This window comes from Kribbella caucasensis (assembly GCF_004361855.1).
Taxonomy (GTDB): domain Bacteria; phylum Actinomycetota; class Actinomycetes; order Propionibacteriales; family Kribbellaceae; genus Kribbella; species Kribbella caucasensis.
In genome coordinates, this window is the sequence record NZ_SNWQ01000006.1 from 113824 (window position 1) to 228247 (window position 114424).

Here is a 114424-nt window from a genome sequence, read left to right on the forward strand (position 1 = left end):
CGATCTCCAGCGCGGTGGCCGGCGTCATCCTGGCCCAGATGACGATGAGCCTTGGCCCCGTCACCGTCCCGTCCCAGAACGGCTTCCGCCTGATCCTCGCCATCGGCAGCGGCGCCGCCCTGGTCGCCCTCGCCATCGCCGCCTTCCTCCCCAACCGCACGCCCGCCACCACAACCCCCACCCCCGACCGCCAACTAGAGGCGGATCCGGTCAGCTGAACCCGTCGCTGGGGCCCGCCGGGTCACCGAGCCGGGAGCTTGATCAACAAAGCGGGACCGCGAACAAGAAATATCCAGTTCACGGTCCCGCTTTCTTGTTCACGGTTCACCCAGAGCCGACAGGGCGGGGTGGTCCTCGGTGCGGAGGTGGTCCGGCGCGCGGGTGAGGTCGAGCCAGGAGAAGTCGTACGGGTTGTACGGGTCGGGGCCGGAGGACGGGTCGGATTCGCCGTGGCGCCAGGCGATCGGGGCATCGGCGGGGGCGAGCAGGTGGTAGCACCAGCGATCGTGGAGCTCGCGACGACCGTACGGGCGCATGTCGACAACGTGGTGGTCGAGCAGTCCGAGCAAGGTGAACCCCGTCAGGCCGGTCTCCTCCTCGGCCTCACGGACCACCGCCGCCTCGGGCGTCTCACCTGGCTCGACGGTGCCGGCGGGGACCTGCGTCCCAGTTCCCGGGTGGTGAGGCTTGCGGAAAACCAGGAGCTTCCGGTCGCGGGTGACGAACGCGGCCGCCTTGCGAACGGTCGGCAGGTCGCCGCTGGAGTCCGTCGGGTGAGTGTAGTTCCGATGGTGTTTGGCGGGAGGAGGCACAATGGAGGGTCGGGTTGGGTTGCCCGACCTTCCCAAGTGCAGGTGACAGGAGAAGCAGCGTGACTGATGGGCCGTTGATTGTGCAGTCCGACAAGACGCTGCTGTTGGAGACCGCTCATCCGGAGGCGACCGAGTGCCGAAAGGCGATCGCGCCGTTCGCGGAGCTGGAGCGGGCGCCGGAACACGTGCACACCTATCGGTTGACGCCGTTGGGGTTGTGGAACGCACGGGCCGCGGGGCATGACGCGGAGCAGGTGATCGACGTACTGCTGCGGTACAGCCGGTATCCGGTGCCGCACTCGTTGCTGGTCGACATCGCGGAGACCCTGGATCGCTACGGGCGGCTCCGGTTGGAGAAGCATCCGCAGCACGGGCTCGTCCTGGTGACGACGGATCAGCCGGTACTGGAGGAGGTGCTGCGGTCCGCGAAGATCAAGCCGTTGGTGGGCGCGCGGCTCGACGACGACACCGTACTGGTGCACCCGTCGGAGCGTGGTCACCTGAAGCAGACGTTGCTGAAGTTGGGCTGGCCGGCAGAGGACCTCGCCGGGTACGTCGACGGTGAGGCGCACAAGATCGAGCTGGCGACTGACGGGTGGGACCTGCGTCCGTACCAGCAGCAGGCCACGGATGCCTTCTGGCACGGGGGTTCCGGGGTCGTCGTCCTGCCGTGTGGGGCGGGGAAGACGATTGTCGGCGCGGCCGCGATGGCCGAGGCGTCGGCGACCACGCTGATCCTCGTCACGAACACCGTGGCCGCGCGGCAGTGGAAGGACGAGTTGCTCCGCCGGACCAGCCTGACCGAGGACGAGATCGGCGAGTACTCCGGTGCGCGCAAGGAGATCCGGCCGGTCACGATCGCGACGTACCAGGTGATGACGACGCGGCGGAAGGGTGTCTACAGCCACCTCGAGCTGTTCGACGCGCGGGACTGGGGGCTTATCGTGTACGACGAGGTGCACCTGCTGCCGGCCCCGATCTTCCGGATGACGGCGGATCTGCAGACGCGGCGACGCCTCGGTCTGACCGCGACCCTGGTCCGCGAGGACGGGCGCGAGGGTGACGTTTTCTCGCTGATCGGGCCGAAGCGGTACGACGCGCCGTGGAAGGACATCGAGGCGCAGGGCTGGATCGCGCCGGCGGACTGCATCGAGGTACGGGTTGATCTGGAGCAGACCGAGCGGTTCGTGTACGCGACCGCCGAGCCCGAGGACCGGTACCGGCTGGCCGCGTCGACGCCGGCGAAGTCGCGGCTGGTACGCCGGATCGCGGAGCACCACGCAGACGAACCGCTGCTGGTGATCGGTCAGTACATCGACCAGCTGGACGAGCTCGGTGAACGGCTGGAGTGCCCGGTGATCAAGGGCGAGACCACGGTGAAGGAGCGGCAGCGGTTGTTCGACGCGTTCCGCAAGGGCGAGGTCAAGCGGTTGGTGGTGAGCAAGGTCGCCAACTTCTCCATCGACCTGCCCGAGGCGTCGGTCGCGATCCAGGTCTCGGGGACGTTCGGCTCCCGGCAGGAAGAGGCGCAGCGGCTGGGTCGGGTACTACGCCCCAAGGGGGACGGGCGCACCGCGCGCTTCTACTCGATCGTGGCCCGGGACACGGTCGACGCCGAGTTCGCCGCGCACCGCCAGCGCTTCCTGGCCGAACAGGGCTACGCGTACACGATCGTCGACGCCGAAAACCTCTTCGCCTGATTCAGTCGCCGAGGCGGGTGTGGATGCCGTTGAAGTGGGTTTTCATGGAGCGGGCGAAGTCTTCGGGGCGGCCGGACTTGAGGGCGTCGAGGAGGTCTCGGTGCCAGGCGGCCGCGTCGGCGGGGGTGTAGCGGGCGCCGGGGAGGCGGGCGTCGACCTGGGCGAAGGTGCGCCAGAAGACGGACAGCAGGTCGATGATCAGGGCATTGCCGAGCGGCTCGTACAGCGCCTGATGGAAGGCCCAGTCCTCGTCCGGGAAGTACTTGCCTTCGGCCGCCTTCGCCTCCATCCGGGCGACAATCGCGTCCAGGTCGTCGAACGAGTGCTTGCGGAACGTCGCGACCACGTCATCGGCCAGGCCGACCTCGATCGCCTGCCGCACCTCCAGCACGTTCGCCACGTCCCGCAGGTCGCCGGCCATCGACTGCGACATCCGGAACGCGAGCCCGTCCTCCAGCGACTGCAGGGTGACCTGGCCGACGTAGGTGCCGTGGCCGTGCCGGATCTCGATGATGCCGACCGCCTGCAACGCCTTCATCGCCTCGCGCAACGGATGCCGGCCGACCCCGAGCTGCACCATCAGCTCCTGCTCGTTGGGCAGCGGGTCACCCGCCTTCAGCCCGCGTTCGAGGATGTACGACTTCATCGCGTCGCGGATGAAGGTCTGGTTGTCCGCGGCACCCCGTGCCCGGCTGAGCCCACCCGTGGTCACACCAGCCTCCTTCGTTCGGATCGCTCAGTCTAGTAGCCCGGCGCGCTCCAGCAGCGAACGGATTCCCGCGATCTCCTCGTCGCTCAATGGCACCGACGGGTAGGCCGTGACGGGGCAGGCGATCACCCCAAGGACGTACAAGCCGGCCTTGAACGCACCCAGCGCCGCCGAGCTCGCCCCCATCCGCCGCCGGTCCGCGACGTCGATGATCTCGAACAACCGGAACAACCGGTCCTGCTCCTGTCGCGCGCCGGCCAGATCCCCCGAGCGAACCGAGTCGAAGATCTTCACGTAGCCGGCCGGATCCACGTTCCCCAGCCCAGGCACCACTCCGTCGACGCCGAAGCTCAATGACGTGTCGACCGTCAGTTCGGACCCGGTCATGATCGTGAACCCGTCCAGCGCCGCGGCCGCGCGGTCCAGCACCAACTGCCGCAGACTCGTCTCCTGACCACTGGAGTCCTTCACCCCGGCCACGATCCCCTGCCGGCCAAGCTCGATCATCAACGCGGAGTTCAGTTTCGTCCCGACCCGCGACGGGATGTCGTACGCGAACATCGGCGTCTCCCCCGCGACCGCGGCCAGCCGGGTGAAGTGCCGCTCGATCTCGGCCGGATGCGTCGCGGCGTAGAACGGCGCGGTCGCGACCACCCCGTCCACGCCCGCCTTCTGCGCCGCGGCGATGTGCGCACCGGCTCGCGCGGTCGAGGTGTCGATCGCCCCGGCCAGCACCGGAACCTGTCCCGACACCTCGGACACGGTCGTCTCCAGCACGGTCTGCCGCTGCTCGTCGGTCAGGAAGGTGCCCTCACCGGACGTCCCGAGCACGAAGACGCCACTGACCCCACCGGTCAGCTGGTGGTTGATCAGCCGGGCCAGCGAGGCGGTGTCGACGTCGTACTCGGGGGTGAGCGGGGTGACCAGCGGCGGTACGACGCCGGTCAGGTGTTGGGCGGAGGTGGTCAAGGGGTCTCCCTGGGTCAGAGCGTGGACGGATCGAAGGTGCTGAAGCGCAAGGTGGCGAAGGACGACGTCTCGCCGGCCTCGTAGAACAGGCCGACGCGGCCGTCGGGCAGCGGCACCAGATCGGAGTACCCGGCCATCCCCGGATGGACGACGAGACCCGGCCGCCAGGACTCACCGGCGTCGTCGCTGACGAAGACGGTCAGCTCGCGGCGGATCTCGGGATGCACCGGCGTCGTCAGCAGCAGGCGGTCACCACCGACCCGCAGTACGGATCCCTGGATCCCGGGCGCGGTGATCTCTTTGATCCCCTCGTACGGCGCGTCGAGGGTCGCGCCGCCGTCGGAGGACCACGCGTGCACCCGGGCCGGGCCGGTGCCGCGATGGTTGCGGGCGTTGAAGTACAGCCGGCCGTCCGCGAGCTCGGTCACCGTGGTCTCGTTCGCGTTGATCTCCGGGCCGTCGTTGCGGTCGACGAAACCGAGCTGCCAGGTGCGGCCGCCGTCGTCGCTGTAGATGCAGTGGCCGCCGTTCAGCCGGATCGCGTCGGTCGTGTCCAGGCTGTCGAAATCGGCCGGCACGAGCGAGTGGTTCGCCGGTACTACCAGCCGGCCGGCGTACAGGCCCTCGGTCAGGGCGATGCCGTGGCAGGGGCCGGTCGCGTACCAGCCCCAGTCGGCCGGTTTGACCTGCTCGGTGATCTCCTCCGGCTCGGTCCAGGTCGCGCCGTCATCCGTACTGCGCTGTAGCCAGACGCGCCGGCCGTCCTCGGGATCGATGCCCCGGGCAACGTAAATCTCGACCGCCTCGGCACCGTTCTGCACGGTGAGCAGGACGATGTCGCCGGTGGCCGGGTCGACGATCGGCACCGGATTCCCGCAGGTCTTGCCGGGCACGGCGCAGACCACCTGGAGCGGGAGCCAGGTCCGGCCGGCGTCCAGCGAGCGACGGAGCACGAGCTCGATCTCGCCCGCGTCGGCGGCGGAGTTCAGCCGGCCCTCACAGAACGCGAGCAACACGTCACCGTGTGCGGTGATCGAGGGGATCCGGAAGGTGTGATAGCCGCTTTCGGCCGGGTCGAAGACGATTTCGGCGGTCCCGACTCTTGAAGACATAGGACGTACTATGTCATTGTCAGGCATTGTCTTCAATCAGTACTTCCCCGCAACTAGTTTCCAGTCCCCCGCTGGAAGCGCCGGCACTCCCCTGGAAGTGAGGCCTCATGCCTGTCAGCAGAAGAACGTTCCTCGGCGGTGGACTGGCGGCCGCCGCTGTCGCGGTCACCGGCACGCCGTTGTTGGCCGGCTGCGCGTCCGACAAGAAGAACTCGGCCGCGGTCAACGCGGCGGTCAAGCTGCCGACGTACCAGAAGTACGGCGCGATCAAGCCGGACCTGCCCGGAAACGACGCGGTCCTGGACGCCTTCCTGAAGTACCCGGCCAATCCGGTCAAGGCGATCACCGACAAGCCCGGCGACGGGCAGCCGATTTCCTTCATCACCAACATCCCGGGCGCGATCCCGCCGGCGGCCGACAACAACCAGTTCTGGCAGGCCGTGAACGAGCGGCTCGGCTCCGAACTGCAGATCAGCATGGCGTCGAACGACGAGTACCCGGACAAGCTCGCGACCCGGATCGCCGGCGGAGATCTCCCCGACATCATCAACATCCCGCCGACCACGGTGCAGATCCCCGGTCTGCTCAAGGCCAAGGCGATGGACCTGACCGAGCAGCTGTCCGGCGACGGGGTGCTGAAGTACCCGTTCCTGGCGAACATCCCGACGGTGTACTGGAAGGGCTGCGTCTTCAACGGCGCGATCTACGGCGTACCGGTGCCGCGCGGGATGTCCCGAACCACGCTGCCGCTGTACCGGGCGGATCTGCTGGCGGCCAAGGGGATCAAGGACCCGGCGCCGAAGAACTTCGAGGAGTTCCTCGCCCTGGCCCAGGAGATGACCGCGGCCAAGGAGAACAAGTGGGCCTGGACCAAGCCGCCGCTGCCGTACATCCGGCAGATGATCGGCCTGCCCAACCAGTGGAAGGAAGAGGGCGGCAAGTTCACCTCGTTCTACGAGGCGGAAGGCTCTTCGGAGGCGCTCGAGGCCGGGCGGAAGATGGTCGAGGCCGGCGTGGTCAACCCGGACACGTTCAGCGCGAAGGCGAGCGCTCGCAAGCAGTGGTTCAACGGTGGCATCGCTTCGTTCGACATCGACAGCTTCGTGGCCTGGAACCAGTACTACGCCGACAACACCGCGGGTGACGCGTTCTCGGTGAACATGCTCGACGTGCCAGGTTTCGACGGGGGACAGGGCAAGCCGTGGATGGGCTCGGCGCTGAACAACGTCACCGCGTTCAGCAAGGACAGCAAGCACTCGGTCGAGACGCTGCTCAAGATCGCCAACTGGATGGCCGCGCCGTTCGGCACCGAGGAGTACCTGTTCCGCAAGTACGGCCTCGAAGGACGGCACTACACGCTGAACGGAACGGACCCCACGCCGACCAAGACGGGAGTGGTGGAGACCGGGATCGGTCTGCAGTACATCAGCGACTCGGCACTGGCGCTGTACTGGGCCGGCAAGCCCGACGTACCGCAGAGGCAGCACGCCATCCAGGAGAAGATCGCGGACCGGCTCGTGTACGACGCGTCGTACGGGCTGTACTCGGAGACCTTGTCGAAGGACGGGGCGCGCCTCACCAAGCAGATGACCGACCTGGAGAACGAGATCATGTCGGGCAACAAGCCGGTGTCCGACTGGGCGCCCGCGGTGAAGAACTGGCTGTCGTCCGGCGGCGAGAAGATCCGCGGCGAGCTCCAGCAGGCCTTCACCGCCACGTCAGGGAAGTAGATGCTGCAGCGTTCCAAGACGCGCACACAGCAGCTGAGCCTCGGCCGGCGGTTGCTCCGCGATCGGGTGCTGCTGCTGTTCGCGTTGCCCGGTACGGCGCTGATCGTGGCGTTCCACTATCTGCCGCTGCTGGGCAACGTGATCGCCTTCAAGGACTACCAGCCGTTCCTCGGCATCGGCGGCAGCGACTGGGTCGGCTGGGAGAACTTCGCGGTCATCTTCAACGGCGACCCGGCGTTCCTCCGGGCATTGAAGAACACGCTGATCCTGACCAGCCTGCAGTCGGTGTTCGTGTTCCCGGCGCCGATCCTGCTGGCCCTGCTGCTGAACTCGTTGTTCTCCGAGCGGATCAAGCGGATCGCGCAGAGCATCCTCTATCTGCCGCACTTCATGTCCTGGGTGATTGTGGTCGCGTTGTTCCAGCAGATGCTGGGCGGGAGTGGGTTGCTGAACAACTACCTGCGCTCACACGACCTGGCCACGCTCGACATCATCGGGAACTCCGAGCTGTTCCACGTGCTGCTGACCTCGCAGATCATCTGGAAGGACACCGGCTGGGCGACGATCCTGTTCCTCGCCGCGCTCTCCCAGATCGACTCGCAGCTCTACGAGGCGACGAGTGTGGATGGCGCGAGCCGGATGAAGCAGCTGTGGCACGTCACGCTGCCGGGGTTGCGCGGGATCATCATCCTGCTGTTCATCCTGCGGCTGGGTGACTCGCTGACCGTCGGGTTCGAGCAGATCATCCTGCAGCAGGCCGCGGTGGGTCGCGACATCAGCGAGGTACTGGACACGTACGTCTACAACAACGGCGTGATCGCCGGCGCCTGGGGCGTCGCGGCCGCGGTCGGCCTGGTGAAGGGGATCGTCGGCGTGATCCTGGTGCTGGCGGCGAACAAGGTCGCGCACATCTTCGGGGAGCAGGGAGTCTACAGCCGGTGACGCGGACAGTGCAGCGCAGACTCGTGAACGGCGTACCCATGCCGGGCTGGCCGATGCGGATCTTCAAAGGCCTTGTTCTGCTGGTGTTCTGCGCGGCGGTGATCGTCCCGTTCGTCGGGGTGATCTCGACCAGCGTCGCGCCGAACAAGCAGATCAACGAGTCCGGCGGCCTGGTGCTGTTCCCCGACTCGGTGAACTTCAACGCGTACAAGTCGTTGTTCGCCGGTGGGGTGGTGACCCAGGCGCTGTTCGTCAGCGTCTTCGTCACCGTCGTGGGCACGCTGCTCAGCCTGACGGTGTCCTGCCTGCTCGCCTACGCGCTGGCCCGGCCGGGGTTCTCGGCCGGGCGGCCGATCCTGCTGGTGGTGCTGTTCAGCATGCTGTTCTCGCCCGGCATCATCCCGACCTACCTGGTGGTCAAGGGGGCCGGACTACTGGACAGCATCTGGGCGCTGATCGTGCCGACGATGGTCAGCGCGTTCAACGTGATCGTGTTGCGGGCGTTCTTCATGAACCTGCCGAACGAGATCACCGAGAGCGCCCGGATCGACGGGGCGGGTGAGCTGAAGACCTTCGCCTACATCGTGATGCCGCTGTCCAAGGCGGTGCTGTCGGTGATCGGCCTGTTCTACGCGGTGGCGTACTGGAACGCCTTCTTCTCGGCCCTGCTCTACCTGAACGACAGCAAGCTCTGGCCGCTGCAACTGGTCTTGCGGACATACGTCATCAACGACACCCAGCTGGGCAGCGCCGAACTGGGGACCGAGTTGCTGCCGCCGCAGGCATCGATCCAGATGGCCATCCTGGTGATCTCGATCGTGCCGATCCTGCTCGTCTACCCGTTCCTGCAGCGGCACTTCGCCAAGGGCGTGCTGACCGGCGCCGTGAAGGGGTGATCGGCTGGTCGCGGAGCGTGGCTAGGGGGTTGCCCAGGGCAACACCAGGGTTAAACCTGGGGCGATCCGGAGGCAGCGTCCGGTACCGTCGAATGGCATGGGGATACAGGCGCTGGAGCGGGTGGGGCAGGTTCGGAAGCGCGTCCCGGTGGGGGCGGGGTTCTGGCGGGTGGTCCGAGAAGTAGTCCTGCTCGCCACGCTCTTCCTCGTCTACACCGTCGGCCGGCAGATCGCCGCGAAGCACACCGGCTCGGCCTTCGATCACGCTGGCGAGGTGCTTTCACTCCAACGTTGGTTGCACCTCCCCGACGAGGCCGCGATCCAGCACGCCGCCCTGCAACTCCCCCATCTGGTCGAGCGCGCGAACCTGTACTACGCCGTCGTGCACGCGCCGCTCACGGCCGGCGTGCTCCTCTGGCTCAGCATCTGGCGGCCGCAGGCGTATCCGCGGGTCCGCTGGACGATGGTCTCGGTGACCGGACTCGCACTGATCGGGCACATCGCGTTCCCGCTCGCGCCGCCGCGGATGATGCCCGGTTTCGTCGACACCGGACTGCGGTTCGGCCAGTCGGTGTACGGGCCGGACATGTCCAGTGGACCGGCGAACCAGTTCGCGGCGATGCCGAGCCTGCACGTCGGCTGGGCCGCCCTGGTCGCGGTGTCGATGATCCTGATCACCCGGACCAAGTGGCGCTGGTTGTGGCTCGCGCATCCGATCATCACGTTCGCGGTAGTGGTCGTCACAGCGAACCACTACTGGATGGACGGCATCGTCGTACTGATCCTGCTGGCGGCCAGCCTGCCGTTGCTGCTCCGTCCCGGGCTACGCGACGACGCCCGGCCGCATGCGCGTAATTCGGTTTCGCCGCGTCGGGTCCTCAAGTAACGTAGCGGGGCTCCCTCGACCGTCGACCGCTTTGCGGAGGTCTTGCCATGTCTGCTGAAAGGCCCCCTGATATCTCCGACGAAACCCTGCAAACCGAGCGAGACTATCTCCGTACGTCGCGTGCCGCGCTGGCCGTGATGCGGGAGAAGACCGGCGCGCTGGAGATCCACAGCGCCGACCGGGTGAACACCGAGTTCCTCAAGGCCGCGATCTGGCGGCGGATGAAGGAGCTCGAGGACGATCCCGAGGTCCCGCTGTTCTTCGGCCGGCTGGACTACCTCGAACCCGCCGAGGAGACCTTCCACATCGGCCGCCGGCACGTGAACGACACCGAGGGCGAACCGCTGGTGGTGGACTGGCGAGCAGACATCTCGGTGCCGTTCTACCGGGCCAGCAAGACCGAGCCGATGGGCGTCGGCAGCCGCCGCCGGTTCGGGTTCACGCACGGCGAGCTGACCGCCTTCGAGGACGAGGACCTGACCGCTCCCGGGGTCACCGATCAGCACAGCGACATCCTGGACGCGGAGATCGAGCGGCCAAGATCCGGGCCGATGCGCGACATCGTGGCGACGATCCAGCCCGAGCAGGACGTGATCGTCCGGGCAGGGGTCGACGACACGATCTGCGTCCAGGGTGCGCCGGGGACGGGGAAGACCGCGGTCGGCCTGCACCGCGCGGCGTACCTGCTCTATGCGTACCGTGACCAGCTCAGCCGGGCCGGTGTGCTGGTGGTCGGCCCGAACGCGAGCTTCCTGCGCTACATCGGCGATGTGCTCCCCGCGCTCGGCGAGATCGAGGCGAAGCAGACCACCGTCGAGGAACTCGTCGCCCGCGTGAAGATCACCGGGCCCGGCCCGGCCGCGGTCGACGTACTCAAGGGTGACGCGCGGATGGCGCAGGTGCTGCACCGCGCGGTCTGGTCCCAGGTCCAGTTGCCGAAGGAAGCCCTGGTCGCCCCGCGCGGATCGCATCGCTGGCGCGTCCCGGCGTACGAGACCGAGGAACTGGTCAACGAGCTCCGCACCCGCGGTATCCGGTACGGCGCCGGTCGCGGGATGCTGCCGCAACGGCTCGCGCACGCGGTACTGCTGCGGATGGAGGCGGCCGGGGACTCCCCCGACGACCGAGTTCAGGACGCCGTGGCTCGGAGCCGCCCGGTCAAGCAGTACGCCGATGCGCTGTGGCCGGCCGTGGATCCGGTCAAGCTGGTGTTCCGGTTGTTCACCGACGCCGAGTGGCTCGCCGAGCACGCCGACGGGATCCTCAGCGACGCGGAGCAGGCCTTGTTGCTGTGGGACAAGGCGCCGCGGTCGGCCGGGGCGGCGAAGTGGTCCGTCGCGGATGCCACCTTGATCGACGAAGTGGCCGACCTGGTGGATCGCACGCCGAGCCTCGGACACGTCGTACTGGACGAGGCGCAGGACCTGTCGGCGATGCAACTGCGGGCGGTCGGGCGGCGGTGTTCGACGGGATCGATGACCGTGCTCGGCGACATCGCACAGGGGACCACGCCGTGGGCGACGCCGTCGTGGGACGAGGCGCTGACGCATCTCGGGAAGACGGGCGCGCACACCGAGGAACTGACCGCCGGCTTCCGCGTCCCCGGCCAGGTGATCGAGTACGCCGCCCGCTTGCTGCCCGTGATCGCGCCCCACCTGACCCCGCCGACCGCAGTACGGCGTGCTCGCGGTGAACTGGCGATCACCCAGGTCCCCGACAGCCTCGCAGCGGCCCTGTCCGTCCTGGACGAGGTGACCACGCGCCCCGGATCGATCGGCCTCATCGTGCCGGACGCATTGGTCCCGAACACCCGAAAAGCCTTGCAGCACAAGGGAATCCCCTTCGCCATCCTGGGCGACGAAGACGACGTCGACGCGCACCTCGACGTAGTCCCCGCCAGCCTGGCCAAGGGCCTCGAGTTCGACCACGTAATCCTGGTCGAACCAGCCGCCATCGTCTCCGGCGAAGCCGATGAACGCACCGGCCTGCGCCGCCTCTACGTCTGCCTGACCCGCGCAGTCACCTCCCTGGCCGTCCTCCACACCGACAACCTCCCCGCCGTACTCAGCAGCTAGCCCGACTTGAGCAAACAAAACCGGGACCTTGACCAACAACGCGGGACCTCGAACATGTCGTGCCTAGTCCACGGTCCCCGTTTCTTGTTCAAGGTCAGGGCTATCGCACGCACACCTGGTGTCGATGATCCGCCTGGTGAGACGGCTCGGGTCTGGGACCGTAAGACGGTGACTTTTGGCGCAGAGGGTATGTGGCCATTTGTTGCCGTGCTGCGGAGTTGGTGGGTTTTCGCGGTGCCGGTCGGGCGCTGGAAAGGCGATCGCGTGTGCTGGTGAACCGGGGAATCACCTGGCCCTTGTCGCCACACCTCCCGGCGGCTCCGCGACAGCCGCGTCCCACCCCGACCAGCACCCTCAAGCAGCCGGAGACGCCAACCACACCAGCCCCGCCCCCGCGCAACCGCCCCCTGCAAGGGCTTGAACAACAACGCGGGACCTTGAACATGTCGTGCCTTGTTCACGGTCCCCGCTTCTTGTTCAAGGTCAGGGGGAGGGGTAGGGGGCGGGAAGCGGATGGGGTTAGAACCCGCGCGAACCGCCTGAGCGGCGGGAGGAGCGGCGGCTGGAGCCGCCGCCGCTGGAGCGGGTGCGGGAGGACCAGGAGCTGCGGCGCCTGGAGGACCCGGACGACCAACCACTGTCCGTACTGTCACCGGACGAAGCAGACCAACTCCCGACCGAGCTACCCACGTCGGAGCTGAAGCGACGGAAGCGGGCACCGGGCCGGCGGGAGTGCCACCGCGCTCGCATCTGCTCCCCCGCACGCCGGGCGTCGTCGTCAGGGAACCACCAGCGGCGCCCATCGCCCTGTGACCAGTAACCGTCAATGTAGGAGGCCAGCTCTTCCCCCAAGGTCCAATACGGCCGGGGCCGATCCCGGACCGTGACCATGCGGATGTCGGGTTCCTGGTCGGCGCCGACCCGCGCGGCGCACGCGGCACAGACCTGCACCGACCGCTCGGCACCACGCTCGGGCGTCCAGTCCGTCGACGTCGTACTCGGACCATGCCGAGGATCGAAGAAACAGGGCGGTGTCGGTTCCGGCATCGGCTGACCAGCACGCAACGCATCCAGACAGAGCAGGCCGTAACGCGCCGAGCCCAGCAGCGTCGCCACTGCCTCGGTGTCGGCGTCCCCATTGACCTTGTCGAGCCGGTGCCGGGCCTTCTCGACAGCGTCGAGCACGTCCTTGGACAGCTTCGACTGCTGCGGGTCGGGCGTCGTCGGCAACGCGGAGACCTGCTCCGACAGCGCGATGATCTCCTCCGTGAGCAGCGGCCGGGACACCTCCAGGTGCGCCTTCTCCTCGGCCCGGCGAGTCCGTCGCGCACCCAGCGCGGTCACACCCCACCAGAGCCCGGCCAGCCCGGCAGCACCACCGGCCCACGGCGCCGCATCGACATAGAACGGCTTGTCGACCACCTGTGCTCGCGCGATGAACCGGGCGAGCATCTCGTCGTACTCCGGCGCACAGCAGTCGACAGCCTGGTCCACCGCATCACCCACGTAGTACGTCGGCCCCTTGTCCGCCCGCTGCACCGCGTGGAGGCCGCGCCCTTCGGACTGCGAGTCGGCGTCAACCAGTACGGCGTACACGCCCTCCACGCCAACCCGGTCGTACAGCTGATCGGCGATCTCCTCGCCCTCCCAAGCGAGCCGGGTGAGGTAGACGCCGTCCGGAGCCGTGTCGATCTCCTCGGCCGGGATCACCGCGATCCGGATCGGCGCGGCGGCCGTCTTGGCCGCCTGGTCCAGCCGCTCGGCTTCGGTGGCAGTGAGGTTCTTGACCGCCGCGGGATCCACCCAGAGGCCGGGATCACCGAGCTTGGCGGCCACCTCGTCCATGTACCGCGCGGCGGCGGCCTCCTTCTCCCGCCGGTCAGCGCGCAGGTCCGGCGGGGTGTAGCGGAAGGTCGGTCGCGTAGAAGCAGTGGTGGGCGCAGGGGTAGGAGTAGGCGTTGCAGCGTGAGCCGACATTGTGAAAGCACCGGTCAGGGCAAGAACTGCAAGCAGCTGGAAGTAGTACTTCACTTGGTACCTCCCGAGAGTCTGGTCTGGCATGCGGCACAGACAGGGATCTCCCGGGACTTCCCGCCCGGCGGGGTGTACATCCAGTCGGTCACGGACGTCCCGTGCGCTGGGTCGAAGAAACAGAGCGCGCGCCTCGGCGGTGTCGGCGTACCGGCAACGAGCGCTTGCGCACAGGCCAATCGCCAGCGCCTGTACTCGACCGTCGCGCGCACCTCGCGCAGCTGCTCGTCACTGAGCTCACCGTCGACCACCCGGCCTGCGTCCGCATACGCGTCGAGCGCCGCCTGCACATCCGCCCCCGTGTCCACGCCGTCCAGACGCACATCCGCAGTGTCCAGTTCCTCGCCGAACCGCGTGACGTCCTCCCGCGCGAGAGCCCGCCGCTCATCCACCGTGTCCGCTTCATCCGGCAACACCTTGTACGACGGCCGATACAGCGCAGGCCCCTCGTCCTTCCCGGGTCGCCCCCTCCACCACCGCAACCCGAACCACCCACCGACAAGCAGCACGAGCACAACCAACCCGGGCCACACCCACCCCGGTACGCCGCCACCGGGCGACCCCTGTACGTCCAGCTCATCCAGTACGCCGTCCAGCAACCCCACCGGATCCGACCGGCTGTGCTCGTCCAGTTCGTCGGTCAGGATCCCCGCGAGCGGCGTATCCACCCCGACCGCACTCCCCCAGGTGATCGCCCCGCCGAAGACGACGAGGTAGATCCCGTCCTCCTTCTGCAGGTCCACCACCTGGTCGACGTACGCGCGCGCAGCCTGCTCCCGCGAACCGGTCGACCCGAGCGCCGCGGCCGGGACAACGGCGATGTGGATCGCCGGATCGTGCCTCTCAGCCCGTTCGGCCAACCGGGCGGCCTCCTCGACCGGCACCAGTGACCGCTGCGACGGCTCGACGTACACCGGGCTCGAGTTCCAGCCGTCGACCACTGCCGCCGGATCGCCCGGGGACACAGCAGACGTGAGCAGCAAGAGCCCAGCCAGAAGACGCATGGGCGCTAGCCTGCCGCATCCCCGGCTCAGCCCCGCTAGTACACGGATAGCGTGGCGAGCCGCACCAGGCCGCGCGACTGGGTGATCCGCACCCGCAGCTCATCCGCCACAACCGGACTGTCGAGCGCCAGGATCCGCTTGTGCCCGACCGTGCCGAAGGCCACCACCTGCCTCCAGTCGCCACCGGCCTCCCGTGCCTCGACGACACCACTCTCCACCTGCTGACCGAACCGGATGTCCTCGCCGAGCGCGACCCGCCGTACCGTCGTACGGGCAGGCAACCGCACCGACAGAGTGCCCCCAGCCGGCGTCACCCAAGCGGTGTCAAGTTCGCCATCCACCGCCGCCCGCGGATTCGACCCGTCACCACTGACCCGTGCACCCCGTGCCAAGTCGCGCGGCATGTCGGCAGCCAACTGCGCACGCCACTCGGCGAGCCGCGTGACATCCCGGGCGTCGAACCGGCCAGTCCGATCAGGCGGAATGTTCATCAGCAGCACGGAGTTCCGCCCGACCGACTTGTAGTAGATGTCAGCAAGCTGTTCAACCGACCGCGGCTCCTGCTCAGCGTGGTGGAACCAGCCCTCCCGGATCGACACGTCCGACTCCGCAGGCCACCAGGCGAGCCGGGTGGCTCCGGCGTCCCGTCCGGCCAGCAGTGCCTTCCGGCTGCCCTGATCGGCAGCCGCATACCCCAGCGCGTACTCCGGTGCGCCGTTCGCCTTGGTGATCGTCGGTACGACGCTGAACTCGTCCGGCCGGGCCAGACCCGACTCGTTGCCCACCCACCGCACATCCGGACCACTCACCGCGATCGTCGCCTGCGGGGCCAGCTCACGGATCAGCTCGTACCAGCTCGGGAAGTCGTACGTCTCCACCTTGTCCGGCGGGATCCGCCCCTGCGCACCGTCGAACCACACCTCGTCCACCGGCCCGTACTCGGTCAGCAGCTCGTACAACTGATTCAGCATGTAGGCGCCGTAGTCCGACGCGGTCAGCGTGTACGCCGGGAGGTCGCGGCCGGTCCGGTCGTCGCCGGGGACCAGGGTCGGGATCGTCCGCGGGGTGTGCGCACTGCCGTTCGCGTAGACGCCGTCGAGGTACTGGTTCTCGTCGGCCGGTGACATGTAGAAGCCGACCTTCAGCCCGTACCTGCGCATCGACGTGGCGAACGCCCGGACCACATCGCCCTTGCCGTCCAGCCACGAGCTCGCCGCGACGCTGTGGTCGCTGTACCGGGACGGGTAGAGGAGGAAGCCGTCGTGGTGCTTCACGGTCAGGATGGCGAGCTTGAACCCGGAGTCGCGTAGCGTGCGGGCCCACTGGTCGGTGTCCAGACCGGTCGGCTGGAACAGGTTCGGGTCCTCGTCACCGTGGCCCCACTCCAGTCCGGTGAAGGTGTTCACGCCGAAGTGCAGGAACGCGGTCTGCTCCATCCGCTGCCACGCCACCTGTCGCGGCTCCGGCCGGATCGCCGACGCCTTGGCCACCAACGAGGTCACGCACTCCCCCGTCTCGACCGGCATAGACTGCGCGGGCTTCAGCCGACCCACCACACACGGCAACGCCCGCAGCACCTGCACATCCGCCGGCGGCTTACCGAGGAAGGCACTCACCCCGATCCCGTACGCCGTACCGCGCGCACCGAACAACCACCGCACCTCACCGTTTCGCGCAGTCGGTGCAACAGTCCGCCGTACTGCGACCTCGGCGGGCCTGGTCAGCACAGTGACGGCCCCATCTGGTTCCACGGCCAGCCCGAGGTATTGGTACCGCACGCCTTCCTTCACAGACGCAGGCGGGAACTCGACGCGGGTCGTCTCACCGCCGGTCTTCAGCTCCACCGCATGATTGCCAACAGCAACAAGCTGGGCAAGGCCAAGCAGGTCGATCAGGTTGGTACCAGCTTGGAGCAAATCAGGTGACACGACCGTCTCCGCCAGGACACCGCTGTCTTCACTCAATCCCGATGCATCCCAGGTGATTCCGGTGCTCGCGTCGTTGAGTCGCAGTCGACCGGGCTCGGCGACTGTCCCGCCGGAAACCACCGGAGCGGGATCGGCCTTCTCGCCAAGGGCCAACTGGTAGGTGCCACCGGCACCGACCGCGCCCTCGAAGCCGACACTGACCTTCGCGGTCGACACCACCGGCCGCGCGAGCCGCAGATCGGCCGGATTGAACGCCCCGCTGAACGACGCCAGCCGCACCTGCCGCACCGAACCGGCCAGCCCGCGCTGCAACGCCGACGGGTGCACCTCGTTGCCGATCCCGATCTCCGCACCAGCGGTGGGATGCCACGTCGCGGCCCCATTGGAACTCACCGCCGCCGGCAACTGCTGACCGTCGAGGAACGCATGCAGCGTCGCGCCTCCACCACCGACCTCGTACGCAAGAGCCAGCACGTGCTGCTCGCCCGCCGACGGCACCGGCACGGTCTGCACGACGTCGCGCCACTCACCGCCGACCTCGGTGCTGAAGCCGTACTGCAAACTGCTGCCGGTGTAGCGCCCGAAGATCGCACCACCGATCGCGACCACAGTCGCCAGGTTCCCCTGGGTGGCAGTCGCCGGCGTGTACGCGGCCTCGATCAGGAACGACCGCTCCACGTCACCACCACTCAGCGGCGTCCCCGGCTGGAAGACCGCACCGTCGAGCCCACCCGCAAGGACCAGACCACGCGCAGGATCGAGCGACTCGGCACCGGTACGACGGGTGACGGTGCCGCCCATCACCTCACCCGTGGCAGCGGTGTAGGTGTTCCCACTGGAGAAGGACCCACCGAACGAGACGTCCAGCACGTCAGGATCAGCCGCGTCGGCCGGCACAATGCTCACCGCACCGATCGCAAGGCCGAGGGCGAGCAATACGGAAGCAGGTCGGTGTCCACGCATGACATCCTCACTCACTTCGCGTCGACGGTGATCTCGGCGGCCGTGCCGAACGGGTTCCCACTCGCCTCGCTGAGCTGCACCAGCCGCAGGTACCGCGCGGTGGTCGCCTGGATCGGCACCCACTTCGCGTCCGGGCTGTTCGCGAACGTCCCCTTCGCCACCGGCTTACCCCAGTTCGTGCCGTCGGCGCTGAGGTAGATCTCGTAGTCGGCGATCCGGCCGTTCGTCGCGCCCTGCCGGGTCAGGTAGGTGATCGCGCACACCGACTTCGAGGCACCGAGGTCGAGCTGGATCTCATGCGGTGGCGGGGTCTGCTTGGCGTACCACTCGGTGTGCCAGAAGGTCGCCGGATTCCCGTCGATCGCGTTGGTCGCAGGGCCGTTCTCGCCGATGGTCTCCTCGCTGTCGACGAACGTGACCGCGACCGGGCTACTCGCCGCCGTTACGCAACTCAGTCGTACGGCGGCGGTGGTGGCAAGCTCGTGCGTCGATCTGGCCTGCTCAAAGTTTGCGGTGGCGCCGAGAGCGGCCGTCCCGGCCGGAGCCTCGGCGGGTGGCGTTGCGGTGAAGGCCATGGTCCGGGTCGCGCCCGCCGCGATGGTTCCGATGGTCTGGTTGCTAGGAGCAACGGTCCAGCCGGCCGGGACCGTCAGGGTAACGGTGACGCCGGTGGCCGATGCGTTGGTGGTGTTGGCGACGGTGACCGTGAGGGTTGCGGATTCGCCCGGGACCACCGTCTGACGATCCACGGCCGCCACGACCCGCAGTACGGGCTTGAGGGTTAGCGGGGTCGCCTGGTGGCCGTCGGGGAGTTGCTGGACGAGACCGCCGGTGGTGTCGAAGGTGGCGACCATGCGGGTGATGGCGTTGACCAGGGTGATGGTGTCGCGGTTCTTGGTGAGCTGCCAGCGTTGCAGGCGGTTGGTGGCGTCGCAGGTCTGCGCGGTGATCGGGGTACCGGGCTCGAGTGGGGTGTTGAGGTAGCGGGTGCCGAGCCGGGACTCGGCGCAGCGCCCGGTCGCCAGGTTGGTCAGCGTGTAGTAGCCGTCGGTCGTGGGCGTGACGTCCCAGGCCGACTCGGTGTTGCTGAGGGCGAGTTGTGACCCTTCAGCGGTATCCTTGGGGCCGAGGAATTTCTTGCCAGCGGCAACCGTGTAGGTGCCGGCCGCGATCGGCGTACGGTTGACGTTGTCGAAACCCGGTGCGCGGCCGACCGCATCGGCGCGCGCGGCGAAGTCGGCGTACGTGGCGTCCGGCTTCGGATCACCCCAGGTCGTCTGGGCGATGTAGCGGAGCGGCATCCGGACCTCGGCCTCGATCTCGTTCTCGGTGTTCCCGGAACCGTTGTCCGGCCAGAGGGTGATCTTGGCGCCGGTGATTCCGTTGCGATCGGCAACGGTCTCGCCGTCGAACTTCAGCGGCGTCCAGCCCGAGTCGAAGAGCTGCTGGGGATTGGTCTTGAACCCGCCGCGGACGTTGTAGAGCGCGTACGCCGAGTTCATCACCTGACGTCCTTCGGCCAGCAACTGACTCGGCTTCACGCCGCTGCCGAGCCAGTGCTCGACGACGATGTCGCGGTCCAGTGGGACGGTGGTGGCGCTGGTGATCCCGTCGTTCCAGATCCGCAGCGTCTTGCCCTTGGCCTTCACGTAGGCGTTGACCCGGTTGATGAAGTCGACGAACGCGTCCTGCGGTACGGCGTCCGGGCCGAACTTCTCCCGCGCATAGGCCAGCATCTGCGGATAACGCGCATAGTCGGAGCCGAGCATGTACTCGTCCGCGCCCATGTGCCAGTACGGCGTCCGGAACACCTCGAAGTACTCGTCGATCAGGTCGGTCAGGAACGTGAACGCCTCGGGCTTGGTGATGTCGAGGCGGCTGACCTGCTTCGCGCCGGTGTTGTCGGTGAGCTGCAGGTCGGGACGATTGCGGATCCACGGCTCGATGTGTCCGGGCGAGTTGATCTCGGGAACGAGGGTGAGGTGGTAGCGGTCCGCGAGCCGTTGCAGGGCGGCGATCTGGGCCTTGGTGTAGTAGCCCCACTCGACCGACTCGGGGTGGACGTCACTCTTCACTTTGAGTTCGACCCAGAGCTGGTTGAGCTTCAGGTACGCCGCGTCCTTGATCAGCCGCTCGAACCACTCGGTCGACACGTTGATCAGACAGGCGCACACACCGACCCCGCGCTCGGCGTACGACGGGACGTCGGTGACGTGGCCCGCGGGGATCGACTGGCCGGATCGGAACAGCTGCAGGACCGTTCGGGTCCCGTAGAAAGCGCCAGTGTCGGTCTTCGCGGTGATCGTGATCGTCCGGCCGACGTTCAACTCGTAGCCCTCGGCCCCTAAATCATCGCGACTCCCGTCAAGAGCAAGCGTGATGTCGCCGAGGCGTGTGGACGTGGTTTGCACAACGGGCACGCTCCGCCCGAGGAGCTCCTTCGCATCACCTGCAAAGGTGTTCGCGTCGTCGTGGACGGACGTCTGCCGGGGCTGCACGACGATCCGATTCTGCTTGCCGAGCTGGAACTGACCGGCTGCGGGCTGCCAACCCGTCAGCGCAGGTATGGCCGGCGGCGCAGCAAGGGAAGCGGAGGCGGGCGAGGCGGAGGCGGGCGGGCCGGCAGCTAGGCCGGTGCTGAGCACCAGCACGGCGGACAGGGCGGCGGCGACCCAGCGCCGATGCGAGTGATGGGGGCGGAAGAGCTTCATCGTCGGTCTCCTCGGGGCGGCGAGTGGGACGGAGTACTTGGTGGCGGGGCGGACGGAGTGCTTAGTGGCGGGGGCGGCGAGTGCGGACGGAGTGTTTGGGGCTGATTTCTTCGGTGAGGTCGATGGCGCGGGCGGCTCGGTCCGAGGTCAGCTGGGCGACGCGGATGTAGAGGCAGTCGGCGACCACCAGCTGCGAGTGCCGCGCGGCCAGACCTCCACTGCGGAAGGAGGTTTCCAGTACTGCGGTCGCCAGCACCTCGTCGGCTACCGCGGCAAGTGGCGAACGCGGGTCGCTGGTGATCGCGATGATCGTCGCGCCGCGATCGCGGGCGAGTTCGACCGGCTCGAGGACTTCGGCGGTCGCGCCCGAATGCGAGACGGCGACGACGACATCGTCACGAGTGAGCAGCGCGGCCGACGTGGCGGCACCGTGTACCTCGGACCAGGCGCGGACCTGCGCACCGATCCGGAACAGCCGCATCTCCAGCTCGGTCGCGATCGTGGAGCTGCCGCCGACGCCGTACACGTCGATCCGGGACGCCGTGGCCAGTATTTGCGCGGCCCGGTCAAGTGCGTCGAGATCGAGCTGCTCGACGGTCTGCGTGATCGCCCGGATATCGGCGTTGGCGACGACCGTGGCCACTCGCCCGACCGTGTCGTCGTCGCTGATCAGCGGGCCGAGATCGGTGCTCCAGCCCGGTACCTCGGCCCGCCCGAGCTGAGTGGCGAGCGCGATCCGCAGCTGCTGGTGACTGGTCAGCCCGAGCGCCTGGGCGAACCGCGTCACACTCGCCTGCGACACCCCGGCCCGGGCGGCCAGCGCCGCGGTCGACAGTTCCGCGGCGACGGCCGGCTCAGCCAATACGGTCTCGGCCACCTGCCGCAACGCCCCGGTCAGCCTCGGCAGAGTCGCTCGCACCCGGTCCGCGATATCGGGACCACTGGTGCTGCCAAGAGACCGGGACTCGGACATCTGAATCAACCATTCACCGATTGGGTAGATCGGTGAAACAGTGCGTCAGAGCCCGAAGCATGTCAAGAGCTAACTGCAACCCGCGCGACGCGGCTTTGGGCACGCACCAGTCGTCGTCGAAGGCGAAACGTGACCGGCCGGTGCCCAAGGTCGACCGTGGCGCGTCGGTTGGGGCTGACTCATTCCGCGAGCGCGGGAGCTTTCTCTAGGTCCTCGATTTGCTCCAGTTCGGGGTTGCGGCGGAGGACCAGGATCAGGCCGAGCACGATTACGCCGAGGACCGCGCCAATCGGCGGGAGGGCCTGGACGCCGAGGAGGTGGATGACCACCCCACCGACGATCCCGGACAGCCCCGCGCCGAGGTAGATCGCGGAGGCGTTGAGCGCGAGCAGCAGTCCGCCGCCCGAACCGAGCTCGAGCAGCAGGTTCTGCACCGGTGGGTTGAACGCCCAGGTGAATCCACTCCAGACGAACAACGCGACCGCCGCGCCGCCCACACTGACCGCGGTGACATCGAACGTGCCGACCACCACGATGAATCCGATCATGGCGACCGTCAGCGTGCTCAGGCTGCCGTAGCGGTCGGTCGCGCGTCCGCCGACCCAGTTGCCGAGCACTGCACCCAGTCCGTAGATCAGCAGCAGCACGCTGACCACTCCACCCGTCAGGTCAGCGGTCTTGTCCAGCAACGGGACGACGTAGATGTAGACACTCATCGTCGCCAGCACACCCAGCACGGTCATCGCCAGCACGATCTGCACCCGACGGTCGGCCGCCCCGGCGAACCGCTCCCGCAGACTGACCGCCGGAGGCGCATCCACCCGCGGCAGCGCAGCCCGCACCGCAACAGCAACCACGACGGCAACTGCTGCGACCAACGCGAACACCCCGCGGTACCCCAGGCTCCCCTCGAGCAGACTGCCAGCCGGTACGCCGAGAACGAGCGCGAACGTGAGTCCACCGAACACCACCGCAACAGCACGGCCACGTTCCGCCGGTGGCAGTAGGCCCGTCGCGAACAGCGTGGCAGCCGGGGTGTACGCGGCCGCACCGAAGGCGGCGACGATCCGGCCGACGATCAGCACCGGGTAGTTCGTCGCGACGGCGGCGATCACGTTGCCCAACGCGGCCATCAACAGCGCCGCGATCAGCAGAGTGCGGCGCTCCCGGCGACCCGTGAGCGAGGCCAGCAGCGGTGCGCCGACGGCGTACGAGAGGGCGAAGGCGGTGGCGAGCTGGCCGGCGGCGGTCAGTGAGACATGCAGCTCCGAGCTTACCGAGGGCAGCACGCCGGAGACGACGTACGCACTGGTGCCGACCGCGAACGCGCCGGCCGCCAGCAGGTAGATCCGTGCGGACATCAGGGGTCTCTCCAGGGGATCGAGGTTATTCGACGACGATCGTACTACGATAATCGTCGAAGTTCGATAGGCGTCGTACTATGGACACCGTGAGTTCCTCGAAACAACTGCCGCAGCCGGATCGGGACGAGATCCGCATCGACGCCGTGCTCCAGGCCCTGGGTGAGCCGGTGCGGCTGTTGATCGTCCGCACGCTCGCGGACGTGCCGGGCGGTATCGCGTGCGGTGAGCTCGACCTGCCGGTGACGGCGTCGACCCGAGCTCACCACCTCCGCACCCTGCGCGAGGCCGGCGTGCTCACCACCCACACCGACGGCACCCGGCGGATCAGCGCCCTCCGCCGCGACGACCTGGACGCCCTCTACCCCGGCCTGATCGACGGAGTCCTCGCCGCCAAGCGCTGACCCATCTGGCGGCGAGGACCTGTTCGTCAGGGAGTGACCGGGACGAACTTGGTGTAGCTGGTGCGGAGGTAGTTGAGCCCCGAGGGGTTCGAGACGGTGACATGTCCCGTGGTGCCCGCGGCGAACTGGTAGCGGCCGAGCAGGATCCACTTCATTCCGCCGGTCCGCTGATCGATGTCGATGGTCGCCGTCCCGGTCGCGTGGGTGACGGTGTAGCGCGCGGCCGCGGTGCCGTTGCTGTGGTTGGGCACCCAGGTGTAGACGTCGTACGAACCCGCACTGGGCAGATCGGGCCGCCACTCGGCGGACTTGCCAGAGCCATTGGAGGCACGGGTCCCCGAGGACAGCCAGCCAGGCACACTCGACGGCGCCCAGACTCCGGTCTCGGTGTAGCCGGAGTCGGTCTCCTTGACTCCGATGATCGACATCGGCAGCGGGGTGACCGAGACGGTCGCCGCCGCCGACTCGTTGCCGCTGAGATCGACGGCCTTGACCTCCAGGGTGTACGCCACGTTGTTCGCCAGTTCCTCTACCAGGATGCCCTGCGCAACCAGCCCGGGGTTGCCGATGTTGCCGACGGGCTCATCCACGGTCTTCAGTACCCCGTTGGTGTAGATGTTGTAGCCGAGGAGATCCAGCTCGGGGTTCTGGTTCCAGTACAGGACGGCCTCACCGTTGGCGGCCTCACCCACCAGACCGGTGGGGGTCGTCGGCGCCTGGGTGTCCACTGGCACCGGTACTGCGACCGGGGCGGACGGCGCTGACTCGTTGCCCGACCGGTCAACGGTGCTGACGGACAACTGGTACGTCTGCCCCGCGACCAACTCGTGCAGCTGGAACGATCCGCGGCGAATCGGGTTGGCGGTCTGTCGACGGCCGTCCAGGTAGACGTGGTGGCCCATCACATCCGGTCCGGTCACTGGGGTCCACTGGAGGTTGAGGACGGCGTCACCTGTTATCGGGAAGGTCTGGACGCTCTTGGTGACGTTCGTCGGGGTGGCCGGTGGAGTGGAGTCGGTGGCGGGCGATGGGATGAACTTCACCGCATCGGCACGCAGGAAGCCCACGTCTCCCACCGGTTTGCTGAGCTCGACCCACCCGGTGGAGCCGGCGGCGAACTGATGGTTGCCGAGTCGCACCCAGCGATCGACGCCTACCGACTCCGGAGGATTCACCGGGTTCGTCCCCGCGCTGCTGTTGATCAGGTAGCTCGAGCTCGCCACGCTGTCACCGGTGACCCACGCGTACACGTCGTAGCGGCCGGCTGCTGGTAGTTGCGGAGTCCAACGCGCAGTACTGGACGACGAGGATGCGTAGCGGGTGTCCGTGTCGTGCCAGCCCTTCACTGTCGTGGTGCTGGTCCACGAACCGACCTCGGAATAGCCGGTTCCACCGTTGTCGACCACCACTGTCGGCACGAACTTCACTGCATCGGCCCGGAGCGTCCCGGTCGCCCCCGCGTTGTTGACGAGCTGGACCTTTGCGCCGGTCCCCGGTGTCATCGTGTACAGACCGAGGTCGATCCACTGCTGCCCGGCCTTGGTCTGGTCAACCAGAACGTTGGTGGTGCCGCCGTCGTGGGTCACGGCGTACCGGGCCGCCGTACTGCCGCTCCTGATGAAGTCCGGGTTCCAGGCGTACACCTCGTACGACTGTGCGGTCGGCAGCGTCGGCGTCCAGGTGGCCGAGGACCCGGTGGGGGCGGCCCGGCGGGTCAGCTTGTCCTGATAGCCGTACGCGTCACCGGCGGCCGACCACGTACCGGTCTCGGCGTAGCCCGGATCACCGTTGTCCACCATGATCTCGCCCGGTGCGCTCTCACTGCTGGACTCGACCGGCCGGTAGTACCGGAAGTAGTCCCAGGTGGTCTCCCCCGGCAGGTTGTCCTCGGTCACTGGTTCGGTGTAGCCGAGGGTGGTGAGCCAGACGTTCTGCAGCGCGTGCGGACCGGGGTAGTCGAGGGTGCGGTTCAGTACGCCGTCGACGTAGAAGTTGATCTTCGACGGGAGCCACTCGTAGCCGTAGGTGTGGTACCCGTCCGCCGAGTTCGGACCGGTGTAGACGCCGCCCGGGTTGCCGATGTGCTGCGGGACGGTCCAGTGCGTGTGCTGCTGAATCGTCATCGGCGCATGCGAGTCGATCTCGAACCCGTCGATCTCGTTGAACCGGTTGTAGGGCCCCTTGTACGCCGGCGTGTCCGGCACGTAGTCAGCCAGACCCATCTGCCAGAACGCGGAGTGGAATCCCTTGTCGCCCCAGAGTTTCGCCCGGGTCTCGTAGTACCCGTAGCCGAAGGTCTTCTTCGAGATGATGCCGCCGCAGGTGTAGCCCGTGTCACCGTGTTGCTCTTTCTCCAAAGCAATGTGCATCACCCCGCCGCCGACCGTGACGTTGCCCGGGTCGTTCATGCAGATCGCCTTGGAGCCCTCGCGCTTGTACCAATCGTTCGCGTTGAGGGTGAGCCCTGGGAACTCGTCCGACCAGTCGAGCTGATAGCCGGCCGGTGCGTAGTTCGGTCCGGGCGGTGGATCGGCCGCGGCCGGCGCGGTGCCGGCGACCGCGGAGGCGGTCAAAGTCGAGGCGATCAGGGTGAGTGCGGCCAGGAATCGGACAGGGCGGCGGACGGTCATCAGACGGCTCCCAACGTTTCAGGCGTGGGACGAAGATATGACCAAGCGGTTTCGGTGTCCATAGTACGGATGCTCTATCCGCAATATGCGGCACCACGGCCCAGCCAGGGACGGGCCGGCGGGCCGGTCACCCCGACGTCGGCTGCGAACAGGTGACCGCTCCCGACCGGCGGTCGATCGAGTCCGAGCGAGGCCGTGGTGATCACCACAGTGCTGCCCTGGAAGCAGACCGCGGTCGGCCTGGGGACCGGCAGTTCGACCGTGGCCAGGAGTTCGCCCGTCGGCGCGTATCGGCGGACCTCGCTCGCATCCCAGACCGCCACCCAGACGCAGCCCTCATCGTCCAGCACCAGTCCGTCGGGATTGCCGCCGCTGATCTCGACGATGGTGGTGCGCTCGCCCGGTCTTCCGTCGTACAGGGTGATGGCTTCGAGGCGGCGGTGCGGGAGGGTGTCGACGAAGTACAGGGTGCGGCCGTCCGGGCTGAAGTCGATGCCGTTAGCAACGGTCAGGCCACCCAGCATGGTCTCGACCTCGCCGTCCACCGAGAGCCGGAACAGGGCGGCGCGGGGTGCGCGCGGAATGGCCTGTGAGCCGGCCCAGAAGCTGCCGTCCGGATGGCACGCGCCGTCGTTCAGCTGATCCTGCCCGGCGGTCAACCCGGTGACCAGCGGCGTGACGACACCGTCCTCCGCCAGGTGCGCGAACCCCTCCCGTACCGCGAGCGCCCAGCCCGCACCCGGAGCCGCCAGCGGCACTGCGACCCCTACCGGGCCACCGACCTCGTAGTCCCGCAGTACGGTCAGAACCCCGTCGGCCAGGCGGCCCCGGTGCACCCGCCCGGCCAAGATGTCGACCCAGATCAGCTCACCGGTCCTGGGATCGAGACGCGGCGATTCCCCTTGTACATAAGAGGTCGAGGAGATGCGGTCAGCTCTTGACCGCACCCGCGATCCCCTCGACGAACGTACGCTGCAGGAACAGGAAGACCACCACGATCGGGATCACGCTGATACAGGCCGCGGCCGCCAACCCGGTCCAGTCGGTGGTGTCCTGGCCGTAGAACCCGTACATGCCGACGCCGAGGGTACGCAGGTCCGGGTTCCCCAGGGTGAACACCAGCGGGATGAAGAACGCGTTCCACGCACCGATGAAGTTCATCAGCGCGACCGTGCCCATCACCGGCTTGGCCAGCGGCAGCATCACCTTCCAGTACGTCCGGAGGTACCCCGCGCCGTCCATCCGCGCCGCCTCTTCGAGTTCCTTGGGGATGCCGCTGAAGAACCCCATGAACAACAGCACCGGTACGACGAGCGCCGGGCCGGCCTGGGCCAGGGCGGCCCCGAGCAGACCGTTGCCCAGGCCAAGACCGTTCACCAGCAGGAAGGTCGGGATGATCGTGTACCCGTGCGGGATGAACATCGTCGCGATCAGCAGCCCGACCAGCACCTTCTTCCCGGGCAGGCCAGGACGCGCCAGTGCGTACCCGGCGGTCGAGGCGACGAGCAGAACCAGTACGACGACCGCGATCGAGTACGTGATCGTGTTCGCCGTGTAGGTGCTGAACTTGGCCGTCGTCCAGGCCCGGCGGAAGTTCTCCAAGGTGGCGTCGTCCGGCAGCAGCGACAGCCCACCGATCAGCATCTCCCGGGGCGTCTTGAAGGCGGCCGAGACCATCCAGACGAACGGGTAGATCCAGACCAGGCACAACGGGATCAACAGCAGGTGCCAGACGTTGCGTCGGAACGCGAGCCTGTTCATCGGCGGCCCCCGTCCAGGCGGCGTCTCAGGAAAGGTGCCTGCAGCAACGTCACGACCAGGGTCAGCAGGCCGAACACCACTCCCGCGGCCGAGGCGAACCCGTACCGCGGTGCCTGCAGCGACGGGTCGAACGCGAACCGGTAGATGTACGTCGGGACCACGTCGGTCGCGTAGTCCGGACCGCCTTCAGTGACAGCCCGGACCAGGTCGAAGGTGTTCAGACTGCGTTGGAAAACGAGCAGGAGGATGACGATCGCGATCGGCATGACCACCGGCAGGGTGACGAAGCGCAGGGCCCGCCAGAAGCCGGCGCCATCGATCTCGGCCGCCTCCTGCAGCTCCTTCGGCACGGTCTGCAGCGCCGCGAGCCAGTAGATCAAGGTGATCCCGAAGCCCTTCCAGACGTCGATCGACAACAACGTGGGCAGCGCGGTCGACGTACTGCCGAGGAAGTTGACGGGCTGATCGACCAGGCCGGTGTCGAGCAGGATGCGGTTCACCAGACCGCCGGCCGGGTCGAGCAGGATGGCGATCACGATCCCGATCACCGCGGTGGTCGCGACCACCGGCAGGAACAGGACCAGCCGGTAGAGGTTGCGGAACCGCAGCCAGCTGTTGTTCAGCAGGATCGCCAGCACCAGCGCCAACGGCAGCTCGACGAAGATGGCCGCCAGCGAGAAGACCAGCGAGTGCCAGAAGGCCCGCCAGAAGGCGTCGGCCCGCAGCACCTCGGCGAAGTTCGCGAAGCCGACCCAGTTCGACGGCGTGCCGACGCCGTCCCAGTCGAAGAACGAGTACCACCAGCTGGCCATCAACGGCCAGACGGTGAAACCACCGAACAGCAACACCATCGGCACCAGGAACAGGTAGCTCCACAGGTGTTTGCGGAACCGTCCCGGCCGGCGAGGCGTCCGCTGCGCGGCCGGGACCTTCGCGCGCGGACGCTCGACGGTCGTCGTCATGCGATCAGCCTCCCGGCCTGAAGTCCTTGAGCGGATCCCAGCCGGCGAAGGTCAGGTCCTTGGCGGAACCCTCTTGTCCCTTGGCCTTCAGCTCGGTCGAGGTCTGGTCGAGGAAAGTCTGTAGGTCGCGGTCCAGCTGTGCCGCGGCCGGGCCGAACGGCTGGTTCTTGACGATCGAGCTGACCGCGGCATCGGTGTGCTTGAGGTCAGGCTTGGCCGCCAGTGCGTCGGTGAGCGCGCGGCCGCCCTTGCTCGCCAGGGCCGGGTTCGGCGCCCGGCGCATGGTCTCCTCGGCCACAGCCAGGATCGCGGCCTGGTCGGGGTTCTTCTCCGCCTCCGCCTTCCAGGCGCTGTCCAGCGCGGTGAGCGTGCCGAACTTCTTGTAGTAGGCGTTGTGGAACGACTCCGAGGCGAGGAAGTCCATCACCTTCCAGCTCTCCGCCTTGTGCGCCGACTTGGCCGACATCGACCACAGCGGGCTGAACGACTTGCTCAGCGGAAGGTAGGCGCCCCGCCCGGCGGCCGGCACCGGCAGCCCGGTGACGCCCAGCTTGATCTCGGGGGCCAGCTTGCGGACCTCGGCGACATGCCAGGGCGGGGTCGCGTACATCGCGAGCCGGCCGGCCGCGAACTCCTTGAAGGCACGGGCGCCGTCCCAGCTCTCCCAGCCCGGCATCATCACCTTCGCGGCCTGCATCCGGCGGTGCAGTTCGACGGACTCGACCAGGCCGGGGCTCGAGGTGGCGGGTTTGCCGGTGCGGAAGTCGATGCCGGTCGCGGGGACGGAGTACGGCACGGCGGTGTCGGCCAGCATCTCGACGGCCGGCGCCTTGGCGGCGGTCGGCGCATACCCGAAGTACTTGCCCTTGCCGTCGGCCGTGACCTTGGTTGCCATCCGCTCCAGATCGGTCCAGGTCTTCGGCGGACCGTCGTACCCGGACTGCTTCAGCAGGTCCTCGTTGTAGAGGAAGACCCGCAACGTCGACCACGGCCCCCACACCAGGGGGAGGCTCATCAGCTTGCCGTCGCGGTGCAGGCCGGACGTCGCCGGATCCATCGAGCCGGCCGGGAACCGCTTCAGGAACTCAGGCGTGACGAACTCGTCGAGCGGCGCGACCCAGCCACGGGCCGCCATCCGGTCCATACCGTCGTCCTGGGCCCGGAAGATGTCCGGCGCGTTGTTCTGCTGGAACATCAGTTCGACCGCGTTCAGCTGCTGGTCGGACGGGTTCTCCAGCACCTTGACGGCGATCCCGGGGTTGGCCTTCTCGAACTCGTCGAACTGCTGCCGGTAGAACTCACTGGCGCCAGGCGGGTCCGGCACCAGCGCGACCGTGACGGTGACCTTGCCGGCGTCACCCGAGTCGGCGCTGCCGCCGACCAGGTTGCAGCCGGACAGGGCGAGCGCCACGGCACAGGTGAGCGCGATGAGAGGTGGGCGGATCTTCATGATCAGCTCCGTAGGTCGTGGCGCGCGGGCGCCGGGATCCGATGGTTGGTGGGGCCGTGATGACCCAGCTGCGAGTTGATGGCGTCGGCGGTCTCCAGTACGAGGCGGGACAGCTCCCGCTCGCGAGCGGGCAGATCGACAACGCTGGACGGGCCGGACAAGGACAGTGCGGCGACGACCTGGCCGGTCCGGTCGCGCAGGGGTGCGGCCAGGCAGGACCGGCCGAGCGACAGCTGCTCCGCCTCTGTCGAGTAGCCCTGCCAGGTGACCTGCTCGAGCTCGGAGTCCAGTACGTCGTGGTCGGTGATCGTGTGCGCGGTGTATCCGATCAACTCCCCCAGCAGGTCCCGGGGATCGGTTACACCCAGCAGCAGGCATTTGCCGAGCGCGGTGGCATGGAGCGGGTTGCGCCGTCCGGTCAACGCGAACGAACGCGGTGCGAGCTGCCCTTCGAAGTTGCACAGGTAGAACGCGTGCGGCCCACGCCGTACTGCGACGTTCGCGCCGAGCCCGGTGGCCGCCGCGAGCGACTGAGCTCGTTGCCGGGCGGCCTGGTGGACGGGATGACCGTTGACGGCCGCACCGGCCAGGGTGATCAGGTCGGCACCCAGGCGGTACTGACCGTCGTCGTCGCGTTCGACGAAGGCCGCCTGTTCGAGGGTGCCGAGGAGGCGGGAAGCGGTGGACTGTCCGAGGCCGGCCGCCTTTGCGATCTCAGCAGCCCGCAGAGGGCGGTCACCGGCGCCGGTGAACGCACGCAGGACGGCCACGGCGCGCTCGACGCTCTGGTTCGTTCCTGCCTCGGCAGCCACTGGTTCTGAATCCTTTACCTCGAACGATGGACGCTGTCATCCACTATGTGGCAGCCTTACGCACATGATGGATCACGTCAAGCACCGATCGGATGCCGAATGCTGAACAGCGAGGAGGCCGCCCTGTCCGTGCCGCCGACCGTCGAGGGTCTGGTGCCGATCCTGGCCACGCCCTTCCACGCGGACGGCAGTCTGGATCTGGTGAGCCTGCGCCGGCTGGCCGAGTTCCAGCTGTCCAGCGGGGTGCACGGCGTCGCCGTCCTCGGCATGGCCAGTGAGGCCTTCGCCCTCACCACGGCCGAACGCAGGTTGATCACCCACGCGGTCGCGGAGGTGGTCGCGGGGCAGATCCCGTTGGTCGTGGGGGTCGCCGCGACGTCGACGGTGACGGCGGTCGAGCAGACCAACGAGGCGGCCGCTGCCGGTGCGGACACGGTGATGGTGCTGCCGCCCTTCATGGTCCCGCCGAGTCCGGCGCAGTTGCCGGCCTTCTACGCCGCCGTGGCCGCTGTCGGTCCGGAGGTGATGGTGCAGGACGCGCCCGGAGCAACCGGCGTGGCCATGTCGCCGCAACAGATCGTCGAGCTGGCCGGCATCGCCGGAATCACCTCGGTCAAGGTCGAAGCACCGCCGACCGCACCGAAGGTCGCCGCCGTGGTCGACCGGATCGAGGAGCCCGGGTTCGTCGTACTGGGTGGGCAGAACGCTCAGTTCCTGCTCGACGAGCTGGCCGCCGGGGCGGTTGGATCGATGCCCGCCTGCGAGATCCCCGACCTGCTCGCGCCGGTCTTCACCGACTGGCGGGCCGGCCGGTACGCCGACGCCCGGGCCCGGTTCGACCTGCTGTTGCCGTTGCTGGTCTACGGTCTGCAGTCGGGGATCGCCTGGGCCGTGCACAAGGAGGTCCTGGTCCGGCGCGGACTGATCGAGCACGCGGCCGTCCGGCTGCCGGCTCGTGAACTGGACGCCCGGGCCAGGTCAGGTCTGACTGCGATACTCGACCGGCTGGAGCTTCCGGCCGGAACACTTCCGCTGACTGGGATCCACTGATGCCGACGATCACCGAAGTAGAGGTCTTCCCCCTCGTACTAGCCGGGCCGGACGCACCGCCCCGGAGCTACTCCACCAACCCGCCATGGCCGAGCATCTACGCCTCGTCGCGGGAAGCCCTGTTGGTGAAGCTGACCGCGGACGACGGATCCGTCGGCTGGGGTGAGGCATTGGCGCCGGTCTCCCCGGAGGTGCCGGCCAAGATCATCGAACTACTGCTGAAGCCGGTCCTGCTCGGTGCCGACCCGACCCGGGTTCGCCCGCTCGTCACCGCTCTCCGGGCACTGATGCGAGAGCGTGGCCATCTCGGCGGACATCAGGGTGACGCCATCGCCGCGATCGACGTGGCGCTGTGGGATCTGGCCGGCCGGACCACCGGGTTGCCGGTTCACCAGTTGCTCGGTGGTGCCCAGCGGGAGGTCGTACCGGCGTACGTGTCGGGGTTGCCGGGGAAGAAGGACAGCGAGCGGGTCGCGATGGCGCAGGACTGGGTTGCTCAGGGCGTACGTCAGCTCAAGCTCGGCCTCGGCCACGGAGTGAAGGCAGACCTTGCGACGGTCGAGGCCCTGCGCGGTGTCCACGATGACCTGCTGATCGCCGTCGACATCCACGGCGTGTACGACGTCGCGGACGCGGTCCGGTTGGGTCGCGGACTCGACAGCCTCGGCGGCTGGTTCCTGGAAGCGCCGGTCGGGTTCGAGGATCTCGCCGGACACGCGGAGGTCGCACGGCGGATCGACACCCCGGTGGCGATCGGGGAGAGCCTGCGGCATCGGCAGGAGTTCCGGCCCTGGCTGGAAGCAGGTGCGGCCTCGATCCTGCAGCCAGACATCGGCCGCACCGGGATCACGGAGGCGGTCGACCTGGCCGCGATCACCGAGACCTGGTTCGTCCCGCTGGCGCCGCATCACTCGACCGGGCTGGGGATCGTGATGGCCGCGAGCATCCACGCGTCGGCGGCCATCGGGAATCTGCTGGCGTACGAGTTCCACCCGACCCTGTTCGCACACGTCAACGACATCCTGGTCACCCCGTTGGAGCCAGGCACCCGCGGGTTCGCCGTACCGTCCGGGCCTGGGCTGGGGATCGAGGTCGACGAGGACGCCGTCCGCGCGGCAACGGTCCAATGAAGCGCCGCGCTCTGGTGATCGGGGCAACTACCCCCATTGGTACGGCGATCGTGGCTGCCCTGGTCGCGGACGGCTGCCAGGTCGCCGGGGTGTCCCTCGAGGACAAGGAGATCGACGGACTGGACTTGCACCTGACGGCCGACTGTTCCGAGGCAGCCGGCGCCGACGAGGCGGTCGGGCGGGTTATCGCCGAGTTCGGCGGACTCGATGTCCTGGTCGCCGCTGCAGGGCGCATGCCAGTGGAGCCGGCCCACCGCACAACCGATGCGCAGTGGTTCGACGCGCTCGCGAACACCCTCAACACCTTCTTCTTCCCGGTCCGGGCCGCACTGCCCGCACTGTTCGAGAGCGACGTTGCCGCAGTGGTCGCGGTGTCGTCGGTGAACACGCTGGTCAGCGCACCCTGGACAGCCGCCTACACCGCGGCGAAGGGCGGAGTGGACGCACTGGTACGGCAGCTTGCGGTCGAGTACGCCGGCCGGGGCATCCGGGTCAACGCTGTCGCGCCCGGGATCGTCGGCAGCGGGGGCCGACCCGACGCCGCTGTCGGCTACCCGATCGGCCGCACCATCGAGGCGACCGAGGTCGCCGACGCCGTGGCGTTCCTGGCCGGTCCAAGAGCGGCTGCCATCACCGGAGTGGTACTGCCGGTCGACGGTGGCCTGTCGGTACTCTCCCCGGCTGTTGTGGGCCGGGCCGATCTCCAAGCCAGGTTGAAGGATGCCTGAGGTCGAACTGACCGGCCGGGCGGCCCCGCTCTACCGGGTGCTCGACTGGCCGCTACGACTGGCAACGGTGACAGTGCTGTGGCTGCTCGGCGTTGTAGCCGGCCTGGTGATCGCCGGTCTAGCTCCGGCGACGCTGGCGGCTCACCAGGTGATGCAGGCCTATCTGGATGACGCTGACGTGCGCCGGTGGCGACTGTTCTGGTCTGCCTGGCGCCAGTGGCTCGGTCGCGGCCAAGTGGTACTCGGGCCACCGCTGGCGACGGTGTGGGTGCTGGCGTTCTACCTCACTGCTGTCCGGCAAACCGTGTGGGCCGCACCGCTGTCAGTGGTGATGCTCGGCTACCTGGTCACGCTGTGGCTGCTCCCTGCCGTTGTGGTCTCGGTCGAGCAGCGCTCAGCGAAAGACCTGTGGCTGCTCACGATCCACCTCAGCTGGCGCCGCCCGATCGTGCCCCTCGCCGCGACCGCGGTACTCGTCGTACTGGCTGTCGCTGCCTGGTACGCCGCTCCGGCCGCCCTGGTGTTCGGCCCGGCCACGGCAGCCTTGACCGCAGTACTAGTGGTACGGCGGGTCAGCTCACCGCGGCCGACGCGTGATACCCCAGGCCCGACGAGATCTGGTCCGCCTGCTCGATGACCTGCAGGGCCAGCGTCTCCTCGCGGGTCGGCAGGTCCATCGCCGACAGCGGCCCGGACACCGACAGGGCTGCGACGATCGCACCGGTCCGGTCCCGGATCGGCGCGGCCAGGCAGGCCCGGCCGAACGCGAGTTCCTCCAGCTCCAGTGCGTATCCCCGCTCCCGGACCCGCGCGAGCATCGTCGCCAGCTCGTCGTGGCCGGTCACGGTGTGCGGGGTGTACCGGGCCAGGTCGTCGCCGAGCAGTTCCTCCCACTCTGGCCGCGGCAGCTCGCTGATCAGCGCCTTGCCGATGGCGGTGGCGTGCAACGGACCGGTGCGGCCGACCAGGGTGGACGACCGGCCGGCCGCGCGTCCCTCGAAGTGACACAGGTAGAACATCTCGGCGCCCCGGCGCTCGGCGACGTTGGCCCCGAGGTTCAGGTCGGCGGCCAGGTTCTGGGCGACCTGGCGCGACTGCTGGTGGATCGGCATCTCGTTCAGCCCGATCCCGGCCAGGGTGATCACCTTGGGGCCGATCCCGTACAGGCCGCTGCGCTGGTCGTAGGCGAGGAAGCCGAGCGCCACCAGCGCGCCGACCAGCCTGGACACCGTGGACTGGCCGAGACCGGTCGCCTCGACCAGCTCGGAGACGCGTCGCTGCGGATGCGCCTCGGTGAATTCGGACAGCAGCGACAGCGCCCGCTCGACACTCTGCGTCCCCGGCCCGGCCTCACGACCGATCGCACGCGCCACGAATTCACCCTCCGCCAAATTTGGTTTCCTCATCCGCATCGTAGATGCCTGGGGCGACGCAATCCACCGGCCGCGCCAGGCTGGCAGACTGTGGCGGTGGTCGCCCTGCGGACGAGGTGGAACGAGCTGATCCCCGGCTCGGCGGCGTTGGCCGATGATCTGGTCGCCCGGTACGTCGCGCGAACCCGGCGTGCCTACCGCGAGCAGTACCTCGACACCGTGCTCACCGCGCTCGACTCGATGGTCCAGTTGAGCACCGACCCCACCTCCGTACGGCTGGCCGCCTGGTTCCACCGGGCGGTGCACGAGCCCGGCGGCGACGCGGCCGAGGACGCCGAGGCCTCCGCCCGCCTGGTCGAGCAGACCCTGCCGGAGTACGGCGTCGACCCGGTCCGCATCGCCGAAGTCGCCCGGCTCGTCCGGCTCACCGGCGATCTCGCCACCCCACCGACCGACGCGTACGCACCACCCCATCGCGACGCCAACGGTGACGTCCTACTCGACTCGGTGAACTCCCTGCTGGCCACTGCACCCGACCGCTACGCCAGCCACAGATCCGACGTACAGCGGGACAGCGGCGATCGCGCGGCGCAACGTCGGAACGGCGAAGCCGCGGTGGAGCGCCGGTACGGCGAGGTGCGGCGCCTGCTCGACGGGCAGCTGTATCGGACCGGGCTGGCGCGGCAACGGATGGGCACTGCTGCGCGGGCCAACCTCGAAGCGGAACTCCAGCGCCTCGACAGCGAACTCCCCGCACCCTGGCGTGGTTGGCAGCAGGCCGGTCTGGCGGCGGCAGCGACCTTCGGCGCCGTCGGGGCCGTCGCCGTGTCGATCGCTGCGGCGGGCGCGCCCTGGCAGATTCCAGCGGTCGAGTCCGAGACCGGCTGGCCGACGATCGCCCTGGCCGCGTTGGCCTTCGTCTGCGCACCTGTGTTGTTCCGGTGCGCCCGGAGCAGCAGCCAGCGAGCCAGACTCGTCGCGGGCGCTGTGGTTGCGGTTGCGGTCACCGGGCTGCTCGTTGCCTGGGCACAGGTCCCGGCGACGAACGCGGCGGTCGGTGTGGGGCTGCGGGTGCCACTGCTGATCTCCGCGTTGGTCCTGTTGCTCCTGGCCGGTGCTGCTGCGCTGATGGGCTCCCTGCTGCGCACCCGCGCCGCCCGCTTCATCCCACCGCGGAACGTGGGCCAGCAGCTGTCATGGCTCGCAGTACCGGCTGTGCTCGCGCTGGTCCTGCTGCTGGTCGTGCAACCGCTGGCCCGCAACTATGTGCTCGGCGCCAACGAGCGAATCGAGAACAACAGCCGGCCAGCCGGTCCGGTGTCGCGTTCGACGCTGGACGGCGGGGTCGCGTGGATCAGCAAGGCACTGTCCAGCGCGGGCGCTCAAGAGGCGGTGGGGACGAAGTACGGCATTGCCATTCCGCGGCAGACCGGTGTGGTGGAGATGCTCGACGGCGAGACCGGTGAACTGCGCTGGCGATACACCCGGTCCGACGCCGATGAGAAGCCGAACATCTTCGCCACCGGCAACGGCCAGTACGTCGTGGCCGAGTTCGCGGACATCGGCTTCCTGGTGCTGGATGCGGAGACCGGCAAACGGGTGGCCGCGTGGCCGGAGCGGACCAGGGACTACGGCATCGAGCAGGCGGATCCACTGCTGACCGGTGAGCAGGTGAGCCGCGGGTCCGACAAGCTGCGCGGTGTCGACCCCAACGGTGACGAGCGGTGGACGTACGAGCCCGGCCGATGCACCGGGATCAGCGCGGTGGCCACCCAGGACACGGTGGTCGCGTTCCTCGGGCGCAGTTGCGGTGACGAGCCGGACGAGATGCTCGGTCTGGATCTGAAGACCGGCAAGAAGCTCTGGCGCAGCGAGCCGGCCGACATGTACCGGCGGCCCGTGGTCGTTGGTGGTGTGGTGGTCGTGGCCGAGCCGGGCGGCGACTCCGACGTACCGGCTGCACTGCTTGCCATCGAGCCGCGGAGCGGGGAGACCAAGTGGCGTTGGCCGGTACCGCGCAACTGGGCGTGCCGCACGTTGATGTCCGCTGCGGGCAACCTGTTGGTCGTGGTGGACTGCCCGGGGACAGCGGCGCGAGAGAACCGCACGACGGTGGTCACGGCGATCGACTCGGCAACCGGCAAGGCGGTGTGGCAGACGACGGCAGCTGTCAACCCGCGGGCACGTGTCGCGGTCACGGACGACGCCCGGGTCGTGTCACTCGCCGGCTCGTCCGACGGCTGCTGGGCCAATGTCATCAGCCGCTCGGGCCACCAGCGCACCCGCCTCCCCACCGGCATCTCCTGCAGCCGTGACATCCGCGCCGTCGGCAACCTGCTGCTGACCTCCGGCAACGGCAGCGTCATCGCCCTGCGCTGAATCACCCCCGCGCTGAATCAGCCCCGGCTGAGCTGCTCCTCGGCGGAGGCGAGGAGTTCCACCACCCGGGTGCCGAAGGCGACGTCCACCGGGTGCGACTCGCCTGACTCGGCCGCCTCGATCAACTCCGTCGCGGCGACCTGGAACGACTCCACCGCCGGCGTCTCCCCGCGCGGCAGCAGCGCGGTACCGGCTTCTCCCCAGATCCCCGTCTCGAAGTTGCTGCCCGCCGGCGGAGCCGACAGCGACAGGCTGGCCGTGCTCGTCGCCCCGGACTCGTGCGTGATCACGAGATGGACGAGATCGCCCTCCCCACCGACCGCGCGCAACTCGGCGATCGGCCCGAGCATCGCGCTCAGGTTGGACAGCGCGTGCGGACCGACGTCCCAGAGCGCACCACGGACCTCTCGCCGCCACCTCGATTCGGCATACGGGTTGCCCGGCGCATCGAGCGACGCAAGCATTCGCGCCCAGCCACCCTTCCATCCACCCTTGCCCTGCACCTCGGCGAAGAACTCCCGGTACTCCGGCGCGAACCGCGCGGTGAAGAACACCACCGACGCGATCCCCTCGTTCGAGACCTCGTCCGCGAGCGCGCGGGCGTCGTCCAGCGAATCGGCGACCGGCTTGTCCAGCAGAAGATGTTTGCCTATGGCAGCCGCTTCGAGCGCCATCGTCGCCTGAACCCGCGGCGGGACCGCAAAAGCGACGGCGTCGACCACCTCGAGTAACTCAGCGTAGTCGTCGTAGCCGGTCGCCCCGAGGTCTGTAGCCACCGCGTTCGCCTTGTCCGGATCGCGACCCCAGACCCCCACCAACTCGGCCCCCGCAGTGGCCGCCAACCCCGGTCCATGCGTGGTCCGTGCCCACGGCCCCGTTCCGACCAACCCGAACCGCATGGCGCCCTCCATATAGATACAAAGGTGACGAGCCGATATCGCTTTGGCCACGACCCTAACCGGGACCCCCGGATCGGTCGGTCGAGGCCTTTGCCGAGTGCCACACTCCCATGTCATGGAGCTGCGTGACCGGTGGAATCGCCTGCTGCCGGACGCGCAGCCGTTGGGCGATGATCTGCTGGCTCGTTACGCAGAGCAACATCGCCGTTATCACGATCAGCGACACCTGACCGAGACCCTCGACACCATCGACGAACTCGCCGAACTGGCCGACGACGCCGACACCGTCCGGCTGGCCGCCTGGTTCCATGACGCGATCTACGACCCCCAGGCCGACCCCGGTGAGAACGAAGAGGTCTCCGCCCAGCTGGCCGAGCTGGAGCTGGCCGCGTACGGCGTAGAGGCCGACCAGGTAGCCGAGATCGGCCGGCTGATCCGGCTCACCGCCAAACACGACTGCGAACCGGATGACGCCAACGGCGCCGTCCTGTGCGACGCCGATCTACGCATCCTCAGCCTGCCCGCCGACCGGTACGACGAGTACGCCGCCGGGATCCGGCAGGAGTACGCGCACATCAGCGATCGGGACTTCGCCCGCGGCCGGATGTCGTTCCTGCAGAACCTTGCCGAGACCCCGCTGTACGCGACCAGCCGGGGGCACGAACAGTGGGAACAGGCCGCCCGGGACAACCTCGAACGAGAGCTGGCCACCTGGACCCCTAAGGCGGCCCGGCCAGTGGCCGGGCTGATTCCGATGATCTACCTCGGCGCCGCCCTCGGTGTGGTGGTCGCCGCATCGGTACTGCTCGGCCGCGGCCTCGGCGCCGCCCGCAGCTGGCCCGCGTCGGCGGACGAGATCACCGGCTTCCCTGTCTGGACCCCGATCGCCGGAACCGCGGTCGCCGCCGCCCTGTCGTGCGCGTGGTTCCGCCGGAACCAGCCGAAGCTGGTGATGATCCCGGCACTGGTGTTCGCGGCGGTCGGGGTGATCGCGGTCGGCATCTGCTGGTGGCGCTGGCCCGCGGCCCAACCGGGTGCCGCGATGAGCGAGCGCTGGCCCTACCTCCTGCTCGCGTCGATCGCACTGGTCCTGGCCGGCGCCCTCCTAGCGTTGGCCCGACGCCTCCGAGCGGCCCCGCCGTACGCCGTCGCGCCACCACGGGGCCTCGGTCTCGCTGTCACCGTCGTATGCGCGTCGGTGCTCGCGTGGATCGTCGTGTCCGCCGGCGAGCCCTTCGTACAGGCCCGCCTCGAGACCGCCAACACCGTGAGCACCACGGCGACCATGCCGCCCGGTGTGATGCCGGTGCAGCTCGACGGTGAGCTGGCGTGGAGCCGCGAGGTCCCCGCGACCGGTGCGATCGCCGGGACGGTCGGTGGGGTGGCAGAGCTGCGACCGGACGGCGTGGTGATGTCCGACGCGACCACAGGGCAGATCCGGTGGCGGTACTCCCGCGCCGATGTGGACGACGCCGCGTCCGGTGGTTCCCGGGGCCTCCTGATCTCGAGCGACGGCCGGACGCTCGCCGCCCATCTCCCGTACGGCGGGAACCGTGCGCCGACCGGGATCGACCTGCCAACGTACGCCGTACTGGACGCCGAGAGCGGTGACGTGCTCACCGAGGTCCACAGCGACGGCACGGCTCTCGCTGTCGACTCGAACCGCTTGCTCATCGCCGAAGGCAAGTACGTCGTCGCGCACGGCGTCAGCAGCCCCACGCATTGGCGGACGCGGTTGCAGTGCACCGTGACGCAGGGCGTGCTGCTCGGCGACCAGGCCGTCGTGGTCGACGCGTGCGGAGGCAAAGCCGTGGTCCGCGGCCTGGATCTGACCAACGGCGAACAGCGGTGGGAGGTCGACCTGGGCATCCGGTTCGAACTCAACGCCGAACTGGACCCCGAGACCTGGGTCGGCGACCTGGTCGCGATCCCGGACACCCGCGAGGTCTCCGGCCTGGTCTGGACCGCCGACGCAGGCGGCACCCTGCACCAGTGGTCCGTAGACGTCGGTGAGGGCCGCATCCTGTGGACCACACCAGTCCCCGGTACGCCGCGCCCGCGGCTCGGCCTGTCGTCGTGCGATGCGCAGCTGAACGCCACCCACTCGTCACTCGTCCTGGTGACCTGCCGGACCAGTACCGAGCCCGGCGAACCACAGACGTACGACGTGTCCGCGGTGAGCCCCGCGGACGGCACTCCTCAGTGGCACCACCTCCTGCCCGTGCCACCGAAGCTGCAGCAGCCCGAGTACCCACGGGACGGCTTCGGTCTGCTCCCGGACGGACGGGTGGTCACCCTGATGCCGCAGGACAACGGCACCTGCTCCCCCGTCATGGTGGGCACCACAGGCATCCAGCCTCGCCCGATCGTCGCCGGCCAAACCGCAGCGCCCATTGCCGCACGGGACAAGGTCACCTGCGACAAGCCAGCCGTCACGGTCGCCGGCGGCCGCCCGATCTTCAGCGACGGCACCCGGTTGTTCGCCCTCAACTGAGCCTGTCTATGGGGCGCCGGGAATTACGTTGCCCGGGGCAGCGTTCATCTCTACCGTGATGCTCATGTTCCGCGCGGATTCTGCTGCGTACCTGTCGGGTTTGACCCCGACGGGCGCTGCCGCGTGGGCGTCAGCGGATTCAGATCTCTTCACCGGCGCGCACTGCGTTGCCGATGAGCGAGGGCGACCCTTCTCCTGCTGAGCAGGACCCGCGGAGGAGGGTGGACCGCTCACCGGCCCCTCCATAGCGGTGACAGCGCTGCGGAAGGAGCCGGGGGTCCTGGCTCGATCGAATCTTCTGACAGCAAAGGGAAAACATAGTCATGGCCAAGAGCCAGTTCGTGCGGACCAAGCCGCACCTCAACATCGGCACCATGGGTCACGTCGACCATGGCAAGACCACGCTGACCGCCGCGATCACCAAGGTGCTCGCCGAGCGCGACCCGGGCGTCAACCGCTTCGTCGCGTTCGACGGGATCGACCGGGCGCCGGAGGAGGTCCAGCGCGGGATCACCATCAACATCTCGCACGTCGAGTACGAGACCGCCACCCGGCACTACGCGCACGTGGACATGCCGGGTCACGCCGACTACGTGAAGAACATGATCACCGGGGCCGCCCAGGTGGACGCCGCGATCCTGGTCGTGTCGGCACAGGACGGCGCCATGCCGCAGACGCGTGAGCACGTGCTGCTCGCGCAACGGGTGGGCGTGCCGTACCTGGTGGTCGCGCTGAACAAGGCGGACGCCGTCGACGACCCGGACCTGCTCGACCTGGTCGAGCTGGAGGTCCGGGAACTGCTGGCGGAGTACGGCTTCCCGGGCGACGAGGTACCGGTGATTCGTGTCTCCGGGCTGCGCGCGCTCGAGGGCGACCCGCAGTGGACGGCCTCGATCGGCGAGCTGCTGGACGCGGTCGACAACTACGTGCCGACGCCGGACCGTGAGCTGGGCGAGCCGTTCCTGATGCCGATCGAGGGCGTGCTCACCATCAGCGGCCGCGGCACCGTCGTCACCGGCGCGGTCGAGCGTGGCTCGCTCCGGCTCGGCGAGTCGGTCGAGGTGGTCGGGCTCGGTCCGACGGTGACCAGTACGGCGATCGGGCTGGAGACATTCGGCAAGTCGCTGGAGTCCGCCGAGGCGGGTGACAACGCCGCGATCCTGCTGCGTGGGATCAAGCGCGACGAGGTCCGCCGCGGCCAGGTGGTGGCGCTGCCGGGCAGTGTGACGCCGCACCGGAAGTTCCGGGCGACGCTGCACGCGCTCTCCACCGCCGAGGGCGGCCGGCACACGCCGTTCGCCGCGGACTACCGGCCGCAGTTCTACTTCCGCACGACCGACGTCTCCGGTGGCATCGACCTGGTTGAGATCACCCTGGTGATGCCCGGCGACACGATCGAGCTGACAGTGGAGCTGGCCAAGCCGGTCGCGATGAACACCGGTCTCGGCTTCGCCGTCCGGGAAGGCGGCCACACAGTCGCCGCCGGCACGGTGACCGAGCTGCTCGACTGAAGTAGCGGGTGCCCCAGACATGGTTGCCTGGGGCACCTTTTCATGTTCCCTTGCGGTGCCGCAGGCCGGATTCGATCAGCCGGCGGACCAGAACGCGGCTCGGCACCGGGGTCGCGCCGGCCGCCACGATCTCGTCGTACTTGTCGGACGGGACGTCGTAGTGATCCCGGTCGAAACCGCGCGCCGGGATGCCGACCATGCGGGCGAACTCGTGCAGTTCGTCGTACGACTCGTCGCTGACCAGGTGCGACCAGACCCGGTTCCAACCCGGCCAGACCGGCGGGTCGATCAGGATCACGCGGGCTGCTCCTTGTCGTCCTGGGCATCCAGCAGGTTCCGCCAGGCCCGGACGAACCGGGAGTTCACATACGCCTTCGTCCAGGACCCGTCCTGCCGCACCGAGGACCCGACGTGGAACCTGCGGACGCCGCTCCCGTACAGCCACGGCACGTGTTCCGGCTGCAGCCCGCCGCCGGCCATCATCACGCTCGCGATCGCCGGATCCTCCTTGGCCATCCGAGTCAGGTCGTCCAGCCCCTGCCGTACGCCGAGCGCGGAACCCGCCGTCAGCACGCAATCGAGCCCCGGCAGGGTCCGCAACGCACGCCACGCCGGGCGCTGCTCCAGTACGGCGTCGATCGCGCGGTGGAACGTCCACGGTGTCCCGGCGAACGTGCTCACCAGCTGCCCGACCGACTCGGTGTCGATCTCGTTGTCCGGGGTCAGGAACCCGAGTACGAAACCGTCCGCCCCCGCCGCGAGGTACGACTGGGCCATCGCGGTCAGCCGGTTGAGCTCGGCCCCGTTCGTGACGAACGAATCCGACAACCGCAACATCACCCGCAACGGCAGGTCCGTGACCCGGCGGATCGCGCTGACCGTCGACACCGACGGGCTCAACCCGTCCGCCTCCATCGCGGCGCACAACTCCAGCCGATCCGCCCCACCCTCCTGAGCCGCCTCCGCATCCGCCGGATGCAGCGCGATCACCTCAAGCAACGACCCCATACGCCCCATCATCCTGTATCCCCACCACCTCGAGACCGCAGCCACGTCGACCTTGAGCACCCACCAACCAAATTCCCGCGCCGAGGACGACTGCGCCGTGCTCAAGGACGGCACGGCCGCGACCTTGAGCACGGGCCAGTCAGCGGCGGGGAGCGCAGGCGACCGGTGGGTGCTCAAGGTGGGAAGTCCGGGCTCGGAAAAGGGTGTTGCGCTCTCGGAGAGGCTTCTGTATCGTTTTTCTAGATCGATTTAGAAGAACGATACAGAAGACTGTGCGGAGGGAGGTGGACAAGGTGCCGAGAGTGACCATCAAAACGGTCGCGCAGGCCGTCGGGGTATCGCCGTCGACGGTGTCGAACGCGTACAACAAACCGGACCAGCTGTCCGCCCCACTGCGCGAGAAGATCCTGGCCAAGGCGGCGGAGCTCGGCTACGCCGGACCGGATGCCTCGGCTCGGGCATTGCGCAGCGGCAAGGCGGGGGCGGTCGGGGTGCTGTTCACCGACAAGCTCGCCTACGCGTTCTCCGACCCGTACGCGGTCGGCTTCCTGGCCGGACTGGCCGAGGTCGCCGAGGAGTTCACCACCAGCCTGCTGCTGATGCCGCTCAGCTCATCCGACATCCAGGGCGGGACGAACGCGGTGCAGCAGGCCGCGATCGACGCGGCGGCGATCTTCTGCGTCGCCGGCGGTCACCCCGCGCTGGACACGCTCCGGACCCGCGGCGTCCCGATGGTCTCGACCGATCGAGGCGACCACCCGGACCTGTCCTGGGTGGCGATCGACGAGGTCGAGGCGGCCGCGAAACTCGGCAGGCACCTGAGCCGGCTCGGTCACCGCGAGGTGGTCGTCCTGCTCGACAACGCCGAGGCGGCCGGCAGCAATCCGGTCGAACTGACCCTCGACGAGGTCGGGTACACCGACTGCGAGCTGCGCGTCCGCGGCCTGCAGAAGGAGATGCCGGACGCGAGGATCCGGCTGGTCTCCGGTGGGCACAACGCATTCAGCTCCGGCCTGATCGGGGCCGAGTGGGTGCTCGACTCGCAGGACCGGCCGACCGCGATCGTCGGGCTCAGCGACGTCCAGGCGCTCGGTGCGATGGAGGCGATGCGGGCCCGCGGCCTGGTTCCCGGCAGGGATCTGACCGTGGCCGGTTTCGACGACATCCCGCAAGCCGAGACGGCCGGGCTGACCACGATCCGGCAACCGATCAAGGACAAGGGCCGCGCCGTCGGGCGGATGTTGCTCGACCCGGCCCAGAAGGAGCGGCAGTTGTTGATGCCGACAGAGCTGGTGGTCCGCTCCAGCAGCGGCCCGGCTCCGCGCCACTGACCAACTTCACACCAGTACGCCGACGGCCGCGACCGGCCACGGCGTGATCCGACCACGACCACCGACGGCCGACCGGCCGCCGGACACCCCAGCACGCTCTCAGAAGGGAGCAGAACAATGACTTACTTCAGCGCCGGCAACACCGCCGTCGAGAACGCCCGGGCCCTGGCCCAGTCCGCTCTGCCGAACGCTCCCGTTCAGCCCGACGAGCCGAAGCGGCCGCGGCGCGAACTCCGGACCCGGCTCAGCGCCGTACTGCGGACCGTGGCCGACCGCGAGCTCAAACTGGCCGACCGGATCGACCCCGCCCCGAAGTGCGGGGCGACCGCCGGCTGACCGATCAGGTGAGCCGACCGAGCCGGGACACCGAGATCCCGGCTCGCTCGCAGACCCAGTGCGGATCGGGCCCCAACTCGGGCTCGATCCGCAGCTCGTGGTCGCTCAGGTCGTCGCAGGCCGTGCATCGCGGCCAGCGGACCCCGGAGTCGGTCAGCCGGTCCTGAACATCCTGGGCCACCAGTCCGGCGATGTGCTCCGCGCCGTCCGGCCATTGATCCAGCCACCACTGCCGCTCGGCGACCGCATCCTCCAGCACCGACACCATCACGGCGTCGTCGAATCCCCGCGCACAGAGGTCATGCAGCACCAGTGCGCGGGCCGTCAGCAAGATCCCCGGCTCAGTCATCGCCTTTCAGAGTGCCAGACCCCACGGACAAAACCCCACCAGGCGATCCGGGCGGGCGATCCCCATCAGGCGATCCCAGGGGCGGGCTCAGGGATTTACCTGGTCGCGCTACATGTAGACATGCTACTAGTGTGTGCGGCATGAAACTCCTGGGGGTACTCCGACTGGTCGCGGTGACGCACGCGATCGCGGTCGGCCTGCAACCCGTCCTGGCCGGCGTCTACCTGAACGGCTCGAGCACCGCCAACCGGATCCACGAGCCACTCGGCAACACCATCGCCCTGCTCTGCATCACTCAGTTGCTGGTGGCAACGATTTGGTGGCGGACCGGCGGCCGGCTCACCGCGGTCCTGGCGACCGCCGGGATCCTGGCCGCCGAGTCCGTACAGATCGGGATGGGTTACAGCCGTCAGCTCGCTCTGCACGTTCCGCTCGGCATCGCGATCGTGGCTGCCACGGTCGCGTTGACCCTGTGGATGTTCGGCCGCACCCCTCGTAGTACGGAGGTTGTGGCGTGACGACGGAGGTGCTGGAACCCAAGAAGGTCAAGCGGCCGCGGGCGACGTTGTGGGTGCTGCGGCTCTTGTTGGTGTTGCACGCGGGACTGGTCGTGGCGCAGCCGATCCTGGCCGGCTACTTCCTGTCCGGCGAGTCGGATGCGATGGAGATCCACGGGCCGATCGGGTCAACGGTGTGGATGGTGACGATGCTGCAGTTCGTCGCCGCAGTGCTCTACTGGCGACCCGGAGGCGGCCGGTTGTGGCCGGCGCTCGTCACCGTGGTGCTGTTCTTCGCCGAGTTCGTCCAACTGACCTTCGGCTATCTGCAGAACTTCGCAGTGCACGTCCCCCTCGGTACGGCGATCGTGGTGACGGTCGCGCTGATGGCTGTCTGGTCCTTCCGCTCCAGCGCACGCCGGGGCCGCCACCCGGAGGTACTCCCATGAAGATGTCCCGCCGCGGTTTCCTGGCCGTCACCGGAGCCGCCACCCTGAGCGGTTGCGGCCTCAACCCGTCCCCCGGCCAGACCGCCGAACTCCTCAGATCGGCCGCACCGTTGCCGGAGGCATTCAAAGTCCCATTGCCCATACCGCCGGTGAAGAAGCCGATCCGCAGCGACGCCAAGTCCGACTACTTTCGCGTCGTCCAGCGGAAGGCGACCGTCGAGATCCTGCCCGGACTGAAGACCGAGGTGCTCGGGTACGACGGCCTGCTGCCGGGGCCGACCTTCGACGTTCGCAGCGGGCGTACGACGGTTATCGAGCAGGTCAACCAACTCGACGTACCCACTGTGGTTCACCTGCACGGCGGTCACACTCCGGCCACGAGCGACGGCTGGCCTCTCGACCTCCTGATGCCGAACGGCCATCACGGCGACCACGCCGACCATCACGGGATGACCGGCGGCGACGTCAAGACCGGCACCAGGACCTACACGTATCCGAACACCCAGCGGGCCGCGACCCTCTGGTACCACGACCACCGGATGGACTACACCGCTCCGCAGGTGTACCGCGGCCTCTTCGGTCTCCACCTGATCCGCGACGACGAGGAAGACCGGCTTCCCTTGCCTGCCGGCGAACGCGAGATTCCATTGGTGATCGCGGATCGCGCGTTCGCGGCCGACGGGTCGTTCCGCTATCCCGCCCGGACCGACGGGCCCGGCGTCGAGTCGGAGTACATGGAAGGCGTCATCGGTGACGTGATCCTGGTCAACGGCGCCCCCTGGCCGGTGCTCGAGGTGGACGCCGCGCGCTACCGATTCCGCATCCTCAACGCGTCGAACGCGCGCCGCTACGAGCTCGCCCTGGATCGCGGCCCGGCCAAACTCGTCCAGATCGGCAGCGACGGCGGACTCCTCGACGCGCCGATCGAGCACGACTCCGTGGTGGTCGCGCCGGCCGAACGATTCGACATCATCATCGACTTCTCGCAGTACGAGGTGGGGACGGAACTCACCTTGCTCAACAAGCTCGACAGCGGCCGGGCGGGCCAGGTGATGCGGTTCAAGGTCGCGCGCAAGGTGACCGACGAGAGCAACATCCCGGCCAAGCTCTCGTCGTACGCCGAGGTGGTGGAGCCGGCCGGCCTGGTTCGCCGGAAGTGGCGATTCACTCGTGGGAACGCGGGCAATCACAAGGGCTGGACGATCAACGGGAAGGTGTTCGACCCGAAGACGATGCAGGCCACGGTGAAGCTGGACCAATACGAGATCTGGTCGTTCGTGACCGACGTGCACCACCCGGTCCATGTCCATCTCGCGCCGTTCCAGGTCCTGCGGCGCGGCGGCAAGGGACCCGGCGCCTTCGATCGCGGCTGGAAGGACACCGTCGACGTCCGCCCGGCCGAGGTGGTCGACGTACTGGTCAAGTTCTCGGCACACAAGGGGAAATTCATGATCCACTGCCACAACCTGGAACACGAGGACATGGCCATGATGGCCGCCTTCGAAACCGTCTGACCTCCTACCGACCTCATCCCGCGGCTGGTTCCGGGGGTCGCTCCACGTCCCGCCACCACGCCCAAGATCACGAATCCCGGCTGCCGTACTAGTCCTCGCAGCCGAGCCCGTCGTTGTCGCGGTCCAGGTCATAGATGTCGCTCCCGATCACTGTGACCGGACCGCGAACGTAGGCAGGCCCATTGCCGCTGCCGCCTGAGCAGTCGACATCACTCGCGATCGGGACGCACCCTCCGCTGTAGTTCGGATCGCAGTCCGATGGCGCACCTCGCTCGACCTTGGTGCCAATAGCAGTCACCTGGGTCCGCGGCTGCTTGGCCACCTCCTGCTTCACCAACTTCTTCGCCGTCTGTAGGCCGTTCACGTACGTCAGCTCATAGGTGAGCCGCCGCGTTCCGTTGACTCCAGGGGTGCTGATGACCTTCTCGCCCTCCGGCAGCGACGAGTCCGTCACCGTCCTCTTTTTGAACGGGATAACGCGAAACTCGACAACCACCTTCTTGGTCGTCGTCGGCTTCTGCGCGGTCGACGGCGCCGGCTTCGACACCGTGACCTTTGGCGCCGACGTGGCCGGATTGCTCACAATCGCCCTCGGCTCCCCGGTATCCGTCGTACCCGTAGATCCGCAACCAGCGACAAGTGCACCAACAGCCACCAATACGCCAGGCACCAGCCCAGCACGACACAGAGACACGTTTCCCCCCAACCCACCGTCGGTTCCCCCCGCGGCAGGAATGTCAGCACCCGGACCCCCCGGGCGAACTTCCGATCAATACCACCACGGCGCCGTACCGGGCGAGGCCTCAGTGTGGAAACACCCCAACCGACTCACTTTCGTGACCCGACCAGCCACGTAGGCCTAACGTGGCACAACCGGCCGCCCGCCGAGTGAGCAGCCGGACCGCCAGTACGACGGTCCAGGTCCAACCGACGATCACGCTGAGGCGCTGGAACAACCCAGCCATGTCGACGAGCGATTCGGCCTGGGAGAAGCCCTGTCCGGCGAGCAGGAAGAACACGACGAAGGTGGTTGCGCTGAGCAACGAATAGGTGGGCCATCGCCACCCACGGCCGCGGGCGAGAACCACCTGCGCCAGGGCAAGTCCGAGGAATGCGGGCAAGGAGAAGCCGTCGTGCAGCGCGCCGAGTGTCGCGTAGTCAAGGGCGTCCGGCGTTCCGAGTGGGTACCCGCTCACCGGATCAGTACGGAACGCGCCGGCGCCGATCAGGCGGGCATCAGTGGTCGCCTTGTTCGGCGGCGGTGGCGACGCGGGCGCGGAGGGCCGCTCGGTCGATGCCGGCCAGGTCCAGGGCGCGGGCGACCCGGCCGAGCTTGGCGTCGAGGACGCCGAGGAGCATGTGCGCCGCGCCGATCCGGCCACCGCCGAGCGCGGATGCGTTGTCCATCGCGCGCTTCAGGGATCGCATCGCCGACTCACCGATCCGCGGCCGGCGGGCCGGATCCGGGCTCGGCGTGGGCAGCTGACCAACCTCGATCCGAACCCCGGCGACGGCCAGGCTCTGCTCCCACTCGCGGTCCAGGGCCGCCTTGATCTCGTCCCGGCTCAGCCCGGCCTCGGCCAGCAGCCGGGCGGTCGTGGACCCTTCCAGTTCGGCCAGCCCGAGCAGCACGTGTTCTGCCTCGATCGTCGATGATCCGTCCAGCTGCGCCGCCCGGCGGGCGTGCCGGACCAGTACCGCGCGGACGTCCTTCGCCTGGTTCGTCTGCATCAGCGCCTCCTCAAGGCGACACCCGCGGCGATCAGCCGGCGGGCATGTTTCTTGTGCACGGCCTGCCGGGTGACCCCCAGCACCTCGGCCACCTCGGACCAACTCCAGCCGGCCCGCATCGCCTGCTCCACCTGGCTGTCCTCCAGCCGATCGGCCAGTCGGCGCAACGCGACCACTGCCGCGAGCCCGGCGCCCGGGTCGGCCGGATCGGCCACCTGCGCGATCTCCATCCAGACCTCACCTCCTGATCAAGCAACCTAGGTTGACAGTGCCGGATTGTCAACCAAAGTTGCTAAAACCGACGGCTTGACCACCGCGCCCAGTCCTGCCTATAGTCAACACATCAGTTGATCAACAGAATGGTTGATAAAGATGGCGGTTGACGACGAACGGCTCGACCGGGCCTTCATGGCCCTCGCCGACCCGGTCCGCCGCGCGATGATCGCGCGGCTGTCCCGCGGCGAAGCGACCGTGAACGAGCTGGCCGAACCGTTCCCGATCACCAAGCAGGCGGTGTCCCGGCACATCCAGGTGCTGGAGGCCGCCGGCCTGATCACCCGCAGCCGCGACGGGCAACGCCGCCCGTGCCATCTGAACCCGGCCGCCCTGGAAGACCTGACGAGCTGGATCGACGACTACCGGCTGGCCGCCGAGCGCCGGTTTCGCCGGATCGACGCCATCCTCGAAACCGTGAAGGAGCAGCAGAAATGAACGACACCACCACCCCCGGCACCACCATCAACGCCCCCGCCGGCACCCCGTTCCTCGAGGTGATCCGCGACTTCGACGCCACCCCGGCCCAGCTGTTCCGGGTCTCCACCGACCCCGAGCTGGTCACCCAATGGCTCGGCCCTCGCGACTTGGACGTGGAGCTTCTCGAGTACGACGTACGCCCGGGTGGCCGCTATCGCTACATCCACCGCGACGAGTCCGGTGAGTACGCCTTCCGCGGCGTCTTCCACAGCGTCGAGCAGGACCGCATGGTCATCCAGACGTTCGAGTGGGAGGGTGCGCCGGGCGAAGTGAGCCTGGACAAGTGGACCTACACCGAGGTCGACGGCAAGGTCCGGCTGCACATGCAGTCGGTGTTCGGCTCGGTCGAGACGCGTGACGCCATGGTCGAATACGGGATGGAGTCCGGGATCCGCGACTCGATGGACCGGCTCGCCGAGCTCCTCGTCAAGGAGGGCTGACCGATGGGACAGGTCATCATCGACATCTCGATGTCATTGGACGGGTACGTCACGGGGCCGAACGTTTCCCTCGACAACGGTATGGGGGACGACGGCATGGTGCTGCACAGCTGGGTCTTCGAGGATGCCACCGCCGAGGACCGGGCCGTGCTCGATCGCGCCTTCGAGTGGACCGGCGCGGTGATCCAGGGCCGGGTCCTGTTCGACATCATCGACGGGCCGCACGGCTGGTCCGACGAGATGGGGTACGGCGCGAAACCCACCGGCGAGGTCAACCCGCCGATCTTCGTCGTCACCCACTCCGCACCGGAGAAGACCCGGCTGGGCGACCGCTTCCGGTTCGTCACGGACGGCGTGAAGAGTGCGATCGACCAAGCTCGTGAGGCGGCCGGGGACAAGAACGTCGTGGTGATGGGCGGTGGCGAGATCTGCCATGCAGTCCTAGCCGCGGGACTCGCCGACGTACTACTCCTGCACGTAGCTCCCGTCGTACTGGGTCAAGGCACTCCACTCTTTCCGAGTGGCGGCGGGCCGCGGACCGACCTGGAGCTCGTCGAGGCCGTCTCCACCCCGAACGCACAGCACCTGACCTACCGCGTCACCGGCACGAAGGAGTACTGATCATGGCCACCGTCATCGCTGCCGCGGTCATGTCGCTGGACGGGTTCATCGCCGATCTCGACGATGGTGTCGGGCCGATGTTCGACTGGTACAACAACGGACCGGTCACGGTGTACGGCAGCGACCCGGACCGGCCGTTCAACGTGAGCCAGGTCAGCGCCGACTACATCAACGAGACCTGGCCGAAGGTGGCCGCCTGCGTCATCGGGCGGACCCTGTTCGATATCACCAACGGGTGGAACGGCGTACCGGCGGCCGGCGAGCACGTCTTCGTCGTCACCCACTCCGTCCCGACGGACTGGCCGTTTCCCGATGCGCCTTTCACCTTCGTGAACGGGATCGAGGAGGCGATCGGCCAGGCCAAGGAGTACGCCGGGGACCGGGTGGTCGCGGTGACGGCCGGCAACCTCACCGGCCAGGCGCTCGCGGCCGGCCTGGTCGACGAGATCTCCTGCGACCTCGTCCCGGTCGTCCTCGGCACCGGCAAGCGGTTCTTCGGCGAGTACACGGGCGCGACAATCCTGCTCGACAACCCGAGGGTGATCGAGGGTGACCGCGTCACCCACTTGCACTACCGCCTCAGCAAGGGATGATCCGCGACGACCGTGCAGGACCCGGGCGCCACCTCGGTGAACCCGGCGTCCTGTACGACGGGCAGCCCGCTGGTCAGCAGTTCTTTCCACTTCGCCGGGGTGGCGGTGCGAACGGCCAACGCGAAGTCGGCCGCTGCCCACTCTTTCCGTCCCGCCGCCGACAGAGCCCACCAGGCCAGCTGTGCACCATGCCCGCATTGGGCCATCGCCTTCCCGCTGGACATCTCGAGCTCCGGGTTGATCCAGAGCACCGGCATGTCTGGCGCGAGCGCGGGTAGCTCCTCAGGATCCTCGAAGTCCGTCCCACTGACCTGCAACTTCGCGAGCTCCTTCGGTACGGCGTCCAACGGCACCGGCGGAAACACCCGAACCACCGCGGTCCCCCAGGTCACCGTGATCCCGGGCAACGCGGCAGCCCGCCGCCACTCAGCCCCACGACCCCGCCGTACCACCTTCCTGATCCGCGCGTCCCTGATCCGCACGTCCTGCCAGGCCCGCATCGCCCCGGCCCACTCCCCTTCCCCCACGGACCGCTCATCCGCCAGCATCACCAACACCGCCCGCCCCGCCGCCTCCAACGCATCCGTCTGCCCCGGCCGCTCCCCCTTCTCCACCCGAACCACCAACGTCAGCACGTACTCGGTCACACCCGGAGTCTGCCAGTCAGGCAGCCGAGTCGCCGCGATCGAACTTGACCACCAGGTGGGTCTGCAGAGCATGTGCGATCCGCTCGAGCAGCGGCAGCGTCGGCACCGTGCCACCGGCCTCGAACCGCGCCAGCGCCGATTGCGTCATACCTGCCGCGTCCGCCAGCCGGCTCTGCGTCCAGCCGCGCTCCTCACGCATCTGGCGCACCGCCGCGCCCAACTCGAACGCACGCCGCGCAGCGTCGTACGCCTCCGCGGCCCCCGGCTCAGCCATCCGCTCCCGCCGAAGCTCATCCCAACCCCGCCGACCACTCATGTCATCCTCCAGCCGCTCCGCCAACCCGCCGAGTCTGCCAGCGCCGCGCCCACGCCGTACGCCGACTCCCCGCCACCTGGCGAATCTCGAAGGCTAACCCCTCAGGTGCATGGTTGCCTCACCGGAATCTCGGGGGGCAACCATGCACCTGAGGGGGTCGCCCCTGAGATGCATCCGTGAGTCGGGGGGCCGCGGGGGCTTCGGTGCTGCAAAGGGAACGGTTAGCGGACAGGGTGGGAGGTGGGTCGTGGCGTGCCCGGGTGGACCGGAACGCGGCTGTTAGGTTGGCGGTATGCGGCAGTATCTGGAGCTTCTTGGGCTTGTGCTGGACAACGGGATCCAGAAGGGGGACCGGACGGGGACCGGGACCTTGAGTGTGTTCGGGCATCAGGCTCGGTATGACCTGCGCGAGGGTTTCCCGGCGGTGACGACCAAGAAGTTGCATCTGCGGTCGGTGGTTGGGGAGTTGATCTGGTTCCTGAGTGGGTCGACGAACGTGAAGTGGCTGCACGAGAACAACATCTCGATCTGGGACGAGTGGGCCGACGAGAACGGTGAGCTCGGACCGGTCTACGGGTACCAGTGGCGCTCCTGGCCGACGCCGGACGGGCGGCAGGTGGACCAGATCGCCGCGGTGATCGAGTCGATCAAGCAGAACCCGGACTCCCGCCGGCACATCGTCAACGCGTGGAACGTCGCGGACGTCGACGGTATGGCGCTGCCGCCCTGTCACACCATGTTCCAGTTCTACGTGGCCGACGGGCGGCTGTCCTGCCAGCTCTACCAGCGTTCGGCCGACATCTTCCTCGGCGTGCCGTTCAACATCGCCTCGTACGCGCTGCTCACCCACATGGTCGCGGAGCAGACCGGACTCGAGGTCGGCGACTTCGTGCACACTCTCGGCGACGCGCACCTTTACCTCAACCACGTCGAGCAGGCCAAGCTCCAGCTCACCCGCGAACCCCGCCCGCTGCCGAAGCTGGAGCTCGCCAAGAGAGACTCGATCGACGACTACGAGATCGGCGACGTCGAGCTGATCGGATACGACCCGCATCCCGGGATCAAGGCGCCCATCGCGGTATGACCGTCATCCTGATCGCGGCGGTCGGCCGCAATGGGGTGATCGGCCGGGACAACGACCTGCCCTGGCGGATCCGCGAGGACCTGCAGCACTTCAAGCAGCTCACCCTCGGCCACACGCTGGTGATGGGCCGCAAGACGTACGACTCGATCGGCCGCCCACTCCCCGGCCGGCGTACCGTCGTCGTCACCCGGCAACCGGACTGGTCCGCCCCCGGCGTCGACGTCGTCCACAGCCTGGAAGAAGCCCTGAAGCTTGCCGACAGCAACGAAACCGCAGGCGGCGACCTCCACCCAGCCGGCGGCGACATCTACGTGGCCGGCGGCGGCGAGATCTACCGCCAAGCCCTCCCGTACGCCGACCGGCTGGAGCTGACCGAGGTCGACCAGTCCCCGGCCGGCGACACCACCTTCCCCACCCTCGACCCCACCCAGTGGACCGAGACCGCCCGTACCCCGCACGACGGCTTCGCCTTCGTCACCTACACCCGCCGGTAACCGCGCGCCACAACGACTCCGCAACGTGAGCGGCGGATGGTCCGGGAACCGCGTAGATTGTGTCCGCGTCACGGAGTTTGAACAGGGGAACGCGGGCGCCCGTGCGCGGGCAGGCCACCGGAGGGGAACGACGATGACCGAAGCTGACAACACCCAGGGCGCTGCGGCGACTCAGCCTGCTGTGTCTCCATTGCAACCGCCGACGGCGACCGCGCCGGGGCTGATACTGACCGCGCCCGCGCCGACACAGGCGGTGGCCACGACGGCCGCGCCCAGCCTGGCGCCGGCTGTGGATCCGGCGACGCTGCCGGGGCTGGACGCGAAGGTCGACACGTTCCTGACCACGTTGATGACCGCCGAGCCGCGGTCGCCAGAGTTCGCGGCCAAGGCGACCGACGTGCGGAGCATGGGTGACGTCGACATCCGCGGCGCCGCCGAGAGCTCGAACCGGCTGCTGCAGTCCCCCGTCCGGGCACTGCAGAGCGGCGGGCTGTCGGAGGGGTCGACGGTCGGCAAGACCCTGCTCGAGCTCCGCCGTACGGTCGAGGACCTGGACCCGAAGGAAGCCACCGGCGCGAAGAAGCTGCTCGGGATGATCCCGTTCGGCGACAAGATCGAAGACTACTTCCGCAAGTACCAGAGCGCGCAGAGCCACCTCGAGGGCATCCTGCACGCGCTCCGCGACGGTCAGGACGAGCTGGGCAAGGACAACGCCGCGCTGAACCTGGAGAAGCAGCAGCTCTGGGACGCGATGACCCGGCTGAACCAGTACGTGTACGTCGCCGAGCGGCTGGACGCCAAGTTGTCGGCGACCATCGCCAACCTGGAGGCGACCGATCCGGAGAAGGCCCGGGCGCTGCGCGACGACGTGCTGTTCTACGTCCGGCAGAAGCACCAGGACCTGCTCACCCAGCTGGCCGTGTCGATCCAGAACTACCTGGCCATCGACATCGTGATCAAGAACAACATCGAGCTGATCAAGGGCGTCGACCGGGCGTCGACCACGACCGTCTCGGCGCTCCGTACGGCGGTGATCGTGGCCCAGGCCCTCGGCAACCAGAAGCTCGTGCTCGACCAGATCACCGCTTTGAACACCACCACCAGCGGCATGATCGAGCGGACCTCGGAGATGCTGCGGGACAACTCGGTCGCGATCCAGCAGCAGGCCGCATCGGCCACCATCGGGCTGCCGCAACTGCAGGCCGCGTTCGCGAACATCTACGCCACGATGGACGCGATCGACACGTTCAAGGTGGAGGCGCTGGACAACATGGCCGCGACGATCGGCACGCTGGAATCCGAGGTGACCAAGTCGCGCACCTACCTGGATCGGGTCGCGCAGCAGGACCAGCGGGTCGTCCGGGGCAGCCTCGACCTCGATCTGGGCCGCTGACCACCACCCTGACGAACACCGAAAACGGACACCACATGGGGCTGGGGAATTTCTGGTCGCGGCTGACGGGCCGCAAGGCGGAGCCGGAGCCTGCCCCGATTCCCCGTCCGCCCACCACCGACGACCTGCTCGCGGCACTGGTCCGGGTCGAGGAACTGGTCGCGGGCGGCGCAGTACCGGCTGTCGTCGCGTCCCGGGTCGCCCGGGTGGTCCGGACCGTGCGGGAGACCATCCCGAGGCTCGGCAACCTCGGCGGCAGCGCCCAGGCGTACTCGGTGATGGCGACCGCGACGGACTACTTGCCCGAGGCAATCGGCGGCTACCTGCGGCTGCCCCGGCAGTGGGCGGACAGCCGGCCGGTGGACCGCGGCAAGACGTCGCTGATGATCCTGGTCGACCAGTTGGACCTGCTCGGGTCCACGATGGACAAGGTCTTCGACGCTGTGAACCGGGCCGACGCGGCCGCGCTGGTCGCGCATGGCCGGTTCCTGCAGGAGAAGTTCGGGCACAGCTCGACCGGTGGCAGCCTGGCGCTCGGCCCGACCGAGTCCACGCCACCACCGGACACAGGACCACTGCAACCACCGCCAGGACGAGGAGGGGCATGAGCAGCGTGGGGGGTACTTCGCTGCAGGACGCCGTGTCGGCCCTGCTGCTGGTCGCTGCGCGCGGAGGTGTCGTGGAGGCGACCGCGCGGGCAGAGGCGTTGTCACTGGCCGCCGCGCTCGCCGAGTCCGCACCGGGCGCACCCGCCGACTGGGCGAAGGCGGTGCCCGGCGCCGGCGCACAGGAGTTCTTCGACGCCGCAGTGCGCGGCCGACGGTGGCGGGGCGCGCCGACCGCAGTACTGACCGAGCTGATCGCACAGGGGTCGCCCGAGAAGATCCCGTACGCCGAGGCGCTGGCTGAGGTGGCTTCGGCGGCTTGCGGTCTGGGCGAGCCGACCATGCGTGTCATCGGCAACGCGTCGGTGGCGGCGGCCGCACAGCTCCAGGCAGCGGGCGCGCGCCGGTTGGAGGTCGGGACAACACCAGCGCAACCGGCACCACAGCCCGCAGTACAGGCTGCCGACGAGCCGGCGGTGCAGGCGGAACCAGAGCGCACAGTGGAAGAACTGCTGGCCGAGCTGGATGAGCTGACCGGGCTGGCGCGGGTGAAGCGCGAGGTGCACCGGCAGGTCGCCGTACTGCGGGTCGAGAAGCTCCGGATCGAAGCGGGGCTGAAGAGCCCGACCATCACCCGGCACCTGGTTTTCGTCGGCAACCCGGGCACCGGGAAGACCACGGTCGCCCGGCTGGTCAGCGGGATCTACAAGGCGCTCGGCCTGCTCTCCAAGGGACAACTCGTCGAGGTGGACCGCTCGGAGCTGGTCGCCGGGTACCTCGGCCAGACGGCGACCAAGACGGCCGAGGTGGTCGCGTCTGCGGCCGGCGGGGTGCTCTTCATCGACGAGGCGTACAGCCTGACCTCCGGGGCCGACGGCGCCGACCAGTACGGGCGCGAGGCGGTCGACACGCTGGTCAAGGAGATGGAGGACCGGCGCGACGACCTGGTCGTGATCGTCGCCGGGTACCCCGAGCCGATGGAGGTGTTCATCGCAGCGAACCCGGGGCTGGCCAGCCGGTTCCGGACCACGATCCGCTTCGACGACTACACCGACGACGAGCTCACCGACATTCTCACCGGGCTGGCCGGGGACGCCGACTACGAGCTGACCCCGCAGGCGCTGGAGCACTTCCACGTGATCCTCGCGTCGACCCCGCGGGACCGCTCGTTCGGCAACGGCCGGTTCGCCCGGAACGTGCTGGAGGCCGCGATCGGCCGGCACGCCTGGCGGCTGCGCGACGTCACGGCACCCACGAAGGACCAGCTGCGTCAGATCCGCGCCGAAGACCTGACCGACGAAGAACTGCACCCGCCCAAGCAGTCTGAAGGGCCCGACCAAGGAGAACAGGCGTGACGCAGACAGCCAGTCCGCCGGCTACCAGGCCGCCATCAGGTGATCCGGCCTCCGCACCGGGTCTCCAGGCGCCGTCCGCCCGGACGCCGTCGCCGCAAGGGACGGTCTCCGCCTGGTTCTCCGGTACGCCGGGCCGCATGCGGTCGTTGCTCATCCTCACCGCCGTTGTGGCCGTGCTCTTCGGCCTGGCGGCGGCGCAGGGGTTCCGCCAGTCCGATGGCGCCCTGCAACGGGCGGAGGCGAACACGGCCCAACTGGTCCGCATCCAGGCGATCCACACCAACCTGGTCAGCGCGAACGCCGACGCCACGAACGCCTTCCTGGTCGGCGGCCTCGAACCACCAGCACAGCGCCAGCACTTCGTCGACTCGCTCGCGGCCGCCTCCAAGCTGATCGCCGAGGCCGCCACCGCACAGCCCGCCGACCAGGAGGCACTGGGCGCGCTGAACAGCACCCTGCTCACGTACAGCGGCCTGATCGAACAGGCCCGCGCCAACAACCGCCAGGGCCTGCCGATCGGCTCGCAGTACCTGAAGGACGCGAGCGCGACCCTGCAGAACGACTCCCTGCCGCTGCTGAACGCACTGGTCAAGGCCAACGAGGAGCGGGTCGGCACCGAGTTCTCCGGGGTCGGCCGCGGCAGCCTCTGGATCGGCCTCGGCGGCCTGGCCACCCTGGCTGTCCTCGTCCTCGCCATGGTCTGGCTGGCCCGCCGGACCCACCGCTACCTCAACGTCCCACTCGCCGCCGCGGGCGTCCTGGTCCTGCTCACCATGATCGTCGGCGGCTCCGCCCTGACGAGCGCGGGCAACACCGCCGAGGACGTCAGGGACAACGAGTACGCCGACACGCTGGCGCTCTCGCGCGCCCGGATCGCGGCGTACGACGCGAAGTCGAACGAGAGCCTCACCCTGATCGCGCGAGGTTCTGGGGCTGCCTTCGAGACGGCCTGGAAGACGTCGGCCAAGCAGGTCGACGACCAGCTCGCGATCGCCGACAACGGCACCCCCTCGCTCGGCTCGTGGAACAGCTACAAGAGCATCCACACGCAGATCCGGACCGCTGACGACGGGGGCAAGTGGGACGAGGCCGTCGGCAAGGCGATCGGGTCGAGCGGCCAGACTGCGAACACCACCTTCGCTCAGTTCGACAAGGCGTCCAGCACGAGCCTGACGATCAGCAGCAGCACCACCCGTACCGCGCTGACCGACGCTCGCGGCGGCCTGCCACCGATCGGCTGGCTGGGCATACCGATCGGCATCGTGGCAGCTCTGCTCGCCGCCTGGGGCATGTCCCAGCGACTGGGGGAATACCGATGAAGAAGCACCTGATCGCGGCCTCGACCGTCCTCACTCTTCTCACGCTCACCGCCTGCACCTCCGGCGATTACGACGCGACCGAGGTCCCGGCCAAGCCCGCACCCACCACAACGAGCGCAGCGCCACCAGCGCCTCAGCCGAACTGTGGCAATCCGGTCGCCTCCTACCGGCCGACCGCGCCGCTGCCCACGCCGGGCAGCCAGATGCCGACTGGTAGCCACATGGCGAGGATCCAGGAGCGCGGCCGGCTGATCGCCGGGGTCTCGGCCGACAGCCTGCACCTCGGTGCCCGGAACCCCATCACCGGCGTGATCGAAGGCTTCGACATCGACATGGTCCGCGCGGTGGCCCAAGCGATCTTCGGTGACCCGAACAAGGTCGAACTGCGGGTGATCTCCAGCCCGCAGCGCATTCCGGTGCTCCGGGACAACTCGGTCGACATCGTCGCCCGGAACATGACGATCAACTGCGCTCGCTGGGAGCAGATCGCCTTCTCCGCCGAGTACTATCACTCCGGCCAGAAGGTGCTGGTCCAGCGAGACTCCACGGCGAAGAGCCTTGCGGATCTGTCCGGTAAGACCATCTGTGCCCCGGCCGCCTCGACCAGTCTGGACAACCTGCGCAGCAAGTACCCGCAGGTCCTGCCGATCACCGCGGACACCGATACCGGATGCCTGGTGCTTTTCCAGCAGGGCAAGGCCTACGGAATCACCGGAGACGACACGGTGCTCGCCGGCGAAGCCGCGCAAGATCCCTACGCCCGGGTGATCCAAGCACCGCCCTTCACCGCTGAGCCGTACGGACTTGGCATCTCACTGACCCACCCGGAGTTAGTCCGGTTCGTCAACAGCGTGCTTGAGGACATGAAGGCGGACGGTCGCTGGAAGGCGTCGTACGACAAGTGGCTCGCCCCCACCCTCGGCAAGGCGCCGGCGCCGCCGCAACCTGCATATGGCAGGAGCTGATGACAGTTCGTACGCCGACGGCCGTTGCGCCGTCCCCGCCGGGGAGGATCGGCAGCAGTATTCCCGCGAAGGAACTGCTGTCCTATCTCGACGTGCTCGGGAGCTGGCGGGATCGGCGTAAGGCGGAGCTGGACGAGCTCGACCAGGCCGCTCTGACCGCGGATGACGCGGACGCGCTCAGTGCCGATGTCGTCCTCAGCATGGCGGTCTGGAAGGCGGTCTCCGACCGGTACGAGCTGATCCTGCTCACCTGGGACTCCGGCCGCGTCGGCCCGACCGAGACCGAGCGGATCTCCACCCTGATCTGGGGCGGCCTCGACACCGGCACCACCGGACCGGCCGGATCCCTGGCGGTTTCGTTGCCGGAGGCATGCACCCTGTCGGACGCGCTGGCCGGGACCCTGCGGGCCAAGCTCGCCCTCGAACCAGGCGACGCCGACCGGGCCGCCCGGCTCCGGCAGCTCCGCGCCCAGGTCGAGCGGATCAACGACCTGGTCACCCGCGAGCCGGCGAACACCCGCAACCAGGCGATTGCCAACCACCACGACCTGGACCGCCGCGTCACCGACGCGACCGCCAAGAACAAACGGGGTGCCGACATCGGCGGCCTGATCGGCCAGCTGGAAATGGACGCCGCGCGCACCGAGCGAGACCTGATCGTCGGCGCGGCCACTCGCCGTGAACGCGCCGCGGACGTGGCCAAGGCCCGCAGCCTCCGGACCGATCTCGAGGCGGAGGGCCACGCGGTACGGGCGCTGGCGGATCGTTGTGTCGCGGCGGTCACCCCAGCGCCGCGGCTCGGGGTACCGGACGTCACCGCGCTTGGGGCGGTGCCGAACACGCCGGCCGAACTGGAGAAGTACCTCACCCGGCTGGACGCGGTACGGCGTGCGCTGAGCCAGGCGCAGTCGGCGTACTCGGCCGCGCTCGCGCGGCGGGACGAAATGGCAGCCCTACTCGACGCCTACCAGGTGAAGGCCGCCGGCGTAGTGCGGTCCGAGCCGATCAAGAACGACCTGGCCGAGCTGTACCGACGCGGCCGCGAGACGCTCGACACCGAACCAGTCGACCTGGTCAGACTCGGTGCACTCGTGGCGGCATACCAGAGCTACCTTCGAGAGGCGAGATGACGACGACCATCGCCTGTACCCAGCCGGGGTGCACCGGCACGATCATGGACGGCTACTGCGACGTGTGCGGATCCCCCGCAACCGCCTCGGCAGCCTCTGCCCCTGCCGCCGCCGGCGCACCGGGGGCCTGCGCCCAGCCGGGATGCTCCGGCACGATCGTGGACGGCTACTGCGATGTCTGCGGCTCCCCCGGCGCGTCCGGCTCCGCCGCAGCCGCCGCAGCCGCCGCGGAGCCGATCAGCTCGCCCTCCACGGTCTCCCGCGCGTCCAACCGGCTCGCCTCCACCCCACTCGGCTCTGCTCGGGCCGCGGCCGCCGGGTCCAAACTGACCAGACGACTCGGTACGTCGTCCACCCGGCTGCGCGGGGCTCGCCTGGGTGCCGGACTGACCAACGTGCCGCCGATCCCCGCGATCGACGCGAGCAAGGCGATCCTGCAGAACCCGATGGTGCCGGAGGACCGCCGCAACTGCCCGAACTGCGGTAACGCGGTCGGCCGGTCCCGTGGCGACCAGCCGGGCCGGACCGACGGGTTCTGCCCGAAGTGCCGCAGCCCGTACTCGTTCTCGCCCAAGCTGAAGGCCGGTGACCTGGTCGGCGGGCAGTACGAGGTGGCCGGCTGCCTCGCGCACGGCGGTTTCGGCTGGATCTACATGGCCCGGGACAAGAACGTGTCCAACCGCTGGGTGGTGCTGAAGGGCCTGCTGAACTCCGAGGACCCGGACGCCGTCGCGGCCGCGATCGCCGAGCAGCAGTTCCTGGCCCGGGTCGAGCACCCGCTGATCGTGGAGATCTACAACTTCGTCACCCACGAGGGCGCCGGCTACATCGTGATGGAGTACGTCGGCGGCACCTCGCTGAAGACGCTGCTCAAGAAGCGGATGGAGGCAGCCGGCGGCAAGTACGACGCGCTGCCGATCGACCAGGCGATCGCCTACATCCTGGAGATCCTGCCGGCCTTCTCCTACCTGCACGACATGGGCCTGGTGTACTGCGACTTCAAGCCGGACAACATCATCCAGGTCGGCGACGCGGTCAAGCTGATCGACATGGGCGGCGTCCGGCGGATCGACGACATGGACTCCGCGATCTACGGCACGGTCGGCTACCAGGCCCCGGAGGTCCCCGAGGTCGGTACGTCGATCGCGTCCGACATCTACACCCTCGGCCGTACCCTGACCGTGCTGGCGATGGAGTTCCGCGGCTACCAGTCGACGTACCTGTCCTCGTTGCCGCCGGTCGCCGACGTACCGCTGTTCCAGCAGTTCGACTCGGTCTACCGGTTGCTGCTGAAGGCGTGTGCGAAGGATCCGGCCGACCGGTTCGTCTCGGCCGACGAGCTCCGCGTCCAGCTGCTCGGCGTACTGCGTGAGGTGGTCGCCGCCCGGCAGGGACCCGGAGCGGCGCAGCACTCGACGTCGTCGCTGCTGTTCGGCAGCCCCGGTGACCGGGCCGGCGGGCTCGGGCATACCGCGCCGGCCTGGCAGCAGCTGCCCTCGTTGCTGCCCGACGACAGCGACAAGATGGCCGGCTGGCTGAAGACCGTGAGCGTGCCCGACCCGGCCAAGCGGCTTGAGCTGGTCGCGAACGCACCCGAGTCGTCGGCGCAGGTGTTGCTGGAGATCGCGCAGGCCGCGCTGGAGGCCGGCGAGTACGGCATGGTCGACACCGCGGTGTCCGACCTGCTCGCCGCCGACCCGTGGGAGTGGCGCGCGATCTGGATGTCCGGACTGGTCGCACTGGCCCGCGATGACTCACGGAGCGCGCAGTCGGCGTTCAACGCGGTCTACGGCCAGGTCCCGGGTGAGCTGGCGCCCAAGCTGGCGCTGGCCGTGTCCTGTGAGCTCAGCGGCGAGCACGACGTTGCCGAGGGCCTCTACCTGACCTGTGCCCGGACCGACGCGAACTACATCGCCCCGTCCGCCTTCGGGCTGGCCACGATCCGCTCGAACCGCGGCGACCTGGACGGAGCGGTCGCCGCGCTCGACCTGGTCCCGCAGACCAGCGGCGCGTACATCCGGGCCCGCCGGACGCGAGCCGGTCTGCTGGCAGGATCAGGTCGTGGGCTCGCCGCTTTGGCCGAGGCCATGAACAGTGTCGATGCCCTGACGATCGACCCGGTGGACCGGGCGAACCTGTCCGCGAGCGTGTTCCGGACCGCCCTGGACGAAGTACTCGCCAGCGGCCCGGATCCGCAGCTGCGGATCTCCGGGAGGCCCGCGACCGAGCCGGAACTGCGGGACGGCCTGGAGGCGGCCTACCGTGAACTGGCCGGCCACGCCCGTGGCCGGGAGGAACGGATCGCCCTGGTCGACCTGGCCAACGAGGTTCGAGGATGGACGTTGCGATGACGAGTACGACCCGGACGGTCTGCCCCAGCTGCGGTGGACCGATCGCCGACGCCGACCGCTTCTGCGAGGCATGCGGCGCGGAACTGCAACCGGCAGGACCGAGCACGCCCGCCCTTGACACGGACACCGAGCCGACCATCGAGCTGAACCCGGCTGCCGGTTTGAACCCGGCGGCCGCGGTGGTGCCCGGGCCGTGCCAGTCCTGCGGCGGCACGATCGGCGCCGAAGGCTACTGCGAGACCTGTGGCGCGAAGGCGGTCAAGCTACGCGACCACTTCACCGAGCAGCCGGCGCCCTGGGTGGCCGCCGTGTGCGACCGCGGGATCCGGCACAGCCGCAACGAGGACGCCGTGGCGATCGCGGCCGACCCCGAGCCGGGGACCCGGGCCCTGCTCGTGGTGTGCGACGGGGTCAGCTCGTCGCTGGATTCCGACGTGGCCAGCCTTGCCGCCGCGCGGGCCGCGCGCGACGTACTGGTTGCCGGTCGTGCGCAAGGGATGGGGACCGAGTCGTCGCGGGTGGCTGCGGTCGTCGCGCGGATGAAGGCGGCTGCGGATGCGGCCAACGACGCGGTCCTGGAGAACACCAGTCCGGACAGCCCGAACCCGGCGTCCTGCACGTTCGTGGCCACTGTGCTGGAGGACGGGTTGCTGGTGGCCGGTGTCGTGGGCGACAGTCGGGCGTACTGGTTCCCGGACAACGCGGAGGCCATGGCGTTGACCGTGGACGACTCGTGGGCGGCCGAGTTGATCGCCACCGGCGTACCGCGGCACGAGGCCGAGACGGGTCCGCAGGCGCACGCGATCACCCGCTGGCTGGGCAAGGACGCGCCTGACCACACACCGCGAACCACCGTCCTGAACGACGTGACCGGTCCGGGCTGGCTGCTGGTCTGCTCCGACGGTCTGTGGAACTACTGCTCCGAGGCGGCACCGCTGGCAGACCTCGTCCGTCAGACCGCCGCGGCCCACGGTGGCGAGCCGTTGGCCATCTCATCCGCTCTGGTCGACTGGGCCAACGCCCAGGGCGGCCAGGACAACATCACCGTCGCGCTGGCGCGACTCTAGTCACACCGCCACATCGAAAGGGACACCCAAGATGGCCGAGTTCACCGCCTCCGTCTACCAGAACGAGTTCCTGCCCGACGGCGGTACCGACGTGCACGCGATCGTGACGGTCAACTGCACCGGCGCGGGCGCGGCCGGTTCGTCCGCCGGTGACGAGGCCGGCGAGATCATCATCGTCGACACCTCCGGCTCGATGGGCGCCGACGGGGTCCGCGCCGCCGCGTACGCCGCGCAGACCGCGCTGGACCAGATCCTCGACGGGGTCTGGTTCGCGGTGATCTCCGGGAACGACCGGGCCCAGCTCGCGTTCCCGGCGTCGCCCGAGCCGGTGATGGTGCGGATGGACCAGTTCACCCGGCAGGCCGCGAAGGACGCGGTGGCCCGGTTCTACGCCGACGGCGGGACCGCGATGGGGACCTGGCTGCGGCTCGCGGCCCGGGTGTTCGCGACCGTGCCGTCGCTGACCCAGAAGCACGCGATCCTGCTCACCGACGGCGAGAACCAGCACGAGTCGCCCGAGGTGCTGACGGCAACGATCGAGGCCGTCACGGGCCAGTTCCAGTGCGACTGCCGCGGCGTCGGCGTGGCCTGGCAGGTCGAGGAGGTCCGCCGGATCGCGACCGCGCTGCTCGGCACCGTCGACATCATCCCGGCCCCGGACCAGTTGGCGGCCGAGTTCTCGAAGCTGATCCGGCAGGCGATGAGCAAGGGGGTCGCCTCGGCGGACATGCGGGTCTGGGCTCCGCAGGGCGCACAGGTGCTGTTCGTTCGACAGGTCGCCCCGACGGTCGATGATCTGACCGCCCGGCGTACCGAGGTGAACCCGCTGACCGGCTCGTACCCGACCGGCTCGTGGGGTGACGAGTCGCGCGACTACCACGTCGCCGTACGGCTGGCCGCGAAGGGGATCGGCCAGGAGCAGCTCGCCGCCCGGGTCCAGCTGGCGATCGGCGACCAGGTCGTCGCGCAGGGTCTGGTCAAGGCGCTGTGGTCCGCGGACGAGGCGCTGACCACCCGGATCAGCCCGGAGGTCGCGCACTACACCGGCCAGACCGAGCTGGCCAACGCGATCCAGGAAGGCCTGGCCGCGAAGGCCGCCGGCGACACCGCGACCGCGACCACCAAGCTCGGCCGGGCCGTCCAGCTCGCCGCCGCGACCGGTAACGAGGAGGCCACCTCGCGGCTGCGTAAGGTGGTCGACATCGACAACCAGGAGACCGGCACCGTGCGGTTGAAGCGCAGCGTCGAGAAGGCCGACGAGATGGCGCTGGACACGGCCTCCACCAAGACCACCCGGGTGAAGAAATGACAGCAGCCACCTGTCCGAGCGGGCATCCGTCCGTCTCCGCCGACTACTGCGACGTCTGCGGCCTGCCGATCGGGGCGGCCGCAACGCCCGCCGCCGCCTCGATACCCACGCCCGCCGTCGCCGCCCCCGCGCCTGCTCTGCAGGCTTGTCCGAACTGCTCGGAATCGGCGACCGCTGACGCCTTGTTCTGCGAGAGCTGCGGCTACGACTTCACCACCGGCACCATGCCGCGCCCGGCGTCCCCCCTCGACCTCAGTACGCCGCCGCCCGTCTCCCCCGCACCCCCGCTGACCGCCGACTGGGTGGTCGAGCGCTGGGTCGACCCCGACTGGTACGCGGTCCAGCAGAGCGACGATCCATGCCCGTCCCCAGGTCTGCCGGTCGTCGTCCCGATCACCGCGAAGAGCGTCCTGGTCGGCCGCCCGTCCAAGAGCCGCGGCATCAGCCCCGAGATCGACTGCGGCGACGACACCGGCGTCAGCCGTCGCCAGGCCCAGCTCACCACCGACGGCCAGCGCTGGTGGGTCGAAGACCTCCAGTCCTCCAACGGCACCTACGTCGCCCCGTCCTCGTCGCCCCTCCCCGAAGACCCCATCCCACCGGGCCAACGCCGCGAACTCAACGAGGACGACCGCATCTACGTAGGCGCCTGGACCCGCCTCGTAGTCCGCAAGGCAACCCCCGAAGAACAAGCCGGCCAAGCCTGAACAACCTGGACTTACGTTCTTCTTAGTCAAGGTTATTGATGAACCTGGGCTAAAGGACGCGGGGCAGCCTAGTCGGCTGCAAGCAAGCCCCGCCTGCCAGACCGTCCGGGCGGACTGGGGAGGGTTTTCACGGCGACGGGGGAGGGGTTTGCCCCGCAGGGCGACAAAACCCTCCCCGAACCCCGTGAGACGCGACGTTGACACCGTGGCGGGGAGTGCGGTGGAAGGGCGGCATGCCAGGACGGCTGCTGGTCGCGATCGCGTGCCCGCAGACAGGGCATCGGGCAGGAAGGCGGGACCGTGACCAGGAAATGGGGAGCTGGGACATGTAGTGCCGTGTTCAAAGTCCCCGGTTCCTGATCACGGCCCCTGGAAGGTGTTCAAGGAATGGGCACAGCGGGCCGCCGACGAGTTCAGGCCCAAACTCATACGCGGGTCCAGGCGGGGATTGGGCGGAAGCAGAGGTATTCGATGATCAGGGAGCCGACGACGATGGGGATGGCCCAGGTCCAGGGGTGGTCGGGGATGCCTACGACCAGGATGGCGGTCCACAGGGCGATCCAGCCGCCGCCGTAGCCGCGCAGGACGCCTCGGTACCAGAGGCCGCCTGGGTTCTCGGCGGCGCGCTGGCCGAAGTACACGAACAGGTAGGAAGCGATCGAGATCGGCCAGAAGACCCACAGGCCGCCCCAGTCATAGGGGACCATCACCAGCGCGCTCAGGCAGACGATCGCGACCGCCCAGTGGTAGGTCTCGCCGGCCCAGGTCAGGCCGCGGCGGCGGAGGGTGAAGACGATCGCGAGCGGTCCGAAGACGACGGCGACGACACCGGCCGCGACGTGCAGAATCAGTGCGATGTCGCGCATCGCCCGCCCCTGAGCCGCCCCGCCCCTGGTCTGCTCCGGTCGCCACCGGAGGTCTCTGACATGTCAACGAAGCTTAGGGTTCAAAGGCCCGGCCGTCTGCCCTTCAGGAGAAGGTTTTTCTCCCGAAGGGCAAACGGCTCACACCGATCAGCTCAGCGGATACGTGGCGACCATCCGGACGGCGAAGTTGCGGTAGTGCAGCCGTTCGAAACTCGCCGCCATCGGCTTGTTCGTCAGGTCGGTGTCGGCCCGGATCCGGTCCGCGCCGGTCTCGACCAACAGGTGGGTGATCTCGGCGAGCAGGTCGTCGCTGTACCGATGACCGCGATGCTCGGCCAGTACGCCGAGGTACCCGACCACCGGGCCGCCATTGTTCGCCGACGGCATCGCGAACCCGATCAGCTCGCCCGCCTCGTCGTACGCCAGCCGCCACCACGATCGCTCGCCCGGCATCGACTGGTAGATCTCCAGGTCCGACCGGGCCGCGCCGTCCACGCCGACCCGGGCGACGGCCCGAGCGGTCGCGGCGTCGAGGCTGCCCTCGATCACCCGGCGGAACACGTCCAGGAAGGCCTCGTCGTCGGCCGGCTCGAACCGCAACCGCGTCGACCTCGCCGGCAGCCCATCGGCCGGCGTCCACTCGTACCGCAGCCGCTCGGTCGTGTCGGACAACCCGGCCGCGGCCGCCGCCCGGAGTCGGGGCTCCAACGCGGCGACGACGTCCGGCCGATCACGCCAGCCGTTGGGCAGGAAGATGTGGTACTCCGGTTCCTCGGCGTCGGCGGGGAACGTCGCCAGGCCGTGCCGGATGAGCTCGGTCCACACCGGTACGGGATCGCCCGAGCCGGCGTCGTACAGGCCGTCGATGCTGAACGGATGGGGGAACTGCTCCATCCCCCACCAGATGGCGAGGGCGACGATCCGGCCGTCCTCCTCGGCGACCCAACTCCACTCGTGCCGGTAGGCGCCGGACGCGAGGTAGTCCCGGTAGCGATCGAGGGTGACGGTGTTGACCGATTGGTCGGCGAGCAGGGTGTAGATAGTGTCGAGGTCGGCCTCGACAGTCGTACGGATGTTCACGAAACCTCCACAAGGAGGCGCGGGATCCGCTCAGTGCGAGCTGTGCGAGCGGACCGGTCGCGCCGGGAAACAAGTCATAGCGTTCATCGGTCGCTCCTTCCACTCGAGGGGTCTCTCGCTCCCGCAGACCCTAGAGTCGCGCCGAGGTCATTGTCCACCGATTATTCACAGCTGAGATGGTCAGCTGCCGCCCGGACCGGGAAGCCTCCGCGACATGCGAACCCCATCCCGCATCCTCGCCCTCCTGACCACCCTCCTCTTCGGCCTGACCGCCACCTCGTACGCCGTCCCGGCGCAGGCCTCATCCCCGTCCCCCACCTCGTACGTCGCTGGTTCGCCGGCCTCGTACGTCGTTTCGTCGGCCGCGGCGCTTCCGTCGTGCGACCTGAGTTCGTTGCCGCCCGAGGCATCGGACACGCTCGATCTGATCCACTCCGGCGGGCCGTTCCCCTACGACCAGGACGGCACCGTCTTCCAGAACCGCGAGGGCCTGCTTCCGTCCGAACCGAGCGGCTACTACCACGAGTACACCGTCAAGACCCCCGGCTCCCCCGACCGCGGAGCACGTCGCCTGGTCGGCGGCGGGCCCACCACCAACCCGGAGTACCTCTACTACACCGACGACCACTACGCATCCTTCTGCGAGGTGGATGAGAGCGCCTGACAGAATCTTGCGGTGACGATCTCCACCGCCGAGAAGGTGTTGCCGGGGCAGTTCGAGTTGACCTGGGCGTTGTTCGAGTACCACCTGAACCGGCTGACCCCCGAGGACCTGCTCTGGGAGCCGGCGCCGGTGAGCTGGACCGTACGCCGGGACGCGGCCGGAGTCTGGCGCGCCGACTGGGACGAACGCGAGCTCGACCCGATCCCGGTGCCCACGATCGGCTGGATCAGCTGGCATATCGGCTGGTGGTGGACCGTCGCCCTGGCCCATGCCGGGCGGGTCACGCCACCCGACCGGACCGACATCCACTGGCCCGGCGACCTGGCCGGCATGCTCGCCTGGATGCGGCGGCTCCGCGACGAGTGGTCCGCAGTCCTGGCCGACACCGACCCCGCTCGCCTGAACGAACCGGCGGCGTTCCCGTGGCCGCCTGAGGCGGGCAAGTCGGTGGCCGACCTGTACGCCTGGGTGAACGCCGAGCTGATGAAGAACGCCGCCGAGATCGGCCAGCTCCGTTTGATCAAAGCGGCCCAGGGCTGATCAGCAAGAAGGCGGTCCCAGCCGAAGCTGGGACCGCCTTTTGTCTTGCCGGAACTTCTTCTACGAGATCAGAAGTCCATGCCGCCCATGTCGGGCGCGCCACCCGGATTGGCCGAGGCCTTCTCCGGCTTGTCGGCGATGACCGCCTCGGTGGTGAGGAACAGGGCCGCGATCGAGGCCGCGTTCTGCAGCGCCGAACGGGTCACCTTGGCCGGGTCGATGATGCCGGCGGCGATCAGGTCGACGTACTCGCCGGTCGCGGCGTTCAGGCCGAAACCGTTGTCGAGGTTGCGGACCTTCTCCACCACGACGCCACCCTCGAGGCCGGCGTTGACGGCGATCTGCTTCAGCGGGGCCTCCAGCGCCTTGAGCACGATCTGCGCACCGGTGGCCTCGTCGCCCTCGAGATCGAGCTTCTCGAACGCCAGCACGGACGCCTGCAGCAGGGCCACGCCGCCGCCGGCGACGATGCCCTCCTCGACGGCCGCCTTCGCGTTGCGAACGGCGTCCTCGATCCGGTGCTTGCGCTCCTTCAGCTCGACCTCGGTGGCCGCGCCGACCTTGATCACCGCGACGCCGCCGGCCAGCTTGGCCAGCCGCTCCTGCAGCTTCTCGCGGTCGTAGTCGGAGTCCGACTTCTCGATCTCGGCCCGGATCTGGCTCACCCGGCCCTCGATCGCCTCGGCGTCGCCGGAGCCCTCGACGATGGTGGTCTCGTCCTTGGTGACGACGACCTTGCGGGCCTGGCCGAGCAGCTCCAGGTCCACGCTGTCGAGCTTGAGGCCGACCTCCTCGGCGATGACCTGACCACCGGTCAGGATCGCGATGTCGGTCAGCATCGCCTTGCGGCGGTCACCGAAGCCCGGCGCCTTGACGGCGACGGTCTTGAAGGTGCCCTTGATCTTGTTGACGACCAGGGTGGCCAGCGCCTCGCCCTCGATGTCCTCGGCGATGATGGCCAGCGACTTGCCGCTCTGCATCACCTTCTCCAGCACCGGGACCAGGTCCTTGATGCTGGAGATCTTGCTGTTCACCACGAGGATGTACGGGTCGTCGAGGACCGCTTCCATCCGCTCGGTGTCGGTGACGAAGTACGGCGAGATGTAGCCCTTGTCGAAGCGCATACCCTCGGTGAGCTCGAGCTCGAGGCCGAAGGTGTTGCTCTCCTCGACGGTGATGACGCCTTCCTTGCCGACCTTGTCCATCGCCTCGGCGATGATCTGGCCGACCTGGTTGTCGGCGGCGGAGATCGAGGCCGTGGAAGCGATCTGCTCCCGGGTCTCGACGTCCTTGGCCAGCGCCAGCAGCTGCTCGCTGACCGCCTCGGTCGCCTTCTCGATGCCCTTCTTCAGGCTCATCGGGTTGGCGCCGGCCGCGACGTTGCGCAGGCCTTCCTTGACCAGGGCCTGGGCCAGCACGGTGGCGGTGGTGGTGCCGTCACCCGCGACGTCGTCGGTCTTCTTGGCAACTTCCTTGACGAGCTCGGCCCCGATCTTCTCGAACGGGTCCTCGAGCTCGATCTCCTTGGCGATGGAGACGCCGTCGTTGGTGATGGTGGGGGCGCCCCACTTCTTCTCCAGGACGACGTTGCGGCCCTTCGGGCCAAGCGTCACCTTGACGGCATCGGCGAGGGTGTTCATTCCCCGCTCGAGGCCGCGGCGCGCCTCTTCATTGAAAGAAATCAGCTTGGACATTCTCCGCGAGTCCTCCCGCGTCGAGTTCTGGTGGTTCAAGCCGGCCGGATGCCCGCGACGGACGGCACCAGGGTCGCGACGGTCACGTCCCGCCACGCTCCGGCACCTCATCGAGGCCGTCTTCGTTACAGCACTCACCGGGCAGGAGCGTTATCACTCTCGCCCACTGAGTGCTAACCAAGTATTAGCACTCGACCCAACCGAGTGCAAGCCAGCCCCCGCCGCCTCCCGGCTCCGCCGGACTAGGGTGCCCGGTATGGCGCTCGACGTACGACCGGCGACAGCTGACCGGTGGGACGAGGTGGCCGCCGTGATGGGCGACCGTGGCGATCCGTCGCGCTGCTCCTGCCAGTACTTCCGCCTCCGGGGCAAACAGTGGAGCGAGGCGACCCCGCAAGCCCACCGCGCCGCCCTCCGCGATCAGGTCTGCTCCGGCGACCTCCCACCCGGCATACTGGCGTTCGACCCCGACGGTACGCCGGTCGGCTGGTGCGCCGTGGCTCCCCGATCGGCCTACCCCCGCGTCGTCGCCTCACCCAACTGGCGCGGCGCAACAGCCGACGCGTGGATCATCACCTGCTTCGTCGTACCGGTCCCCCACCGCCGCCAGGGAGTCGCCGGCGAACTGATCCTCGGCGCACTCGACCTCGCCCGCTCCCACGGCGCCACCGTCGTCGAGGGGTGCGCGGTAGACGTCCCCGCGGCCGGCCGAGTCCCGTCAGCCGACCTCTACCGCGGCCCCCTCTCGGTCTTCCTGTCGGCCGGCTTCAAGGAGATCACCCGCACCTCACCCAAGTGGGTCCTGGTCCGTCGAATCCTCTGATCCCACGCGCATACTGAAGGGCATGGCGTACGACGAGGAGTTGGCTGAGCGGATTCGGGCGCTCTTGTCGGATGAGCCCGGCGTCAGGGAGCAGAAGATGTTCGGGGGACTAGGGTTCCTGGTCGACGGACACATGGCCGTCGCCGCCAGCAGTCAGGGCGGACTGCTCGCCCGGGTGGACCCCACGGAAGGCGAGAAGCTGCTCGCCAAACCGCACGTCCAGCTGATGGAGATGGGCGGCCGGAAGATGTCGGGCTGGCTTCGAGTGGACATCGAGGCCCTCCGGACCAAACGCCAACTCGGCCCGTGGGTCGACCGCGGCGTCGCCTACGCCCGCTCCCTCCCACCGAAATAACTCGCCCGCCCAGGTCGAGGGCTAGGACCTGCCGGCGGCCTGGTCCAGCTGGGCGATCAGGTACTTCGGGGCGGTCAGCCGCCACGCCTCGATGATGAGCTCGCCCAACTCCTCCTCGTCCGCAGCGGCCAGGTCGACCTCCAGCCAGGCGAACCGGCCGGATTCCCACGACGGCGAATAGACCTCGGGATTCTCCGCGACGAGTGCCTGTTGCTCCTCCCGGAACGCTTTGAGAAGGAGCCTCGACTCGTCCTCGGACAGATAGGCGAACCCCTTCTTCCGCACCTTGAAGGCGGGCTGACCGGCCCAGCCCTCGTGTTCCTCCGCCCCGGGCAACCCGAGCACCAGCTTCTGCACCGCCTGACCGTCCATCCTCCGACCGTACGACTCGGCGCCGACAGTTCGCGACGAAAGTCGTCAGGGATCCGGACCCGATCCGGGTGCCCGGGGGCCGGGGTCGGGTCAGGGGTGGGTCGGTACCGATCCCGATGTGGCGAAGGGCCCGCCGGCGGCACAGTAGAGGACATGACGAACTCCAACGCACCGTTCTCCAACCTGTCCGGCAAGTCCCTTCGGCGCTCCCGTGACCAGCGGATGCTGTCCGGTGTCTCCGGCGGCCTCGCCGAGTACTTCAACATCGACGTGACGCTGGTCCGGCTCGGCATCGTCGGGCTCACCCTGATCACCGGCGGCACCGCGCTGCTCGGTTACGTGGCCGCCTGGATCGTGATCCCCGAGGCCGACGGCAAGGCCGTCTGGCAGAACGTCCACGAGAACATCCAGCAGCCCCAGCAGCAGACCCCCGAGGCCGACATCGCCACCCGAATCTACGACGACAAGCCCCCGGCCGCCTGAGCTCAGACCTTCAAGGTTGCCCTGCGGCCGACGGCGGTGACGGCTACGTCTGGGTGGTCGGCGAAGACGCCGTCGATTCCCAGGGCGGCGAAGCGGGTCAGTTCGCCGGCGAGGTCGAGGCCGGTGGGGAGGAAGCGGCGTTCGGCGCGGAAGGTCCAGACCTGGACGGCCAGGCCGAGGCGGTGGGCCTGGTCCACCAGCCGGGTCGGCTCGTCCAGGGCGCCGCTCGGGGTCCGTGGGATGACCAGGTCCTTGTGCGGCGCGAGCACCTGCGCGTACGTCGAGATCTCGCGCAGGCCGGCCGGGGTGATCAGGTCGGCGAAGGTCCGGCCGTCACCGGTACGGAGGAAGTCGTTGGGGGCGCTCTCGGCGTCGACCAACTGAACCAGCGGCACGTTCGTCATCACCGACAGGCGGCGCAGACTGGTCGGCTCGAACGACTGCACCATCGCCTCGTCCGGGCCGAGCCCGAGGGCGATCAGGCGCTCCGCGAGCAGTTCCTCCAGCGGCAGACCGACCCGACGGAAGTACGCCGGGTGCTTGATCTCCGGGATCACCCCGATCGGGCGGCCGAGCCGGGCCGACTCCTGCCGGGCCACCGCGACCACGTCGTCGAAGGTCGGGATCGGCTCACGACCGTCGTACGCCGTGTTGGCCGCGCGCAGGTGCGGCATCCGCTCGCGGGTGCGCAACGTGCACAGTTCCGCGTAGGTGAAGTCCTCGACGAACCAGCCGGTCATGGCTGCTCCGTCAACGATCTTGGTGATCTTCCGGTCCGCGAACACCGGGTGGTCCGCGACGTCCGTCGTACCGGAGATCTCGTTCTCGTGCCGGGCCACCAGGACGCCGTCCAGGGTGGCGACCAGATCCGGCTCCAGGTAGTCGGCGCCCAGGTCGGCAGCCAGGCGGTACGCCGCCGGCGTGTGTTCCGGGCGGTATCCGCTCGCTCCCCGATGCGCGATGACCAACATGGATTCAGGACAGGCGGTCGAGGTGGATGGTCGGGAACCCGTTGCCCAACGCAAGATGAAGGTCTTCTGATCCGACGGCGGACACGCAGCCCGGTCGGACCGTCGCTGAGCGTGTCGCCGCGGCCGGTAATTCACATGCGCTCTGTCGGTGCTGACACCTAGCCTGAAGCGGTTATGAAAAAGCTTCCGCTGGCCGATCCCGGCACCGCCGACCATCGTTCAGCCGCGCGTTACCTGCTGTGGGTTGCGCGCGGCCAGAAGGTCACGCTCCTCGGCGGGATGACGTTCGGGATCATCTGGATGGGCGCGCAGGCGTTCATCCCGGCGATCCTCGGTCAGGCGATCGACAAGGGCATCGCCGCGGGCGACAGCCGGCAGCTGCTGAAGTGGACCGCCATCCTGTTCGCGGTCGGCGTGCTGCAGGCGCTGGCCGGCATCATGCGGCACCGGTTCGCGGTGGTGAACTGGCTGAGCGGCGCCTACCGCACGGTCCAGGTGGTCACCCGCAAGTCGGCCGACCTGGGCGCGACCCTGCCGAAGAACCTGGCCACCGGCGAGGTGGTCAGCATCGGCGCCGGCGACCTGTCCTACATCGGGAACATCCTCGAGATCTCGGCCCGGTTCAGCGGCTCGATCGTCGCGTTCTTCGTCGTCGCGGTGATCCTGCTGTCGTCGTCCACCACGCTCGGCCTGGTGGTGCTGATCGGCGTGCCGGTGATGCTGTTCGCGCTCGGCCCGATGTTGCGGCCGCTGCACCGACGGCAGTCCGCCCAGCGTGAGGCGGTCGGCGAGCTGAACTCGCTCGGCTCCGACATCGTCGCGGGCCTGCGAGTACTGCGCGGCATCGGTGGCGAGGATTCCTTCTCCCGCAGGTACCGCGGCGAGTCGCAACAGGTTCGCGCCGCCGGTGTGAAGGTCGCCCGGATCCAGTCGGTGCTGGATGCCGCCCAGGTCTTCCTGCCCGGCATCTTCGTGGTCGCGGTGGTCGGCCTCGGCGCGCACTTCGCCGTCCGCGGCGACCTGAGCGCAGGCAGCCTGGTCGCGTTCTACGGGTATGCCACCTTCCTGGTGCTCCCGCTGCGCACGGCGACCGAGTTCGCGAACCAACTGATGCGCGCCCTCGTGGCCGCCCGCCGTATCGTCCGCGTGCTCGCCCTGACCCCCGAGGTCACCGACCCGGCGACTCCCGTGAGCCTGCCGAGCCGTGGCGACCTGGTCGACCCGGTCTCCGGTATCCGCGCCCGCGACGGACTGCTCACCGCGATCGTGTCCGCAGAACCCGACCGGGCCGCCGTCCTGGCCGACCTGCTCGGCCGGTACGACGAGGCCAGCGAAGTCCGGTACGGCGGGGTCACGCTGGCCAGTGCGACCAGGGCCGACGTGCGCGAGCGGATCCTGGTCAGCGACACGGGTTCGCAGTTGTTCACCGGCACCCTGCGCGAGGAGCTCGACCCCGACCAGCGGCGTACGGACGAGGAGTTGATGGCCGCGATCCGTACTGCGTCCGCCGAGGACGTCCTGGTCGCGCTGACGGACGGGCTTGACTCCGAGGTGGAGGAGAAGGGCCGCTCGTTCTCCGGCGGTCAGCGGCAGCGGCTGGTCCTGGTCCGCGCGTTGCTCGCCGACCCGTCGGTGCTCGTGCTGGTGGAGCCCACGTCCGCGGTGGACGCGCACACCGAGGCCCGGATCGCCGACCGGTTGAGGGAGCACAGGGAAGGCCGGAGCACCGTCGTACTGACGTCCAGCCCGCTGTTGCTCGACCGGGTCGACGAGGTGATCTTCGTGGCTGCCGGCCGCGTCGTTGCCGTTGGCAAGCACCGGGATCTGTTGGAGAACGAACCGCGATACCGCCGGACTGTCACCCGGCAAACCGAGGACGAGGAGGTGCCCGCATGAGGCAGATTCTGCCGGTCGCGGACTCCGCGGATGTCCGCCGGCACGCTCGGCGGTTGGCCCGGCGGCACCCGCGCGCGCTGCTGATCGCGCTCGGGCTGCACGCCGTGGCCGCGATCACCGGGCTGGCCGCGCCGCGGTTGATCGGTGGCCTGGTCGAGGACGTCCAGCGCGGCACGACCGGGGCCAAGGTGAACCAGGTGATCGCAGTGATCGCCGTGTTCATCGTGGCGCAGTCGCTGCTCACCCGGTGGGCGCGGTACCGCTCGTTCGCGCTCGGCGAGCAGGTGCTGGCCGAGCTGCGTGAGGACTTCGTCGACGATGCGCTCGCGCTGCCGATCGGCACGGTCGAGCGGGCCGGCACTGGCGATCTGCTGTCGCGCACCTCGCGAGACGTGGACGCGCTGTCCCGGACCGTGCGGTTCGCCGTACCGGAGACGATCGTGGCGTTCGTGACCGTGCTGTTCACGGTGGTGGCGACGATGCTGGTCGGCGTGTGGGTGCTGGTGCCACTGCTCGCGATGGTGCCCGTGCTGGTGATCAGCACGAGGTGGTACCTGCGCCGCGCGAAGGACGGCTATCTCCGGGAGAACGCGGCGTACGCGCAGATGACGAGCTCGCTCGCCGAGACCGTCGAGGGCGCCCGGACCGTGGAGGCCCTCCGGCGGTACGACGAGCGCGTACGGCGTACCGATCGGGACATCCTGGGGTCGTTCAAGGCGGAGCGGTACACGTTGTCCCTCCGCACGGTGTGGTTCCCCGTGGTCGAGGTCGGGTACCTCGTGCCGGTGGTCGGGACGTTGCTCTTCGGCGGATGGCTGCACATCAACAACCACGTCACGCTGGGCGCGGTCACGGCCGCGGTGCTGTACGTCAACCAGCTGATCGATCCGGTGGACCGCTTGATCTCGTGGATGGACGAGCTCCAGGTCGGCGGCGCGGCGCTGGCCCGGTTGCTCGGCATCACCGATGTGCCGGACGACCGGACGCCGTCCGGCCGGGAGCCGGTTGGGGAACTGGTCGAGGCGCGGGACGTGCGGTTCTCGTACGTCGACGGGCGCGACGTACTGCATGGGGTGAACCTGACCGTCCAGCCGGGCGAGCGGATCGCCATGGTCGGGCCGTCCGGTGCGGGCAAGTCCACCCTCGGCCGGCTGGTCGCGGGGATCCACCCGCCGCGTACTGGTTCGGTCAGTGTCGGTGGTGTCGGGATGACCGAGCTGCCGTTGGACGACCTCCGCAAGCAGGTCGCGCTGGTCACGCAGGAGCACCACGTCTTCGTCGGCACGCTGCGGGACAACCTGGCGATGGCGTCACCGGATGCGTCGGATGCGGACCTGCTGGCGGCGTTGGACGCTGTCGACGCCCGCGAGTGGGCCGAGGCGTTGCCCGACGGGCTCGACACCCGGGTCGGCTCGGGGCAGCTCGCGTTGACGCCCGCGCAGGCGCAGCAGTTGGCGTTGGCCCGACTGGTGCTGGCGGATCCGCACACGCTGGTGCTCGACGAGGCGACCTCGCTGATCGATCCGCGCGCGGCCCGCCATATGGAGCGCTCGCTCGCGGCGGTGCTGGAGGGCCGGACGGTGATCGCGATCGCGCACCGGCTCTACACCGCGCACGACGCCGACCGTGTCGCCGTGATCGAGGACGGGCGGATCACCGAGCTCGGCAGCCATGACGAGCTGGTCGCGCGGCAGGGTTCGTATGCCGCACTGTGGAAGTCCTGGCACGGTTAGACGAACGACGAGGGCCCCGCTTCTCACCTCTGAGAACGGGGCCCTCTCTGCTTTCTATCTTCTCTGGATGTGCAGGACAGCGGAATCGACATGCGGCGGTGGGGTGAAAGCCTTACGAGGAAGGCGAATCCCGATCGAAAGGTCGTAGTACCGGCTCCAGCGGTTGGCCCCTGGAGCCTGGTGCTCGATCCACCGGTTCACCACCTGCCGCTGCAACACGAGATCCGCCGACACCAGGCGTGAGCCGGGCATCAGCAACCTCTTCAGCAACGCGGTGGAGATCCCGTACGGCGGGCTGGAGACCACCCGGAACGGCCTGGCCGGCAACCGCAGATCAGCTGCGTCGGCACGAACCACCGTCACCGGCGCATCAGTGAACCGCCGACGCAACTTCTCGGCACGACCAGGGTGGAGCTCCACGGCGACCACCTTGGCCCCGGCCCGGACCAGCGGCGCGGTCAACGCACCGAGACCGGCTCCGACGTCGAGGACGAGTTCACCGGGTTTGACCCCGGCGGCGTCCACGATCCGTTGGGCCCAACGACTATCGAGCGGGTGCCATCCCCAGGCACCCCGCGCCTGCCCGGAGGCGGGCACGACGGACCATCACGAAGTACGTAATCATGTCGCCGACCGTAGCGAGGTCGTCTGTTGTTTTCAAAGGGTTTTCGGGGCGTCGGTCAGCCTCGTCACGACCTTGGCCGTGCGCTGGAGTGCAAGCTCCAGCCGGGCTCGCTGGGCCGCGGACAACCCCGGCTTGGCGAGCTCACGCCGCACGTCGAGCACGCGGACCGGCAGCGTGTCGGTCACCAGCAAGGGTGCGTACTGCGCTTCGGTGGCGCGCCAGCGATCCCCATCCCGGCGGAACGTGAACCGGACCAGGAGGCCCTCCGACTTCGGGTGGTTCGGAGCTCGATGGGCGGCGACGAGGTTGCCGAGTCCGTAGGCGACCCACTTGCCGTTGATCCGCTGGAGTGGCTGGACCACGTGCGCGTGGTGGCCGAGGATCAGGTCGATGTTGCTGTCGGCAAGGAGTTCGGCGGCTGCTTTGCGCTGCTGTGGGTTGACCTTGGACGAGTACTCGTCACCCCAGTGACAGCTGACCACGACGATCTCGGCGCCTTGGGTGCGGGCTTTCCGGGCCATCGCCTTGATCTTGGCGACGTCGATCAGGCCGGCTCGCCAGGTCTCCTGGTTGGGATAGGGCAGGCCGTTGAAGCCGTAGGTGTAGCTGAGCAGGGCGACCTTGACGCTTTGGACCGTGACGATCTTGGGTGTCTCGGCCTCCTGTGGCGTCCGGGCCGTCCCGGTGTGCTCGAGACCGGCCTTGTCTAGGGTGTCCAGGGTCCGGTCGATGCCCTTGGCCCCTTTGTCGAAGCTGTGGTTGCTGGCGGTGGTACAGGCGTCGTACCCGGTCTGCTTGAGCGCCGGCGCGATCTGCGGTGGGCCCTGGAAGAGCGGGTAGCCGGAGTACGGCGTACCGAGTGGGGTCTCCAGGTGGCAGATGGCCAGATCCGCCTTCTGCACCAGGGGTTTGACGTTGCTCAGCATCGGCGCGAAGTCCCAGACACCGTTGCGCCCGTCGCGTCGCGCGGTGGTCCAGAGCCGCTCGTGCAGCAATACGTCGCCGGTCGCGACCAGGCTGATCTCGTCGACCCTGCTGGCCGACCCCGGTACCGAGGAGCCACTCTGCCCTTCGTTGTGAGACTGCGACCCCGGCACATCTGCGCAGCCGGCCAGCAGAACCAGGCCCAGCAATAACGACAGCACACGCATCCGACACCCCCGGTGTCAGCCGCTCCCCTCGAAAGCGGACTACTGAGGAGACGCTCCTGCGGGCCGAATTGTTGGGGCTTCGCGGTGCCGGCCAGAGAGCGGTGGTCGAACCAATGAGCGTGATAATGGTACCGGTATAACTATCCCGTGAAGCTGAGGAAGAAGCAGATGGTCGAACTGAAGACGGCCGCCGAGATCGAGCAGATGCGCGCGGCCGGTCAGGTGGTCGCCGCGGCGCTCACCGCGGTGAAGAAGGAGGCCGCCGTCGGCGTCTCCCTGCGCGAACTCGACGAGGTCGCCCGCGACGTCCTGCGGTCGGCCGGCGCGGAGTCGCTGTTCGAGGGCTACCAGCCCGGCTTCGCGGGCAGCCCGTTCAGCGGCGTCATCTGCACGTCGGTGAACGATGCCGTCCTGCACGGCCTGCCGACCGACTACCGGCTGGCCGACGGCGATCTGCTCAGCGTCGACTGCGGCGCCTCGATCGACGGCTGGTGCGGCGATTCCGCCACCAGCTTCGTCGTCGGTACGCCGCGCGCCGAGGACCTCGACCTGATCGCCACCACCGAACGCGCCCTCGCCGCCGGTATCGCCGCCGCGGTTACTGGCGCCCGGATCGGCGACATCGGCGCCGCCATCGGCGAGATCCGGCACCAGGCCGGCGTCGGCACCAACCTCGACTTCGGCGGCCACGGCATCGGCCGCCGGATGCACGAGGAACCCCACGTCCCGAACGGCGGCAACGCCGGCCGCGGGCTCAAGCTGCGCCCCGGTCACGTCCTCGCCATCGAGCCCTGGTTCTGGCACGGCCCCAACACCGTCTACGTCATCGACGACGACGGCTGGACCCTCCGCTCCGCCAGCGGCACCCGAGGCGCCCACGCCGAACACACCGTAGCCATCACCGAAAACGGCCCCGAAGTCCTGACTGCCCGCTAACAATCAGTCAGAACAGAGACTCCTGGGCAGGCTCAGTCTCAGGTTGACCGCGGGCCCTTGCCGACCGAACGCGCGGCCTGCGGATCCGGTCGTCGGTGTCGAGCGGCTCGCCCCAGCCAGACCGCGAACCAGCCCCGGACGCTTCGACAATCCCGTTGGAAGCAGCGGCCGGGCTGGCGCGGGAGCGGTGCCGCGAACCCTTGCCGAAGCCGTGTTTGTCGAGGAGGGGGCGGACCTTGTCCTCGAAGGCGTGGCGGTAGCTGGGCGCCGCGTTGACGCCATGCGCATAGAGCGACTCGTACCGCTTCACCAGGTCGGGCCGCTCATCCGCCAGCCACGCCATGAACCACTCTTTCACCCCGGGCCGAAGGTGCAGCACCAAGATCGTCACCCCGCTCGCCCCCGCCTCCGCCAACTCCCCCAACAACTCATCGAGCTGATCGGCCGAATCGGTCAACCACGGCAGCACCGGCGCGACCATCACCCCACAAGGCAGCCCAGCCTCACGAACGGCCCGGATCAGCTCCAGCCGCCCCCGCACGGACGGCACCCCCGGCTCCACCTGGCGCCGGAGCTCCTCGTCCACCAGCGCCAGCGACACCCCGATCCCCACCGGGATCTGCTCGGCCGCGTCCTGGAGCAGCGCCAGGTCGCGACGGAGCAGCGTCCCCTTGGTCAGGATCGACAGCGGCGTCCCCGAGCTCGCCAGCGCGTCGATGATCCCCGGCATCAACCGATAGCGCCCCTCGGCCCGCTGGTACGGATCGGTGTTGGTGCCGAGGGCAACTTGTTCACCAGACCAGGAGGGCCGGGCCAGCTCGCGGCGCAGGATCTCCACCACGTTCGTCTTCACCACGATCTGCTGGTCGAAGTCCCGGCCCTCGTCGAGCTCCAGATAGCGATGACTCGGCCGGGCGAAGCAATAACGGCAGGCGTGCGTGCAGCCGCGGTACGGATTGATCGTCCAGTTGAACGGCAAGGTCGACCCCGGCACCGAGTTCAGCGCCGAGCGGGCCAGCACCTCGTGGAACGTGATCCCCTGGAACTCCGGCGTGGTCACGCTCCGCACCAACCCCGCGATCGAGCCGAGCCCCGGCAGCGTCCCCGGGGTCTCGGCGTCGATTTGCTGTCCGGCCCACCTCATGCGCTACAGTCGAACACATGTTCGCCTGGCTTTCAACTCCGCTGAAAGGCCGCCGCATTCTCGGTGGCCCACTGGCGGTACGTCTTGCCCGGGCGACCCGTAAGTTCCTGCGCCGTAGGCTCGGGCGGCATGCTGGCGACCGTCGCGAGGATTGGGTGGAGAAGACCAGCACCGACCTCGCGCGCCGATTCGACGTCATCCGGGTCGAAGACCTGCGGATCGCGCCGATGACCCGGCGACCCAAACCGAAACCCGACCCCCGACGACCAGGGAGGTACCTGCCGAACCGTCGCCGGGCCAAGGCCGGACTGAACCGGGGCATTCTGGCCAATGGCTGGGGCGCCACGGTGGCCCGGCTGGAGCACAAGACTCCGGGCCGGGTGAGGAAAGTGAATCCTGCGTACACGTCGCTGACCTGTAGCGTGTGTGGGCAATGCGCACCGGACAACCGCGAGAGCCAAGCGGTCATCCGGTGCGTGGCCTGCGGGCATCGGGCGAATGCGGACGTGAACGCTGCAGTGAACATCGCGGCCGGACGGGCCGTCAGCGCACGCCGAGAGACGCCCATACGGGTCTCGCCGAAGCGTGAACCTCAACAGCTACCTCTACGTAGTAGTTGGAATCCTCATCCATCAGGACGGGGAGGACGTCAACGCCGACTCTTACCACTACGGCCTGACCCGGCTCCTGGACGGCATCGAAGCAGGCGCCTGATCGGCCGGCGAAGTAATCTCGCGATCATGGCCGTGCATGAGCTCTCCCGCACAGACGCGCGCCGCATCGCAGTACGCGCCCAGTTGCTGGACCACCGTCGTCCAGCCAATCTGTTCGACCTGGTCCGGCGGATCACGCTGCTGCAGATCGACCAGACCGCGGCCATCGCGCCGAATGCGGATCTGGTCGCCTGGAGCCGGCTCGGTTCGTCGTATTCGCCGAAGGAACTGACGAAGTCGTTGGCGGACCGGACGCTGCTCGAGCTCCAGGGGATGGTCCGGCCGAGCGAAGACCTCGCGTTGTACCGGGCCGAGATGGCGGCGTGGCCCGGGACCGGTGAGCTGCTCGACTGGCAGGAATACCGGCGGGACTGGGTGCAGGCCAACGAGGCGTGCCGCCTGGACATCCTCGATCGGCTCGATTCCGACGGCCCGCTGACCGTGCGGGATCTCCCCGACACCTGCGCGAAACCCTGGAAGTCGAGCGGCTGGACCAACAACCGCAACGTCAGTCAGCTGCTGGAGTTCATGGTGCAGCGCGGGGAGGTCGCGGTCGCCGGACGCAGCGGCCGTGACCGGCTGTGGGATCTGGCCGAGCGCGTGTACCCCGACGACCCCGTCGTGCCGCTGGAGGAATCCACAAAGATCCGCAACGAGCGCCGGCTGCGTGCCCTCGGCATCGCCCGGCTCCGCGGACCGGAGTGCCCGGTGGAGCCGCTGGACGTCGAGGAGGCCGGCGAACCCGCTGTCATCGAAGGCGTTCGGGGCAACTGGCGAGTCGATCCGGCCCTGCTCGGCCAGCCGTTCAAACCCCGCCTCGCGTTGCTGTCGCCGCTCGACCGGCTGATCCACGACCGGAAGCGGATGGTCGACCTCTTCGAGTTCGACTACCAGCTGGAGATGTACAAGCCGGCCGCCAAACGCCGCTGGGGGTTCTATGCGCTGCCGATCCTGTACGGCGACCGCCTGGTGGGCAAGCTCGACGCCACCGCCGACCGCGACACCGGCGTACTCCGCATCAACGCCATCCACCGCGACGTCGAGTTCACCACCGCGATGACCGACGAACTCCACCACGAGATCCAGCACCTGGCCCACTGGCTCGGACTGGCTCCCGGGTGGAGTGGAACGGAGATGCCGTAGCGTGGCCCGGGCCGTCGGGGGTGGATCGGGAGAGGGCTGGCGAGTGGGTAGCGAGAACTTTCAGGTCGACTTGCAGGGCATTGTCGATCTGCTGAGTCATCACCTCTACAGCAGTCCGCGGGTGTACCTGCGGGAGTTGCTGCAGAACGCCGTGGACGCGATCACCGCGCGCCGCGAGAAGGAGCCCGACGCGCCCGGGCGGATCGCGATCCGGGTCGACGACCAGACGTTGAGCATCACCGACACCGGGATCGGGTTGCGGCCGGCCGAAGTACGGGAGCTGCTGGCCACTATCGGGCGGAGTTCGAAGCGGGACGAGATCGGGTTCGCCCGGACCGAGTTCCTCGGGCAGTTCGGCATCGGGCTGCTGTCCGCGTTCATGGTCGCCGACGAGATCGAGGTGATCACCCAGCCGGCCGGTCACCCGGCCACCCATTGGATCGGTACCGCGGACGGCCGCTACACGATCGACGAGGCCCCACAGTTGACCGAAACGGGGACCACCGTCACGCTCAAGGCCAGGCGCGGGGCCGAGCAATGGTTCAAGCCGGCCACGGCCCGCGAGCTGGTCAAGCTGTTCGGCGATCTCCTCCCGTACCAGATCACGGTCAACGGCGAGCAGGTCACCGACGGCAACGCGCCGTGGGAGGGCAGCGGCCAGGCCGATCTCGTCGGTTACGCGCAGGACAACCTCGGCTTCACCCCGTTCGACGTGATCCCGCTGAACAACCCGGCCGCAGGACTGACCGGGGTCGCCTTCGTCCTGCCGTTCGCGGCGAACCCGGCCGAGCGCGCGACCCACCGCGTCTACCTGAAGCGGATGCTGCTGGCCGAAGGCGTGGAAGGGTTGTTGCCCGACTGGGCGTTCTTCGTCCGCGCCGTGATCGACACCGCCGAGCTCCGGCCGACCGCGAGCCGCGAGGCCCTGTTCGACGACGGCAACCTCGAGGCGACCCGGGACGCACTCGGCGCTCAGCTCCGCGGCTGGCTGGTCCGCCTCGGCAGCACGGATCCGCAGAAGCTGGACCGCTTCCTCGCCATCCACCAGCTCGGTGTCAAAGCGCTCGCGCTGCACGACGACGAGATGCTCCGGCTCGTGTACCGCTGGCTCAAGTTCGAGACGAACCACGGCCGGATGACCGCCGCCGAGTTGCACGAGCGACTCGGCGAGATCCGGTACGTCGCGACGGTCGACGAGTTCCGTCAGCTCGCGGCGGTCGCGGCGGCGCAGCAGCTCACCGTGGTGAACGCGGGCTACACGTATGACGCCGAACTGCTCGACCGGTTGCCCGATGTGGTTCCCGGGCTCGTCACCAGCAGGTTCGACCCGACCGAGCTGAGCACCAGCTTCGACAGTCTCGACCCGCAGACCGAGCTCGACCTGCGTCCGTTCGTCCGGCTCGCCCAGGAGGCGCTCGACCAGGTCGGCTGCGAGGTCGTGGTCCGCGCGTTCGACCCGGCCGGGCTGCCCGCGATCTACCTGGTCGACCGATCCGCCCAGTTCGCGACCGAGTTGCGCGCGACCAAGGACCGCGCCGACGCGCTCTGGTCCGAAGTGCTCGGCGTACTCGACACCCACGAAGACAGCCGCCCACAGCTCGTCCTGAACCACCGCAGTCCACTCGTACGCCGAATGGCCGCGTTGGGCGGCGACCCCGAGTTGGTCAAGCTCGCGGTGGAAGGGCTGTACGGGCACGCGTTGATGCTCGGCTATCACCCGATCGGCCCGGCGGATTCCGCCTTGGTGAACCGGTCGTTCCTCGGCCTGCTGGACCAGGCCGTGCCTACCTCGGAGGACCCGACGAGATGACCGACGATCTGCTGGATCGGCTGCACCGCGCCAAGAGCATGCCGTTCGGGAAGGCCCGGTCGGCGGTGGTCGAGGACGTGGTCCGGCGGGTCGATGCCACGACGGACGAGGACCTCGCGTTCTTCGCGCGGCTGGAGCTCGTCACGGCGTACGTGATGGGCGGGGAGCCGCGGAAGTCGTTGGTGCCGTTCGCGCGGTGTGTGGCGGAGTGGGACAAGGATCCGGCCAAGTACCAGCGCCACTCGCACACGTTCATGTGGTGCTTCAAGTACGCGCCGAGCACGCTGACCAAGTTCCCCGAAGTCCCACTCGACCAGACGTACGCAGTATTGGACGACATGGAGCGGCGGTGGCGGCAGGGCGGCCACAGTCCGCACGCGGTGCACCAGCACCGGTGGCAGGTCGCTGCGCACATCGGGGATGCCGCGGCGGCAGCAGAGCAGTTCCGGCTGTGGTCGACCGCGCCGCGCGACGACCTGTCGGACTGCCTCGGCTGTGATCCCACGCAGAAGGTGCAGCACCTCACCGCGACCGGTCGCACGGCCGACGCGGTCGCGCTGGCGGTCGGCGTACTGGACGGGTCGTTGACGTGCGCCGAGCAGCCGCAGCAGATGCTGACCGCGCTGCTGCCGGCTTATGTTGCCGAGGGCATGTATTCCGAGGCGGTGGACGCGCATCGGCGGGCCTATCGGGTGGTCCGCGGTCAACCGGGTGAGCTGAGCTCGTACGCCGACCACATCCGCTTCTGCGCGCGGACCGGAAACGAGACCCGCGCGATCGAACTGGTCGAGCGGCACCTGATCGATCTCGCGGATCCGCCGAGTCCGTTCGCGGCGATGGAGTTCGCGGCCGCGGCGTCGCTGGCGCTGAGCAAGGTCGACGTGATGATCCGGCGGCCGAAGGCGGACGACATACCGGCTGCGGAGCTCGCCAAAGAGCTGGCCGAGCAGGCGATGGAGTTGGCGGCGCAGTTCGACTCGCGGAACGGGACGACTCACCAGAGCGACGAGGTCCGCAAAATCTTCGCGGCCGAACCGTGGACGGAGTACCTGCCGCTGTCCGAGACCGCTCGCCGCGCGCAGGTCCGTTCCCAGACACAGCAGGTCTCGCCCGCCGCCGAGCCGACGCCGTTGCCGGAGGCAACCGGTCGAGGCTGGCTGGATCGGGCCGAGGAAGCATGGCAGACCGACCGCCGGAGCGAGGCGATCGCCGCCTGGGAGGCGTTCGAGCAGGAGGTCCCCGAAGGCGACCGTACGACGCTCGACCGGGCCCGGCTGCTCGACGGCAAGGGGCTGTCCGCCCACGACACGCCAGACATCGCGATGGACGCATGGGGCGAGGCGATCGGCCTGTACACCGAACTAGGTGACGAGATCCGCGTACTGCGTGACCGCGGGCGGATCGGTCGTCTGCTGGCCGAGCACGGGCGTGTGGACGAGGGTCTGGCGACCGGTGAGGCGCCACTGCGGCAGCTGATCGAGGAGGACGAGCCCCGTCGGCGCGGTGGGTGGCAGTATTCGTTGGCCACGATGCTTGCCCAGGCTGGGCGATCCGAGGAAGCCTTGCGCGAGCTGGCCGTACTGCGTGCCCGCCCGGATACCGAGGCGGACCTGCAGTCGGGCGCGGCGATCTTGCAGTGCAACCTGCTGATCCAGGCCGAACGGCTGGAGGAGGCCGAGGAAGCGGCGACGGCCGGGATCGCGACGATCGAGCAGCTGCCCAGGTCGTTCGCCTACCGTCAGCGCGGCTGGCTAAGGCTCGCCCTGGACCGTCCGGATGAAGCGGTAGGCGATCTGGAGGAGGCGATCGCGCTTGCCGTCGGTACGCCGGATGCCGAGGTCCACTTGGCGATCTGCCGTCTCGAACTCGCTCGCGCCTACCTCTTCACCGGTCGCCCGCTGGAGTCCGCCGAGACTGCCGAAGAGGCGATGCCCGCTCTGCGCGACCCTGAGCTGGCGAGTCTGCTGGCCGACGTTCGCGGCGTATTGATCGAGGCGTACCGCGCGCTCGGCGAGCTGGAGTCCGCGCTCACCCAGATCCGTGAACTGCTCACGACCGCGCCCGCCGACGCTCACCCGGGTTGGCTCGGCATGACCCGGCAGGACGAGGGCATGCTGCTCGAACGCCTCGACCGCGACAACGAGGCGATCAACGTCTTCCTCGCCGCCGCCGAACACTTCGAGACCGCCGAGTTGCCCATCGAATACGTGCAGGCCCTTCGCCTGGCCGGCCAATCCGCTCGCTACGCAGGCGAGTTCTCCCTGGTCCGCGAGGTGCTCGCCCGCGCCGTACCGGTCCTCGACGCACTGCCCTCAGCCGACGAGCCCGTACTCTTCCAGCGAGCCGGCATCCACTGGGACCTGGCCATGCTCTCGATGCAACAGGGCGACTACGCCACCGCCGTTACCGAAGCCGCCCAAGCCGCCACCCACTACGAACGCGGCGGCTTCGAACCCCAACTCCTCAACGCCAAGCTCCTCATCGCCGAACACGGAACCACCGACGAGAAGTCCCTCGAGCAGATCTTCAAGACCCTGCTCCCAGGCGACGACCAGTGGTACCGCACCGGCTGGCTCCTGGCCGACCGCCTACGCACCCAGGGCCGCGACCACGAAGCCGCAACCCTGGAGGCACAACTCACCGAGGGGTGAGGGTCACTCCCACTCGATGGTGCCGGGGGGTTTGCTGGTGATGTCCAGGGTGACGCGGTTGATTTCGTCGACCTCGTTGGTGATTCGGGTGGAGATCTTTTCCAGTACGTCGTACGGGAGGCGAGCCCAGTCGGCGGTCATGGCGTCTTCGCTGGTGACCGGGCGCAACACGATGGGGTGGCCGTAGGTGCGGCCGTCGCCTTGGACGCCGACCGAGCGGACGTCGGCGAGGAGGACGACCGGGAACTGCCAGATGTCGCGGTCGAGGCCGGCCGCGGTGAGTTCGGTGCGGGCGATCAGGTCGGCAGCGCGGAGAATGTCGAGGCGCTCCTTGGTGACCTCGCCGACGATCCGGATGCTCAGGCCCGGACCCGGGAACGGGTGCCGGTAGACCATCGCCTCCGGCAGGCCGAGGGCCAGGCCGAGCTCGCGGACCTCGTCCTTGAAGAGCGTGCGGAGCGGCTCGATCAGGGCGAACTCCAGGTCGTCCGGCAGGCCGCCGACGTTGTGGTGGGACTTGATGTTCGCCGCCCCGGCGCCGCCGCCGGACTCGACCACGTCCGGGTAGAGCGTGCCCTGGACCAGGAACTCGATGTGCCGCTCGGCGTCCAGCTTGCGCGCGGTCGCCTCGAAGGTGCGGATGAACTCGCGGCCGATGATCTTCCGCTTCTGCTCGGGATCCGTCACTCCGGCCAGTGCACCGAGGAACTGGTCCTCCGCGTCGACCACCTCCAGCCGGATCCCGGTGGCGGCGACGTAGTCCTTCTCCACCTGCTCCGACTCACCCGCGCGCTGCAGGCCGTGATCGACGTACACGCAGGTCAGCTGGTCACCGATCGCCTTGTGCACAAGGGCCGCCGCGACCGCGGAGTCGACACCGCCGGACAGCGCGCACAGCACCTGCTTGTCACCGACCTGCTGCCGGATCAGCTCGACCTGCTCGTCGACCACGTTCGAGGTGGTCCAGTCGCCGGCGCACCCCGCGATGTCGTACAGGAAGTGCTCGAGCACGGCCTGCCCGGCCTGCGAGTGCAGCACCTCCGGGTGCCACTGAACCCCGGCCAGCCGACGGTCCAGATCCTCGAAGGCAGCGACCGGCGCACCTTCCGAGCCGGCCAGTACTGCGAACCCGGCCGGCGGCGCGTGTACGGCGTCACCGTGGGACATCCACACGTTCAGGTCTTCCGGGATCCCGGCCAGCAACGTGCCCGCCGAGCTCACCGTGACCGGCGTCCGGCCGAACTCGCGCAGCCCGGTACGACGGACCTCGCCGCCCAACGTCTGCGCCATCGCCTGGAATCCGTAGCAGATCCCGAACGCCGGGACGCCCGCGTCGAACAACCCGGACTCCACCCGCGGCGCGCCCTCGGCGTACACGGACTGTGGTCCGCCGGACAGGATGATCGCCTTCGGCCCGCGCGCCAGCATCTCCTCGACCGGCATCGAGTGCGGCACGATCTCGGAGTACACCTTGGCCTCGCGCACCCGCCGCGCGATCAACTGCGCATACTGCGCCCCGAAATCCACGACGAGAACCAGCTCATGCTCCACTGCGGTCACGCGGCAAGGGTATCGGTGCCAGCTGCCCGGCCCGCAATTCGGTCGGCTCCCCGAGCGGGAGGTTGGTCACCTCGAGGCCGGGGAAGCGGCGGCGGAGGGCGGCTTCGTGGCGGGCCGCGGACGCCGGTTCGCCGATGTAGTCGGCCAACTGGTACTCGCCGAACCACAGCCGCACCCGGCGGCGAGGGGGAAGGCTCACGCGGGCGACGGTAGGGCCATCAGTTGTCCGAAGTGTTACTGCCGGTTACGAATCGAAGTCGGCGACGAGCAGGCGCTTCGGCGCGCGGAACGAGAGCAGGTCGATCATCGGCGGCTCGGGTTCCAGCGGCCGGGCTCGGGCGAGCAACGGCGCGGCGGTTTCGAGGGCGACCCGGGCTTCGAGGCGGGCCAGGGTGGCGCCGAGGCAGCGGTGGATGCCGATGCCGAACGCGAGGTCAGCGGGTCCGCCGTGGCCGGAGAGGCCGAGCAAGACCGGGGCGTCGGCGGGCAGGTCGACGCCGCCGATCGTGGTCGGCTCGGCCGTGACTCGTCGCCAGGTCGGGACCGAGGACGCCTCGCGTAGGACGTCCTCGACCACTGCGGCAGTGTCATCGATGACGGTGCCGAGTGAGCGCTGGAAGGCGGTGGAGATGAGCTGCGTCGTGGTCTCCTGGCCGGCGATCAGAAGGAAGTACGCGACCGCACAGATCTCCTCGTCGCGCAGGCCGAGCTGGACGAGTACGCCGAAGAGGTCGTCCTCCGGCGTGGCTCGCGCTGCCGTCACGCGTTGACGCAACCAGGCGTAGAACTCGGCCGCGGTGTGCGCCAACTCGAGCTGCCGGTCCTCATCCGGCCAACCCCAGAACAGCTCCAGCGAATCCAGGCTCCACTCCTTCAGAGCCGGTACATCGACGTCGCGCAGCCGGAGTAGTTCGAGGACCACCAGCGCGGGCGGTTCGGCGGCCACCTGGGCAACGAGATCCAGCGGACCGTCAGCCAGCCGGCGTTGGGCGGCGTTCACGCGCTCGGTGAACAACTCTCGGGTCAGCGGCTCGATCGCGGCGACGCGGGCGGGGCTGAAGAAGCGGGCGACGGCGGCACGGATGGGGCGGTGTGACGGGCCTGCGTTGTTGGCCAGCGTCGGCGGCAGGGCGAATCCCACGGACGACAACACCCGCAGCGCCTTCACCGACAAGGGCGTGTGTGCCAGTACGGCGTTCTCCGGGCGAAACGTCTCCGGATCCAGCATCACCTCACGGGCGAGCGCCGGATCGTCGACGACCCAGTACCCGAGCGACTCGTCGTACCGCGCCGGGCAGCCGTCTCCCGCCCTCATCGCCACGACCGGTCGAACCACGTCGCAGCACCGGCCCGGAACTCCGCCGGCTCCAACTCCCCCGCTCCCGCCGGAATCCGCCCGATCACCGGTACGCCGGTGATCGCCGGCAGATCCTCCAGGTTGCACTGCTCGGCCAGGTCGGGATCGGCGGGCCACGAGCCGATCACCAGCCCGGCGATCGGGAGGTTGCGGCGACGGAGGGCCTCGACGGTCAGGCCGGCGTGGTTGAGGGTGCCGAGACCGGCGCGGGCGACGACGACGAAAGCGAACGAGGCGGCCGAAGTGCCGGCGTCCGCGGCGTCGGGGTCGGTCGAAGCCAGGTGGGCGGCCAGGTCGGCGAGGTTTCGGCCCGCCTCGTCGAGGCCGACCAAGAGTCCACCGGCGCCTTCCACCAGGACGAGTTCGTGGTCGGCGGCCAGGTCCTCGATGGTCTTGGCGTGGGCTTCGATGGACGGCAGGGCCAGACCTTGGCGGCGGCCGGCGGTGGTCGGGGCCAGCGGGTCGAGCAGGCGGATCCCTTCGTGCAGGTCGGCGCGGCCGGTGAGGCGCTCGATCTCCTGCAGGTCGCCGGGCTCATCGGCGGTGACGCCGGTCTGGGCGGGCTTGACCACTGCCACCGAGCCAGTGGCACGGGCGGCCAGCGCGGCGGTGACAACGGTCTTGCCGACGCCTGTGTCGGTACCGGTGACGAAGAGGATCATGTGGACCGGCCGATCGCGTTGACGATGACGGTGCAGGCCCGGTCCAGGTCGGTGTCCGAGAGACCGGCGTGTGCAGTGAGGCGGAGCCGGGAGATGCCGTCCGGAACCGAGGGTGGGCGGAAGCATCCCACCCGGACGCCGTCCTCCAGGCACACCTCGGCGGCGCGAACCGCCTCCCGAGGACCAGGCATCGGAACCGATACGACGGCACCGGCGGACGGCGCTACCCCGCAGGCCGAGGCGAGGCGGGCGGCGGCGGTGTGGATCGCGGCCGGGCGGTCAGGCTCGGCCTGCAGAACGTGGAGCGCGGCGAGGGCAGCGGCGCAGGCGGCTGGATTGAGGCCGGTGTCGTAGATGAACGAGCGAGCCCGGTTGATCAGGTGCTCGCGCAGCAAGAAGGGACCGAGCACGACGCCGCCCTGGCTGGCCATTGCCTTCGACAACGTCATGGTGACGATCACATGATCGAGTCCCGCAAGCCCGGCCGCGGCAACCGACCCGCGACCACCACCGCTCACACCCAAGCCATGAGCCTCGTCGACCACCAGAACCGCCTGACGCACAAGGGCTACCGCTGACAATTCCTCCAGCGGCGCCTCGTCACTGAGCACACTGAACACCGACTCGGTCAGGATCAGCGCATGTGGCTCGTTGCGTTCAGCAAGTACCTTGTCGACCGCATCGACGTCGCTGTGCGGAACCACCTCGACCCGCGACCGGGACAGCCGGCTGCCGTCGATGAGCGATGCGTGCACGTGGTCGTCAGAGACCACGAGCGTGCCCGGACCGCCGAGCGCCGTGACCACGCCCAGGTTGGCGAGATACCCGGAGGAGAAGACCAGGGCCGACTCGTGCCCGGTGTACGCCGCCAGCGACGTCTCCAGTTCCTCGTGCAGAGCCGTCGTACCGGTGACGAGCCTGGACGCCGTCGCTCCGGTCCCCCAAACCCGGACGGCGTCGGCCGCGGCGTCGACCACCCGCGGATCGGATGCCAGGCCGAGATAATCGTTGCCGGCGAGGTCGATCAGCCGTTCACCTGCCGATCGTGCCCGCAGCCGCCGGGTCAACCCGCGCGACTCCAGTGCCGCCGCCTTCGGACCCAACCAGTCCGCCAACATCAGTTGCCCTCGGCAATCGCCTCGGTAATCGCGGCCCCGATCGTCGCGACCTCGTCATCGCTGCACACGTACGGCGGCATCGTGTAAACCAGATCCCGGAACGGCCGAACCCAAACTCCGCGACGCAACACCGCATCCGTCATCCGTGGCAGGTCCACCGGCCCCGCCAACTGGACCACGCCCACGGCACCCAAGACACGAACGTCCTTCACCCCCGGCAGCTCCGCCGCAGGGGCAAGACCCGCGGCCAGACCACGAGAAATCTCGCCAACCCGAGTGGCCCAGTCCTGCGACAACAGCAGATCGATACTCGCCAGCGCGACCGCACACGCGAGCGGATTCGCCATGAACGTCGGCCCGTGCATGAGCGCCCCACCCGGACCACTCGACACCGTGTGCGCCACGTCCGTAGTACAGAGCATCGCCGCCAGCGAGAGGTAGCCACCGGTCAACGCCTTGCCGACGCACAGGATGTCGGGGTCGATCCCCGCGTGCTCAGATCCGAACAACGTGCCCGTACGCCCGAATCCGGTCGCGATCTCGTCCAGGATCAACAGGAAGCCGTGCTCGTCGGCCAACTCACGCAGTACGCGCAGACACGCCGGGCTGTACGGATACATCCCGCCCGCGCCTTGCAGAACCGGTTCCACGATGATCGCCGCGACCTCATCGCGATGCCGAGCCGCCACCGAAGCCATCGCTGCGGCCCACACCACCAACTCCGGATCGTCAGCCGGCCGATCGAACCCCGACGGCGGCTGCGGCCCGAACACCTGTTCCTTCAGAGCACCGGTGAACAGCGAATGCATCCCGTTCACCGGATCACACACGCTCATCGGCGCGAACGTGTCCCCGTGGTACCCGCCCCGGACGGTCAGCATCCTGGTCCGGCCATTGTGGCCGCGGGCAACCTGATACTGCAGCGCGAGCTTGATCGCCACCTCGACCGACACCGAACCCGAATCGCAGAAGAACACGTGCCGCAACGGCTCCGGCGTGATCTCCACCAGCCGCTCGGCCAGCCGGATCGCGGGTTCGTGCGTCAACCCGCCGAACATCACGTGGCTGAACCGGTCGATCTGCGAGTGCAGCGCGGCATCCAGCACCGGGTTGCGATAGCCGTGGATCATGCACCACCAGGACGACATAGCGTCGATCGCCTCGACCACCCCACCCGCCCCGTCGTCCAGTTGCAGCCGTACCCCGGACGCACCCCGAACCAGCCGAACCGGCGACGGCTCGGTCAACGAGGAGTACGGATGCCAGAGCAGCTCCGAATCCTGCTGTAGCCACCGACTGACCGACTGTGACACCGTGTCCCGCCTCCATCCTGAGGACCCACCACGGTAATCGCTGCTCGCCGTCGGCGGCGGCGCGGGTGGTCAGGATGTGGGCGACATCTCCCTGGGGCTAGGTGCCGGCAGTTGCGATGTGCAACGTCACCGCGTCGGGGTGCAGCCGCGGCCGGGCCATCGCCATCACTGTCTTGGCGCCCTCGAGCGATTCGTCCCGGATCCACCGCACCGGCGCGGCCAGACCGATCCGGCCGACCTCCGAGGCGGTGTCCAGGAAGTCCCGCGTCTCCACGACGGTCCATGGGCGGTCCCGCTCCCAGGTGATCGGGTCGGCGGTCCGTGCGGGTCGCTGCCACTGCCCGTTGGCGTCGCGCTGGTTGCCGTAGATCAGCTGCCCGTCCGGCCGTAGTACGGCGATCCGGTCGGCCCACTCCCCCCGGTCGACCAGCTCGGCGGCCCGCAGTACACCCTGGTAGCCGGCGTCGTGGCGGCTCTGCACCGCCAGGCTGCCGAAGCCGAAGTTCTCCAACGCGAGCAGGTGGCGCTCGAGTACGCCGAGGCGGCTGATCGCCTCGTGCACCGCGAGGATCGCGACCTCGACCTGGAACCCCGCCGCCTTGAATCGGCGGGCCGATGCCTCGAAGCCCCCGGGGTCGACGAACTCGGTCTCGATGATCGCGTCGTACCGCTCCTGGATCACCAACTCCTCGGCCTGCGCGAGCCAGCGGCGGCCGTCGGCCTCGACGTACTTGCCGGCGGTCGTCGGTACGTCGGTGATCGGTTCGTGGAAGCGTGGGTGGTACGACTCGTAGGCGGCGGCGCTCAGTACGACGGGACGCCCGCGGCGCTGCAGGATGGCCTTGACCAGGGCGGTGATCGCGGCCTTGCCATCGCCCGGCTGACCACCGACGAACGTCACCACCGGCTGCTGCTGCACGCTGCCGCTCAGCTGATCGGGCACGATCCGGTCCCGGAAGATCCGCCCGCTCTCCGCCTCGTCCAGCAGGTGACGGTCGTCGTCCCCGGCCGGCTCAGTCCCCCAGAGCTCGGTCACGCTCCCCCCAGCACCTCATCGTCGTCGTCGTCATCGCCGAGGTCATCTGCCCCGACCTCGGATTCGTCCGCGTCCTCCGCGTCGTCCTCGTCCTCGTCCTCGCTGAGGAGTTCGTAAGCATCGGCGCGGGTGCGCTTGACCGCGGGAGAATCCATCGGCGTGAGCTCCTGCCCCCGCGCCGCCCATGCCTCCTGCTCCGCCCGCCAGCCCGCGATGGCGTCCGCATCCGGCTCGGCGGCCGCCTCCTCCGCCCCGATCAGCTGGGCGTAGTAACCGATCGCCTGCCGAACGCCCTCCTGCGCGATCTCGTACATGACCGCCTGGTCCGACGTCCATCCCGCCGTACCGAGCTCCGGGAGCACGTTGACGGCGGGGACGTTAACCACACCCGGACTTTATCCGACCAGCCGGGTCAGCACACCGCCCGCACACCGGCCTGAACAGGAGATGAACCCCGGTCGCAGTTATGTTTCCGATGCTTCGACCGGTTGGGAACCAGGTACCGGATCGCGGCGTCTGCTTGAACGCGAACCAACGATCACCAGCCGAGTCAGGCGGCTTCGACAGGAAGGACCGAACATGGCCAAGGGCAAAGACGGTAAGGAACGGGAACACAGGGGCTTTGGCAAGAGGACCGAGCAGAAGCACCAGGACGGCCAGACCCGCAACAAGAAGGACCAGGAACGAAACCCCAACCCGAACACCAGAGCCGGCCGGGAAATCATCGCGGCCAAAAAGGCTGCGGCCAAGAAGCAGGGCGGCAAGAGTAAGTGACCGCTGCTTGACTGCCAGGCCGGGGCAACCGTCGATCGGTTGACCCCGGCCGGCTCACGTCCTGAGGATCACCGCCGGCGTGAGCCGCGCTTTCCCTGCCGGGGTCGGCCATCACCACCGGAACGACCACCGCCCGAGCGTTTGCCTCCCGCCCGGCCACCGGATCGATCCCCACCGCCGGAGGGCTTGCTTCCCGGGGTGGCAGGCGTGGCTGGGGCGGCAGTGAGGGCGGTGGTTACCGCGGTGAAGGCGTCGGTGGCGCCGCGGACCAGCTTGACGCCGGTGAGTTTCGGGATCGCTGAGCGTTGGCGTCGGGTGTGGGTTCGGATGCGTTCGACGACCCGCTCGCGGACCTCGTTCAGGTCTTCCGACGTGAGGTTCTTCACTGCCTTACCGCGGTCCAGCGCGACGTCGAACCATTCGGTGTAGCCGTGCGTGTGGACGACCTGGTTCGGGGACTTCTGGCCGAGCCGCCGGTACTGCGCCATCACGTCGTACCGCTCGTCGAGACCGAGGACCTCGTCCCGCAGTCCGCGGCGGACCTGGTCGTCGTACGTCGCCGCCACCCGGCGATCGATGTCCGCGGCCGGACGGTCCACACCGAGCACGACCTGCCGGGCCGCGACCGACGTACCGGCCCGGTCGGGATCGTTGCCCATGGCATGCGCCAGCGCGTTCACGACCGCGTCGTAGTTGTTCGCGTGGATCTTCCCGGCGGCCTTGGGATCCAGCCGGGCCAGCACCGCGTACGCGTCTTCGGCCATGCTGCGCGGGAAGTCGCGGCGGATCGCGTTCCGCGCCTCGGCGACCGCGTCCACCTCCCAGCCCTCGAGCAGCGACCGGACGTAGACGCTGGTCCCGCCGACGACCACCGGAACCCCGCCGGACGCCCAGCACGCGTTCATGTGCTGCCGCGCCTCGGCGACGAACGCCTCCAGCTCCAGCTTCCGCACCGGCTCGGTGACGTCGATCATCGTGTGCGGGACGCCACGCATCTCCTCCGGCGTCGTCTTGCTGGTGCCGATGTCCATGTACCGGTACACCTGGCGCGAGTCGGCCGAGACGACCATCGGTTCCAGCCCCAGCTCGTCCCGGATCCGCAGACACAGGTCGATCGACACCGCGGTCTTCCCGGCCGAGGTCGGCCCATACAGAGCGACCAACAGGCGGGGGGCGGCGTCGGACATGCCTCAACCCTAGTCGAGCGAACCCCTTCTCAAAGCCCGCCGACGGTCTTACATTAGGCAGTGCATTTGTTACCGGCCCGTAACTACGCGTCCCGTCCGACGCCCACGGCCCGCCGCCCCCAGTGAGGAGAACAACATGCGCAGGTCCAGACCCCTGATCGCCACCGCCGCGGCCTGCCTGCTGGCCGCAACCATCACTACTCCGGTCCATGCCCAGCAGACGGCGTCCGCTCCGGTCCAACCGTTCCTGAGCCGCCAACTCGACCGGCTCGGATCCCTGCCACTGCTGCAGCAGCGAGCCACGGTCCTTGTCCACGGCACCGATCTCTCCGCTGCGAAGAACGCGGTCAAGACCAGTGGCCTCCGGCAATTGACGTCGTACGACAGGATCGGTGTGGTGGTTGCGGAGGGCACCAGGTCGCAGATCCTTTCCACCCGCACCCAACCCGGCGTTACCTACCTCGAGGGCAACCAGCCGATCAAGGTCAGTACGACGACGTCGCACGTCGCCACCCGCGGCGCGGAGGCCGCGGCCACCCGAACCGGCGCGGACGGCAACCCGCTGGACGGGCATGGCGTGAGTGTCGCGGTCATCGACAGCGGCGTGGACCCGACCCACCCGTTCTTCCGCAACGCCAACGGCCGTTCGGCGGTAGTGAAGAACATGAAGATCGTCTGCGACCCACTGACCGAGACGCTCTGCCTGCCGTTCGACGCCGGTTCGCTCGACACCGACCTGCTGTCGGTGGGCGGCCACGGTACGCACGTCAACGGGATCGTCGCCGGGCGCAAGGTCACCCTGCCTGACGGGACCAAGTTGCAGGGCGCCGCTCCAGGTGCGTCGCTTGTCTCCGTCTCGGTTGGAGCCGCACTACTCATCGTCGGCGCGGACGCCGCCCTCAACTGGGTGCTGGAGAACCACGACGCACCCTGTGGCGCCGGCGTACCGGCCGCCACCTGCCCGCCGATCAAGGTCACCAACAACTCCTACGGGCCGTCGGGTGGCGGCGCGTTCGATCCCAACTCGGCCACCGTCAAGCTGCAGCGCGCGCTCGCTGCCGAAGGTGTCGTCACGGTATGGGCCGCGGGCAACGACGGCGGTGACGGCAGTACGTCGCTGACCAACCCGCCCGGCCAGGACCCGACCGGCGGCATCCTGTCGGTTGCCTCGTACAACGACCTGGGCACCGGTACTCGGGCCGGCAGGATCTCCGACTTCTCCTCCCGCGGGACGAACGGCACAGTCTCCACGTACCCGGACATCTCCGCGCCGGGTGAGGACATCACCTCGTCCTGCCGGATCTACCTGCCGATCTGCACCACCGGACTGGCTCCGCTGGACGGCGGCAACTACAACACCATCAGCGGTACGTCGATGGCCGCGCCGCACATCGCCGGTATCGTCGCCCAGCTGTTCCAGGCGAACCCGTCGGCCACCCCCGCGCAGATCGAGAGCGCACTCATCTCGACGGCTCACCAGTACGCCGACGGAGCGGCGTACCAGGCGGATCCGCGCGGCGGGAGTACGTCGTACGACAAGGGACACGGACTGGTCGACGTGGTGGCGGCGTCGGACGCCGTGCGCTAGCCGGACCGCTCACCGTGCACTGAGCAACGGGCCGACCAGCCCATCGGGTGCACCTGGACGATCATCCGGCGGCGGCACTCGGCGCAGTACCGGGGTGGTTCCATGGCCAGGGCCCGACGGCAGTCCTCGTGGCTGCCGTCGGCCAACTCCCGGCCGCAGTGACCGCAGTACAGCCCGCTCACAGAGTCTGACCCCCAATCAAAGGGTCTTCTGGAGTTCTTTGACCGGCATCTTGAGCTCGGCCAGCAGGTCGAGGTCGGCGGTCGCCGGGCGGCCCAGCGTAGTCAGGTAGTTGCCGACGATGACGGCGTTGATCCCACCGAGCAGGCCTTCGCGGGTACCCAGGTCGCCCAGGGTCAGCTCGCGGCCACCGGCGTACCTGAGCACCGTGCGGGGCATCGCGAGCCGGAACGCGGCGATGGTCCGCAGCGCGTCCTTGCCGGCCATGATCTCCATGTCGCCGAACGGCGTACCGGGGCGCGGGTTGAGGAAGTTGAGCGGCACCTCGTGCGGCTCGAGTTCGGCCAACTGGGCGGCCAGCTCGGCACGCTGCTCGAGGGTCTCCCCCATCCCGACCAGCCCGCCGCAGCACAGCTCCATGCCGGACTCCTTGACCATCAGGCAGGTGTCCCAGCGCTCCTCGAAGGAGTGCGTGGTCACCACGTCACCGAAGTACGAGCGGGCGGACTCCAGGTTGTGGTTGTAGCGGTGCACGCCCATCGCCTTGAGCTCGTCCACCTGAGCTTGGGTGAGCATGCCGAGCGAGCAGGCGATGTTGATGTCCACCTCGGCGTCGATCGCCTCGATCCCGGCCTTCACCTGCGCCATCAGCCGCTGGTCCGGGCCGCGGACGGCGGCCACGATGCAGAACTCGGTGGCGCCGGTCTTCGCGGTCTCCTTGGCGGCCTCGACCAACTCGGGGATGTTCAGCCAGACCGAGCGGACCGGTGAGGTGAACTGGCCGGACTGGGAGCAGAAATGACAGTCCTCCGGGCAGCCACCGGTCTTCAGCGAGATGATGCCCTCGACCTCGACCTCCTCACCGCACCACTTCACCCGTACGTCGTGGGCCAGCGCGAGCAGGTCGGCCAGTTGCTCGTCCGGTGACCGCAGCACCTCGACCAGCTGTTCCTGGCTCAGGCCGACGCCCTGCTCCAGAACCTGCTCACGTGCCACGTCCAGGATGTCGCTCATGGTTCTCCTGCCTCATCGAACGGTCGGCTCACAGTAAGCCAGCCGGGCCGGATGTCTCTGCGAGGGGCGTCACGTGGAACACCGGCCGTCGGCCTGTTTCAGCGACTCTCCGCGCTCTCCAGAAAACTTTCCGGATTTTTCTGGAGAACCTCGTAACCCCCTGTGAGAGGCCTCGTTGATGTGTGCAGAGGCGGACACCGCAAGGAGGCCGCCACCCGGTTACGAGGAGCGACGCAGTGTCGGTTTTTAAGGACTCGGTGTCGATCATTACGATCAGCACGCAGAGTGGTCACAACCACTCTCGGCAGGTCGAAACTCCCCGGATCGGATGTAGAGTGGGGTACTGAGAGCTCGGGTCGCCAGCTGTGGTTGGTGACCCGATCCCAAAGCGCCGGGCGCCTCACCCCGGCTTGAGTGGGTCCCTCGGGAAACGATTTGGGCGGAAACGTTCCCGAGGGACCCGCTCCCTTTTGTCTGAACATTCTGTTCAAACAATCGGCAGCCGCAGCGCTCCCGGCGCATTCACTGGAACCACCGGATTCTTCGGCGCTACCGCCACCAGCCGCTGGTACGGCGTACCGACGGCTGGACGTGAATCCACTTCACCTTTGTTCGGCCAGAACGCCAGCGCCCGCTCGGCCTGCGCCGTAATCGTCAAAGACGGATTCACCCCGAGGTTCGCCGAGATGGTCGAGCCGTCCATGATGTGCAGCCCCTGGTAGCCGTAGACCCGGTGGTACGGGTCCACCACCCCAGTCGCCGCCGAGTCACCGATCGCGCAGCCGCCGATGAAATGCGCCGTCATCGGCACGTTGAACGGCTCTCCGATCGTCCCGCCCGGCGTACCGCGCATGATCTTCGCCATCCGCCGGACCACCTCGTTCGCGACCGGGATCCAGGCCGGGTTCGGCGCCCCGTGGCCCTGTTTCGAGGTGAGCTTCCAGCGGCCGAGCCGGTTCCGCTTGCCGAAGGTGGTGATCGAGTTGTCCGCGGTCTGCATCACCAGCGCGATCACGGTCCGCTCGGACCAGTGCTTCAGGTCGTACAGCCGGCGCAGGTTCTTCCGCTGCCGGCCCATTTCCTTCACCCAGGTCCGCCACCGCGGTTCGTCGCCGTCCCCGTCGGTCAGCACGGTCTGCAGCAGCGACATCGCGTTGCTGCCCTTGCCGTACCGGACCGGCTCGATGTGGGTGATGTCGTCGGGGTGGAACGACGAGGTGATCGCGACCCCACGGCTGTAGTCGACGTCGCGGTCCAGAGCGATTGCCCCGAGCAACGACTCGGAGTTGGTCCGGGTCAGCACGCCGAGCCGGTCGGACAGCTTCGGCAGCCTCCCCTCGTCCCGCAACCGGTGCAACAGCTTCGCGGTCCCGAGCGCAGAGGCGGCGAAGATCACCTGCTGGGCCGTGAAGGTACGCGTCTTCTTCCGGTTCGACGTCTGCTGTGTCTCGACCGTGTATCCGCCGTCGGCCAACGGCTCGACCGACGTCACAGTGGTCAGCGGATGAACCTCGGCGCCGGCCTGCTCAGCGAGGTACAGGTAGTTCTTGGTCAGCGTGTTCTTCGCGTTGTGCCGGCACCCGGTCATGCACTCGCCACAGTCGATACATCCGGTACGCCGGGGGCCGGCGCCACCGAAGTACGGGTCGTCGACCTCGACACCTGGTTCGCCGAAGAAGACACCAACCGGCGTCGGGTGGAACGTGTCCCCGGCGCCCATCTCGTCGGCGACCTGTTTCATCACCTTGTCGGCCGGGGTGAAATGCGGATACGTGGTCACGCCGAGCATGCGTTTCGCCTGGTCGTAGTACGGCGCGAGCTCGGACTCCCAGTCGGTGATGTGGGCCCACTGGCGGTCGGTGTAGAACGCGGGCAGCGGTTCGTACAGGGTGTTCGCGTAGACCAGGCTGCCGCCGCCGACGCCTGCGCCGGACAGGATGATCACGTCCCGCAGCGCGCTGATCCGCTGGATGCCGTACCAACCGAGGCGGGGCGCGAACAGGAACCGCTTCTTGTCCCACGAGTTCTTGGCGAACCCGGCGTCCTCGAACCGCGCACCCGCCTCCAGGACGGCGACCGAATAGCCCTTCTCCACCAGGCGAAGGGCGCTCACGCTGCCGCCGAAGCCCGACCCGATGATCAGTACATCGTGGTCGAAACTCATGCCCGGCCCAGTTTCTTCAGCACCCGCAGGGCCCCGGTCATCAGCTCGGCGTACGCCTCGTCCTTGATCCCGTGCGACGCCGCGATCGGCAGCAGCCGCTGGGTCGCGATCGCCTGCGGGTCGACGTACCGACGGATGCCCTCGGCACCCTGGCGGCGGCCGAGGCCGGAGGCGCGCATCCCGCCCATCGGGGTGTCGATCGAGCCGAAGGTGGCCGCATACCCCTCGTTCACGTTCACGGTGCCGGCGACCAGCTGGGCCGCGACCGCCCGGCCGCGCCGCCCGTCGCGGGTCCAGACGCTGGCGTTCAGCCCGTACTCACCCTCGTTGGCGCGCTGGATCGCCTCGGCCTCGTCGGAGAACCGGTAGATCGACACCACCGGGCCGAACGTCTCGTTGTCGAAGCACTCCATCTCCGGCGTCACCCCGGACAGCACGGTCGGCTCGTAGAACAGCGGGCCGATGTCCGGCCGGGCCTTCCCACCGGCCAGTACTACGGCGCCCTTGGCGCGCGCGTCCTCCACGTGCCGGGTCACCGTCTCGAGCTGTGCCTTGGAGATCAGCGAGCCCATGTCGACGTCCCAGCCGGTGCCGGCCGAGAGGCGGAGCTTCTTCACCCGGTCGATGAACGCCGTGACGAACGCGTCGTAGATCTGGTCCGCGACGTACAGCCGCTCCATCGAGACGCAGAGCTGGCCGGCGCTGGCGAAGCAGGCCCGGACGGATCCTTCGGCGGCCCGCTGGATGTCGGCGTCCCGCAACACCAGCATCGGGTTCTTGCCACCGAGCTCTAGGCTGCAGCCGATCAGCCGCTCACCTGCCTGCTTGGCGACCAGCCGGCCGGTCTTGGTCGAGCCGGTGAAGCAGATGTAGTCGGTGTTCTGGATCAGCGCGCCGCCGACGGTCGGGCCGTCGCCGTTCACCGGCTGCCAGACTTCCCGCGGCAGGCCCGCTTCGTACAGCAGCTCGATCGCCCGGAGCGCGGTGAGCGGGGTCTGGCTGTCCGGCTTGTGCACGACCGCGTTGCCGGCCAGTACTGCGGGCAGACCGTCGGCCATCGCCATGCTGAGCGGGTAGTTCCAGGGCGAGATGATGCCGACGACACCCTTCGGCACGAACCGCTGCTCGGCCCGGGTGAGCACCGGGAACATGCCGAGCTTGCGCTGCGGCTCGAGCAGCTCGGCGGCCTTGCGGCCGTAGTACCGGGCGGTGAGGGCGACGTGGGCGACCTCTTCGAAGGCCTGCTTGCGGGCCTTGCCCGACTCCAGCACGACCAGGTCGACCAGTTCGTGCCGGTGGTCCAGGACGAGGTCGTGGTACCGGAGCAGGATGGCGGCCCGGTCGGCGAGTGCCGTGGTCTTCCAGCTGCGCTGGATCCGGCGGGCCGAACGGACCGCGGCCACCACGTCGTCCGGACTCGACAGCGGCAGCTCGGCCACCGGCTGTCCGGTCGCCGGCGCGTGGTTCCTGCGCGTGCCCGCCGTGCCGCGGAGCAGTCCGGCCAGGCGGCGGACGACCGACTGATCGGTCGCGTACGACGCGGTCGGGTCGAGCTCGGGATCGGCCGGAATCGAGGTCTGCTCGCTCATTTGACCAGGCTACCTGTCGGTAACAGCATGTGTCAGTAGTGCGAGCGGCCGGTGTCCTTTGGAGGAGTCGGAGTTGGTACGCGCCACAACCGACTCAGGGCACTAAGGTGAGCCGATGGGCCAGTGAAGGGGTGGACAGCGCAGATGGTGGACAGCGGGGGGCTTTGGACGCCTCCTGAGGACGAGCTCGGTGAGGCTCTGCAGACGGCGCAGGTGCTGATCGAGGAAGGCCGCGCCGACGAGGCCGGGCCGTACCAGCAACGGGTGATCGAGCTGGCCCGGGAGCGGGCCGGGGATCGCCCGGATCACTACGAGGCCAAGCACCTGATGGCCGCGACGCAGTACGAGCTGGCCGGTTCGCTGAACGCCTCCGGCCGGCACGAGGAAGCGCTTGCCGCCCTGCACGAGGCCCAACTCGGGTACACCGAGCTGAGCGACGCGGGAGTCCTGGACGCCACGTCCTTCCTCGCCGATGTCCGCGCCCGCCGCGCGATGACCCAGGCCCACCGCGGCCACGGGGCGACCGCCGTACTGGAGATGGACGGCGCGGTGATCGCGTACGGCCAGCTCGTCGGCGGCGAGGACAGCCTGCACCACCAGCCCGACTTCGCCCGGGTGCTGGCGATGAACGCGCTCATCATGCGCCGGTACGGCGATCCGGACCTGGCCGTGGCCTCCGCCGACGCGGCCGTCCAGTTGTTCCTCCAGCTCGCCGACCGGATCAACTCCAGCCCGCAATCTCTGTCGTACGCGCGCTACCTGTGCTCGGCGACAGGCGTGTCGGCGGACATCCACGCGGCCGAGAGCCGGCTCGACCTGGCCCTCGAAGCCGACGAGATCGCGCTGAACACGGCGGACACCCTGGCGGACTCCGAGTCGAACACGGACCTGCGCACGCTGGTCGCCGCGTTGACCCGCAAGGGCAGGCACCTGAGTACGGTCGGCCGGGTCCTCGAAGGGGAGAACTGCCTGCGGACCGCGTTCGCCACGGATCCGGAGGCCGCGCAGCGAGTCGTCGACGAACTGGATCGCGGACTACCGCCTTCGTTGACGACCGCGCTGGAGACGGCCGAGATCAAGCTCGGGCCGTTCGAGCAGTTCTACCGGTTGATGGCGTTGAGCCAGCCCGCGCCCGGGATGACGCTTGCGACCGTGTCGGGGCGGACGGATCCGGAGTCGGCCGCGGTCCGGGCAGCCGAGTTGGCCGAGCTGGTCCGGCCGCTGCTCGCGCACGATGTGGACACGGCGCTGACGCTGGGACTGGAGGCGCATTACCTGTTCGCGATCTCGTCCGAGCGCGAGTCGCACCGGATGCGGTACGAGACGAGCACGTATGCGCCGGTGTGGGCGCGGGTGCTGTTGGACATCTCCGCGGCGTACCACGCGGGCGGGCAACCCGAGATGGCGCTCGACCTGGCCGGCTGGTGTGCGGAGGTGGCGACGGCGCTGATCCCGTTCGCCAACAGCAACGGTGAGGTCGCCGAGCTGGCCGGCAACTGCTATCGGCACCACGGTGATCTGCTGGCGGCGACCGGTGACCTGCTCGCATCCCAGCACGCTCACGAGGCGGCGGCTCAGCTCCAGCATTGACGGTCCGGTCCACTCGGAGCACTCTGACGCTGAGGGGGTGAGTGCGATGGATGTCGTTGAATTGCATAGGCGGGCGAGCGAGGAGTTCGTCCGGCAGGTGGCCGTAGTACGGCCGGAGCAGTGGGGTGATCGGACACCCTGTGCGGACTGGGACGTGCGCACGCTGGTGAACCATGTGGTCGGCGAGGAGCGGTGGACCGTTCCGTTGATGGCCGGCCGGACGATCGAGGACGTCGGGGATTCGCTCGACGGCGACGTGCTGGGCGATGACCCCGCCACGGCCGCCGCCGACGCGGCCCGGGCGGCGCAGGACTCGATCGCCGGCCCGGTCATGGCCGAGGGCACTGTGCACCTGTCGTACGGGGAGGAGGACGCGACGGAGTACGTCCTCCAACTGGTGGCCGACCACCTGATCCACGGCTGGGACCTGGCGGTGGCGATCGGGTCGGAACCGCGGCTTGATCCCGAGGTGGTCGACGCGATCTCGACCTGGTTCAAGGACCGGGAAGGGTTGTACCGGGACGGCGGAGCGATCGGGTCCCGGGTCGAGACGGCCGGTGGTGCCGAAGAGCAGTTGCTGGGCGCCTTCGGGCGTGATCCTGCCTGGAAGCCTTAGCCGTCTTGGAGGTCGGGCTTCAGAGCGCCGACGAAGAGACCGGCCTCCAGCTCGGTCATCCCGGTCTCGCTGACCACCAGCGCGGTCGCCTGGTGGAGTTCGCCCGCGGCCTTCAGCGCCCGGGTGCGTTCGGCCAGGTTGGTGCCGGGCAGGCGGACCAGTGGGGTGTCCTTGACCGGCGGCACGTACCTGCCGAGGCGGATCTCGTCGACGATCTCCTTGGCGTGCTTGAGCTCGGTGCCGGTGCGGTCGATCAGGTACTTCACCGCGAACACCGTCTTGCGGGTGGTGAGCAGGAAGCGCACCTGGTCCACGTCGTTGCTGGTGAGTTGCGCCCGCGCCGCGGCGAGGGCGACATTGTCGGCTTCTGTGCGGCGGTTGAACCATCCCATGGGAGCCAATCCTTCCAGAACAGTTCAACCGGCGATGACCCCCGGAGGGTCGTCAGCCGACGACGACCTCGACTCGCTGGAACTCCTTCAGTTCCGTGTAGCCGGTGGTCGCCATCGCCCGCTTGAGGGCGCCGACCAGGTTCATCGTGCCGTCCGGAACCCAGGACGGGCCGAACAGGATCTGCTCCATCGTGCCGGTGACGCCGACCTCGACCCGCTCGCCGCGAGGCAGATCCGCGTGCCAGGCCTCGGCGCCCCAGTGGTACCCGCCGCCCGGTGCGTCGCTCGCCCGGGCCAGTGGCGACCCGACCATCACCGCGTCCGCGCCGCACGCGACCGCCTTCGCCACGTCACCGGACCGCCCGACCGAACCGTCGGCGATGACGTGCACATACCGCCCACCGGACTCGTCCATGTAGTCCCGCCGGGCCGCCGCGACGTCCGCGACCGCCGACGCCATCGGCACCGCGACGCCGAGCACCTTGCGCGTCGTGTGCGCCGCGCCACCACCGAACCCGACCAGCACGCCGGCCGCGCCGGTCCGCATCAGGTGCAGCGCGGCCTGGTGGGTGGCGCAGCCGCCGACGATCACCGGTACGTCGAGGTCGTAGATGAACTGCTTCAGGTTGAGCGGCTCGGCCTGACCCGACACGTGTTCGGCCGACACCGTCGTACCGCGGATGACGAACAGGTCCACGCCCGCGTCCACCACGTGCTTGGCGAACTGCTTGGTCCGCTGCGGCGACAACGCGCCCGCCACGGTCACCCCGGAGTCGCGGATCTCCTGCACCCGCTGGGAGATCAGCTCGGGCTTGATCGGCTCCGAGTAGATCTCCTGCAGCCGGTGCGTCGCCTGCTCCTTGGTGATCGAGGTGATCTCCTCGAGCAACGACGTGGGGTCCTCGTACCGGGTCCAGAGACCTTCGAGGTTGAGTACGCCGAGACCGCCGGCCTTGCCGATCGCGATCGCGGTGGCCGGCGACATCACCGAGTCCATCGGCGCGGCCAGGATCGGCAGCTCGAACCGGTACGCGTCGATCTGCCAGGCGACCGAGACCTCCTCGGGGTCCCGGGTGCGCCGCGACGGCACGATCGCGATGTCGTCGAACGCGTACGCCTGCCGACCGCGCTTGGCCCGGCCGATCTCGATCTCGGTCATCTGGTTCCTTACCGGTTGCAGACGGGTCAGCGGCCGGAGTAGTTCGGCGCTTCGACCGTCATCTGGATGTCGTGCGGGTGCGACTCCTGCAGGCCGGCCGAGGTGATCCGGACGAACCGGCCCTTGTCCTGCAGCTCGGGCACGGTCCGGGAGCCGCAGTAGAACATCGACTGGCGCAGCCCGCCGATCAGCTGGTGGGCGACGGCCGAGAGCGGGCCGCGGTACGGGACCTGGCCCTCGATGCCCTCGGCGATCAGCTTCTCGTCGCTGCCGACATCGCTCTGGAAGTAGCGGTCCTTGGAGTACGACTTGCGCAGGCCGCCGGCCGACGACATCGCGCCGAGCGAGCCCATCCCGCGGTACGCCTTGAACTGCTTGCCGTTGATGAACACCAGATCGCCCGGCGACTCCTCGCAACCGGCCAGCAGCGAGCCCAGCATCACGGTGTCCGCCCCGGCGACGAGCGCCTTGGCGATGTCCCCGGAGTACTGCAGGCCGCCGTCACCGATCACCGGTACGCCGGCCGGCTTGCACGCCAGCGACGCCTCGTAGATCGCGGTGACCTGCGGTACGCCGACGCCCGACACGACTCGCGTCGTACAGATCGAGCCCGGACCGACACCGACCTTCACGCCGTCGGCGCCCGCCTCGACCAGCGCCTGGGCGCCCTCGCGGGTACCGATGTTGCCGCCGATCACGTCGACGCCCTGGGTGGCCGGGTCGGCCTTGAGCTTGCGGATGATCTCCAGCTGCGCCTGCGAGTGACCGTGCGCGGTGTCCACCACCAGCACGTCCACGCCCGCCTCGACCAGCGTCATGGCCCGCTTGTACGCCTCGCCGAAGAACCCGATCGCGGCGCCGACGACGAGCCGGCCGGCCTCGTCCTTGGTGGACAGCGGGAACTTGTCGCGCTTGACGAAGTCCTTCAGCGTGATCAGGCCGGTCAGCTTGCCCGCGTCGTCGACCAGCGGCAGCTTCTCCACCTTGTGCTTGCTGAGCAGCGCCATCGCGTCGTCCGCTGAGATGCCCTGCTTGCCGGTGATCAGCGGCTGCCTGGTCATCACCTCGCGGACCGGCCGGGAGAAGTCGGTCTCGAACCGCATGTCCCGGTTCGTCACGATGCCGACCAGCACGCCGGCGTTGTCGACCACGGGCACCCCGGAGATCCGGTACTGCGCGCAGAGCGCGTCGGCCTCGCCGATGGTGGCGTCCGGGCCGATGGTGATCGGCTGGGCGATCATGCCCGACTCCGACCGCTTGACCAGGTCGACCTGCTGCGCCTGGTCCTCGATCGACAGGTTGCGATGCAGCACGCCGAGACCGCCCTGGCGCGCCATCGCGATCGCCATCCGGGCCTCGGTGACGGTGTCCATCGCGCTGGACAGCAGCGGGATGTTCACCTCGATGTTCCGGCTGAGCCGGGATCTGGTGCTGACCTCCGACGGGATGACGTCGGACTCGTTCGGCTGCAATAGCACGTCGTCGAAAGTCAGGCCGAGGGCGGCGAACTTGTCGGGAACTCCAGCGGGTGTGATGTCCATGAGGAAGGCAGGCACCTTTGCACGGCGAGAACGGGACACCATGGTATGCCGGGGCCACCTCGGCCCCCCAATCGGTCCCGCTCTCGCGAAGTTCAGCGCCCGGTGGCGCCGTTCGTCGTGCCGTTGTTCAGCACCGAGAGGATCTGCCGCAGGGTGGCCGGGTTCATCGACCCGTGCGCCCGGTTCACGGCGGCGTGCTTGCCCTCGGCGTACTGGCCGCTGGAGTGCTTGCCCTTGGCGTACTGAGCCTTCGCCCAGCCGAGCGTGTGCTTGCCGTTGGAGTGCTTGGCCGCGTCCTCGAACGCCGTGCCGAAGTACTCCGTCAGGCGGTCCGGCAACTCGACCGGGGAACCAGTCGGGGTCGGCAGCACCGGCTCGACCACCTCGGCCAGCTTGGACTCTATTGTGGTGGGCTTGGTCTCCTCGACCGGCTTGGCCTCCTCGACCGGCTTGGTCTCCTCGCCGGCGGGCTGATCGATGCCGGTCGGCAGCTCGGCCTGACCGCCGCCTGCGCCTTCGCCGGTGGACGGAAGCTGGGTGGGCTCGCCGGAAGGCTGCTCCCCCGGACCGTCGACCTCGTTCTGCTCGCCGGCTTCCCCGTTGGACGGCTCCTCGGTCGGCGTCGGGGTGGCCGTCGGCGGATCGGTCGGCTCACTCGTCGGCTGATCCGTGGGCTCGCTGGTCGGCTCGTCCGTCGGCTGGTCGGTGGGCTCGCTGGTCGGCTGATCAGTGGGCTCACTCGTCGGCTGATCGGTCGGTTCGCCGGTCGGCTCGTCCGTGGGCTCGCTGGTCGGCTGGTCGGTCGGTTCGCTGGTCGGCTTGACGACCGGCTTGATCTCCTGCTGGATGACCGTCGGCTTCTCCAGCTGCGGCGGCTGCGGCCGGGCGAGCGTCTTGGTCGGGCCCAACAGCCCATCCAGATCGGCGTCGAACGTCCCTTGCTTGGCCTCGCCGTTCCGCTCAGCGATCTGGTCCTCGCGAAGCTGGTTCTCCTGCTTCTCCTTGTAGTTCTTGGCGACCCTGACGATCTTGGTCTTGTCGACGACCGGCATACCGTCGAGCTGTTCCTTGGGGAAGCTGGTCTCCGGCCGGAGACCCTCGACGACCTTCTCGATCACCTTCTCGTACGGTGCCAGCGGGTCGCCGTTGACGGCGGCGGCAACCCCGGACACCGACAGCGCGGCCACCGCGGCGACGCCGAGCGCCAGGCCACGGGCGGCCACCTTGCGCGCGAACGGATCGGTGACCGGGTTCAGCGCGGCACAGCGCGCCAGGAAGGCGTCCGCGTCGTCGATCGTCTCCACCGGGAGCTCGTCCTCGACCTCCACCGCCAGCCGGAGCCCGGCCAGCAGCTTCAGGGCCGGGTCGTGCTCGGCCGCGTCCCAGGCGGACTCCCCACCGGCTGCGAGCAGGTCGAGTAGCGCGTCATCGGCTTCGATCGCGTCTAAGTCAAAGCGCTCAGCCATGCCGCTCCTCCCCTGCTCCTCGTTCCACCTTTGCCTCATGCCCCACAAACCCCCTGAGCGTGTTCAACGCCCGATGCTGTGCGACCCTCACCGCCCCCGGTGTCATCCCCAGTGCCCGGCCGGTCTCCTCGGCTGACATCCCCGCAACCACCCGGAGCCGCAGGATCTCCCGCAACTTCTCCGGCAATCTTTCCAGCAGGCCCACGATGTGCTGAACCTCTGAGTGCCTGACCGCGTGCTCCTCCGGCGTCGGCGAATCGTCGGCACCATCGGGCAGATCCGGTGTCGACACGTCCGCGGTCGCGAACTGCCGCTGCGCATCGGCGACCTTGCGCGCCGCGATCCCGTACACGAACGCCTCGAACGGCCGTCCCTCGTCGCGGTAGCGCCCGAGCGCCCCGAACACCGCTACACACACTTCCTGGGCGACATCGTCAACCATGTCGGCCCCGCCGGGGTAGGTCCACAACCTCGACCGCACATAGCGGTGGGCGACAGCGCGCACCCGGGTGAGCAGATCGTTCAGTGCCCCCGGATCCCCCTCGCCCGCCAGAGCGGCCAGATCACGGAGCTCGACCCGGTCGTGGGTGTGCGGTAATTGGACCTCGGTCACCCTCGCCCCCTCGTGTCGGACCGGTCAGCCTGAAAGATAGTAAGACCGCCAGACCCCGTTGCCTAGTGGCAATTCGTGATCACCCCCCACTTTCGACTACAACCTGTGACCTACCCCCCGGTACGACTTCCTGGTAACCGCCCACGCCACACGATCAGTGCCTTACCGACAACTCACAGTCACCCCAACAAGCTCCGCCACCCGGTGGGCGTAGTACGAGAAACTGCCCGGCTGGTCCGAAGGGGACCGGCCGGGCAGTTCGGGTGGTGCTGGGTGGAATCAGTGGCCGTGACCGTGGCCGTGACCGGCGCCGGCCGGCTCTTCTTCCTCGGGCTTGTCGACGACCAGGGTCTCCGTGGTGAGGAGCAGGGCGGCGATGGAGCCGGCGTTGGCGAGCGCGGAGCGGGTCACCTTGACCGGGTCCAGGACGCCGCTGGCGACCAGGTCGCCGTACTCGCCGGTGGCCGCGTTGAAGCCGTTGCCGGACTCCAGTTCGGCGACCTTGGCGACCACGACGTAGCCCTCGTAGCCACCGTTCTCGGCGATCCAGCGGAGCGGCTCGACGACGGACTTCTTGACGATCCGGACGCCGGTGCCCTCGTCACCGGTGAGGCCGAGGTCGCCCTCCAGGACGGCGGCGGCGTGCACGAGGGCGGAACCGCCACCCGCGACGATGCCCTCCTCGATCGCGGCCCGGGTCGCGGACACGGCGTCCTCGATCCGGTGCTTCTTCTCCTTCAGCTCGACCTCGGTGGCCGCGCCGACCTTGATCACGCAGACGCCACCGGCCAGCTTGGCCAGCCGCTCCTGCAGCTTCTCCCGGTCCCAGTCGGAGTCGGTGCGCTCGATCTCGGCCTTGATCTGGTTGATCCGGGCCTCGATGTCGTCGACCTTGCCGGCCCCTTCGACAACGGTGGTGTTGTCCTTGCTGACCACGATCCGGCGAGCGGTGCCGAGCACCTCCAGGCCGACCTGGTCCAGCTTGAGGCCGACCTCTGGGGCGATGACCTGCGCGCCGGTGAGGGCGGCCAGGTCCTCGAGCATCGCCTTGCGGCGGTCACCGAAGCCCGGCGCCTTGACGGCGACGGAGGTGAAGTTGCCGCGGATCTTGTTCACCACCAGGGTGGACAGCGCCTCGGCATCGACGTCCTCGGCGATGATCAGCAGGGTCTTGCCGGACTGGACGACCTTCTCCAGCAGCGGCAGCAGGTCCGCGACGGCGGAGATCTTGCCCTGGTTGATCAGGATGTACGGGTCCTCCAGCACCGCTTCGCCGGCCTCGGCGTCGGTGATGAAGTACGGCGAGATGTAGCCCTTGTCGAACTGCATGCCCTCGGTGAACTCGAGCTCGGTCCCGAAGGTGTTCGACTCCTCGACGGTGATCACACCGTCCTTGCCGACCTTGTCGAACGCGTCCGCGATCAGGGTGCCGATCTCGGAGTCACGCGCGGAGATGGTGGCGACGTGGGCCATGTCGGCCTTGTCGTCGACCGCGCGGGCGGTCTCGATCAGCTTGACCGAGATGGCCTCGACGGCTGCCTCGATGCCCTTCTTCAGACCCATCGGGTTGGCCCCGGCGGCGACGGCCCGCAGGCCCTCGTGCACCAGCGCCTGGGCCAGCACCGTCGCGGTGGTGGTGCCGTCACCGGCGATGTCGTTGGTCTTGGTGGCGACCTCCTTGGTCAGCTGCGCACCAAGGTTCTCGAACGGGTCGTCCAGCTCGACCTCACGGGCGACGGTGACACCGTCGTTGGTGATGGTCGGGGCGCCCCACTTCTTGTCCAGGACGACGTATCGGCCCTTCGGGCCCAGCGTCACCTTGACCGTGTTCGCGAGCTTGTCGACGCCACGCTCCAGCGCGCGCCGCGCGTTCTCGTCGAACTCGAGGATCTTCGGCATGGAAAACTTGTCCCTCTCTGAGTTTCAACCATTGGTGCTCAGCCGGCCCGTAACCGACTCCGCCCCGGCGCCGGTGATTTCGGCACCGGGGCGGTGTCAGTCAGGAACAGCGAGCGGTCGTCACTTGCTGACGACGGCGAGGATGTCGCGGGCGCCCAGGATCAGGTAGTCCTGGCCGTCGTACTTGACCTCGGTGCCGCCGTACTTGGAGTAGATGACCTTGTCACCCACGGCGACGTCCAGCGGGACCCGGTTGCCGTTGTCGTCGATGCGACCCGGACCGATGGCGAGGACTTCGCCCTCCTGCGGCTTCTCCTTGGCGGTGTCCGGGATCACCAGGCCGGACTTCGTGGTCTGCTCGGCTTCGAGCGGCGCAACGAGGACACGGTCCTCGAGCGGCTTGATCGTGACCGACACTTGCTGACCTCCACGGTCGAGTTTCTTGTTGTGTTCGTGGAACGCGCCGGCCGAGCGCACCTGCCGTCGCGGGGGTCAGGGGCCTGGCCGTTGGCACCCTCGGGTGGAGAGTGCCAAGACCGAATCTAGGCCGCGTTTAGCACTCGGTCAACTCGAGTGCCAGACATCTCGCCGGCGGGCAGACTGGGGCGGGTGACACCTGACTCGATCACGCTGCTGCTCGCATCGCCGGGGCCTGAGGTTCTGGCCGAGGCGTGTGCCGCCTACACGCCGGGCGGCGAGCTGCAGTTGATCGGGAGGCTCCGGCGCTCGTACGACGGTGCTGTGGTGACCGCCGCGGTCACGCAGGCGTCGTTGCGGCACCGGGCGGTCGCCAAGTTCGGCGCTGACGATGCAGCGCGGATGTACTTCACACCGGCCGGGTTGGAGCAGGCGACGCGTTCCACTGTTGCCGAGCACCGTGCGGCCCGGATCGCCACAACCCTGCCCGGCGCGAAGGTAGTCGACCTGGGGTGCGGGATCGGTGGTGACCTGATCACGTCGGCCCGCGCCGGCTTGCGGGTCACCGGTGTCGAACGGGACCCCGCCACGGCCGCCGCCGCACGCGCGAACCTCGCCGTACTAGGGCTCGACGGTGAAGTGGTCGAGGGCGATGCGGAGCAGCACGACGTCACGCAGTGCGAGGTGGTGTTCGCGGATCCGGCGCGGCGGGCCGACGGGAGGCGGGTGTTCGACCACAACGCCTACTCGCCGCCGTGGTCGTTCATCACCGGCCTGCTGACTGGGATCG

Annotated in this window: 108 protein-coding genes and 1 pseudogene (2 of these 109 running past the window's edge); 54 read left to right on the plus strand and 55 right to left on the minus strand. The window is 68.7% G+C overall.

The genetic code is table 11. The features are described from left to right. Positions 1–218: the 3' portion of an MFS transporter gene (locus tag EV643_RS14200; protein WP_133800531.1), read on the plus strand. It extends 1243 nt beyond the left edge of the window; only the last 218 of its 1461 coding nucleotides appear in the window; the start codon falls outside the window, past its left edge; it ends in the stop codon at positions 216–218. A gap of 99 nt (positions 219–317) precedes the next feature. On the opposite strand, the gene EV643_RS14205 is transcribed toward EV643_RS14200, so the two are convergent. Next, on the minus strand, positions 318–812 hold the full coding sequence (locus EV643_RS14205; protein ID WP_202869551.1) for an NUDIX hydrolase: 495 nt from the start codon (positions 810–812) through the stop codon (positions 318–320). Positions 813–871: 59 nt separating this feature from the next. Between EV643_RS14205 and EV643_RS14210 the strand changes: the two genes are divergently transcribed. Continuing rightward, positions 872–2512 (plus strand): DNA repair helicase XPB, encoded by a 1641-nt coding sequence (locus EV643_RS14210; protein WP_133800532.1) that lies wholly within the window; start codon positions 872–874, stop codon positions 2510–2512. Position 2513: 1 nt separating this feature from the next. On the opposite strand, the gene EV643_RS14215 is transcribed toward EV643_RS14210, so the two are convergent. Genes EV643_RS14215 through EV643_RS14225 form a run of 3 tightly spaced genes read right to left on the minus strand, consistent with a single transcriptional unit; the run spans position 2514 to position 5302 of the window. Then, entirely contained in the window at positions 2514–3224 is a 711-nt protein-coding gene (locus EV643_RS14215) for a FadR/GntR family transcriptional regulator (protein WP_238165581.1), read from the minus strand. A 24-nt stretch (positions 3225–3248) separates the two neighbouring features. Further along, the gene (locus tag EV643_RS14220) at positions 3249–4190 is read right to left on the minus strand and encodes a dihydrodipicolinate synthase family protein (RefSeq protein WP_133800533.1); all 942 of its coding nucleotides are present in this window, start codon (positions 4188–4190) and stop codon (positions 3249–3251) included. A 14-nt stretch (positions 4191–4204) separates the two neighbouring features. Next, a complete protein-coding gene (locus tag EV643_RS14225; RefSeq protein WP_133800534.1) occupies positions 4205–5302 on the minus strand; it encodes a sialidase family protein in 1098 nt (365 codons plus the stop codon). Positions 5303–5409: 107 nt separating this feature from the next. Between EV643_RS14225 and EV643_RS14230 the strand changes: the two genes are divergently transcribed. The 5 genes from EV643_RS14230 to EV643_RS14250 all read left to right on the plus strand — a co-directional run bounded on the left by EV643_RS14230 (position 5410) and on the right by EV643_RS14250 (position 11831). Then, positions 5410–7032 carry an extracellular solute-binding protein gene (locus EV643_RS14230; RefSeq protein WP_133800535.1) on the plus strand — a complete coding sequence of 541 codons (1623 nt, stop codon included), beginning with the start codon at positions 5410–5412 and terminating at the stop codon, positions 7030–7032. Beyond that, positions 7033–7974, plus strand: coding sequence for an ABC transporter permease subunit (locus EV643_RS14235; protein WP_133800536.1), 942 nt, complete (start codon positions 7033–7035; stop codon positions 7972–7974). It begins immediately after the preceding gene. After that, positions 7971–8870, plus strand: a complete 900-nt coding sequence (locus EV643_RS14240; RefSeq protein ID WP_238165582.1) for a carbohydrate ABC transporter permease — start codon at positions 7971–7973, stop codon at positions 8868–8870. The genes EV643_RS14235 and EV643_RS14240 overlap by 4 nt, the downstream gene beginning before the upstream one ends. Before the next feature lie 97 nt (positions 8871–8967). Continuing rightward, the gene (locus tag EV643_RS14245) at positions 8968–9756 is read left to right on the plus strand and encodes a phosphatase PAP2 family protein (RefSeq protein ID WP_133800537.1); all 789 of its coding nucleotides are present in this window, start codon (positions 8968–8970) and stop codon (positions 9754–9756) included. A 47-nt stretch (positions 9757–9803) separates the two neighbouring features. Continuing rightward, positions 9804–11831 carry a HelD family protein gene (locus EV643_RS14250; RefSeq protein WP_133800538.1) on the plus strand — a complete coding sequence of 676 codons (2028 nt, stop codon included), beginning with the start codon at positions 9804–9806 and terminating at the stop codon, positions 11829–11831. Between the two features lie 519 nt (positions 11832–12350). Here the strand turns inward: EV643_RS14250 and EV643_RS14255 are convergent. The 6 genes from EV643_RS14255 to EV643_RS14280 form a co-directional block, all read right to left on the minus strand. Next, positions 12351–13862 (minus strand): hypothetical protein, encoded by a 1512-nt coding sequence (locus tag EV643_RS14255; RefSeq protein ID WP_133800539.1) that lies wholly within the window; start codon positions 13860–13862, stop codon positions 12351–12353. Then, positions 13859–14866, minus strand: coding sequence for a hypothetical protein (locus tag EV643_RS14260; RefSeq protein ID WP_133800540.1), 1008 nt, complete (start codon positions 14864–14866; stop codon positions 13859–13861). Before EV643_RS14260 ends, EV643_RS14255 begins: the two co-directional genes overlap by 4 nt. A gap of 35 nt (positions 14867–14901) precedes the next feature. Next, positions 14902–17700, minus strand: a complete 2799-nt coding sequence (locus tag EV643_RS44845; RefSeq protein WP_202869552.1) for an alpha-L-fucosidase — start codon at positions 17698–17700, stop codon at positions 14902–14904. Positions 17701–17768: 68 nt separating this feature from the next. Beyond that, the gene (locus EV643_RS14270) at positions 17769–20468 is read right to left on the minus strand and encodes a family 20 glycosylhydrolase (RefSeq protein ID WP_133800541.1); all 2700 of its coding nucleotides are present in this window, start codon (positions 20466–20468) and stop codon (positions 17769–17771) included. Between the two features lie 61 nt (positions 20469–20529). Then, complete coding sequence (locus EV643_RS14275; protein WP_133800542.1) at positions 20530–21441, minus strand: MurR/RpiR family transcriptional regulator; 912 nt, start codon at positions 21439–21441, stop codon at positions 20530–20532. 179 nt (positions 21442–21620) lie between these two features. Next, positions 21621–22802: an MFS transporter gene (locus EV643_RS14280; protein ID WP_133800543.1), complete on the minus strand. Its 1182-nt coding sequence runs from the start codon at positions 22800–22802 to the stop codon at positions 21621–21623. Positions 22803–22882: 80 nt separating this feature from the next. Between EV643_RS14280 and EV643_RS14285 the strand changes: the two genes are divergently transcribed. Then, a complete protein-coding gene (locus EV643_RS14285; RefSeq protein WP_133800544.1) occupies positions 22883–23206 on the plus strand; it encodes an ArsR/SmtB family transcription factor in 324 nt (107 codons plus the stop codon). Between the two features lie 26 nt (positions 23207–23232). Here EV643_RS14285 and EV643_RS14290 read toward each other — a convergent pair whose 3' ends face one another. The 6 genes from EV643_RS14290 to EV643_RS14315 form a co-directional block, all read right to left on the minus strand. Further along, positions 23233–25836 carry a golvesin C-terminal-like domain-containing protein gene (locus EV643_RS14290; RefSeq protein WP_133800545.1) on the minus strand — a complete coding sequence of 868 codons (2604 nt, stop codon included), beginning with the start codon at positions 25834–25836 and terminating at the stop codon, positions 23233–23235. A 74-nt stretch (positions 25837–25910) separates the two neighbouring features. After that, complete coding sequence (locus tag EV643_RS14295; RefSeq protein ID WP_133800546.1) at positions 25911–26783, minus strand: SMP-30/gluconolactonase/LRE family protein; 873 nt, start codon at positions 26781–26783, stop codon at positions 25911–25913. Next, the gene (locus tag EV643_RS14300) at positions 26767–27597 is read right to left on the minus strand and encodes a carbohydrate ABC transporter permease (RefSeq protein WP_133800547.1); all 831 of its coding nucleotides are present in this window, start codon (positions 27595–27597) and stop codon (positions 26767–26769) included. The genes EV643_RS14295 and EV643_RS14300 overlap by 17 nt, the downstream gene beginning before the upstream one ends. Continuing rightward, complete coding sequence (locus EV643_RS14305) at positions 27594–28559, minus strand: carbohydrate ABC transporter permease (protein ID WP_133800548.1); 966 nt, start codon at positions 28557–28559, stop codon at positions 27594–27596. The genes EV643_RS14300 and EV643_RS14305 overlap by 4 nt, the downstream gene beginning before the upstream one ends. 4 nt (positions 28560–28563) lie before the next feature. Beyond that, on the minus strand, positions 28564–30009 hold the full coding sequence (locus EV643_RS14310) for an ABC transporter substrate-binding protein (protein ID WP_133800549.1): 1446 nt from the start codon (positions 30007–30009) through the stop codon (positions 28564–28566). Between the two features lie 2 nt (positions 30010–30011). Next, positions 30012–30821 carry an IclR family transcriptional regulator gene (locus EV643_RS14315; RefSeq protein ID WP_133800550.1) on the minus strand — a complete coding sequence of 270 codons (810 nt, stop codon included), beginning with the start codon at positions 30819–30821 and terminating at the stop codon, positions 30012–30014. A 99-nt stretch (positions 30822–30920) separates the two neighbouring features. Here EV643_RS14315 and EV643_RS14320 point away from each other — a divergent pair, with 99 nt between their 5' ends. From EV643_RS14320 to EV643_RS14335, 4 genes are read left to right on the plus strand one after another with little or no spacing between them, the layout of a single operon-like run. Then, entirely contained in the window at positions 30921–31871 is a 951-nt protein-coding gene (locus EV643_RS14320; RefSeq protein ID WP_202869554.1) for a dihydrodipicolinate synthase family protein, read from the plus strand. After that, positions 31871–33001 (plus strand): mandelate racemase/muconate lactonizing enzyme family protein, encoded by a 1131-nt coding sequence (locus EV643_RS14325; RefSeq protein ID WP_133800551.1) that lies wholly within the window; start codon positions 31871–31873, stop codon positions 32999–33001. Before EV643_RS14320 ends, EV643_RS14325 begins: the two co-directional genes overlap by 1 nt. Beyond that, a complete protein-coding gene (locus EV643_RS14330; RefSeq protein WP_133800552.1) occupies positions 32998–33729 on the plus strand; it encodes an SDR family NAD(P)-dependent oxidoreductase in 732 nt (243 codons plus the stop codon). Before EV643_RS14325 ends, EV643_RS14330 begins: the two co-directional genes overlap by 4 nt. Further along, positions 33722–34366 carry a DUF624 domain-containing protein gene (locus tag EV643_RS14335; RefSeq protein WP_133800553.1) on the plus strand — a complete coding sequence of 215 codons (645 nt, stop codon included), beginning with the start codon at positions 33722–33724 and terminating at the stop codon, positions 34364–34366. The genes EV643_RS14330 and EV643_RS14335 overlap by 8 nt, the downstream gene beginning before the upstream one ends. On the opposite strand, the gene EV643_RS14340 is transcribed toward EV643_RS14335, so the two are convergent. Further along, positions 34302–35102, minus strand: a complete 801-nt coding sequence (locus tag EV643_RS14340; protein ID WP_202869555.1) for an IclR family transcriptional regulator — start codon at positions 35100–35102, stop codon at positions 34302–34304. The two genes, EV643_RS14335 and EV643_RS14340, sit on opposite strands and share 65 nt — an antisense overlap. 96 nt (positions 35103–35198) lie before the next feature. Between EV643_RS14340 and EV643_RS14345 the strand changes: the two genes are divergently transcribed. Next, on the plus strand, positions 35199–37481 hold the full coding sequence (locus tag EV643_RS14345; RefSeq protein ID WP_238165583.1) for an outer membrane protein assembly factor BamB family protein: 2283 nt from the start codon (positions 35199–35201) through the stop codon (positions 37479–37481). 17 nt (positions 37482–37498) lie between these two features. Here the strand turns inward: EV643_RS14345 and EV643_RS14350 are convergent, their stop codons facing one another. Beyond that, entirely contained in the window at positions 37499–38380 is an 882-nt protein-coding gene (locus tag EV643_RS14350) for a Gfo/Idh/MocA family protein (RefSeq protein WP_133800556.1), read from the minus strand. A gap of 115 nt (positions 38381–38495) precedes the next feature. Here EV643_RS14350 and EV643_RS14355 point away from each other — a divergent pair, with 115 nt between their 5' ends. Beyond that, positions 38496–40874, plus strand: a complete 2379-nt coding sequence (locus tag EV643_RS14355; protein ID WP_133800557.1) for an outer membrane protein assembly factor BamB family protein — start codon at positions 38496–38498, stop codon at positions 40872–40874. Between the two features lie 323 nt (positions 40875–41197). Beyond that, positions 41198–42385 (plus strand): elongation factor Tu, encoded by a 1188-nt coding sequence (gene tuf / locus EV643_RS14360; RefSeq protein WP_133800558.1) that lies wholly within the window; start codon positions 41198–41200, stop codon positions 42383–42385. 40 nt (positions 42386–42425) lie between these two features. Here the strand turns inward: tuf and EV643_RS14365 are convergent, their stop codons facing one another. Both EV643_RS14365 and EV643_RS14370 read right to left on the minus strand, forming a co-directional pair. After that, a complete protein-coding gene (locus EV643_RS14365; protein ID WP_133800559.1) occupies positions 42426–42683 on the minus strand; it encodes a DUF4031 domain-containing protein in 258 nt (85 codons plus the stop codon). Beyond that, positions 42680–43393 (minus strand): copper homeostasis protein CutC, encoded by a 714-nt coding sequence (locus EV643_RS14370; RefSeq protein WP_133800560.1) that lies wholly within the window; start codon positions 43391–43393, stop codon positions 42680–42682. Before EV643_RS14370 ends, EV643_RS14365 begins: the two co-directional genes overlap by 4 nt. Positions 43394–43695: 302 nt before the next feature. On the opposite strand from EV643_RS14370, the gene EV643_RS14375 reads away from it, so the two are divergent. Together EV643_RS14375 and EV643_RS14380 are read left to right on the plus strand one after the other, a co-directional pair. After that, the gene (locus tag EV643_RS14375; RefSeq protein ID WP_238165584.1) at positions 43696–44724 is read left to right on the plus strand and encodes a LacI family DNA-binding transcriptional regulator; all 1029 of its coding nucleotides are present in this window, start codon (positions 43696–43698) and stop codon (positions 44722–44724) included. A gap of 117 nt (positions 44725–44841) precedes the next feature. After that, on the plus strand, positions 44842–45060 hold the full coding sequence (locus EV643_RS14380; RefSeq protein ID WP_133800562.1) for a hypothetical protein: 219 nt from the start codon (positions 44842–44844) through the stop codon (positions 45058–45060). Between the two features lie 4 nt (positions 45061–45064). Here the strand turns inward: EV643_RS14380 and EV643_RS14385 are convergent, their stop codons facing one another. Further along, positions 45065–45409 (minus strand): DUF8819 family protein, encoded by a 345-nt coding sequence (locus EV643_RS14385; protein ID WP_133800563.1) that lies wholly within the window; start codon positions 45407–45409, stop codon positions 45065–45067. Between the two features lie 140 nt (positions 45410–45549). Between EV643_RS14385 and EV643_RS14390 the strand changes: the two genes are divergently transcribed. The 3 genes from EV643_RS14390 to EV643_RS14400 are packed head-to-tail and all read left to right on the plus strand — an operon-like array spanning position 45550 to position 47869. After that, the gene (locus EV643_RS14390) at positions 45550–45927 is read left to right on the plus strand and encodes a hypothetical protein (protein ID WP_133800564.1); all 378 of its coding nucleotides are present in this window, start codon (positions 45550–45552) and stop codon (positions 45925–45927) included. Then, complete coding sequence (locus EV643_RS14395; protein ID WP_133800565.1) at positions 45924–46355, plus strand: hypothetical protein; 432 nt, start codon at positions 45924–45926, stop codon at positions 46353–46355. Before EV643_RS14390 ends, EV643_RS14395 begins: the two co-directional genes overlap by 4 nt. Beyond that, positions 46352–47869: a multicopper oxidase family protein gene (locus EV643_RS14400; protein ID WP_133800566.1), complete on the plus strand. Its 1518-nt coding sequence runs from the start codon at positions 46352–46354 to the stop codon at positions 47867–47869. Before EV643_RS14395 ends, EV643_RS14400 begins: the two co-directional genes overlap by 4 nt. An 88-nt stretch (positions 47870–47957) precedes the next feature. Here the strand turns inward: EV643_RS14400 and EV643_RS14405 are convergent, their stop codons facing one another. From EV643_RS14405 to EV643_RS14420, 4 genes are all read right to left on the minus strand, one after another. Continuing rightward, positions 47958–48452 carry a G5 domain-containing protein gene (locus EV643_RS14405; RefSeq protein ID WP_133800567.1) on the minus strand — a complete coding sequence of 165 codons (495 nt, stop codon included), beginning with the start codon at positions 48450–48452 and terminating at the stop codon, positions 47958–47960. 220 nt (positions 48453–48672) lie between these two features. Continuing rightward, positions 48673–49098: a DUF998 domain-containing protein gene (locus EV643_RS14410; protein ID WP_255512980.1), complete on the minus strand. Its 426-nt coding sequence runs from the start codon at positions 49096–49098 to the stop codon at positions 48673–48675. Between the two features lie 7 nt (positions 49099–49105). Next, positions 49106–49600, minus strand: a complete 495-nt coding sequence (locus tag EV643_RS14415) for a Clp protease N-terminal domain-containing protein (RefSeq protein WP_133800569.1) — start codon at positions 49598–49600, stop codon at positions 49106–49108. Beyond that, positions 49600–49830: a hypothetical protein gene (locus tag EV643_RS14420; RefSeq protein ID WP_133800570.1), complete on the minus strand. Its 231-nt coding sequence runs from the start codon at positions 49828–49830 to the stop codon at positions 49600–49602. Before EV643_RS14420 ends, EV643_RS14415 begins: the two co-directional genes overlap by 1 nt. A 142-nt stretch (positions 49831–49972) precedes the next feature. Here EV643_RS14420 and EV643_RS14425 point away from each other — a divergent pair, with 142 nt between their 5' ends. From EV643_RS14425 to EV643_RS14440, 4 genes are read left to right on the plus strand one after another with little or no spacing between them, the layout of a single operon-like run. Then, positions 49973–50311, plus strand: coding sequence for an ArsR/SmtB family transcription factor (locus EV643_RS14425; protein ID WP_133800571.1), 339 nt, complete (start codon positions 49973–49975; stop codon positions 50309–50311). Further along, positions 50308–50793, plus strand: coding sequence for an SRPBCC family protein (locus EV643_RS14430; RefSeq protein WP_133800572.1), 486 nt, complete (start codon positions 50308–50310; stop codon positions 50791–50793). The genes EV643_RS14425 and EV643_RS14430 overlap by 4 nt, the downstream gene beginning before the upstream one ends. 3 nt (positions 50794–50796) lie before the next feature. Further along, positions 50797–51414, plus strand: coding sequence for a dihydrofolate reductase family protein (locus EV643_RS14435; RefSeq protein ID WP_133800573.1), 618 nt, complete (start codon positions 50797–50799; stop codon positions 51412–51414). A gap of 2 nt (positions 51415–51416) precedes the next feature. Continuing rightward, positions 51417–52007, plus strand: coding sequence for a dihydrofolate reductase family protein (locus tag EV643_RS14440; RefSeq protein WP_133800574.1), 591 nt, complete (start codon positions 51417–51419; stop codon positions 52005–52007). Here the strand turns inward: EV643_RS14440 and EV643_RS14445 are convergent. Together EV643_RS14445 and EV643_RS14450 are read right to left on the minus strand one after the other, a co-directional pair. Then, positions 51986–52654 (minus strand): peptidyl-tRNA hydrolase, encoded by a 669-nt coding sequence (locus EV643_RS14445; RefSeq protein ID WP_238165585.1) that lies wholly within the window; start codon positions 52652–52654, stop codon positions 51986–51988. The genes EV643_RS14440 and EV643_RS14445 overlap by 22 nt on opposite strands. A gap of 16 nt (positions 52655–52670) precedes the next feature. Continuing rightward, positions 52671–52970, minus strand: coding sequence for a helix-turn-helix domain-containing protein (locus tag EV643_RS14450; protein WP_133800576.1), 300 nt, complete (start codon positions 52968–52970; stop codon positions 52671–52673). Positions 52971–53262: 292 nt separating this feature from the next. On the opposite strand from EV643_RS14450, the gene EV643_RS14455 reads away from it, so the two are divergent. The 12 genes from EV643_RS14455 to EV643_RS14510 all read left to right on the plus strand — a co-directional run bounded on the left by EV643_RS14455 (position 53263) and on the right by EV643_RS14510 (position 66749). Then, a complete protein-coding gene (locus tag EV643_RS14455) occupies positions 53263–54054 on the plus strand; it encodes a thymidylate synthase (RefSeq protein WP_133800577.1) in 792 nt (263 codons plus the stop codon). Further along, positions 54051–54548 carry a dihydrofolate reductase gene (locus tag EV643_RS14460; protein ID WP_133800578.1) on the plus strand — a complete coding sequence of 166 codons (498 nt, stop codon included), beginning with the start codon at positions 54051–54053 and terminating at the stop codon, positions 54546–54548. Before EV643_RS14455 ends, EV643_RS14460 begins: the two co-directional genes overlap by 4 nt. Positions 54549–54681: 133 nt before the next feature. After that, positions 54682–55941: a toxic anion resistance protein gene (locus EV643_RS14465; RefSeq protein WP_133800579.1), complete on the plus strand. Its 1260-nt coding sequence runs from the start codon at positions 54682–54684 to the stop codon at positions 55939–55941. Between the two features lie 35 nt (positions 55942–55976). Beyond that, the gene (locus EV643_RS14470) at positions 55977–56549 is read left to right on the plus strand and encodes a hypothetical protein (RefSeq protein WP_133800580.1); all 573 of its coding nucleotides are present in this window, start codon (positions 55977–55979) and stop codon (positions 56547–56549) included. Further along, a complete protein-coding gene (locus tag EV643_RS14475; protein ID WP_133800581.1) occupies positions 56546–57901 on the plus strand; it encodes an AAA family ATPase in 1356 nt (451 codons plus the stop codon). Before EV643_RS14470 ends, EV643_RS14475 begins: the two co-directional genes overlap by 4 nt. Further along, entirely contained in the window at positions 57898–59220 is a 1323-nt protein-coding gene (locus EV643_RS14480) for a GlnX family signal transduction membrane protein (RefSeq protein ID WP_133800582.1), read from the plus strand. The genes EV643_RS14475 and EV643_RS14480 overlap by 4 nt, the downstream gene beginning before the upstream one ends. Then, a complete protein-coding gene (locus tag EV643_RS14485) occupies positions 59217–60185 on the plus strand; it encodes a glutamate ABC transporter substrate-binding protein (protein ID WP_133800583.1) in 969 nt (322 codons plus the stop codon). Before EV643_RS14480 ends, EV643_RS14485 begins: the two co-directional genes overlap by 4 nt. Further along, a complete protein-coding gene (locus EV643_RS14490; protein ID WP_133800584.1) occupies positions 60185–61315 on the plus strand; it encodes a hypothetical protein in 1131 nt (376 codons plus the stop codon). The genes EV643_RS14485 and EV643_RS14490 overlap by 1 nt, the downstream gene beginning before the upstream one ends. Further along, positions 61312–63666, plus strand: coding sequence for a serine/threonine-protein kinase (locus tag EV643_RS14495; RefSeq protein WP_133800585.1), 2355 nt, complete (start codon positions 61312–61314; stop codon positions 63664–63666). The genes EV643_RS14490 and EV643_RS14495 overlap by 4 nt, the downstream gene beginning before the upstream one ends. Next, positions 63651–64733: a PP2C family protein-serine/threonine phosphatase gene (locus tag EV643_RS14500; protein ID WP_133800586.1), complete on the plus strand. Its 1083-nt coding sequence runs from the start codon at positions 63651–63653 to the stop codon at positions 64731–64733. Before EV643_RS14495 ends, EV643_RS14500 begins: the two co-directional genes overlap by 16 nt. Positions 64734–64764: 31 nt before the next feature. Beyond that, complete coding sequence (locus EV643_RS14505) at positions 64765–66042, plus strand: vWA domain-containing protein (protein ID WP_133800587.1); 1278 nt, start codon at positions 64765–64767, stop codon at positions 66040–66042. After that, the gene (locus EV643_RS14510; protein ID WP_133800588.1) at positions 66039–66749 is read left to right on the plus strand and encodes an FHA domain-containing protein; all 711 of its coding nucleotides are present in this window, start codon (positions 66039–66041) and stop codon (positions 66747–66749) included. Before EV643_RS14505 ends, EV643_RS14510 begins: the two co-directional genes overlap by 4 nt. 425 nt (positions 66750–67174) lie before the next feature. Here the strand turns inward: EV643_RS14510 and EV643_RS14515 are convergent, their stop codons facing one another. Together EV643_RS14515 and EV643_RS14520 are read right to left on the minus strand one after the other, a co-directional pair. Beyond that, a complete protein-coding gene (locus EV643_RS14515) occupies positions 67175–67615 on the minus strand; it encodes a hypothetical protein (RefSeq protein WP_133800589.1) in 441 nt (146 codons plus the stop codon). A 147-nt stretch (positions 67616–67762) separates the two neighbouring features. Beyond that, complete coding sequence (locus EV643_RS14520; protein WP_133800590.1) at positions 67763–68695, minus strand: GNAT family N-acetyltransferase; 933 nt, start codon at positions 68693–68695, stop codon at positions 67763–67765. A 214-nt stretch (positions 68696–68909) separates the two neighbouring features. On the opposite strand from EV643_RS14520, the gene EV643_RS14525 reads away from it, so the two are divergent. Beyond that, positions 68910–69359, plus strand: coding sequence for a guanyl-specific ribonuclease (locus EV643_RS14525; protein WP_133800591.1), 450 nt, complete (start codon positions 68910–68912; stop codon positions 69357–69359). A 12-nt stretch (positions 69360–69371) separates the two neighbouring features. Further along, a complete protein-coding gene (locus tag EV643_RS14530; RefSeq protein WP_166665444.1) occupies positions 69372–69899 on the plus strand; it encodes a DinB family protein in 528 nt (175 codons plus the stop codon). A gap of 68 nt (positions 69900–69967) precedes the next feature. Here the strand turns inward: EV643_RS14530 and groL (EV643_RS14535) are convergent, their stop codons facing one another. Next, positions 69968–71593 carry a chaperonin GroEL gene (gene groL, locus EV643_RS14535; RefSeq protein ID WP_133800592.1) on the minus strand — a complete coding sequence of 542 codons (1626 nt, stop codon included), beginning with the start codon at positions 71591–71593 and terminating at the stop codon, positions 69968–69970. Between the two features lie 256 nt (positions 71594–71849). On the opposite strand from groL (EV643_RS14535), the gene EV643_RS14540 reads away from it, so the two are divergent. Together EV643_RS14540 and EV643_RS14545 are read left to right on the plus strand one after the other, a co-directional pair. Further along, on the plus strand, positions 71850–72416 hold the full coding sequence (locus EV643_RS14540; protein ID WP_133800593.1) for a GNAT family N-acetyltransferase: 567 nt from the start codon (positions 71850–71852) through the stop codon (positions 72414–72416). Positions 72417–72438: 22 nt separating this feature from the next. Continuing rightward, positions 72439–72771, plus strand: a complete 333-nt coding sequence (locus tag EV643_RS14545; protein WP_133800594.1) for a TfoX/Sxy family protein — start codon at positions 72439–72441, stop codon at positions 72769–72771. 21 nt (positions 72772–72792) lie between these two features. On the opposite strand, the gene EV643_RS14550 is transcribed toward EV643_RS14545, so the two are convergent. Further along, positions 72793–73143: an MmcQ/YjbR family DNA-binding protein gene (locus tag EV643_RS14550; protein WP_133800595.1), complete on the minus strand. Its 351-nt coding sequence runs from the start codon at positions 73141–73143 to the stop codon at positions 72793–72795. A gap of 153 nt (positions 73144–73296) precedes the next feature. Here EV643_RS14550 and EV643_RS14555 point away from each other — a divergent pair, with 153 nt between their 5' ends. Next, complete coding sequence (locus tag EV643_RS14555; protein ID WP_133800596.1) at positions 73297–73626, plus strand: PspC domain-containing protein; 330 nt, start codon at positions 73297–73299, stop codon at positions 73624–73626. 2 nt (positions 73627–73628) lie between these two features. On the opposite strand, the gene EV643_RS14560 is transcribed toward EV643_RS14555, so the two are convergent. Further along, positions 73629–74597: a glycerophosphodiester phosphodiesterase gene (locus EV643_RS14560; RefSeq protein WP_133800597.1), complete on the minus strand. Its 969-nt coding sequence runs from the start codon at positions 74595–74597 to the stop codon at positions 73629–73631. 174 nt (positions 74598–74771) lie between these two features. Between EV643_RS14560 and EV643_RS14565 the strand changes: the two genes are divergently transcribed. Both EV643_RS14565 and EV643_RS14570 read left to right on the plus strand, forming a co-directional pair. Next, positions 74772–76493 carry an ABC transporter ATP-binding protein gene (locus tag EV643_RS14565; protein WP_133800598.1) on the plus strand — a complete coding sequence of 574 codons (1722 nt, stop codon included), beginning with the start codon at positions 74772–74774 and terminating at the stop codon, positions 76491–76493. Beyond that, positions 76490–78226: an ABC transporter ATP-binding protein gene (locus tag EV643_RS14570; RefSeq protein WP_133800599.1), complete on the plus strand. Its 1737-nt coding sequence runs from the start codon at positions 76490–76492 to the stop codon at positions 78224–78226. The genes EV643_RS14565 and EV643_RS14570 overlap by 4 nt, the downstream gene beginning before the upstream one ends. A gap of 54 nt (positions 78227–78280) precedes the next feature. Here the strand turns inward: EV643_RS14570 and EV643_RS14575 are convergent, their stop codons facing one another. Then, positions 78281–78823, minus strand: a complete 543-nt coding sequence (locus tag EV643_RS14575; protein ID WP_133800600.1) for an rRNA adenine N-6-methyltransferase family protein — start codon at positions 78821–78823, stop codon at positions 78281–78283. A gap of 60 nt (positions 78824–78883) precedes the next feature. Further along, positions 78884–80002 carry a CapA family protein gene (locus tag EV643_RS14580; RefSeq protein WP_133800601.1) on the minus strand — a complete coding sequence of 373 codons (1119 nt, stop codon included), beginning with the start codon at positions 80000–80002 and terminating at the stop codon, positions 78884–78886. A 168-nt stretch (positions 80003–80170) separates the two neighbouring features. Here EV643_RS14580 and map point away from each other — a divergent pair, with 168 nt between their 5' ends. Beyond that, on the plus strand, positions 80171–80938 hold the full coding sequence (gene map / locus EV643_RS14585) for a type I methionyl aminopeptidase (RefSeq protein WP_133800796.1): 768 nt from the start codon (positions 80171–80173) through the stop codon (positions 80936–80938). Between the two features lie 7 nt (positions 80939–80945). Here the strand turns inward: map and EV643_RS14590 are convergent, their stop codons facing one another. Next, positions 80946–82082 carry an Rv2578c family radical SAM protein gene (locus EV643_RS14590; RefSeq protein ID WP_133800602.1) on the minus strand — a complete coding sequence of 379 codons (1137 nt, stop codon included), beginning with the start codon at positions 82080–82082 and terminating at the stop codon, positions 80946–80948. 227 nt (positions 82083–82309) lie between these two features. Between EV643_RS14590 and EV643_RS45615 the strand changes: the two are divergent. From EV643_RS45615 to EV643_RS14615, 5 genes and pseudogenes are all read left to right on the plus strand, one after another. After that, positions 82310–82597 (plus strand): annotated as a pseudogene (locus EV643_RS45615) (zinc ribbon domain-containing protein); the annotation flags it as partial. 70 nt (positions 82598–82667) lie between these two features. Further along, the gene (locus EV643_RS46450; RefSeq protein WP_255512982.1) at positions 82668–82796 is read left to right on the plus strand and encodes a hypothetical protein; all 129 of its coding nucleotides are present in this window, start codon (positions 82668–82670) and stop codon (positions 82794–82796) included. A gap of 26 nt (positions 82797–82822) precedes the next feature. Next, positions 82823–83938: a DNA glycosylase AlkZ-like family protein gene (locus EV643_RS14605; RefSeq protein ID WP_133800797.1), complete on the plus strand. Its 1116-nt coding sequence runs from the start codon at positions 82823–82825 to the stop codon at positions 83936–83938. A gap of 43 nt (positions 83939–83981) precedes the next feature. After that, positions 83982–85748 (plus strand): HSP90 family protein, encoded by a 1767-nt coding sequence (locus EV643_RS14610; protein ID WP_133800603.1) that lies wholly within the window; start codon positions 83982–83984, stop codon positions 85746–85748. After that, a complete protein-coding gene (locus EV643_RS14615; protein WP_133800604.1) occupies positions 85745–88399 on the plus strand; it encodes a tetratricopeptide repeat protein in 2655 nt (884 codons plus the stop codon). The genes EV643_RS14610 and EV643_RS14615 overlap by 4 nt, the downstream gene beginning before the upstream one ends. A 3-nt stretch (positions 88400–88402) precedes the next feature. Here the strand turns inward: EV643_RS14615 and guaA are convergent, their stop codons facing one another. The 8 genes from guaA to EV643_RS14655 all read right to left on the minus strand — a co-directional run bounded on the left by guaA (position 88403) and on the right by EV643_RS14655 (position 95831). Beyond that, complete coding sequence (gene guaA, locus EV643_RS14620; RefSeq protein WP_370452279.1) at positions 88403–89959, minus strand: glutamine-hydrolyzing GMP synthase; 1557 nt, start codon at positions 89957–89959, stop codon at positions 88403–88405. Beyond that, the gene (locus EV643_RS14625) at positions 89940–90158 is read right to left on the minus strand and encodes a hypothetical protein (RefSeq protein WP_133800605.1); all 219 of its coding nucleotides are present in this window, start codon (positions 90156–90158) and stop codon (positions 89940–89942) included. Before EV643_RS14625 ends, guaA begins: the two co-directional genes overlap by 20 nt. Positions 90159–90203: 45 nt before the next feature. Further along, complete coding sequence (locus EV643_RS14630; RefSeq protein WP_133800606.1) at positions 90204–91274, minus strand: cytochrome P450 family protein; 1071 nt, start codon at positions 91272–91274, stop codon at positions 90204–90206. After that, entirely contained in the window at positions 91271–91978 is a 708-nt protein-coding gene (gene bioD / locus EV643_RS14635) for a dethiobiotin synthase (RefSeq protein WP_133800607.1), read from the minus strand. Before bioD ends, EV643_RS14630 begins: the two co-directional genes overlap by 4 nt. Beyond that, a complete protein-coding gene (locus tag EV643_RS14640; protein ID WP_133800608.1) occupies positions 91975–93096 on the minus strand; it encodes an 8-amino-7-oxononanoate synthase in 1122 nt (373 codons plus the stop codon). The genes bioD and EV643_RS14640 overlap by 4 nt, the downstream gene beginning before the upstream one ends. Further along, on the minus strand, positions 93096–94409 hold the full coding sequence (locus EV643_RS14645; RefSeq protein WP_133800609.1) for an adenosylmethionine--8-amino-7-oxononanoate transaminase: 1314 nt from the start codon (positions 94407–94409) through the stop codon (positions 93096–93098). Before EV643_RS14645 ends, EV643_RS14640 begins: the two co-directional genes overlap by 1 nt. 97 nt (positions 94410–94506) lie before the next feature. Further along, positions 94507–95445 (minus strand): zeta toxin family protein, encoded by a 939-nt coding sequence (locus EV643_RS14650; RefSeq protein ID WP_133800610.1) that lies wholly within the window; start codon positions 95443–95445, stop codon positions 94507–94509. Next, positions 95442–95831 carry a hypothetical protein gene (locus EV643_RS14655; RefSeq protein WP_166665439.1) on the minus strand — a complete coding sequence of 130 codons (390 nt, stop codon included), beginning with the start codon at positions 95829–95831 and terminating at the stop codon, positions 95442–95444. The genes EV643_RS14650 and EV643_RS14655 overlap by 4 nt, the downstream gene beginning before the upstream one ends. Before the next feature lie 193 nt (positions 95832–96024). Here EV643_RS14655 and EV643_RS14660 point away from each other — a divergent pair, with 193 nt between their 5' ends. Next, positions 96025–96219, plus strand: coding sequence for a hypothetical protein (locus EV643_RS14660; RefSeq protein ID WP_133800612.1), 195 nt, complete (start codon positions 96025–96027; stop codon positions 96217–96219). A gap of 68 nt (positions 96220–96287) precedes the next feature. Here the strand turns inward: EV643_RS14660 and EV643_RS14665 are convergent, their stop codons facing one another. Further along, entirely contained in the window at positions 96288–97406 is a 1119-nt protein-coding gene (locus tag EV643_RS14665) for a hypothetical protein (RefSeq protein ID WP_133800613.1), read from the minus strand. 136 nt (positions 97407–97542) lie between these two features. Between EV643_RS14665 and EV643_RS14670 the strand changes: the two genes are divergently transcribed. Further along, positions 97543–98994: a S8 family peptidase gene (locus EV643_RS14670; RefSeq protein ID WP_133800614.1), complete on the plus strand. Its 1452-nt coding sequence runs from the start codon at positions 97543–97545 to the stop codon at positions 98992–98994. Here the strand turns inward: EV643_RS14670 and bsaP are convergent. The 4 genes from bsaP to EV643_RS14690 form a co-directional block, all read right to left on the minus strand. Further along, on the minus strand, positions 98991–99176 hold the full coding sequence (gene bsaP, locus EV643_RS14675) for a biotin synthase auxiliary protein BsaP (protein WP_133800615.1): 186 nt from the start codon (positions 99174–99176) through the stop codon (positions 98991–98993). The genes EV643_RS14670 and bsaP overlap by 4 nt on opposite strands. A 16-nt stretch (positions 99177–99192) precedes the next feature. Then, complete coding sequence (bioB, locus tag EV643_RS14680; protein ID WP_133800616.1) at positions 99193–100188, minus strand: biotin synthase BioB; 996 nt, start codon at positions 100186–100188, stop codon at positions 99193–99195. Between the two features lie 487 nt (positions 100189–100675). After that, positions 100676–102352: a GMC oxidoreductase gene (locus EV643_RS14685; protein WP_133800617.1), complete on the minus strand. Its 1677-nt coding sequence runs from the start codon at positions 102350–102352 to the stop codon at positions 100676–100678. Further along, complete coding sequence (locus EV643_RS14690; RefSeq protein ID WP_133800618.1) at positions 102349–103941, minus strand: succinic semialdehyde dehydrogenase; 1593 nt, start codon at positions 103939–103941, stop codon at positions 102349–102351. The genes EV643_RS14685 and EV643_RS14690 overlap by 4 nt, the downstream gene beginning before the upstream one ends. A 144-nt stretch (positions 103942–104085) precedes the next feature. Here EV643_RS14690 and EV643_RS14695 point away from each other — a divergent pair, with 144 nt between their 5' ends. Further along, the gene (locus tag EV643_RS14695; RefSeq protein WP_133800619.1) at positions 104086–105531 is read left to right on the plus strand and encodes a tetratricopeptide repeat protein; all 1446 of its coding nucleotides are present in this window, start codon (positions 104086–104088) and stop codon (positions 105529–105531) included. 46 nt (positions 105532–105577) lie between these two features. After that, positions 105578–106147 (plus strand): TIGR03086 family metal-binding protein, encoded by a 570-nt coding sequence (locus EV643_RS14700; RefSeq protein ID WP_133800620.1) that lies wholly within the window; start codon positions 105578–105580, stop codon positions 106145–106147. Here EV643_RS14700 and EV643_RS14705 read toward each other — a convergent pair. The 7 genes from EV643_RS14705 to groES all read right to left on the minus strand — a co-directional run bounded on the left by EV643_RS14705 (position 106144) and on the right by groES (position 113634). Continuing rightward, entirely contained in the window at positions 106144–106539 is a 396-nt protein-coding gene (locus tag EV643_RS14705) for a hypothetical protein (RefSeq protein ID WP_133800621.1), read from the minus strand. The two genes, EV643_RS14700 and EV643_RS14705, sit on opposite strands and share 4 nt — an antisense overlap. Before the next feature lie 52 nt (positions 106540–106591). Continuing rightward, the gene (locus EV643_RS14710; protein ID WP_133800622.1) at positions 106592–107698 is read right to left on the minus strand and encodes a GuaB3 family IMP dehydrogenase-related protein; all 1107 of its coding nucleotides are present in this window, start codon (positions 107696–107698) and stop codon (positions 106592–106594) included. 26 nt (positions 107699–107724) lie between these two features. Further along, positions 107725–109239: an IMP dehydrogenase gene (guaB, locus tag EV643_RS14715; RefSeq protein WP_133800623.1), complete on the minus strand. Its 1515-nt coding sequence runs from the start codon at positions 109237–109239 to the stop codon at positions 107725–107727. Between the two features lie 92 nt (positions 109240–109331). Next, positions 109332–110705, minus strand: a complete 1374-nt coding sequence (locus EV643_RS46690) for a PT domain-containing protein (protein WP_133800624.1) — start codon at positions 110703–110705, stop codon at positions 109332–109334. After that, positions 110698–111318: an RNA polymerase sigma factor ShbA gene (gene shbA / locus EV643_RS14725; RefSeq protein WP_133800625.1), complete on the minus strand. Its 621-nt coding sequence runs from the start codon at positions 111316–111318 to the stop codon at positions 110698–110700. Before shbA ends, EV643_RS46690 begins: the two co-directional genes overlap by 8 nt. Before the next feature lie 279 nt (positions 111319–111597). Next, a complete protein-coding gene (gene groL / locus EV643_RS14730; RefSeq protein ID WP_133800626.1) occupies positions 111598–113217 on the minus strand; it encodes a chaperonin GroEL in 1620 nt (539 codons plus the stop codon). Positions 113218–113337: 120 nt separating this feature from the next. After that, positions 113338–113634, minus strand: coding sequence for a co-chaperone GroES (gene groES, locus EV643_RS14735; RefSeq protein WP_077014935.1), 297 nt, complete (start codon positions 113632–113634; stop codon positions 113338–113340). Between the two features lie 192 nt (positions 113635–113826). Between groES and EV643_RS14740 the strand changes: the two genes are divergently transcribed. Further along, positions 113827–114424, plus strand: partial view of a class I SAM-dependent methyltransferase gene (locus tag EV643_RS14740; protein WP_133800627.1) — the 5' portion only. It continues 569 nt past the right edge of the window; only the first 598 of its 1167 coding nucleotides appear in the window; its start codon is at positions 113827–113829; its stop codon lies beyond the right edge, outside the window.

Bases quoted from the DNA above. Each gene is read 5' to 3' on its own strand.
- EV643_RS14250 (WP_133800538.1), top strand. From the start codon at position 9,804: ATGTCTGCTGAAAGGCCCCCTGATATCTCCGACGAAACCCTGCAAACC.
- EV643_RS14325 (WP_133800551.1), top strand. From the start codon at position 31,871: ATGCCGACGATCACCGAAGTAGAGGTCTTCCCCCTCGTACTAGCCGGG.
- EV643_RS14495 (WP_133800585.1), top strand. From the start codon at position 61,312: ATGACGACGACCATCGCCTGTACCCAGCCGGGGTGCACCGGCACGATC.
- EV643_RS14690 (WP_133800618.1), bottom strand. From the start codon at position 103,941: ATGAGCGAGCAGACCTCGATTCCGGCCGATCCCGAGCTCGACCCGACC.
- bioB (WP_133800616.1), bottom strand. From the start codon at position 100,188: ATGAGCGACATCCTGGACGTGGCACGTGAGCAGGTTCTGGAGCAGGGC.
- EV643_RS14550 (WP_133800595.1), bottom strand. From the start codon at position 73,143: ATGGACGGTCAGGCGGTGCAGAAGCTGGTGCTCGGGTTGCCCGGGGCG.
- EV643_RS14225 (WP_133800534.1), bottom strand. From the start codon at position 5,302: ATGTCTTCAAGAGTCGGGACCGCCGAAATCGTCTTCGACCCGGCCGAA.
- EV643_RS46690 (WP_133800624.1), bottom strand. From the start codon at position 110,705: ATGGCTGAGCGCTTTGACTTAGACGCGATCGAAGCCGATGACGCGCTA.
- EV643_RS14660 (WP_133800612.1), top strand. From the start codon at position 96,025: ATGGCCAAGGGCAAAGACGGTAAGGAACGGGAACACAGGGGCTTTGGC.
- EV643_RS14420 (WP_133800570.1), bottom strand. From the start codon at position 49,830: ATGGAGATCGCGCAGGTGGCCGATCCGGCCGACCCGGGCGCCGGGCTC.
- EV643_RS14320 (WP_202869554.1), top strand. From the start codon at position 30,921: ATGCTGAACAGCGAGGAGGCCGCCCTGTCCGTGCCGCCGACCGTCGAG.
- EV643_RS14330 (WP_133800552.1), top strand. From the start codon at position 32,998: ATGAAGCGCCGCGCTCTGGTGATCGGGGCAACTACCCCCATTGGTACG.
- EV643_RS14515 (WP_133800589.1), bottom strand. From the start codon at position 67,615: ATGCGCGACATCGCACTGATTCTGCACGTCGCGGCCGGTGTCGTCGCC.
- EV643_RS14280 (WP_133800543.1), bottom strand. From the start codon at position 22,802: ATGTCCGCACGGATCTACCTGCTGGCGGCCGGCGCGTTCGCGGTCGGC.
- EV643_RS14615 (WP_133800604.1), top strand. From the start codon at position 85,745: ATGACCGACGATCTGCTGGATCGGCTGCACCGCGCCAAGAGCATGCCG.
- EV643_RS14380 (WP_133800562.1), top strand. From the start codon at position 44,842: ATGACTTACTTCAGCGCCGGCAACACCGCCGTCGAGAACGCCCGGGCC.
- EV643_RS14565 (WP_133800598.1), top strand. From the start codon at position 74,772: ATGAAAAAGCTTCCGCTGGCCGATCCCGGCACCGCCGACCATCGTTCA.
- EV643_RS14490 (WP_133800584.1), top strand. From the start codon at position 60,185: ATGACAGTTCGTACGCCGACGGCCGTTGCGCCGTCCCCGCCGGGGAGG.
- EV643_RS14355 (WP_133800557.1), top strand. From the start codon at position 38,496: ATGGAGCTGCGTGACCGGTGGAATCGCCTGCTGCCGGACGCGCAGCCG.
- EV643_RS14590 (WP_133800602.1), bottom strand. From the start codon at position 82,082: ATGAGGTGGGCCGGACAGCAAATCGACGCCGAGACCCCGGGGACGCTG.
- bioD (WP_133800607.1), bottom strand. From the start codon at position 91,978: ATGATCCTCTTCGTCACCGGTACCGACACAGGCGTCGGCAAGACCGTT.
- EV643_RS14305 (WP_133800548.1), bottom strand. From the start codon at position 28,559: ATGACGACGACCGTCGAGCGTCCGCGCGCGAAGGTCCCGGCCGCGCAG.
- EV643_RS14605 (WP_133800797.1), top strand. From the start codon at position 82,823: ATGGCCGTGCATGAGCTCTCCCGCACAGACGCGCGCCGCATCGCAGTA.
- EV643_RS14540 (WP_133800593.1), top strand. From the start codon at position 71,850: ATGGCGCTCGACGTACGACCGGCGACAGCTGACCGGTGGGACGAGGTG.
- map (WP_133800796.1), top strand. From the start codon at position 80,171: ATGGTCGAACTGAAGACGGCCGCCGAGATCGAGCAGATGCGCGCGGCC.
- guaB (WP_133800623.1), bottom strand. From the start codon at position 109,239: ATGGACATCACACCCGCTGGAGTTCCCGACAAGTTCGCCGCCCTCGGC.
- EV643_RS14710 (WP_133800622.1), bottom strand. From the start codon at position 107,698: ATGACCGAGATCGAGATCGGCCGGGCCAAGCGCGGTCGGCAGGCGTAC.
- EV643_RS14245 (WP_133800537.1), top strand. From the start codon at position 8,968: ATGGGGATACAGGCGCTGGAGCGGGTGGGGCAGGTTCGGAAGCGCGTC.
- EV643_RS14400 (WP_133800566.1), top strand. From the start codon at position 46,352: ATGAAGATGTCCCGCCGCGGTTTCCTGGCCGTCACCGGAGCCGCCACC.
- EV643_RS14460 (WP_133800578.1), top strand. From the start codon at position 54,051: ATGACCGTCATCCTGATCGCGGCGGTCGGCCGCAATGGGGTGATCGGC.
- EV643_RS14570 (WP_133800599.1), top strand. From the start codon at position 76,490: ATGAGGCAGATTCTGCCGGTCGCGGACTCCGCGGATGTCCGCCGGCAC.
- tuf (WP_133800558.1), top strand. From the start codon at position 41,198: ATGGCCAAGAGCCAGTTCGTGCGGACCAAGCCGCACCTCAACATCGGC.
- EV643_RS14700 (WP_133800620.1), top strand. From the start codon at position 105,578: ATGGATGTCGTTGAATTGCATAGGCGGGCGAGCGAGGAGTTCGTCCGG.
- EV643_RS14350 (WP_133800556.1), bottom strand. From the start codon at position 38,380: ATGCGGTTCGGGTTGGTCGGAACGGGGCCGTGGGCACGGACCACGCAT.
- EV643_RS14450 (WP_133800576.1), bottom strand. From the start codon at position 52,970: ATGAGTGGTCGGCGGGGTTGGGATGAGCTTCGGCGGGAGCGGATGGCT.
- EV643_RS14260 (WP_133800540.1), bottom strand. From the start codon at position 14,866: ATGCGTCTTCTGGCTGGGCTCTTGCTGCTCACGTCTGCTGTGTCCCCG.
- EV643_RS14705 (WP_133800621.1), bottom strand. From the start codon at position 106,539: ATGGGATGGTTCAACCGCCGCACAGAAGCCGACAATGTCGCCCTCGCC.
- EV643_RS14275 (WP_133800542.1), bottom strand. From the start codon at position 21,441: ATGTCCGAGTCCCGGTCTCTTGGCAGCACCAGTGGTCCCGATATCGCG.
- EV643_RS14465 (WP_133800579.1), top strand. From the start codon at position 54,682: ATGACCGAAGCTGACAACACCCAGGGCGCTGCGGCGACTCAGCCTGCT.
- EV643_RS14470 (WP_133800580.1), top strand. From the start codon at position 55,977: ATGGGGCTGGGGAATTTCTGGTCGCGGCTGACGGGCCGCAAGGCGGAG.
- EV643_RS14415 (WP_133800569.1), bottom strand. From the start codon at position 49,600: ATGCAGACGAACCAGGCGAAGGACGTCCGCGCGGTACTGGTCCGGCAC.
- EV643_RS14390 (WP_133800564.1), top strand. From the start codon at position 45,550: ATGAAACTCCTGGGGGTACTCCGACTGGTCGCGGTGACGCACGCGATC.
- EV643_RS14475 (WP_133800581.1), top strand. From the start codon at position 56,546: ATGAGCAGCGTGGGGGGTACTTCGCTGCAGGACGCCGTGTCGGCCCTG.
- EV643_RS14665 (WP_133800613.1), bottom strand. From the start codon at position 97,406: ATGTCCGACGCCGCCCCCCGCCTGTTGGTCGCTCTGTATGGGCCGACC.
- EV643_RS14510 (WP_133800588.1), top strand. From the start codon at position 66,039: ATGACAGCAGCCACCTGTCCGAGCGGGCATCCGTCCGTCTCCGCCGAC.
- EV643_RS14485 (WP_133800583.1), top strand. From the start codon at position 59,217: ATGAAGAAGCACCTGATCGCGGCCTCGACCGTCCTCACTCTTCTCACG.
- EV643_RS14525 (WP_133800591.1), top strand. From the start codon at position 68,910: ATGCGAACCCCATCCCGCATCCTCGCCCTCCTGACCACCCTCCTCTTC.
- EV643_RS14440 (WP_133800574.1), top strand. From the start codon at position 51,417: ATGGCCACCGTCATCGCTGCCGCGGTCATGTCGCTGGACGGGTTCATC.
- EV643_RS14555 (WP_133800596.1), top strand. From the start codon at position 73,297: ATGACGAACTCCAACGCACCGTTCTCCAACCTGTCCGGCAAGTCCCTT.
- EV643_RS14270 (WP_133800541.1), bottom strand. From the start codon at position 20,468: ATGAAGCTCTTCCGCCCCCATCACTCGCATCGGCGCTGGGTCGCCGCC.
- EV643_RS14230 (WP_133800535.1), top strand. From the start codon at position 5,410: ATGCCTGTCAGCAGAAGAACGTTCCTCGGCGGTGGACTGGCGGCCGCC.
- groL (WP_133800626.1), bottom strand. From the start codon at position 113,217: ATGCCGAAGATCCTCGAGTTCGACGAGAACGCGCGGCGCGCGCTGGAG.
- EV643_RS14310 (WP_133800549.1), bottom strand. From the start codon at position 30,009: ATGAAGATCCGCCCACCTCTCATCGCGCTCACCTGTGCCGTGGCGCTC.
- EV643_RS14500 (WP_133800586.1), top strand. From the start codon at position 63,651: ATGGACGTTGCGATGACGAGTACGACCCGGACGGTCTGCCCCAGCTGC.
- EV643_RS14285 (WP_133800544.1), top strand. From the start codon at position 22,883: ATGGACACCGTGAGTTCCTCGAAACAACTGCCGCAGCCGGATCGGGAC.
- EV643_RS14505 (WP_133800587.1), top strand. From the start codon at position 64,765: ATGGCCGAGTTCACCGCCTCCGTCTACCAGAACGAGTTCCTGCCCGAC.
- EV643_RS14670 (WP_133800614.1), top strand. From the start codon at position 97,543: ATGCGCAGGTCCAGACCCCTGATCGCCACCGCCGCGGCCTGCCTGCTG.
- EV643_RS14290 (WP_133800545.1), bottom strand. From the start codon at position 25,836: ATGACCGTCCGCCGCCCTGTCCGATTCCTGGCCGCACTCACCCTGATC.
- EV643_RS14545 (WP_133800594.1), top strand. From the start codon at position 72,439: ATGGCGTACGACGAGGAGTTGGCTGAGCGGATTCGGGCGCTCTTGTCG.
- EV643_RS14430 (WP_133800572.1), top strand. From the start codon at position 50,308: ATGAACGACACCACCACCCCCGGCACCACCATCAACGCCCCCGCCGGC.
- EV643_RS14640 (WP_133800608.1), bottom strand. From the start codon at position 93,096: ATGTTGGCGGACTGGTTGGGTCCGAAGGCGGCGGCACTGGAGTCGCGC.
- EV643_RS14455 (WP_133800577.1), top strand. From the start codon at position 53,263: ATGCGGCAGTATCTGGAGCTTCTTGGGCTTGTGCTGGACAACGGGATC.
- EV643_RS14235 (WP_133800536.1), top strand. From the start codon at position 7,033: ATGCTGCAGCGTTCCAAGACGCGCACACAGCAGCTGAGCCTCGGCCGG.
- groL (WP_133800592.1), bottom strand. From the start codon at position 71,593: ATGTCCAAGCTGATTTCTTTCAATGAAGAGGCGCGCCGCGGCCTCGAG.
- EV643_RS14435 (WP_133800573.1), top strand. From the start codon at position 50,797: ATGGGACAGGTCATCATCGACATCTCGATGTCATTGGACGGGTACGTC.
- EV643_RS14580 (WP_133800601.1), bottom strand. From the start codon at position 80,002: ATGCGTGTGCTGTCGTTATTGCTGGGCCTGGTTCTGCTGGCCGGCTGC.
- EV643_RS14335 (WP_133800553.1), top strand. From the start codon at position 33,722: ATGCCTGAGGTCGAACTGACCGGCCGGGCGGCCCCGCTCTACCGGGTG.
- EV643_RS14370 (WP_133800560.1), bottom strand. From the start codon at position 43,393: ATGGGGTCGTTGCTTGAGGTGATCGCGCTGCATCCGGCGGATGCGGAG.
- EV643_RS14630 (WP_133800606.1), bottom strand. From the start codon at position 91,274: ATGAGGGCGGGAGACGGCTGCCCGGCGCGGTACGACGAGTCGCTCGGG.
- EV643_RS14300 (WP_133800547.1), bottom strand. From the start codon at position 27,597: ATGAACAGGCTCGCGTTCCGACGCAACGTCTGGCACCTGCTGTTGATC.
- EV643_RS14685 (WP_133800617.1), bottom strand. From the start codon at position 102,352: ATGAGTTTCGACCACGATGTACTGATCATCGGGTCGGGCTTCGGCGGC.
- EV643_RS14425 (WP_133800571.1), top strand. From the start codon at position 49,973: ATGGCGGTTGACGACGAACGGCTCGACCGGGCCTTCATGGCCCTCGCC.
- EV643_RS14385 (WP_133800563.1), bottom strand. From the start codon at position 45,409: ATGACTGAGCCGGGGATCTTGCTGACGGCCCGCGCACTGGTGCTGCAT.
- EV643_RS14560 (WP_133800597.1), bottom strand. From the start codon at position 74,597: ATGTTGGTCATCGCGCATCGGGGAGCGAGCGGATACCGCCCGGAACAC.
- EV643_RS14695 (WP_133800619.1), top strand. From the start codon at position 104,086: ATGGTGGACAGCGGGGGGCTTTGGACGCCTCCTGAGGACGAGCTCGGT.